This window comes from Ignavibacteria bacterium (assembly GCA_025612375.1).
Classification (GTDB): Bacteria; Bacteroidota; Ignavibacteria; order Ignavibacteriales; family SURF-24; genus JAAXKN01.
Window position 1 is genome coordinate 1 of record JAAXKN010000004.1, and the last position, 115,343, is coordinate 115,343.

The following is a 115,343-nucleotide window of genomic DNA, read 5'->3' on the forward strand; positions in this document are numbered from 1 at the left end:
GAGTAAGTGTTGATGGAATTGGGAAAGAAAACCTAATTGTAAACAATATGGATGTGATCTTACCCCCGCAAAGTACACACTCAGTTAAGACATATCTTCCTCTTCATCAGCTCAAATTCCTCAGGCGTCTTATAGCCTAAAGCCGAATGCCTTCTTTTCCTGTTGTAGAATATTTCAATATAATCGAAGAGACTTATCATTGCCTCCATTCTTGTTTCATACTTTTCAGAGTGAACGAGCTCAGTCTTAAGCGAATGAAAGAAACTCTCTGTAATTGCATTGTCATAGCAGCTGCCTTTACGGCTCATGCTCTGGCGGAAGAAGTGGCGTTTTAAGTAGCCTTTCACCTTCAGGGAGTCATACTGGCTTCCACGGTCAGAGTGGAATATCAGACCAGGCTTTGGCCTTCTCTGCCTGACTGCCTGGATGAGGGCACTCATTACCAGGTCCTCGGTAATCCTGTTTAACATCGACCAGCCCACGATCCCTCTTGAACATACGTCGAGGATTACGCACAGGTAAAGCCAGCCCTCACGGGTATGGATGTGGGTGATGTCGCTTGTCCAGAGGGTATTTACTTCTTCAGCATGGAATTTCCTTTGTACCAGGTCAGGTATATTGTTCCTCGTATGTTTGGAATTGGTCGTCACCTTGAACTTCCTTGAAGCCTTGGCCCTTATGCCGTTTACACGCATAATCCTCTGAATCCTTTTCTTGTTAAAGCTTTTACCCCTGGCCTTCAGCTCTTTTGTAATTCTTAAAACCCCGTAGGCTCTTCTGAACTCCGAGTAAATGCTTTTTATATCCCTTAAGAGCTCCTTGTTTTCTATGGCCCTTCTTGAGACCTTCCTTCTCGTGTAGTGGTAGTAACCTGCCCTGGAGACGCCTAAGACAGTGCACATTTTCTCAAGACGGAACTCACACCTGTGAACCCGTATAAATTCAAACTTCAGGGCTTTACTCTTGAGAAAATGGCGATAGCTTTTTTTAATATGTCTCGCTCCTCTTTTACGTCACGGAGCTCTTTTTCAAGTTTCTTCATATACTCTTCCTCAGGCCTAAGGTGACCTTTTCCTGGGAAGGCTGAGGCACCATCTTCTTTCTGCTGGCGTATCCATTTGTGCAGAAGACTCTGCCCGATTCCAAGATCCCGTGCCACATCGCTAATCCTCCTGCCTTCCTCCTTTACCAGCCTTATTGCCCCTAGCTTAAACTCCTCATCGAAGACCCTTCGTTTTAATTCTCCTTCCATTTTAATTTCCCTCCTTGTATATTGGTACCACTGTTGATAATATAATATCTTTCTTTTAATATCATATTGTCTATTCCAAGAGGGTACTATACGGGGGTTAGTTTAATGTATATCTCTTAAACTCTGGAAAGGGAAAAGCAGAGAAGCCAGAGAAGGAACTTGTGGAAAGTGAAACTGCTCCTGTGGAGTATGCTTTAAGCCAGAACTACCCCAATCCCTTCAATCCCTCTACAGTCATAAACTATGAGATCCCGAAGACTTCAAGGGTGACTCTTAAGATCTTTGACATGCTGGGAAAGGAAGTTACTACTCTTGTAAATGAGTATAAGGAGCAGGGAAGGTATTCTGTGGAGTTTAATGCCTCCCACCTTCCTAGCGGGACATATATCTATGAACTTAGGGCAAATGATTTTGTTAAGAGCGGCAAGATGTTGCTCTTGAAGTAATTCTTGTCATAAATTTACAAAGCCCTATTTTTTAGGTCTTAAGGCAGAAGTTCTTTCGGGGACTTCTGCCTTCTGTAACTAATACCTGCAATCAGCAACAAATTTGCTTGAGGAATATCCTGTCAGTTTTCGCTTCCCCGATAAAAAGCCTTTACTTCGTAATATTCAGATGTGTTGTTTTATTGAGTATTTCGACTTATTTTCGGGGCAAGTATTGAAGGTGAAAATTTATGGAGTCTGCGGCATTACTATGAAAAAATTATCCTTTGGAGTTATACTTACCTTAACACTAATATTTGCCGGATGCGCAGCGCATACGAGCCTGGAACCGCTGGGGCGGGGCAATATGAATGCAAACTTAAGCCTGGGAGGCCCCATAGTGGCAGCCTTTAATACTCATATACCAATTCCCTATGCCACCGTTGGAATGTCTTACGGCTTAAATGAGAAAATGAATATAGATGGCAGCCTGCACCTGACCAGCCTTCCGTACAGGATTTTCGGCCTTGAATTGGGAGCTTCGTACTTTCCTGTATTGAACGAGGGACTTATTCCAACTGTCGGAATTCATCCTGAAGTTTTAACTTTTATCAGCCTGAAGCCGGACGTTGAAAGCCGTATGCGCGTGTATCCTTCCCTTTCAGCCTCTGCCGCCTGGCACCTGGGAAGTGACCTCATCTATACGGGGTTTGACTACACTTTCCCTCTTACAAGTTCCGATTATGATACTGACGCCCCGAAGTTTGTGCTCTCTCCGTTTTTTGGCTACAGGACTGACCTCGGGAAAAGCCTCCGTCTTACGACTGAGGTAAAATGGCAGGGAGTAAACGTTAGGTCCGATCAGCTTGCGGCTGATTATATAAAGCCCGGAGGCCATGGCGCCGTTGGAATTTTGTTTGCTATTGAGAGGAGCTTCTAAAATGAAAAAAATTATATTATACATCTCTCTTTTTGTTGCTATAGCCGCACAGGGCTGCGATATGGACAGCTTCCTTTTTAACGACAAGAAAATCTCAGCATACAAACTGCCCGGAAACAATATCCCCGATTCACTCATTAAGCAGGTGACTTTCATAAGCGGTGGAAACACGCTCTACGGGTACTGGGTAAAAGGAGAAAATTACTATAATAGTTTTACTATACTGTACTGCCACGGAAATAAAGAAAACATAGATAACTACTGGGACAGGATTATGTATCTGCATCAGCTTGGAGTTAATGTCTTTATATTCGACTACAGGGGATTTGGAATGTCTGAAGGCACTTCTTCCGAAGTGGGAATGCATGAGGATGCAGAGGCAGCATGGAATTTCATTAAAGTAAATTATGCTGTAAAACCCGCATCGCTAATTCTATACGGCTACTCGCTTGGCAATGTGGCTTCAATCTATCTTGCTGCCGAGGTCGTAAAGCCGATGGCACTTATTGCAGAGGCCCCTTTTGCCTCGGCAAATTCCCTTACACAGGGAAGCCTGGTGCTGGATATCCCAGCGGGGTGGCTTACAAAAGGAAAGTTTAATAATGCCGAGGAAATAAAAAAAATCACAACTCCGTTTCTGCTTCTTCATGGAAGTGACGACGACTTTGTACGCTTCCGTGACAACGGTCAGGTTGTTTATGACAATGCGCCGGAGCCAAAAACTCTAATTGTTGTCCCGGGGGCGGTTCATACTAACATCCCGGAAAAGATGGGGGTGGAAGAATATCTGATGTCTCTAAGAAAATTTTTACATCTGCTTTGGTTATAAGTCCGGGCACTATTATTTTTGCTTTGCGGAATAATTAACATTTATACAATACAGGGAGTTAAATGAAAAATCAGTTTAGAATGAATAGGCTTATGCTTACTGCAGCCTTATGTCTATTCATATGCTTTGGCGGTTTACGTGCCCAGGCCACCTTTGATGCCGATACAGTAAAGGCGCAGAAGTATGATACAGGCAAAATGTGGGCCTTTGAGTTCCCGCCTTTTGAATACCTGAAACAGGTATATAACTTTAATGCCTCGCAGGAATGGTTTGATGACGTACGGCTTTCAGCCCTGCGCATACCGGGCTGCACGGCATCCTTTGTTTCTGAAGACGGTCTGGTTATGACAAATAACCACTGCGCCCGCGGAATAAGAAGAATGGTCCAGAAAGAAGGCGAAGACCTTGCAAATACAGCCTTTATCGCAAGGACGCTTGAAGAGGAAAGAAAAATCCCCAACTATTCGGCAGAACAATTAATCTATCTTAAGGACGTTACAAAAGAGGTCCAGACTGCAATCAGCTCAGGCAAGACTGAAAAGGAAAAGATCGCCTTAAGAGACGCAAAGCTTAAAGTGTTAAAAGATGAGTATGAAAAAGAAACCAAACTTAAGTGCGACGTTGTTTCTTATTACAACGGAAGCCTCTTCTTCGTTCAGGGTTTTAAGACTTATAATGACGTAAGACTCGTTTTTCAGCCGGAGGAAAATATTGCATATTTCGGAGGGGATCCGGACAACTTTACTTACCCGCGCTACAACCTTGACTGCACTTTCCTCAGGATATACGGAGATGACGGAAAGCCGGTCAAGTCTGAACACTTTTTCAAGTGGAGCGCAAATGGCGCACAGCCAGGAGAACTCGTCTTTACAGTCGGAAACCCCGGGTCAACCAACCGCCTGAGGACTGTTGCACAGCTCGAATATTTAAGGGACATTCAGTTCAGGAACAGCGCTTTTCTGGCCGACAATCTCTACAGCCGCCTAGACCAGCTGAAGAGCATTAACCCGCAGCAGGCCTCTGAATATGAAAACCTGAGGCTTGGTTTCAGCAACGGGCAGAAAAATACCTCAAACACCTATAAGGCTCTTAATGATCCATATCTGATGGCCCGTAAAAAGGATTTTGAAAAACGCGCACGTGAGTTCGTTGCGTCCGACCCTCAGCTGGAAAAACAGTACGGCCACGTATGGAAGACAATTGAAACAACACGCGGGGAGCTGAGAAGTATTGATACGAAAATAGCAGCACTCTCAACAAACCCCACCTACTTCTCACGTTATCTTACAATTGCAAACGCGCTTGTAACTCAGGCAAAGCAGAGCGCTCTTCCTGAGGATCAGAAAGATCCGGAAACAAAGACCGAACGCTACCAGCAGATGCTGAAGAACATTTATCCTGATAACTTTGATCCTATTCTTGAACAGGCAAAACTTGAAATCAATATAGATTACATCATAATGAACCTGGGCAAGGATCACCCGTGGGTAAAGAAATTCTTCAGCGGATCGACATCTAAGGAGATAGCTCAGAACCTGATCTCAAAATCGGCATTTAAGGACAAGAAAACCGTAATGGCTCTTTTCCAGAAAACGCCGGAAGAAATCCTTTCCCTTAATGATCCTTTTATCAGCTATTATGCAGAGACCTACGGTGACCTGGTAAAGCTGAAAAAAGAGCAGAAGGAAACTCTGGACACAGAAAACATTGCGTTTGGGCTCTTAGGACAGATAATCTACAAGATGTACGGCACCTCAGTTACGCCTGATGCAAACAGGACATTAAGGCTTTCAGACGGCCTCTTAAAAGGCTACAATTATAACGGCACTACTGCACAGGTTAAAACAACTTTCTTCGGCCTTTACGACAAGTATTTCGGCTTTGAAGGAAAGTATCCTTTTAATCTTCCTTCAAGGTGGCAGAATGTTCCGAAAGACCTGGATTTGAATACGCCCTTTAATTTTGTCTCGACAAATGACATCGTTGGCGGCAACTCGGGCAGCGCTGTAATAAACAAGAATGCCGAGGTTATAGGCCTGGCCTTCGACGGAAACATCGAGAGCCTGCAGGGTAACTTTATTTATCTGCCGACTTACAACAGGACTGTAGCCGTGGATTCCAAAGGAATGTATGAGGCTATAAAGAAGGTCTATAAAAACGACCGTCTGGCAGACGAACTAAAAGAAGGAAAGATCCAATAGTGTTACTTCAGGAACTGCCTTTTAAAAGGAAGGTCTAGAAGAAGTTGTCTGTAAAAACAAAGAAGCCGGCCTGAATATTATTTTTACCCGGGCCGGCTATTTGGCAGTAAAAAGTGTTTATTTCAGTAATACAAATTTCTTTGTGCTTATATTGCCCGAGGCTTCAAGCCTGTAGAGATACATTCCGCTCGGCATGCTGCTTCCGTCAAAAGCCGCCTCGTGCTCGCCTGCAGTAAGCCTTCCGTTAACAAGCGTTGCCACCTCACTGCCCAGAAGGTTATATACTTTTAAGGTGACGAATGATTCTTTGGGAATGGAATACCTGATTTTTGTCGTTGGATTAAACGGGTTCGGGTAGTTCTGCTCGAGAGCAAAAACTGCCGGAGATGTCCCTGGCACTCTGACACCCGTGATGCTGATTGTAACGGCATTACTGAAGTCAGACTCAACTTCCTTTGTAAAAGCCCTTACTTTGTACTGATAACTGCCGGATGCTTTTGCAGTTGTATCTGTGTATGAAGTCTCATTCGGGCCAAGAGTTGCTATCACTATAAAATCAGAATCAAATTTTCTTTCAATTATAAATCCAGATTCATTGTTTGTTTTATCCTTCCATGTCAGTTTCACTCTCGGTACTTCCACAGACGCCTCCAGGCTGTCAGGGCTGTAGAGTTTTGTAGTGAAATTCCAGGTAGCGGAATTTGGCCCCGCTCCGGCAGCATTCTTACCCCTTACCTGCCAGTAGTACTTTGCCCCGTGCTTGAGCCCTTTTACCTCTTTGCTTATATCCGTCAGGCTGGAATCAGAGTAGAATAATGTGCTGAACTGATCATCTTCACTTATACTAAGCCTGTAAGAGGCTGCATTAAGAGTGCTGTTCCATGAAAGTGTGGCATTTTCATCCACATTTACCGCGTTATTCTGCGGAGACTTAAGCTCAGGAGAAAGAGGTAATGAGAGCACCGTAAAAGTCCTTACTTCCGACCATGGCCCCGTGCCTCCTGTTATTATGGCCTGAACCTTCCAGTAGCACTTCATATTTGTAGAGAGATTTGATAAAGGAAGCACTGTGTCCTTTACAGAAGGCTCGTTTATTAAAAGGGTCTTAAAGCTGGTGTCGGTTGCAACTTTCAGTGCGTAGCCTTCGGCTAATTCTGTTTTTCTCCATTTCAGGACCAGCTTAGATGGATCAGTATACGCTTCGTTTAAGGGAGCCAGCAACGCAGGAGCTTTTAATACAATGATGCTGAGGTTTGACGGACTTACCCCGTAAAGGGATGGATCCGAAACTGATTCTACTTTTATTCTGCACAAGTCGGACGGGTTTACCGGTACGGTAACATTCTCAGAGCCGTCGTTTGGAGTATCAGAGGCAAGTGTAATGGGGTAGGTCAGTCCCTCATCAAGCGAAAGCTTTATATTTACATTCCCGCTGACACTCTTGCTGTTCCAGACTACTTTCTGCATGCTGCCTGAGGCCCATTTTGTGCCCCCTTCGGGCCCTGTGACAATTAAGTTCTTAATTACTATGCCGTTTTCATTATATATAAAGAGCCCTTTAGTGTAGGTGCCGATCCATTTGTTGTTGTACTTATCAACTGCAATTGATACAATACAGGTGTCGTTAACCGGGGAATTAAGGGAGTCAAATGCCGTCCAGGTCTCTGTCCCGTTTACCGATTCAAATTTCCAGAGCCCGATGTTGTTTGTTCCCACCCATTTTGCACCGCTCTGATCCAGGCCCACGCCCAGAACCCATTTATGTTCAAGCTTGCGGGTGATCTTGGGGAAGTAGCTGCCCCAGCCCCATTTGGTACCGTCAAAGGATTCAAGGCCGCCATTCCACGTCCCGGCCCACAGTACACCTTTGGGGTCGAATCGGATATTAAGGAATGAGTTGCATGCTGTATAAGAATTTGTTTTCGTGAAAAAGGTCCAGTTTACGCCGTCAAATTTTCCCAGACCCCCGCCGCTCGTCCCAATCCATTTTATGTTATTGTTATCCACAGCTACAGTATTGATATAGTCTACCAGGCCGCTTGTGTTGGCGGCATTAAAAAGCCTCCAGTTAAAGCCGTCAAACATGGCTACTCCGCCTTCCTTGGTGCCGATCCAGATAAAGCCGTCTTTATCAACGGCTACGCCCCTTATGCGGTTGTCGGGAAGGTATGAGTTTGATTTTGTAAAAACTGTCCAGCTCTTGCCGTCAAATTTGGCAAGACCGCTGTCAGTGCCCACCCACTTGTTCCCCCTGGAATCGATCGCCACGCTGCGGACTATGTTGTTAGGCAGGCCCGAATTAAGTTTATTATACGATTTCCAGTTTGTTCCATCGAACCTTCCAAGGCCTACGCCGGTAGCTACCCATTTTATATCCTGATCGTCAATAACAATCTGGTATACCGTATTATTCGGCAGAAGTGATGTTGCACTGTTGTAGTTTTTCCAGTACTCCTGTCCAAATGACAGTGAATATATTAATAAGACAAAAAGTAAAGTGTGTTTATTCATATTGACCCCTGTAATTATATTGACCGTTTCTTAATTCATGAATTGCATTGTGTGGCGACATGTGTATAAAAATAATATAGAGTATAGAGGCATATTTTCAATAGGCTGTGACGCGGCGCAACAAAAGGGATGAAAACTTAAAAAAGGATGAAAAATTCAAAAGGATGAGAAATCAGAAATGGTTCAGAGCCGCCTTCATATGGCGCTGATGGCGGCTCCAAAATAACAAAAGTGCTGAAATTTTATTTCCCGGAGGAAAATCTTTTTGCCCAGGGTATATTGGGTACACTCATATATTTTTCATTCTTCCACCTGTAGAGCGTTGCACTGACCGGAAGAATCTCTTTTTCTTTTGTCTTTTTGTTTTTTACCAGGTCAACGGTTGTAATTAAAATGCTCAGGTTTTCCGAGGTCTTGTTCTCGTAAAACAGCTCGGGATACGACTGCGAATAGCCTTCCAGCACGCTTTCAATTTTGTCCTGATTGAAATTAAAAACCTTAAAGCGGTATGTTACACCCGACTCCCAGATGGTCATGAGGTTGCCTGAATTGTCTTTTAACGGGAATATGGCAATAGGGTAGTTCCTGTCGCGCTGCGAGAAAAGTAAATTACTGCTTTTTACAGAGTCTTTATAAAAAGCTATATTATTCATCTTATAGCCGGCGCTGTCTACTTCTTCAATAACGCACTGCACGGTTAATTTATCGTTTACCCATGGCACAAGAAACCTGAGGCTTCCTGAAGCTTCAAGTTTAGGTGGGGCATTGCCTTCTGTCTGTTTTACGGGGGCGGTACAGCCGTTAAGAATAACAGCTGATAAAATTGTTAAGTATATAACTATGTTCCTGAAGTTTTTCATCTTTCCTTTTGTTTGTTAGTTGTGTTTATAAGGCGTGAGAATCTTATACTATAAAATAAGCAAAATTAACGTAATATTTAGCCCCGGCAAATGAGATAAGTGGATATTCATATTGAGTTTACGGGAAGTGAAAAATATCTGCCCTGCATTAATAATCTTTCAATATTCCGGAACAATATGTATCTTGCTGGAGTAAAAACAGGACAAAATGTACTAATTAAAGTACGCCCCATTAAGGCGGAATCTGTAATACTGCTCAATTTTCCGGGAAACGCCTTTTGGCATCAGTTTTGTCCTGTTATATAATGAAGAAAATAATTCATTGATTATGACAAATATATTGATGAGTTTTTAGCGTATCCCCAATAATAGGATTAATTAACTTATTATCTAACATTTAACAACAAATGGAAGGAATATGAAAAGTAGAAATCTGGTTATCGCAGCTTTATTTTCAGTATCAGTTCTGGCTTCAGCTACAGTTGCTCAGTCGAAGGATGCCGATGGAAAGAAGATTTTTGAAGCAAATAAATGCACAATGTGCCATTCATTAAAGGCCGAAAATATTCAGCCTACAGGAAAGTCAAAAGCTCCGGATCTTTCAACTGTTGGTGCTACACAGAAACCTGAATGGATTCAGAAGTTCCTGACAAAGCAGGAAAAATTGGAAGGCAAACAGCATCCGATCGCTTTCAAGGGAAGTGATGCTGAACTGAAGACATTGGCTAACTGGCTTGCTTCACACAAAAAGTAATCTGTTTCCAATATATTGTTCCCAAAAAAAGCCCTGTATATTTACTGCAGGGCTTTTTTGTTTCTTTTTCAGTCTTTTTACCGGAAGTATCTTGCTAATAGATCATTCCTTTTTCCTTCATTCTAGGGGGATTAAGGAAAAGCGCCATCCCGGTTCTCATCCCGGAAAACCCCAGTTTCGAGTAAAAGACCTCTTTGCCGGGGCTGGCATAAAGTATCACGTTGCAGTGCGATACTTTTTGCAGTATGCGTTCCATAATCATTTTTCCGATCCCTAAATTCTGGTATTCCGGCAGCACCACGACGTCGTAAACCGCTGCCTGGTAGGCGCCGTCGGAAATTGCACGTCCAAAACCTATCATCTTTTCATTATTAAAGACAAACACGGTTGAAAAGCTGCTGCGGAAGGCTTTTTCGTGCAATTGGGGCTCATAATAACCCATTCCGGCATCTTTCAGGTACTGTCTTACCTCGTGCCAGTCAATGTCCTCACAATTTTCCTGAATCCTGAACTCCATTTTCTCTTTAATCCGGTATTTTATAAAAATTCAGCTATAATTTTTCTGCTATATCCCGCCCGCTGCTAAGAGCGCCTTCGACCGTGCCCATTGCACTTCCCATGTAGAAAGCTTCACCAGCACAGTAAATGGTATCCTTTACAGGCTCCATGGCAACTTTAAGAGCCTCTTTAGCCTCTACTGTAGTATAGGCGTAGGCTCCGAGCGCAAAGGGGTCTTTGTTCCAGTTCACGGATTTTGAAGAAACGAGCTGTTCTTTGAGGATTTGAACATCCATTCCGAAAACATAGGCGAGTGAATGAAGAGCTTTATCAATTATTTCATTTTCATTTAATTCACTTAGCTTTTCGGATTCCGGACCTGCAATCCAGCCTGTAAGAACGGGTACCTCATCCGGCATCTGTGTCCACCAGGTGGGGACATCCGCATCGGAAAGGAGGAATCCGAGATCCGGCGCCTTGTCCTTCTCCCAGAATCTGTACTTAAATTCCAGGAACAGCTTTATTACAGATCCAAATCCCATTGACTTAAATGCCTTAACGGCTTCAGGAATTTCAGGCTGAAACTCAATATGACCTTTACTGTCCTTTTCAGACTGCAGTACGCCCAAGGGAACGGTGATTAGAACCTTCGGTGCCAGGAAAGTTCTTCCGTCTTCGCATGAAATTTCAACAGAACCTTCCTTCCAGCGGATTACTTTGGCAACTGAGGATAGCTGTATATCGCAGCCAAGTTTTTTACTTTCCTCTGCAAGAAATTCAACCAGCTTCTTATAGCCCCCTTTAATTCTTGTTGGTGCGGCTTCACTTTCATTTTTCCACTCATCTCTCAGGGCAATGCTGCTTACCCTTTTTATATCTGAAGCGTCATATCCCTGGGCATATCTTATTACTGAATCCCTGAGCACTTTATATTGTTCCCCGGCAAAATATTTGTCGAGGAAGTCCGAGAACGCCATATCTTCTTTCAGATTTTCAAGCTCACTGATGAGCTGATGAAAGCCCTCAATAAATTCCCCGCTTTCCTGAAGTTTCCCTTTTTCCATCTGGTAGGTTTTGCCTTCCATTGAAAAAGAAGCAAGCCCGGCTTCTTTTAATAGGGCTTCGGTAATTGGAAGCTCCCCGTGAATAAACTCTGCCCCTTCTTCAAGAGGCTTAAGGAAACCCTTTGGGGAAGACGTTGCTATGCGGCCTCCAATGCGGCTGCGTGCTTCAAGAACTATTACTTTTTTCCCTTTTTTTGAGGCCACGCGTGCTGCCATAAGGCCGCTTACACCGGCACCAATAATCAGTACATCAGCCTTTATCATATAGATTCTTTTCCTGTTTCAAAAACCATTTACTAATAAATCCCAAAAAATTCTACTTTATCAATTCCTTAAATTGCGGATCATTGTGAAGTTCTTTCAGGTCGTTATCTCCTGAGGCCTGCTGCTTCAGTTTCGGATTTAATTCCAAAGCCTTTTTAAGCGCCGCCAGGGAAGCATCTTTTTTGCCTGCCGCAAGCTCAATAACAGCAAAGTCGTAGAGCAGTTCAGGGTTATTTGGCTGCAGGGATACGGCGCGTTCCATATGAGGAAGCGCATCCTGAGGTTTCTTCTCTGTAAAGAGTGTCCATCCTTCATTCCATGCGTAGTTCATTTGTGCATAGTCCAGGAGTCTTCCAAGTTCCTTAAATGGCTCCGGGCTGTCGTCAACTCTGATATCAATTGCCCTGTCCGTATAGCCGCCGTAGCCTGCCTTATCCTTTACTACAATAAGTGCCGCAGACTGCTTTCCGCGTGAGTCGCCGCCGGCTTTATCGCCTGCAATAAGGGCGGCATACATTCTGTCGGCAAGTGTGCCTTTTGTTGTAAGAAAGGCCTTTTCCATATTAGCCACCACGTCTTCACCGGTAAGAATATTTCCCTGCACGGCGTAGTTTCTGCCGCTTCTTCCGCCTGCCCATGGAAGGCACTTTGCACCGGTATATGTTGTGGATTTACCATCAGAGGAGACAATGCCTACCTGCCTTTGCTCTGGATTGTCATCATTTTTTAAGAGCTCTTTTAACACCTCTTCGGGGCTTAATCCTTTCTGCAGCATCTCAAGGCCGCGCGGGCCAAAAGAGGTGTTTGCAAATGACTGTGTTGCAACAGCCCCTATGTCAGCCTTTGCCCAGGGGACAACCGTTCCCACTGCAAAGAAACGGGATGCAACTGCAACTCCAAGCTCACCTGTTGCGGAATCCCTTGCGGTAATTGAGAAGGTGCAGATGAGCCTGTTTTCATGTGTTTGTGCCTGCGCATTGGTGAAAAGCCCAAGAAGACAGAAAAAAATACCAAAACCAACAAATGTTCTGCAATTCAGTTCCATGATTATGTCTCCACAAAAAGATTATAAAATATTTAATTACATGGACCAAAGTGAACAGTTAAAACTTAATGTAATAAGATAGTAATTTTATTAAACAGATAAATATATGAAGATTCAATATTTGCAGAACAGAAGCCGGTACTTGTTAATAGGTCATGGCTTTTATATTTTATAATAAGCATAAGAGAGTGTTTTGCCATGAAAAAGACGATTCTGCTCATTTTATTTCTGCTTTCCGCTTCTTTCGCGCAGGACTTTGATTCACTCAGGGCCATAAAGAAAACTTATATACAGCTTAGCGGAAGCCTCTTTGAGGACGTGCAGATGTCCTCTGTATTCTCCGATTCCAAAACCTTCGTTGACGCCGTCCCGGTTAAAAACCCGGCATTTATCAGGAAGCTCTACGACTCAGTTAAGGCGATGCCGGACTTTAACCTGAGAGAATTTGTTTATGCTAATTTTATTGTTCCCGGGGGAAAGACTGACTCACTTAAGCTGCCGGAAAGTGAGCCTATGATGCGGCACATTGAAACATTGTGGCAGTTTCTTATAAGGAAACCGGACCTCCTTATAAACAGGTACAGTACAATTATTCCTCTCAGGCACCCATATATAGTTCCGGGCGGAAGATTCAGGGAGATCTACTACTGGGACAGTTTTTTTACTATGCTGGGACTCATTTCTGACGGAAGGGTGGATGAGGCTGAGAATATGGTCAGGAATTTTGCCGATTTAATTGACAGGCTTAAAATGATCCCTAACGGCAACAGGGTTTATTATCTTACACGCTCCCAGCCGCCGTTCCTTTCTCTGATGATTGACCTCATCTCATGGTATAAAAATGATTACTACTGGGGCGTACAGTTTCTGGATGAACTTTTAACTGAGTACCAGTTCTGGATGAACGGCCTTGAGGAACTCTCAGAGGGGGGCGGCGTGCAGGCTCTTAACAGGGTGGTCCTGCTAAATGATGAGGAGGGTGTCTTAAACCGCTACTACGACTTTGACACAATTCCAAGAGAAGAGTCCTTCAGGGCTGATTACACTAATTCACTGAAGGTTCCTGATTCTGTGCGTGCTGTGTTCTTTAGAAACCTGAGGGCTGCAGCAGAGTCGGGCTGGGACTTTTCAAGCAGGTGGTTTAAGGACGCTAAATCTTTAACCAGCATCAGGACAACCGACATTCTTCCTGTTGATCTGAACTGCCTTTTGTACTTTCTGGAAAACAGGCTTGGATATTACTATGAGCTTAACGGCAACGTGGAAAGAAGTGAATTTTTTAAGACCAAGGCCTCCAGGAGAGCGGACCTTATAAACCGGATATTTTATAATGAGACTGACGGGTTCTACCACGATTATAACTGGAAAGAGGGAAGACAGACCAATACTATCTCCCTTGCCGGATGTTTCCCGTTGTACTTCGGAATAGCTAAGCCTGAGTACGCTGAAAGAATTGCTGAAAACCTGAAGAAAAACTTCCTAAGGCCGGGGGGACTTGTTACTACGCTTAATGAAACCCGTGAGCAGTGGGACGCACCGAACGGCTGGGCACCTTTAGAATGGATTTCGGTTAAAGCCTTAAGGGAATACGGCCTTGACTCACTGGCTGAAGAAATTAAAACCAGGTGGGTCAGCTTAAACGGCAGCGTTTATAAAAGAACGGGGCGCATGATGGAAAAATATAACGTGGAAAATCTTGAGCTCTTCGGAGGCGGCGGTGAGTACCCGCTGCAGGACGGCTTCGGCTGGACAAACGGAGTTGCGGAGGCATTTATAAATAACCTGGATGAAAATTACCTCCTTAAGAATATTAAAAAGGGGCCTTAGCCCCTCTTGTCCGACATATATAAAAGCCTGAGGAGCCTTAAGTCGTCGTAGCTGACCTCACCGTTTAGTTTTTCATATACCGGTGCCAGTCTTTCTGTACCAAACTGGTCAAAAAGAGAAAATATATTCTCCCGGATTGCCCTGGGCAGAATAGTAAACTCTTCAAGGCCTTCTTCCCTTAAAGAATTTCCGTCAAGGAAATATTTCAGGAGATGATCGAGTACCGTAATTTCTTTTACTTTATAGCTCTCCATAAGTTTGCCAATGGAAGCGCCCCTGTTAAAAGCTTCACCTACTTCAACATGCCTGGGCTTTTTGCTCCTTGAAGGAGATGTGTGGGCTGGCTTATCCTGGAGAACTGCGTCTTCAATTCCATTCTGCCTGCAGTATTCATCAATAACTTCGATAAAAACGCTGCCGTATTTTTCGGCCTTAAACTGGCCTATACCCTGGACTTTCAGGAAATGATCTGTTGTTCTTGGGAAAGTGGCCGCCATTTGAATAAGAGTTTTGTCGGAGAAGACAACGTAAGGCGGTACGTTTGATTCTTCGGCGAGCTCTTTTCTTTTTTTTCTTAGCAGTTCAAAGAGGAGCGGATCGTGCTTTTCTTCTTCAATTGCTGCCTTTTTGTGTTTGGCTTCCTTTTCTTTTATATCGGCATAAACTTTCATGTCTTTAAGCAGAACCTCATAGGCTCTTTTGGTCAGCTTCAGGCTTCCGAATTCGATACCTTTTACAATTATATGGTCTGCCAAAAGCTGGCGTGAAAGCTTAAGCCATTCATTTCTTGTAAGATCCTTGCCTATGCCGTAGACAGTCAGGTTCTGGTGTCCGAAGCTGAAGATCCTGTCGGTCTCAGCCCCAAGCAAGACGTCAATTAAATAGTTGGCTCCGAAGATCTCGCCCGTTCTTTTAACGCAGGAGAGGAACTTTTGTGCCGCAATTGTTACGTCTGTCAGCTCTTTTTTCTCTGAAAGGCAGTTATCGCACATGCCGCAGTATTCCTGCTGGTAATTCTCCCCGAAATATCTGATAAGAGGGATCCTCCGGCAGATATTTGCCTCTGCAAAACGCACCATTGACTCAAGATGGAGCTTTGCAACAGTTCTTTCCAATTCTGTGTATTTCTGCTGAACGAAGTAGTTTATTTTACTTATGTCGCCGTAGCTGAAAAGAAGGAGGCAGTCGGACCTGAGCCCGTCACGCCCGGAACGCCCGATCTCCTGATAGTACGATTCAATGTTTTTAGGGAGGTCGTAATGAATTACAAACCGTATATTGGATTTATTTATTCCCATGCCGAAGGCTATGGTAGCGATAATGATCTGTATCTTGTCCTTTAAGAATAAATCCTGATTTTCAGAGCGTTCACCGTTCTTAAGTCCGGCGTGATAAGGCCTGACCAGAAAGCCTAATGCTGAAAGCTGTTCTGAAAGGTCATCTACCTGCTTTTTAGAAAAGCAGTAGATTATACCGGGCTCATCCTTATGTTCGCTTAAAAAGTCCAGCGTCTGCTGAAAAGGATCGGTTTTAGGAACAACTCTAATAAAAAGATTTTTGCGGTTAAAGCTGGCCAGAAACTTCGCTGCATCCACAAGATTAAGGTTGGCTTTGATATCATCCTGAACTCTTGGAGTTGCAGTTGCCGTCAGGGCAATGCAGACAGCCGAAGGGAATTTTTTTCTGAATGAGCCGAGCTGCCTGTATTCAGGGCGGAAATCGTGCCCCCATTCCGAGATGCAGTGCGCCTCATCTATAGTAATGCAGTCGAGTTTTACTTCACTTAGGAGTTCCTGAATTTCATCCTTAAAAAGCGATTCGGGCGCAAGATACAAGATGCGTGCTTTTTTATCCCTGACTTCCCTGTAGTTGTTCCTGTATTCCTCAGCGCTTAAGGAACTGTTAAGAAGAACGGCATTAATTCCCAGATCCCTTAACTGCTCAACCTGATCCTTCATAAGGGCAATCAGGGGGGAAACTACAATTGTAAGGCCTTCAAAAACTACTGCCGGTATCTGGTAGCAGAGCGACTTGCCCCCGCCGGTAGGCATTATTACCAGGGAATCCTTCTTTTTAAGGACATTTTCAATGATTTCACTCTGAAGCGGTCTGAAAGTATCGTATCCGAATACGTCTTTTAATATTTTTTTTGCTCGATCCATCTATAGACTTAAGTGTACGAAAAAAGTAACATAATATAAGAAAAAGCCCTGAAACTCTTTCGGGCTTTGTTCATTTTATAACAGTAAAATATCATTTAAAGTTTAGATAAAAGCCTGCCGGGGTGAGGGAAAAAAGCTGTAAAAACGGCCTTTTTCCCAAAATAACGATATTGTTATGGATGCTGTAAAAATCTTATCTTTTATAAAAAGCCGGGAAATGACATGTCAAAAGAAAAGCTTTCAAAAATCAACAAAATCCTGATAAAGCAGTACGGGCTACCCCGTCAGGAGAACCCTGAGCCTGATCCGGTGGATATTCTCATTGCCACAATTCTCTCACAGAATACAAACGACCGGAATTCATATAAGTCATTTCTGAACCTTAAGAAGAAGTATCCCCGGTGGGAAGATGCCGCCCGGGCAGATGTTGATTCCCTGGAGGATCCGATAAAATCGGCAGGATTCAGCCGCCCCAAGGCAAGAGCAATAATAAATGTCCTTAATTACCTCCTGGAGACTTACGGCCGTATGTCCCTGGATTACCTGAAAGACATGGATACAACCCAGGCAATTGAAAGCCTGACAAGCCACAAAGGTATTGGAATTAAAACAGCGCAGTGCGTTATGATGTTTGCCTTTCACAGGAATGTATGCCCTGTAGACAGGCACATCTTCCGCATATTAAACAGAACAGGTGTAATAAAAGCCACGACGCCCGAGAAGACCTCGCTGGAATTAAATAAAACGCTTCCTGAGGGGACGGCACACTCGCTGCACGCAAATCTTATCCGATTCGGAAGGGAAATCTGCCGGCAGACGCTTCCAAACTGCTCAATCTGCCCTTTGTTTGACTTATGTGAATATGACAATAAGAATATGACAGAGGTGAATGAATATAAAGGCGGTACATTCCTGCTGCTGGACCATGTAGGGTAACTGTTACAGACAAGGCAGGGGCGGACAGGGAAGTCCGCCCGGTGCCGGAAGATACTATAAAGGTTAAAATCCTGCTCTTTTGATCATCAAAGGGTCAATGGGTTTCATGGTCCCAATTTTGCGTTTTGCCGAAAATGCCAGTTCGTTTTCATCCTGCCTTTGAAGCGTTCCCTGAAACATATTTTCCATAGCCTTCCCTTTGAAGGTATGTTTTACCTGCTTATCACCTACATTCCTGAGGATGCTGAATTCAAGAGAATCACCATCAAGTTTTGTATTCATAATCTGATAGGTTTCTTTTCCTACTTCAAGCGTCCCGTTAACCTTCTGGAATTTCTGGTTAAGCGTGAGGGTGTAATTCTCATTAGACGTACCGTTGGGAATTACCCATTCCCATCTGCCGGAGGTGTTTGCGGGAATTTTCCAAAAATACAATGTGCGCCCGTTAACCAGGTTGATCTGTTCAGGCTCCCACTCGTCCATGTCAAAACTATTAGACACAATCCTCGTGCCCGGTCTCAATTCATCGAAAAGCTTCGGACGGAGCTTAACGTTTATATCACTCAGGAGATACAGCGTTACGACAGTAGCTTTGCTTAAGTCGGTCTTGAAAAGGTTCTCTTGGCGGATCTCCACCTTATCCTTAACTCCGTTTGACTCCACGTTTTCCATGCTTTCCTTTACGCGCTGCGGATCGTTATCTACTCCCAGGCCATGGGCGCCGTATTTAGCTGCCGCTGTAACGACAATCCTTCCGTCCCCGCAGCCCAGGTCGTAGACTATGTCATCTTCACCAACATCTGCCAGTTTAAGCATTCCTTCGACGACCTCATAGGGAGTCGGGACGAAAGGTACCTGAGAAAAACTTACATTCTGAATAAAAAACAGTGTCAGAATAAACAGATAATATTTTTTAACGTGTTTCATAGTTGCTCCTCCTTTTCTTCGGAATTTTTTATGAATAAAAATGGTATTCCGGCAAATAAAACACATATGCCTATTAAGGCCCCGATACCCGTATAGCTTAAGCTTGAGTGAAGCATATAGGCTGCGCTTAAGCAGAACATGACAGGTACAACAGGGTACAATGGAACACTAAACGGGCGGAACGTAATTGGATCTTTATAGCGCAGAATAAAAAGAGTTACTCCAACAAGGAGAAAGAATAGCCAGAAGACAGGTGCCGTATATTCAACCATGGTAACAAAGCCGCTTCTTGTAAGGCTTCCAAGAATTATTAAAATAAAGGCAATCCCGCTCTGGAACAGGAATGCGTTTTGGGGGGATTTTTCATTACTGTTCCATTTGGAAAGAAAACGGAAGGTACTGAAATCCCGTCCGAGGGCATAGTTCGTCCTGGCGCCCGTGATCATTACGGCGTTTACGGTGCTGAGGGCTGAGGCAGCAATTAAAAGGCTGATCAGTTTCACCCAGTCTTTGCCGAGTGCCCTTAGTACGAAGTCCGCTGCCACGGTTTCAGATGCGGAAACGTTCAAGAAGCCGAAACCTTTAAGTAAAGAAAAATTTATAAGGAGATAGACGAAAGTAATAAGTCCAATGCTGTAGAAAAGGACCTTAACTATTCCTTTCCTGCTTTTTACCTCGGCTGATATGTAAGCTGCCTCGTTCCAGCCTCCGTAGGTTAAAAGAATAAATATCATTGCCCTTCCAAACGCCAGGCTTGTTTCATCTGGAGCTTCACCTTCTGGGGCAGTAATGGCATTTAGCTCCTGAGGAGAAGGTGAGATAATGCCCGCGAAAACAATTATCATGATTCCGGCGAGCATTCCTGCAATCAGCGCCATCTGAAGCCTGCTGCTTGAAGGAAGTCCCAAGAGATTAACCCCTGTTAAGATGAGTACAGTTAAAGCAGCGTATATTGAAGATGAATATGTTCCCAGGCGGAGTGCTTCTGAAGCGTAGTCTCCAATAATAAATGAAAGCATTACAATTGATCCGGTTTGAATGACCGTCATGCGTGCCCAGGCGAACAAAAATGCTATGCGTTTGCCGAAAGACTTTGTAAGAAAATAATATTCTCCTCCGGCATTAGGGTAAGTGCTTGTAAGTTCTGCGTAGCAGAGAGCCCCGAGCAGCGATATAATTCCGCCCAGAAGCCAGAGGCCGAGAGTAATAATTTCACTGCCTGAATTTGCGGCAACAATTGAAGGGGTCTTGAAAATTCCGGGGCCAATTACCATCCCGCTTACAATTGCCACTCCTCCGGCGACGGAAATTTGTTTTGATGTAAGATGAAGTTCCCCTTTTATATTTCTTCCCGGTTCATGCATAAGATTAACCCGCAGAAATTTCTTAAAACCGATTCAGTCGAGAAAGGGAATAATCGCTTAAGGAGGATTTGAAAAGCGAATATAATTTAGGAAGCCATGCAGATGATTCAGATCAAAGTTACTTTTAGGTATTTTAAATATTTCCCGGTCAATAGCAAGCGTCTTTCATTCCCCCATATGCTTTTGAAGTGTTGCGCGTGGCCATGTCTTAGAGAGCCTTGGGGTATCATAAAAAAATATCCGGACAAATTAAAATTTTCTTTCTTCAGAAAATAAAATAAGCTAATTTAAAGACCCGGTAACTTACTGCCGGAAGATGAAAAAGAACTTTTTACATTATCTATAGGAGTATAAATGGAAGTAGCAGAGCAGGTACTGGAAACAATGAAAAAGGCACAGAAGCCTTTGTCGGCAGGTCAGATAGCCGAAATCTCAGGCATTGAAAGAAAAGAGGTTGACAAGGCCATGAAAAAATTAAAAACTGATGGGAAAATATCTTCCCCAAAGAACTGCTTCTGGGAACCCGCAAAGTAAGCAGTTTTTATCTTAATTCTTAATAAAGCCGCCCGCACTGTGCCGGGCGGCTTTATTCTAAAACCTATCTCCATTTCTTTTCTCCGTCTTTCTTTTTATCTTCATTCATAACAGCCCGGAAATTGGTATGGTAAAGCTTAAACGAATATATGAAGAATACGACGAGGAGGACGGCTTTAGAATCCTTGTCGACCGCCTGTGGCCAAGGGGGATAAAAAAAGAAGGCTCACACGTTGACCTATGGCTTAAGGAACTGGGGCCGAGCAGCGAACTCAGGAAGTGGTTTAATCACGATCCGGCAAAGTGGCAGGAGTTCAAAAAGAAGTACCGCAGTGAACTCTCTGGTAAAAAAGATCTATTAAGTGAAATCCGTAATGCTGAAAAGGAAAACAAGACTGTAACTCTCCTCTACGGGGCAAAGGATACTGAACATAACCAGGCAGTGGTAATTGCCGGAATGCTATGAAAATTTTAAGCCGCAGAGCAGTTTCATAACTGCAGGAATTATATATTTGTATAATTAATCTGAATGAGCTTTCATTTTTACCGGGGAGGAAAGATAAATGTATAATGCCTTATTTATAGCTCTGCTTTTAATTGCTGCTTTTCTGTTTTTTACAGGAGCAAAAAGACAGGAAAAGGGAAGAATGCTGCTTGGCGCCGTAATTGCAGCCCTCACGATCTTCTTTTTCTGGTTTATGGATTTCTGGGGAGAGGCGCTGTGGTACGAAAGCCTCGGCTACGGCGACCGGTTCTGGATTATTAATTCCTCAAATATCGGCTTCGGCGTACTTGGAGCCATTCTGGGCTACATCTTAATTTACGTTCTGATGCTTTCAATTCCACGAAGGAATAAAACCGTCCACATAGCTGCCCGTGTGCTGGGACTTGTCATGGGCGGGCTCTGGGGATATTCCAACTGGGAGGTGATCCTTAAATTCTTCAACAGGGTAGATACCGGAATTCGTGAGCCCATACTTGGACAAGACGTAGGCTTCTACCTGTTCTCGCTTCCTTTTTATGATTCCATTTACTGGCTCTTCATGCTTTCCTCGACAGTTGCGCTTATTGCAGCACTCGTCGTTTCATTTACGCGTTTCAGGGAGAATAATATCTTCCTTTATTTCCCGTATGAAATTGAAATAAACAGCGCCGGATGGTCGAGCCCGTTATTCCTTACTTCTTCCGTCTTTGTCCTTGCTCTTGCCGTGGGAAGATATTTAGAGCGCTATCACCTTATGTTTTCCTCCACAGGAGTAGTTGCAGGACCGGGCTGGACGGATGTAAACATTCTTCTTCCGGCATATGCAGTTGTAATTGTTTTACTCGTTATTATCGGTTTATTGTTATTAGTGCCCTACACGCGCCGCAAGGCAGGGGAGTTTTATTCGAGGAAGTTCCGCAAGTTTTCCGACCGCCCATATATTGGCGTGCTTGCGGTGCCGGCCGTTCTTATTGCGGCAATCTGGATTATAGCCTTTGGAGCACTTCCGCAAATTTTTCAGTGGCTCGTGGTTGAACCAAACGAAATAACATTCGAACGCCCGTATATACAGAACAACATAAAGTTTACACGCATGGCTTTCGGGCTGGATAATATGGAGGAAAAGGAATACCCCCTTACAGGATCATTTACACAGCAGACTGTTCAGAATAATCCAAATATCTTTAATAACGTCCGGCTCTGGGACTGGAAGGCTCTCGACGCTGTCTACAGGCAGTTTCAGTCGATCCGCCTTTATTATGAGTTTTCTGACGTTGACGTGGACCGCTATAATATTGACGGTAAAATGAGGCAGGTTATGGTCTCCGGCCGCGAGATTAATCTGGACAACCTGCCGCCTCAGAGCCAGACCTTCGTCAACAAAAGATTCCAGTACACTCACGGCTACGGAATCACAATGGCAGCCGTTAATGAATTTACGGAGCAGGGGCTGCCGCACCTTTTAATAAAGGATATTCCGCCGGTCAGCGAATCACCTTCTCTCAAGGTCAGCCAGCCGCAGATCTATTTTGGAGAGGAAACGAACTCGCCCGTTGTTGTAAACACCAAGGCGAAGGAGTTTGACTACCCCAGCGGCGAGGATAATGTCTATACAAAATATTCGGGCAAAGGAGGAGTTGAGCTATCAAACTTCTGGAGGAAATTCCTTTACGGGTGGAAGTTCGACGGGACCAATTTCCTCTTCTCAGACTATCCCACAACCCAAAGCCGCCTCATGTTTCACCGCCAGGTGCAGGAGAGGGTAAAGCTGCTTGCCCCGTTCCTTAATTTTGATAAGGATGCCTATATAGTCCTTGCCAACGGGAGACTTTACTGGATGCTGGATGCTTATACCACCTCGGGCAACTACCCGTACAGCCAGCCCTTTTCAGCTCAGGAAAATATTCCCTATAAGGAAGGCAACGAGACAAGAAACCTCACTACGGATTTCAGCTCTTATCTGGAAGGTGCAAATTATATCCGCAATTCCGTTAAAGCTGTTGTTGATGCATACGACGGAACGGTGAACTTCTATATTATGGACAAGAAAGACCCTATAATTAAGGTCTGGAGCAAAATATTCCCTCATCTTTTCAAGTCACGTGAGGAGATGCCTAAGGAAATTCTGAACCACTTGCGTTATCCCATGGAAATGCTTCTGACTCAGGGCATAGTTTATGCAAAATATCATATGACAGATCCTACGGTCTTCTACAACCAGGAGGACCTCTGGGTCAGGGCGACGGCAAAATATTATAACGAGGTGCAGCCGGTAGATCCATACTATATAATGTGGCAGGTACCGGGCTCAGACAAGCAGCAGTTTGTCCTGATGCTTCCATTTACTCCCAAGAACCGGCAGGTGCTTATCGGATGGATTGCAGGAATGTGCGACCCTGAAAATTACGGGCGATTTATCTCGTACCAGTTCCCAAAGGATCAGACTGTGCTTGGACCTCAGCAGGTGGAAACGAAAATTGACCAGGACAGCTACTTGTCAGGACAGCTTACGCTCTGGGATCAGCACGGTTCAAAGGTGATACGCGGAAATGTACTGGCGATCCCGGTAAATAACACACTTTTTTATGTTGAACCGATCTACCTGCAGGCAGAAACAGCAGCTTATCCAGAGCTGAGGCTTGTGGTTGTAATGCATCAGGAAAATATGAGTTATGCAAAAACCTTTGAGGATGCCTTAGGCGGACTATTCAGCCGCTCGCCCCAGCCGCCTCCTGCCGAGACTGCTTCAAGCGGCACTAAGCCTCAGGCGGCGCAGCAGCAGGCTCCCAGTATGCAGGCGCAGATTAAAACTGCCAATGATGCCTTTAACAATTATCTGAGGCTTCAGGGAGAGAAGAAATTTCCTGAGGCGGCCAGGGAACTTGAAAGACTGCAGCAGACGCTGCAGACACTTTCAAATCAGGCCAAATAATTATGGATTTATGAAACAGAGGCTGAAGGTTCAGGATTCTAAAAGTATTTTCTTTAGTTCCCGGATGTTCAGCTCTGTTTCAAGCCCGTCTTTGTGCCAGTGTTTTTTGCAGCCGCAAAAGTCCAGAATGACGCACTGGGCGGGTACATCGTAGCGTTTGAGCTCCCAGCCTCCTTCAACAAGAGTTGTAATGCAGGCCGATGCAATTACTCCCCGGCTTGGGGCACTCTCACGCGGCCCCCAGAGCGAAAGGTCGGATGCATGGGGAATGACGTAAACTTCAAAATTATACTTCCTTCCCATCTCGCGGATCTGGTTAACGCGGCAGCCTGCAAGGCAGCCTTCACAGCGCAGCCCTCCCGGGACCTTTGTGGCTTCACACTCTTCAGCCGGGCGGCCTCTCATGCAGCCGGGAAGCAGAACGGCTTTAGTCTCCGTATTCTGAAAATCTTTCCTGAATGCCCTGTTCATCAGCTCTGCTCCGGCCATGTTAAGATGATACTCTGCACGCGAGCGCGTGCAGGAAATCCGGTCCTCACGCCACATGTAATGATTAAATGATTTTCTTAAGAAACCTTCCACATTTTCCGTGTATTTGCCAAGCGCCTTGAGTGAGCTTTCCTGAAACCACAGGGTGAAATTGTATATGGTTTGAAAAATAACCTGCAGTTCCTCCTTGCTCTTAGTCTGCCAGTAAGCCCTCCAGAGAATGAATCGCAGTGCCTGCTCGCGGAATTCCCCCGTTGCTTCGAACCATTTGCAGACGTGGTCTATCTGGTTTAAGGTCGGAAGTGAATGTTCTTTGGATCGTGACTTCTGCGGCAGAAGAAAAAGAGTGGTGAGGAGGCCCCGGGCTATGTCAATATATGGTTTTACCTTCTGATGCCTTTTGCGCCACTCCGACATATGGGAAAGTGTTACAAAAGGTGCAGCGTGGACTTTGAGTGCAACGTGAGCGTAAGTCTGCCACAATACTCCAAAACTGATCAGTTCAAGAAGATATTCCTCATCTTCACGGATTTCTTCGAGCTTGTATTTCTTCAGATATTCTTTAAAATCTTTAATGAGCGGCAGAAGGGAATCCTCAGACTTTATTAAAACCTCGTCAGCAAACCTGCTTACAGTTTTATAGTACTCCTGCGAATTTTTATCCCCGCATCTGAGAGAATATGTGATAGTTTCCATGAATATCCCCCTGTAAAAATTCAATAATCACTTCAGGGAAATATAATTAAATTTGGGTTTGTTTCAACGGTGAAAGTTTTCTTCTGGGAGAAGTTCCGGAGATATAAAGCCCCTGAAAAAGAATTTCTCAGGGGTTTTTCAGTAATTGTTAATTTGGCGGTTATTTAGCAGGAGTTAAAATTCCAGCCCATCCTCCTCCGGGTGCAAGTTTTATCTTTAATGTTTCTGAAGATTTAATGTCCTTATTGCCAAATTTATAGTCTGAGGCATGGCGGTTTGCATTAACCCCGTCCTCAATGTATTCAAGTCTGTAGCTCCCAGCCTCAAGAAATGAAAGCGGGATTTCAAGCTCCCGGCTATTCCAGTCCGTCATTGCACCAATGTACCAGGAGCTGCCGCTTTTTCTTGCAACAGACACATATTCTCCTGCCTGGGAACTGAGCCCCACGGTTTTATCCCAGACTGAGGGCATGCGTGAAATGAAACGTGTATAAGCCGAATCTTTCATATAATTTGAAGGATTATCCGAAAACATCTGCAAGGGGCTTGTAAATACCACGTACATTGCCGCCTGATGGCATCGTGTCCCCTGGCTCATCGGTTCAGAGAATATTGCGCGGAAATCGTCCTTGTTTGCGTTTATCATTGCGCCCGGCGTAAAATCCATGGGTCCTGCGGCCATCCTTGTAAATGGGAGTGTAACGTCGTGCGTGGGGGTGACGTCTGTACTCCACTTATCGTGTTCCAGACCCTTTACACCTTCCTGCGAAAGGACGTTCGGATATTTGCGGTTAAGTCCCGAAGGCTTGTACGCCCCATGAAAATCTACAGCAAGTTTTCTTTTAGCAGCCTCATTGGCTGTGCGTTCATAGAAGTTTACCATATACTGGTCGCCCCTTTGCATGAAGTCGACTTTAATTCCCTTAACACCCCAGGAAGCAAACTGGTCCAGAACCTGTGTTATATTTTCGTCGAGCGCATTCCAGAGGACCCATAGTATAAGACCGACGTTTTTCTTTTGGGCATACTGAATAAGTTCCGGAAGGTCAAGTTCCGGTACGGTATGCAGAAGGTCGTGGCTCGAACGTGACCACCCCTCATCCAGAATCACATATTCCAGGCCAAATCTGGAGGCGAAATCAATATAATACTTATATGTGTTTGTATTAATTCCGGAGGGGAAACTGACGTTATATATATTGCGGTCATTCCACCAGTCCCATGCAACCCTGCCAGGCTTGATCCAGTTCGTATTTTCAATTTCGTTAGGGCTTGAGAGTTTATAGACGAGGTCACATTCAAGCAGGTCTTTGTCGTCGGGTGCAACAGCAATAACGCGCCAGGGGAAAGTTCTTCTGCCTTTTACAACTGCTATATAATCGGCAAGTTTTGTTATGTCGTCATCCCTGTCGTTAACGTGGTTAAGTGCAAGCGTGACTTTGGGAAAGGCCGGCCTGAAGGCTGCAGCTCCTGTTCCATAGAGGAACATGTTGGGATAGTCGTAAAGGTCAGCTTCAGTTATAAGAATCTTAGTTTTGTTTTCAGTAGAAAGAAGGACAGGGAGTGAACAGAACTGTGTATCTTTTATTGCCAGAAGATGCGTGTCCTTATATGAACGTTCATAATGGGATACAAAGTCCCAGAGCTCTTCTTCGGGAAAGAAGACCCTGTAGTCGCCGGCAAAATTGAACCTGGCATTTTCCCATTCCACGGTTATCTCCTTGTCGGGGAAGTCTGTAATAAACCTGTAGGCCATTCCGTCGTCGTAAGCCCTGAAGGCCAGGCTGTAATTCCCCTTGAAGTTTATTAAGAGCTCATTGCAGTTATTTTTAATTATCTTATTCTTAACGGGTACAACCGCTTCAATTGTTTCATTTATTGTATTTTTCTTTGTCCCTTTAACTGAAGTGTTTTTACCCAGCTGCATCCCATTTTTCAGCCTCATTGAAACAGGGCTCGGGTTAATCAGGTTTTTTCCGTCCAGTAAAACGGAAAAAATTACGCTGTCCTTAGTTGAGACTGTAACTGTCAGTCTACCATTGGGTGACTTAACGGAATAATCCTCACCCGAGGCGGTGCTGAAAAGAAGAATAGAAAACAGAATGGTGTACTTTGAAATAAGTGAAGCCCCAGGGTGCTTAAGGAAGAGAAAGCAATCTGCAGTTTTCTTTGAAAACATAATGAGCTCCCATTAATGAATTTTAATAATATATAAATTCAAAAGTTACAGGGGATTATTACAGATAAAATTCAGGAAGGAATATAAAATAAAAAAGATAAACTTCATATTTAAAATATTTGCAGCGCGATCTGATTAAGAAAGCTGAATTGCCGCGAGCTTTAGCCTTCGCGGCAATTCAAAAGAGAAATAGGCAAAAAAGCATAAATGCCCGGGCCTTCTCACTGAATGGTTACTTTAGCAGCATCAGTTTTCTGCTTTCAGTAAATGTTCCGGCCTGAATCCTGTAGATATACATTCCGCTTGGCAGGCTGCTTCCGTCAAACTGAAGGGTATATGTGCCCGCATCCTTAAAGTCATTTGTGAGAACTGCAACTTCTTTCCCCAGGATATCGAATACCTTAATATTGACAAGCTTTCTTTCAGGAATGGAATATTTAATTGTTGTGCTGGGGTTAAACGGATTCGGGTAATTCTGGCTTAAGCTATAAACTGTTGGTGAAGTATTGCCTTTTTCAACTGCAGATGGCTGGCTTTCTGATGGCGAGTGCAGCCCGATTGTAATTCCTCCATTCTGTCTAACCGCCCATGCATTGCCCTGTCCGTTACGGGCCTGAGTAAGATATAAATATGCGGATGTATCAGGCGCGGTATAGGCAACGTGCCAGGTGCTGTCGCCGAAGTTCTGGGCGCTGTAGACGTGATTATCCGGTATTGTTTTATTTCCCATTCTCGTCATAAAGCAGTCCCAGTTCTCGTGTACAATTATTCCGGTGATCATTCCGGTTCCGGAAGCGTTTACAGTTCTCCAGGTTTTTCCCAGGTCTTCAGTTCTTAGTAAGCTTTCACCTGCTGCAAAGCCGTTATTATTGGAGAAATAAATTGCAGTGATATCTCTAAGTCCCTTTGTGGCTTTGGAGGTCCAGGTTTTTCCTGAATCAGTTGAGACGTAGAGTGTTGAATCATTTGTTCCGAAAGCCAGCATGTGGGATGAGGTATCTCCCCAGACCGAGTTATTCCATCCGGAGCTGGATTGGGCAGCCATTGCAATTTTTATTTTGCTAGAGTCCCAGGTTATGCCGCCGTCATTTGTAATCCAGATGGACCATCGGTTATTAACCGGGTTTCCGCAGGCAATGCCACGGCTGGTATCGAAGAAAAACATTCCGTTTATCCGTCCATCTGATTGCGTAAAAACTTTTGTCCAGGTTTTGCCGGCGTTGCTTGTCTTAAATATGTAGGAGGTAGTCTTATACATTATTGTATCTGTCACCGGGGAAGCGCTGCAGAAGGCTGTAGAGGAATCCAGGGCGAAAATGTTCAATATGTCCATTGTATCGAGTACAGATCCGCCTCCAGCATTCCGCCAGGTTGTGCCTTCATCTACAGTGCGGAGTACAGTACCATGACGGCCGCTTATCCAGACGATCTTGTTTGTTACAGCCGAAATGGAAAGAAGGTCCTTTTTTGTTCCTGATGCCTGTTCCTTCCACTCATGTGCGCTGAGGGATAAAGTTAAAATTAAAAAAAAGAAAATGGTAAAACGTTTCATACACTATCCTGACCTTTCTATTATTCATTTAGCAATGAACAATCGCTTTGAGATAATTTCTTAAGTATCACTTAACTTAAAGACAACGTTACCAGGATGGCCAGAGTGTAACGGCAAAGAGCATCAGTAAGCTGGATGCTTTTAATCTGCTTCCGGCAATTTATAAGTATGGGATAAAGCATTATAACAGGATCCGGTCTAATTAATAGATTAACGCTGAAAGAGGTGAAATGTCAAGGTAAATGGGAAAGAACCTCAACCTGAGGTTCTTTCCTGAAATAACTAGCTGCTTTTCAGAAGGTCGTTCAGTGCATCTTCAAACCTGGAAAACTGAAACCGGTAGCCCAGCTCCTGAGTCCTTTCAGGCAGGACTTTTATTCCTTCTGTAACAGGAACCGAAGCTTCGCCAATTGCGGCTTTAATCGGGAATTCAGGTATTTTTAGCCACGAGGGCCTGTTCATCACGCCGCCCAGGATTTCCATAAAATCCTTCATTCTGACGGGGTTTGGTGCAACGGCATTAAGCGCTCCGTCTACAAAATCATTATCCAGGGCAAATATAAATATATTTGCCACATCAATCAGGTGTATCCAGGAGATCCACTGGTTCCCTTCACCTACCGTTCCCCCCATGAAGTATTTGAACGGGGTAAGCAGTTTTTCAAGAGCACCTTCTCTTGTATCGAGGACGATTCCAACCCTGACGCTTGCCCGCCTCAGTCCAAGGCTTTCAGCTTCGGCAGCCTCGGTTTCCCAGCGTTTGCATACTTCTGCCAGAAAGCCATCTCCGGGAAGGCTTTCCTCTGTATACGTGACGTTGTTTTCAGAAGAGCCGTAATAGCCGATTGCCGAGGCAGAAATAAAAGCTTTAGGCTTATTATCTGTCCGGCTGATGGCATAAACGAGGGTTCTGGTGCCAAGTTCACGGCTTTTAAGTATTTTTTCCTTGTAGTCGTTGCTCCACAGGGCGCCCAGGAGCGGTTCCCCGGCAAGGTGCAGAATTGCGTCCTTACCCTCGATGTGCCTCTGCCATTCACCGGTCTTATCATATGAGTCCCACTTGACAAATTCCCTTGCGCCCGGGAGTTCGTTTTTGGCAGTATTAGGAGAGCGTGTAAAAACGGTTACCTCGTCGCCGCGTGAGCTTAAGACCTGTGTAATATATTTCCCGATCAGGCCTGTTGCGCCTGTAATAATGATTTTCTTTCCCATATTCCTCTCAATCTGATTGTTAATTTTATTTACAAACCTAATTTCTTTATTTCAAGTGCATTCATTTTCTGTAACTATATGTAAAATACGCCCTTAATATTGGCCGGATATATGGTCTGATTATCTGATTTGGGGTTCGGTGAGGAAAAATTATTTAAAAAGTATTTCTTGCTAGAAAACTATTAATGTCTTAGCTTTGCCATTACTTTTCAACTCCAAGGGTCCCGTACCCCATACGGGGAAAGGATCTCATAGGAGCAGTCCTTTAATTTTGTTCGCTTTTCATTTTAGTCTTTTTCTTTAATTCATCTTATTTATTAATTACTTCGGGGATTCCAAATGAAGAAAATCTTTTCAATTGTGTTCTTACTGGTGGTGCTGTGTTCAATTAGCACCTACGGACAGTTGAATTACAAGTTCTCCTCGGCTCCAGGAACGTTTACTGCTCTTTCAGGAGCAAATCCGTTTACTTGGGTTGCAGGAGCTACAGCCGATGAAGGTTACACTAATGCGACCGAAATCGGCTTTTCGTTTAACTATGCTGGAAAGGATTATACCCAGTTCCAGGTCTCAACCAACGGTTTCTTAAGGTTTGGTGCAGATCTTGCTAATGCTACAAAAGCCGATGCTCTGGACGGAGCCTTAAGGCAGATTGTTGCACCATTATGGGATAATCTGGCGGTTGGAGCAACTTCCGACATTACTTATTTGCTAGAGGGTGCTGCAGGAAGCCGTATACTTACGGTTGAATGGAAAAATGTAAAGTGGAACAGTTCCACTTCAGCAAATTCTCAGTTTCAGGTAAAACTTTATGAAGGCACAAATAAAATAGAATTTGTTTATGGTGCCATGACAAAGGCTAACAATGTAAGTACCTCAGCCTCAATTGGTCTGGCTGACAATACAGCGATTACAGCGGCTGGCTCGGCAACAGGGAAATTCTTAAGCATTAACGTCGGTGGTACAGCAAGTCCAAGGGTATACCACCAGACAATGACAAATGCTTTCAGCTCTATATCAAACTCACCTGATGCGAACACAGTATTCACTTTTGAGCCTGTAACACCAACTCCAATTCCTGCTGGTACTTACACCGTAGGTGGAACAGGTGCGGACTACAAGACGATAAGTGACGCGGCAACGGCACTGAACATAAATGGAATTGCAGGACCTGTGGTTCTGAAAGTCCGTGAAGGATCCTATGATGACATTTTTCATCTCCTTAATGTAAAAGGAACTTCGGAAACAAATACCATCACACTGATGAATGAAAGCGGTCCGGTTGTCCTGATGCCTACGAACGGTAGCAGCGGCAGTACTTCCGGTGCTTCTACTGCTGATGCAATTATCCGCCTCGATGGAACACAGTATACGACAATTCAGGGCCTGACCTTAAATGACAACGGCTTGTCAACTCTCGCACTGAAGTTCGAATTTGGTGTTTGCGTGGGTAACTCCCAGTTAAACGGTAAAATGACACAGGGCGGCAGGTTTAATCACCTGAAGGACCTTAAGATTGATATGAAGCCTACTGCAGGAATAGTTCAAACCGGTGCGATGGGTGTACGTTTCTATACATCCAGCTCATCAGAAACAGATACCAGCATGGCAATAAGCTATAATAAGATAGAAAACTGTAATTTCGCAGGTTTCTGGCTTAATGCCTGGAAAACTTATGGTATCAGCGGTACTAATCCAAACCGAGGCAACGTTGTAACAGGATGTACATTTGGAAACTTTTCAATTAAATCGGGCGCAAGCTACGATGTGCGCGTAATGCAGATTGATTGCGAATCCGATCTTACAATTGAGAAAAATAAGTTCCAGAATCTTGATGTGGCAATTCAGACCACAAATCAGGTTTATGGAATCTGGTTCAATGCAGGTGGAAGCGCTACAGTCGTTAGCAGCGGAAAAATTATAATCCGCGATAACGAGATGAGCTCAATTTATAACAGCAATTCTGCATTAACAACCGGTTCAACTATCGCTATTTGTGTTCCTGCGGTTAAGGACGGTACAGATATCGAAATTTCCGGCAATAAGATCCACGATATCTTTACAAATGCCACTACTACAGGTCGCGCTGACGGAATCTTTACAAATATTCACGCCGGAGCTAATGTAAAGGTGAAGATCTTTAATAATATGGTCTATGACCTCAGAGCTCCAAAGGCTTCCAGTACAATTAATGCTGTAAGAGGAATTGCCATTACAAACGGCGGCGGAAACGGAACCTTTAGTGTCTATAATAACACTGTTTATTTGAATAATTCTGTTCCCCCGGCAGTAGCTGCAACAAATGCTGCTCATCGTTCATCATGCCTGAATGTGCAGAGTTTTACAACTGCTACACTGGATCTTAAGAATAATCTGTTAGTAAATACGATGGGTACAAGCTCTAATGGTACAGGCGTAACTGAAGCAAGCTGCTTCCAGGTTGAAAATTCAGCAGTCCTCCAGAGAATGACAGTAGGCAGCGATAATAATTTGTTCTTTGCTGATACATCAGTTGCTAACAGCGGTGTTGTTTATGACGGAACTAAGATCTACAGAACAATGCCAGAATATAAGGCAATCGCAAATCTGGCTCCAAGAGAAACAAACTCTTTCTCAGTTGATCCCAGAACCTCATTCGTTAAATCTGATACTTTATATGACCTTCACATAAATCCATCCTCATGGCTCGTGAAGGCACAGGGTACTCCAAGTGCTATGGTTTCAACTGACATTGATGGGGATGCAAGAAGCACAGGTTTCACTACCGGACCTGTATCAATAGGTGCTGATGAATATGTCCCTACAGGCAAGCCTTCAGTTACAGCCACTGGAAAAATTGCAGACAGCCTGACCACTGTATTCACAGGCGTTGACGGCAAAACGATCGGCGAAATTACCTGGCATAAGGGAAAAGGCACACTGCCCGATTCAGTAGCCATGACTTATGTCCCGGGCTCTCAGCTTACCTCAAATGCCCAGGCTTCAATATTCAAGAACTATTCAGTCTCAACTTTCGGTGGCGTAAAAGGCTGGAATGCCGACCTTAAACTCTACTACAACCCGACTACAGAGTTAAACGGTATCTATGAACCGGCCCTCAAAATGCACCAGAAGTCTTCTGACACATGGAGCCAGCTGCCTTCAACTGTTGATACATTAAAGCATTTTGTCCTCTCAAAGATAATTGGCGGGGCAGACTTTACGCTCGGCACTGAGGCCCCGGTTCCATCAATCTCAATTGCCTCGGCAAGAGAGGACTTGAATAGTGATCTTGTACCTGACAAAATGGGTCAGAGTGTAACGATCGTTGGTGTTGTGGTTACAGATAACCTCTCAAAAAGCGACACAGGAAGCGTCTATTTCTTAAACGACAAGACTGCCGGTATCGTTCTTTCTGCAGCAAAGAAGCTTACTAAAGAACTGACCGTTGGCGACAGCCTCAGGGTAACAGGCGTAATCGGCCAGCATAACGGCCAGACTGAAATCACCCCTGCGGATACCGTTATCGGCGACCAGGGAAGTATGGTTGTTCTTAAAGCAAATGCTTCTGTTCCTGCTCCGGTGGTCATTACTGTAAAAGACCTTAAGTCTGAACAGTATGAAGGTAATCTTGTTGTTGTAAGAGGCCTTTCAAAAATGACTTCAAGCGTGCCATGGCCGGTTTCAAACGACACAACTTTGACTGTCGGCACTAGTACAGATTCTTTGTCACTCTTTATTGATCACGACACAAAGCTGCCGGGAACAAGTGAACCTGAATGGCCGCTGGATATCATTGGCGTGGTCGGACAGAATTCGCAGACCCTCAGTGACGGTTACATACTTATACCGAGAAATACAACAGACGTAACTGTACCGGTTCTTTCTCTGGCAACGGCAAGAGAAGACTTGAACACCGACTTTATACCCGACAGAAAGGGACAGACACTTAAGGCTAAAGGCATTGTTGTTTCACCCGACTTTACCGCAAGTGCCGGTGGAAATAACTACTATATTACTGACGGAACTGCAGGTGTACTGCTCTATTCAGCCAAGAAACTTTCAGCCGCGCTGAACATTGGCGACAGCATACTTGTAAAAGGCAAGATCGATCAGTATAAGGGTGCAACTGAATTTGTTCCTCTTACAACTGAAGTAGGTGAAAAAGGAAGCGTTACGGTACTCAAGACAAATGCAAGAGTTCCTGCTCCAATTGAAATATCAATAAAAGATGTTAATTCAGAAAAATATGAGGGAAGTCTTGTAAAAGTTAAAAACATTTACAGATATCCTTCAAGCCCTATCTTGCCGGCATCGGGCGTAAATACCAGCATGATAGTTGGTAACGAGAAAGATTCAACTATACTCTTTATCGATCTTGATACCGATATCGACGGAGCAAAAGAACTTAAATTGCCTGCTAATATTACGGGTGTCGTTGGTCAGTATACTTCATCCAAAGACCTGAACGACGGCTACGAACTGATTCCGAGAAGCATGGCTGATTTTGACGCTGTAAGCGGAGTTGAAGATAATTTATCAAAGATTCCTGCTACATATGCTCTTAATCAGAACTATCCGAACCCGTTTAACCCTTCAACTACCATCAGCTTTGACCTTAGGACAAATGCAAACGTAACATTGAAGATCTATAGTGTTCTTGGAGAGGAAGTCTTAACACTTATGAATGGCAGCTTAATGCCTGCCGGCCATAAGATACTTTCATTCAATGCGTCTAACCTGCCAAGCGGAATGTATATTTACAGGCTGGAAGCAAAGGGAATTGACGGAACCAACTTTACGGGCATTAAGAAAATGATGCTTCTTAAGTAAAACTGGTCAAATCCTTCTCTAAAAAAGCCGGTTCTTCTTGAACCGGCTTTTTTTTGCCATTAGCTGACTTTGCTCTCATGCTATTTCCCGCAGACGGCCGCTCACGGAGAAAAAAATATCCCCTTTTATTCATTTTCTGCCGCAAAACAATGGCATCATTTCCGAATATTTTGTATTCTCATAATTATATTATCAGAAAACTGAGGAAACTATGAAAGTTGGAATAATTGGTGCCGGACTGGTGGGATCTACATCAGCCTACGCTATAGTAATGACAAAAGCCGCAAGTGAAATTGTCTTAATAGATGCTAATGAAAAACGCGCAATTGCCGAGGCTGCAGATATACAGCATGCAGTTCCTTTTACACACGCTACCGACATACATGCCGGGAGTTACGAGGACCTGAAAGAGGCCAAAATTATTATAATTGCTGCCGGTGCAAGCCAGAGGCCGGGAGAAACCAGGCTCGCGCTTTTCGAAAGAAATGCCGCAATATTAAACCAGATAATCCCTAATACAGTGAAATTTGCCCCTAATGCAATATTCCTGATTGCAACAAACCCGGTGGATATTATTACACATATCAGTACAAAAATTGCTCAGAAGTACGGGGTCCCTTCTTCGCACGTTATCGGATCGGGTACTACTCTGGATACCGCCCGTTTCAGGGCGCTGGTCGGAATCCATGCCGGAGTTGACTCACAGCATGTGCACGGATATGTGATAGGTGAACACGGGGATTCTGAAGTCCTTACATGGGCTAATATCGATATCAGCGGAATTCCTCTGGCAGACTTCATCCAGTTCAGAAAAGTTGAATTTAACGATCAGATCAGGCGCGAAATTGATGAAGGAGTGCGCAATGCTGCATATAAAATTATTGAAGGCAAAGGTTCAACCTACTACGGTATAGGCGCTGCAATTGCAAGAATAGTTGATGCAATTAACAGGGATAACCGGGCAATACTGACAGTCTCAACCATAAATGAAGAGGTCGAAGGGATAAGGGAAGTCGCGCTGTCGCTTCCGCACCTGATCGGAGGAAACGGGGATTTAGGTACGCTTCCATTAAGATTAAGCTACGAAGAAAGGCTCCTCTTAAGAAAAAGCGCACAGATAATAAAAGAAAAAATTGATGAATATGAAAATAAGGCGGAGAAATAAGACGGGGTACTATGCCCTGTCTTATTATTTCTGTAACGTTTGGTGAGATTCTTAAATTTGCCAATCGATAATCATTTATAAATCTGCCTCATTTATACAAAACGGCACAAAAATGGAACTCTTTATGAAATTTAGGTTTACAATAGCTCTATTATCCCTGATTATTGCTTTCTTTTTCAATACATCTTTACTTGATGCCCAGAACCTTGAGGGCAGTCATCCGGAAAGGGAAGTTGCAATCACCTTCGACGACCTCCCGGCCGTATCCACAAGGCAGGATATTAAGTCCTGGAATGAGCTTACAGATAACCTCCTTTCAATAATTAAAGATAATAATGTGCCGGCAGTGGGTTTTGTAATAGAAAGCCACCTCTATGATGAAAACGCGTATAATACTAAAAAGGCGGAGCTCTTAAATAAATGGCTCGATCAGGGACTTGAGCTTGGAAACCATACGTATTCACATCCGAGCCTTAACCGTATTCCTCTTCAGAAATATGAGGACGACCTGATTAAAGGAGAGGCAACTGTGGGGAAAGTGCTCCAGGAGCACAATATGAAACTCAGGTATTTCAGACACCCATTCCTCCAGACCGGAAGAACCATCGCCAAAAGAGACTCATTTAATACTTTTCTTTCTGAAAGAGGCTATACTGTTGCTCCTGTAACAATAGATAATTCCGACTGGATATTTGCTCGCGCATATGACAATGCAAGGGACAAGGGGGATAAAGAGATGATGAAAAAAGTTGCAGATGCATACATCCCCTACATGGAAAGCAAATTTGAATATTTTGAAAAACAGTCTGTGAAACTATTCGGACGCGAAGTTAAGCAGGTGCTTTTAGTTCACGCCAATACAATCAATTCGGAACATTTCGGTGAAATAGCCCGTATGCTGAAAAACCGCGGCTATAAGTTCATTACTCTTCAGGATGCAATAAGCGACAGCGCGTACAAGTCGCCCGATACATTTACCGGCGCCGGCGGCATCAGCTGGCTTCACCGCTGGGCATACACAAAGGGGCACAGAAGGGAATTCTTTGCCGGTGAACCTATGACCCCGGAATTCGTAATGGAAGAGGCCGGAGTTACAGAAGAATAAAAAGCATTCCCTATTTTTCAAATCTGAAGGAGATGAGCCTGGGCACTCCTTGTGCCTCGTCTTTCTCATGGCGCCATTCCCTGAGGTCCTTCAGATTTAACCTGCTGCTTTTAGAAGATGCCAGGAAATCTGAGATGTCGTGTACATATGCCTGTATTTCAATTGTCTTGTCCCCGCGTTCAAACCTGGCTTTTTTACCCTGATACTGCCTGAATGGGTGGAGCTCGCATACAAAGAATGCCCCTCCCTTTTTAAGCGTCCTGGAGGCTTCAGAGAATATAAAATCCAGCTCTTCAATGTGTTCAAGTACAAGGTTTGAGACAATCAGGTCAAACGTCCCGTCTGAAAAAGGCCATGGCTTCGTAATATCAGCGAGTGAAAATGTAACATTGCCGGACCTCAGCTTTTCTTTTGCCCTGGAAATCATTCCTTCTGAAAAATCCACCGCCCACATTTGTTCTGAAATGCCCGAAAGAAAAGATGTATTTTTCCCCGTGCCGCATCCGAGCTCAAGCGTCCTTCCGTAGCTGATTCCTTGCAGGCTTTCTCTTGTTGCCGTTTCATCCAGGTCACGCGTGAGGTTAACGTCCGTGTCGTAAGTCTCAGACCAGCTGTTGTACGCCTTCTTAACTGTCATTGTGCTATTAAAAAAGTTTGTAATGCTCTAATTTATCAAAAAAAGACATAAAATCCCGGGCAACAGGAGTTTCCTTCATGAATTCTTGACTGGGCACGGGTAAAACATTATATTTACCGCATGAGAAGAAGCGTTATAAATAGAAACCTCTCATTATTATTGTTCCTCGTTTGGGGAACATCCCTCTTAAATGCACAGGATGTTTACACCGGAGGCATTTCACCGGTTTTTAAGACAAGCAGGTCTCTTCTGCAGGCTCATTCAGCATCCTCCTTAAGTTTAAGCCGCCCGGGCTTCAGTAATGCAGTCTCACTTTCCACCTCTGCAGTAAATCAGCCCGGGCCTGATATAAAGATTTACAGCGGCCTGGGAGACAACATTGTAAACAGCTTTAAGGGAATTAACCTTTACCTCCATCTGGCAGGAATAGCTTCAACCGCACTGCTTACCTCAACCGGAAGCGACTATTACGTTTTTAAGTATTTTAACGAACACCCTGCCTATGGAGATGCGGCAAGGCCCGTGATCCGTTTTGCGCAGTATTTCCCTTTTGTAATAGGGGGAGCGCTTTATGCGCATGGCAAGCTAAATTCCGATCAGGAGGCTGTTGCGGCATCCTTTGCCGTTCTGCAGTCCACCGCACTGGCATTTGTATATAATTCCATGCTTAAGGCAATTACAGGAAGGCCGCATCCCAACTGGAGGGAGGAAAGTGATATGATGGCTCTAAGCAAACAGTTCCGTTTTGGCTTTTGGCGGGGAGGGATATTCTGGGGCTGGCCCTCGGGTCATACATCTTCAACAATGGCCGTGGTTTCGGCTTTAACGAACTTCTACCCAGGTAAGACCTGGCTTAAGGTTCTGGGCTATGGTTATACGGCTTATATGATGTTTGGCGTTTCTTCCCTTAACAGGGGAGGAATGCACTGGTTTTCCGATGCTGTAGCCGCTGCATTGATGTCCTATGCAATAGGTTCGACTGTAGGCAAGTTTTACCGCAGACAATTCGAGAATAAGGCGCCTTCTCAGGCCGGAACATCGCCGTCCATGCGGATTTTCCCTGATTTTAGCTTCTCAATCCCTCTTTAGGCTCCTGCAGGGATCATGCCCTTCCTGTTTTATACATTTATTTATTAATTTCGTAACTTTATATCCTGAAATAAATTAACAAAGAACACATCTGTCCTTTGCTTATAAATGATATATGTGGAATAATTGAGGAATTAAAATTGAAATATTTTGTACTGCTTTTTACTTTATTGGTCTTTGCTGAAGCATCTTACACGCAGAATTATTCAGTCAAAGGATCTGTCAGGGATTATTATACCGATCAGGCCGTTTCTGAGGTGAAAGTGATTCTTTCCAGGGGTAATTTTAATACAGAAACAGACAGCCTGGGCGGCTTTACCCTCAGCAATATCCCCGAAGGAGAATATTCCATTACATTCTCGCGCATTGGGTATAATGCAAAAACATTAAGACTTTCTCTGCTTCCGGGTAAAAAAGAGGAGTATCTTGAGGTAACACTTGAACCCGTTAAACTGAACGACATATATGTAACCAGTACCAGATATGAAAAAAATATCAGGGAAGTTCCTCTTCCTGTAGAGGTAATGACGGGAAGCGATATTGAAAAAATATCCGCTGTTTCCGTATCAGATCTGTTAAAAAATAAACCCGGAATTGCACTTCAAAGAGACGGAGTCTGGGGTACAACCGTAAATATCAGAGGGCTCAGCCGTTCATCCGTTGTGACCTTGATAGACGGGAACAGAATTGAAACTGCCACAGACATTTCGGCAGGGCTATCCTTAATTGACATCAACAATATAGAAAGAATTGAAGTTATTAAAGGCGCCGCATCATCTCTATACGGCACCGGAGCCCTTGGCGGAATTGTAAACGTTATTTCCAAAAGCGGACAGTACAGCGACAGCTTTACAATTGGCGGCTCCCTGGGAAGCGGCTACAATTCAGTCAATAACAGCGGTTTCGGCACGGTGTCATTAAGCGCAGGCGCCTCCTCATGGTTTGCACACGCAAGCGGCTCATTAAGAAATGCAGACAACATTAAAACCCCAAGAGGGACCTTGAACAACAGCCAGTTTAAGGACAACAGCTTTTCTGCCGACCTTGGAATTAAGCCTCTGGCCGACAACGAATTAAAAATCAGCTATCAGAGATTCTATGCCTCAAATGTCGGTATACCGGGCGGAGGAAGCCTTTTCCCTTCAGCGGCAATTGTAAGATATCCGACCGAGGAAAGGAAGCTCTTAAGCGCTGAATACAGCCTTAAAAATATTTCGCGGAACTTCCTTAAACTCTCAGCTAAATATTACTACCAGTTTATTTTAAGGGATGTGGAAAACATTCCAAATACCGTAACTAAGACCCCGGCTCAGAACGGGCAGCCGGCAAAGATGACCAGCGTCCTGAAGATTACTCCCAACGCCAGGCACTATACAAACGGACTTCAGCTGCAGACTGACTGGAGAATTGGTGAAAGTAATTACTTTATTGCAGGCGTCGATGCATGGCAAAGAGCGCTCGACTCAAGACGTGAAAGATCCATACGGGTGTCGGTCTTTAATGCAAAAGGCGACTCGGTTGTAAAGGCAACAAATCAGATAGTGGGCGAAAGACCCCTTCCCGAGTCACGCTTCCGCAGCATAGGATTTTATGCCCAGGATGAAATTAAGGTGATTAAAGACAAGCTGAGAATGACGCTGGGCGGAAGATTTGACCAGATCAACATTAAAAACAACAGCGTCAGCAATCCGGTCTATACAATTGTAAACGGAGTAAGAAATGACGCTCCTGCCAATACCCCATACTGGCTTGAAGGAAAAGCCAATAATTACTCCTGGAGCGGAAACGTGGACATGCTTTATTCCCTTACTAAGGGAGTAAATTTTAACCTTAATTTTGCGCGCTCTTTCAGGGCCCCTTCTTTGGAGGAAAGGTTCAGGTATATCGATCAGGGCAGCGTAATCTACTTGGGTGATCCTGATCTTAAGCCAGAAGACGGGTTCAGTACCGATGCCGGCGTAAGGATATTTAATGAAGTCCTTTCCTTTAATTTCAACGTGTTCTTAAACAGCCTGAGCAATATGGTTGTCGATAAGCCTTCAACGTATGAAGGACGGGCGGCTTTTGTAAGCACAAACGTTGGGAAGGCCAGACTCTACGGCTTTGACCTCAATGCGGAGTATAACCTGTTAAATAACTACGTCCTCTACATGCTTGCCTCATACGTCAACGGAAGAGACGTTGAAAAAGACCTTTATCTGCCCCTGATGCCGCCGTTAAACGGAAAGGTTGGTTTCAGGGCTCCTGTTATGGAATATGCAAACGTTGATTTGTCGGCAACCCTGTTTTCAGCGCAGAACCATACAGCCCAGGGAGAGATGAAGACTCCGGGCTATGCAACTTTCGATCTCTATCTTAATTCTGTTCCGTTAAAGTTATGGAATAGCAGCCTTACGGCTTCTGCCGGAATTGAAAACATTATGGACAAAGCTTACAGGAATCACCTGGCGTCAAACCGCGGGCTTCTTAACGTTGAACCGGGAAGAAATTTCTTCCTGAAATTGAATTTTAACTGGTAAGTATTAATAATCAAAAATATTTTCTGAGATATAATGAACTGGTTTTTACTGGCTTTTATTTCGGCAGTATTTTCTGCCATGGCAGCTATTTCACAAAAGAAGGTACTTTTTAAGATAGAAGGGCTCGAGTTTTCATTTTTAGTTTCACTGGTAAGCCTGTTGTTTTCTCTTCCTTTTATTGCGCTTACAAACTATAATACGCTTGAGCCTGTTAATCTTTTGATCCTTTTTCTTAAGACAATACCCGGGACAGTAGCATTTTTTCTTGTAATGCTTTCGCTGAAGAACCTTGAGATCAGCAAGGCGCTTCCGCTTCTGGCATTAACGCCCGGGCTTGTTGCTATATTCGCCTTTCTTATACTGAAAGATGAGCTTTCTCTTTCCGGAGTAGGCGGTATTGTACTCCTCTTTACAGGCACATACCTGATTGAAACCAGGCCGGGACAGAAAATATTTGATCCCTTTGTTACAATAATCAAATCAAAGAAGCACCACTATGTACTTGGTGCGCTGCTTCTTTTTACGGCAACATCAATTGTAGACCGCTGGCTTTTGGGGCGCTACAAGCTTATGCCTGAAGCATTCATGGGTTTTCAGCAGCTCTTCATGGCTTTCAATTTCTTTGTAATAACGCTGTTTCTTAAAAAGAAACCGTTTCATATTATAAGGTCCCTGGATGCATCTGTATGGAAATGGATATGCCTGATAGCATTTTTTACAATTGTTTACAGGTACACCGAGATTCTGGCTGTAAAGAGTGCCTCAGTAGCTCTTGTTCTGGCGGTAAAAAGGATATCTGTCTTTATTGCAGTAGTAATAGGCGGGAGATTATTCAAGGAAAGCAGCCTCCTTTTAAGGGCGGCTGCCACTGTTATAATTATTGCAGGGCTTTTTGTAATAGCAGGATAAATTTATTGAGGCAGACCATCAACTGCCTCAGAATTTACTTATCGCCGGGCTAATCTCACTATTGAAAATACAGGCTCAGGCCGAACTTCACACTGCTGCCAGCAAGGTTCCATCCTTTTGATTTGGCATTGCTTATTTGATCCACACTATTATTGTTTTGAGTTTTGGTGGTAATTTTAGATTCATTCCAGAAATAGCTTAACTGAAGACCGTACTCGGCTGAGAAAGAAATAGCTTTTGACGCAAACCACTCTACGCCGACTATCCCGCTTGCTCCCGGGGTCCATTGTGAGGATTGGGTTTCAATAGTAGTTCTATACATACGAGTATCGTCCTGAGGATAAGAAGTTTCGTTTTTTTCGAAACTGCGGTCGTAACGTAAGAAAGGTCCCGCTCCGCTGAAAAGTAAAAGCCTGGATCCAGGATTAAGATACCAGATATACTGAGTACTTAATTGAAGCCCAGTGCTATTTTTTTCAATGTCGTACTTTCTGATATGGGTCAGAGAATTTTGATTATACCAAAACTGATCATCAGACTGGTCCAAATTATTACCTCCGACTGATACACTCAATCCGATTCTTAATGCCCTTTCTTTTGTAAAATGATGCATGTAAGAAAACACAGAGCCCTGAAAAGAGGAAAGACTGAAGTTGTCAGTAATCTGAAACTGCAGAGCCCGAGAGCTGTCGGATAAATCTTCAGCAGGTGATGCCTTTGCCTGGGCATAACCGCATTGAGTGATGACTAAGAATAGTACAATAGCTGAGAAATACGTTTTCATTTTGTTTTGTCCTTTAATTGTGAAGAGTGATATATAGAACAAGTATAGTATTCAAAGCTATCTCAGGCAGACTGAAGTGCCGTAAAACCTGACGCCTTCTTCATTAGTTCCAGGTGCTGGAAAAATATCAATTCTTGTCTGTCCTTTTATGTGAGTCTTTAAGTCAATACTGAAATTGTAAAATTTACCGGGGTAAAGCGGAAACATCTCTTCGTTAATAATTATTGTTTGTGCATCTCCGTTTTCAAAAGTGAAGCGGACCTGAAGAGGTTTGTCCCACAGGAAATCTTTGCCATCCAAAATTACTGTTAATTCAATATTGTAAAGATATCCGTCAAATCCCCATGTGGGCTGGACTGCAGGTCTGTAATGTCCGGTGACATAGCGTGGGTATATATAATCATAAACTTCCTTAATGAAATGGCTTTCTGCATAATGAACTGTAATAATAGGAATAGATTCAGGATTGACATCCCGGGAATAGGCGGGCGTTATTAGCAGGCCGAGCAATAAGGCCGATGCAAGGTAAAGTTTTCCAGATAAATTCATTTTTCCCCTCAGAATGTTGCACTTAAAGCCATCCGGGAAATACCGGCTTTAAATAACATAAGCCAACATCTGTGCCAGGGGGAAAGCCTGTAAAATTTAACATTCTGTGAGGAAGGCTGCAGAATGTGTCCCTTACAGGCTACAAAATTGTCCAATGGAATATACGGTCCAGTGTCTTTATGCTTCTTCTTTTACTGCTGAGTCCACTTTTACTAAATGCAATTTGATAAATGAAATGACCTCTTCCATTGCTTCTTTCGCCTCGGGAATGAATGCGGGCAGGAATGGATAGCAGTGCAGCATCCCTTCACCGCGCCTGAAAGTGACATCCACACCCGCGGCCATGGCCTTTTCAACGAACTGAACCGAGTCGTCAAAAAGCTCGTCGTCTGTACCTGCCTGAAGCAGGAGCGGCGGAAGCCCATAAAGATCGCCGTATAAAGGTGAAATGAGAGGATTTTCGGCGTCATTATCCCCGCAGTAATACTTGCCGAAGACTGTCCATGAATTTAATGGCGCCACTGATACTTCATTTTTTGTTCTGTAGGACTCTCCCGTGCACTTTAAGTCCGTCCATGGTGAAATAGCAACTGCGGCAGAGGGCAAAGGAATCTTTTCCTCCCTAAGAGCCAGCAGTGTTGCCAGGCAGAGGCCCCCTCCTGCGGATTCACCAACTATCATGATATCAGAAGGAGAAACGCCCTGGTTAAGTACCCATTTATATGCCGTAACGGAGTCTTCAATTGCCCCGGGGAACGGGTGCTCGGGAGCCAGGCGGTATTCAAAAAGCAGTGCCGGAATGTTTGTATCTTTAACTAACCTCGAGACAACTCCGCGGTGGTCCGAACAGGAGCCTGAAACGTAGCCTCCGCCATGAGTGTAAAAAATGACTTTATCTTTCTTTACACCTGAAGGCGAAATCCATTCGGCTTTTATATCCTGAATCTTAAGAGGTGTTACCTCGATACCTTCAGGCAGCTTGCCGAACATCCTTGCCCCTTTTTCACAATCCTCCCTGAACTTCGGTATGGAAGTATTAAAATCAAAAACATCCTTTCTTTTCAGCTCAAAGCGAAGTAAATGTCTGTGCTTTAAAATAAAGCGGAATATACGGCTCTGAAAACTTGGCATGCTGCCTCCTGTTTGGATTATTTCTGAAGTGCAAAAATATAAGGGTTTAGCTCCGCCATCCTGCCGGATGAAAAAAATCTTTATGCAAATTAATTAAATCGGCTGCAATTGTAAATAAGGCGGGAAATCAGGCGAAAATCATCTGCCGCCTCGCAAAAGAATGAGTAATTTGCGTAAATTTACTGTAATAACAATTTTGGCTATAAATGAAAAAAATATATCCTGTTCTGCTGATACTCCTGATGCAATATAATTTGTCTATTGCCCAGAATGTATTCAGGGCACGCGTTTTAGATTCGGAAACAAAGGAGGCACTTGCAGGCGTAACGGTTCAGCTTGAAGGCACTTCATATGGCGCCCAGAGCGACAATGCGGGAAATGTTGCAATCAGAAACATTCCCAATGGGGAGGATAAGTTCCAGTTCAGCTTTGTGGGTTATGAGGCCGCTGAAGTTGAGGTTACATACCCCGCATCTGATACAACACTTATTGTCAGCCTTAAGCCTGTGTCTCTCTCGACCAGCGAGGTTATGGTTACATCGTTAAGGAGCACATCCAGGATAGAGGATCTGCCGATCAAAGTTGAAGTCCTGGGCTATGATGAGATCAATGAAGAAAACGGGATTGTGCCCGGAAATGTCGTCAGCCTACTGGGCGACATCTCAGGCGTGCAGGTCCAGCAAACCTCCGTTGCCTCTGGTGAGCAGAGCCTCAAAATGCTAGGCCTCGGAGGGAAATATACGCAGGTCCTGAGGGACGGCCTGCCGCTCTATGAAGGCTTAAGCGGCGGCCTCGGTCTTTTGCAGATCCCGCCTCTTGACTTGAAGCAGGTTGAAATCATTAAGGGGGCTTCTCCCATACTCTACGGCGGAGGCGCAATTGCGGGAATTATCAACCTGGTTTCCAAAGAGCCCACGGACAAAAAGGAAATTACCTTTACGCTTAACCGCACTTCTTTAAGCGAAAATAATTTCAACGGATACTATTCTGCCAGAAATGTGAAGACGGGCATTACAATGTTTGCTGCAGTTAATACAAGACAGGCCAAAGACGTTGATAATGACGGATTTTCCGATTCCCCTGAATTCAAGAACTACTACATACATCCAAGACTTTTTTATTATCCCGATGAAACTTCCAAACTAATAGTAGGCTACTCTAATTTGTTTGAAAACCGCATCGGCGGGAATATGTCAGCCGTTAATAACAGCAATGGCCCCCTGCACAATTATTTTGAAAGGAATAAGTCCTACAGGAATACGGCTGAGCTGGAGTTCCATAAGGAGCTTAATGGAAAGAGATCCCTTGACATAAAATCAACAGGCACACTCTTCCGCCGCAGCTTTAATATGAATGACTTCAGCCTTGACGGCAGACAGTTTTTAACCTATAGTGAAGCATCTTATGCCATACCCTCCAGGGAACATACGACAGTATTCGGACTGAATTTCCTTTCTGAAAACTATAAGACCCTGGCCTCAGAAAATAAGAATATTACGCTTTACAGCAATTATACTTCAGGCATGTTCATACAGGACGAGTGGGCATTCCAGGAACACATTTCTCTTGAAAGCGGCCTGAGAGTTGACTACAACAATAAATATAAATTCTTTTTCCTTCCGCAGCTTTCATTTCTCTACAGGCCGGAAAAAACACTCAGCCTCCGCCTGGGCGGGGGACTGGGCTATAAGACACCCGGGCTTTTTACAGAAGACGTTGAAGATAACGAGCTAAAGAATTTAATGCCCATAAGCAGCTCAGTTAATGCCGAACACTCCCTGGGCTTAAACTTTGACGCTAAATATGAAACACTCCTCTTTGATGAAATCTCACTGACCATGGATCAGGCATTCTACTATACGAGAATAAATGATCCGGTGTCAAATGAAATACGCGGCGGACAGATACTGATTGGGAACTACTACGACTATCTTGACAGCAAGGGCTCCGAGTCTTACCTGAGGCTTACGGCAGATGAACTGGACATCTACTTCGGCTATAATTATACTTTTGCCCGCAGGAGCGTGAACAGCTTAAAGTCTGAGCTTCCATTTACTCCAAGGAACAAGGCGGCTGCAATTGTAACTTATGACCTCGAGGGACTGGGTCGCATGGGGCTTGAAGCAAGTTATGTGGGAAGGCAGTTTACTGAAGATAAAGTTCAAAAAAGAGGCTACTGGATAGCTGCTGCCATGATAGCCGGAAGCTACAGGTATTTCGAAGTTGTCTTTAATGTCGAGAATTTATTTGATATCCGCCAGAGCAGGTATGAGAAGATAATAACGGGCCCCCTGGTTAACCCGGTATTCCAGACCCTGTGGGCTCCCATTGAAGGACGTGTGTTTAATCTTTCACTTAAAATAACAATGTAGATGCTGCCGCATAAAACAGATCTTAAATCCGGGAGGAACAATATTCCAACTGTTCCTCCCCGAAGTAATCAGAATTAGCTGTCTTTAGAATTAGGCCATCACCTCCTCAGTTGAGCCTTGCTTTTCAAATAAGAATATGTCATGGAAACACCCACCAGTGCAGCTCCAAGCACAAGAAATGACATCATCTTGTATGTGGCTTCAGAACTTGAAATGCCCTGCAGGAACACATAAAGAATTGTTGCGGCAAATGTAGTCAGTGACATCCATCTGTATTTCCTTGAGTTCAGCACCTTCCCCAGGTAATAATAAATAAGAGCGACAGCTATCCACGACAGTCCTACAAAACCAGCGGGGATGTTGCTGTAAAGGGCATATGGAATAATCAGGAGTGCAATCAGAAGATAGGAATTTCTCATCATTTCAGTCTTCAACTCAAGGCGCTCTTTCTGCCAGTTCATCAGCCGTGCACTTAAAAGCGATACAACGCCGAAGCTTATGCTTGTAAGCTCAATCCTCTGATCAAAAATCAGAAATGAGATTGTGAGCAGCAGATATATGATGAAATTTGCTACAACAATAAACCTCGAGCGGAACCATATTGCCATTGAAACAACAAGAAGGCTCTGCCAGCATAATGGAATGAAGGCGGCAGGGAATTGCAGGTAGCTGATTATTGAAAGGCTGAGTGCAAGGTATCCTGTCATGGCATAGATGAAAGTAAGGTGCTTATGGTTCAGCCGTAAATACAAAATTGCCGAGAGCGTTATAAATACAGCGGCGGCAACTAAGCTGAGAGAGGCAAAATACCCTGTAGGCGAAATTGTAAGAGTGAACAATCCGAAACTAAGCAGAACGTTTAAGGTTGAACTGGAATATCTTAATCCCTCAGCCGGCTCTTTATTGGTTCCAAGATAGAAAGCAGAAGTATGAATAAGCATATAAAGAAGCAAGATAGAGGAATAAAAAGGATCAACATTTCTGAAATGGGAACTGCCCGTTAAAACAGGATTACCGATAAGCCAGTCAAGATAAGAGAAATAACTCATTAAGACAGAGGCAATTAACAGCTTAAACCAGTTGTTCTTAAGTGAGAGGTAAACTCCGAGAACCGAAAGAAGCGCAATACCTCCCATGATCAAGGCATCATTATCCGATACAAGCAGAGTTATATATCCTATAAGCAGGCTCAAACCAGAAAGGTAGGCCGAGTTTCTCTTTACAGCTATTGCCAGGCTTGATAAAAAGACAATGGCAAGCAGAAACAGTTCCGGCCAAATGCTGTTTAGTGCAATGCCTGTGGAAAAGAAATGCAGCCTAAGAACTGAAAAACAAAAAATAATTATGGCTCCTGAGACCAGATGAACATTTATATGCGGCAGTACTTTGTTGAATAATTTTGATGTGAAATAAAGTGCTGCTGCAATAATGAAACCTAAAACTGAAGGAAGCAGAGGGCTGACCTCCTTATATGGGAATGCCAGAAGGAAAATGACCCCGATGATAAAGAGCAGTACACCCACTTTTGCAAAAATGTATTCTCCTATTTTGTACTCCAGTGCATCATTGCTGCTTTCTTTTTCACTGCTGATCCTGTTGATGGCGTCAATCTCATTGTTTACTTTGTTTTCAAAAATCAGATTGACCTTGAATTCAAGCGAGGTAATTCTCTCATCCATCTTCTGAAGGCATGAGCCGATGTCTTCATTTAAAAATTTGTTTGCAGTTGTATCCATTTTAATACTCCTTTAAAATAGTTTTTGCCGAACCGGAGTCAAGTTTTAGTTCAGGAATCAGATCCGTCTTTCTTTTCGATCTTTTTTATATAGAAGAACAATGTTACGGCAAGTGAACTCATTATGGCAATTGATATACCCAAGCCAATCCTCCGGAAATAATATTCTTTAATTTTATCATGTGCTTCTTCGATTACTTCTTTTGTGGTGCTAAGTCCTTTATCCTTTACAACTCCCGTGAATTTATTCAGATCAAAAGAATGCACCATGGTTTTAGCCTCCATTTCAGCTTGTCCGGCATCCCTGAGCTTAAAAGCCGCTTCCGAGACCTCCATTCCCTTCTGCTCAGCTTCCTCAATAAGCCTCCGTGCTCTTACAGCTGAACTGCTCAGGCTGTCCAGGAGATGCCTCATTAAACCGGCGGTCTTAAAGCCTTTCACGTTTCTATTGTCGCTGTGGCACTTTGAGCAGGCGGCTTCTTTATCCGTTCCAAGCAGGCTTACCGAGGCTGCCTTTACGAGGTGGTTGCCGTGACAGGTTTCACATTCGGGATAATTATTTTTATCAAAGGCTTTTTTGTGCGGGCTTGACGCAAATAACTCTGCGTTCAGCGTGTGGCAGAGGCCGCAGACTTTTGATATTGAAGTGACTCCTGGCGGTGTGGCGGCATGGTTACCGTGACAGTCGTTGCAGGAAGGAGCGCCGCTAACCTTATTTACAAGCAGTGCCTGACCGTGGACTCCTTCAGAATATTTTTCGAACTGATCTGTCGGGATCTTGTAAGCACTCATGTATTCTTTATTGCTGTGGCACTCTGCACACGTTGAGGGGAGATTTGTTTTATAAACTTTTGAAGTAGGTACGCCGGGCGCCTGAATGTCGTGATAGCCGTGGCAGTCGGCACAATCGGCAGCTTTCGGGTCATGCATCAGATTGAGCCTCCCGTGGCGGCTCGTTATATATTTCTGATACTGGTCTGTCGGCAGTGCCGGATTGTAGGACCGCATATAAACTACATTGCTGTGGCACCGGGCACAGGTCTTTGGAACATTTAATGAATAGGCGGGAGACAGGGGACTTTTTACATCTCTTACACCGTGAGCCCCATGGCATGTGGTGCACTGAAGGATCCTTTCTTTTCCTGACAGGGACAGCTTGCCGTGGACGCTTGCCTCAAGCAGCCTGAACTGGTCTGTGCGGAGTGCCGATCCGAATGATCTCATTTTCTTTTCATCGGAGTGACACCTTATGCAGACCTCAGTTTTTACGTCTCCCTTGGGAACGCCAATAAAGCCTGCGGACGCGTTCATTGCCTGTTCCATGTCCTCTGAGCGGCTGTTGCCTCCATGGCATCCGGAGCATGAGATTCCCTTACTGAAATGCACGTCGCCCGTAAAGATTTTTGAGGCGTTATCACCAAGTGAATTGTGGCAGTTATAGCATTCATCTGCCTTTGCAAAAACAACGGATGAAAAGATAATTGTGACGAAAAATGCGGTTAACGTTTTCATGACATCCATCCGAGAATTGTTAAAACAATTATGATGGAGACAGCCAGTATACCTATATAATTTATCAGCCGGTTTTTTCTTCCCCGCGAGCTTTTAACGTCCCAGAACGGCACCAAAAGCCATAACACACCGGCAATTGAAAACATGACTATTCCGAAGACTTCGCCATCCATAAAAATGATTTTTGCAGGCAGGTACTTCAGTATCTGAAACATAAAGAGGAAGTACCATTCAGGTCGTATTCCCGCCGGAGCAGGGGCAAAGAGCTCGGCTTTTTCACCTAAGTCAGCCGGGAAAAATACTGCCAGTACGGCTAGTACATTCAGCACAAGCAGCCATAGGAGTAAATCACGCAGCATAAAATTCGGGAAGAAAGGCATTGTTTTCTTTTCACCTTGAGGGGCTTTCTCAATTCCCATCGGTTCACTCATTCCCTGGCGCTGAACCAGAACGAGATGAAACAAGAGAAGGAACGTGAATATCCCGGGAAAGAGAGCAACATGAAAGCCGAAGAATCTGGATAGTGTGGCATCTGTTACATCGTCTCCTCCCCTTAAGAATATCTTCAGAGGCTCTCCTATAACGGGCACTGAGCCTACTATATCGGTCCCCACTTTTGTTGCAAAGAATGCGAGTTTGTTCCAGGGCAGCAGGTATCCGCTGAAACCGAAGGCTAAAGAGATGAAAAACAAAACTGTTCCTGTAACCCAGGTTAACTCCCTCGGGCGGCGGTAGGACTTCTCAAAGTATACGCTGAACATATGAATAAATACAGAAAGTATGAAAAGGTTGGCAGCCCAGGAGTGAATTGATCTTATGAGCCAGCCGAATTCAACTTTTGACATAATGAATTTTATGCTTTCAAATGCAATGTCGGCGCTTCCTTTATAATAAAAGAGCAGGAGAATTCCTGTAAATACCTGAATGATGAAAAGGAAAAGTGATACTCCCCCGAAGTAATACCAGATTGAATTGCGGTGTATGGGAACGGTTTTTTTTCTGAAGAAGTGCACTATTTCCCCGGTGTTAAATCTTTCATCCAGCCAGCCGCCAATTTTTGCAGTCATGTTCTTCATAATGTTTATGCATTTTTAATGATTATTATTTCATTATTTTTTAGCATGGTCCTGTATTCATCAAGAGGGCGGGGAGGAGGCCCGGAAATGTTTCTCCCCGTAAGGTCGTACTTCCCGTTATGGCAGGCGCACCAGATTGCATTCATATCGCTTCTGTACTGAACTGTACAGTTTAAGTGCGTGCAGGAAGCTGAGAAGGCCTTAAATGTGTCTTCTTTTGTTCTTATTACAATTACCGGCTTATTGCCAAAGCGTATGATCTTGCCTGAGTCGAGCGGATAATCCTTTATCATGCCTGCGCTCTGGCTGTTGACTTCAACCTCTCTTTGCCTTGGGGGCTTTAAGTATTCCATCAGGGGATAAAGTACCGATGCGGCAAAACCAAGCATGCCAAGTCCGAGCAGCCTTTTGAGAAATGAGCGCCTGGATTGCGGCTTTGCCTGAATGAATCTGCTCTTATCCTCAAGCTTTTCGGATAATATTTCAGTTGTCTCAGTTAGATTTCTCATGGTATTTGATCCGGTTTTGAATCTTTATTCCGTGAGGCTAAAATCATACCATGATTAAAAGCGGCTGTTTTCAGCTGTTTTGAAGGGGTAGTGATAAATCGGCCGGGGAAAGTGTGAAATCTATTTCACACAAAGCATTTTTTGCGGGTCATGTATGTTACAGAATCCTTCTATCTTACTTAAAAACAGGGTAATTGTGTGAAATCAGTTTTACACTTTTTAGTGTGAGGGGGCTATTTCCTCCATTTGTCAGGATCGAAACCGTAAATGTTTAACAGCCTGTGAATATTTCTGCGCGTCATACCGGCCTCAAGCGCCATATGGGTCACGTTGCCGTTATATTTTCTTAGGAGATAGATGAGGTATTTTTTCTCCACTTCATCAATTGCTTTTTGCTTTGCCTCAGGGAGTTTCAAATTATCGAACGATAATCCTTTTAGGTCTTCATTTATCAGCTTCGGCGGCAGATCTGCAAGAGTAATTACGTCGCCTTTTGACATAATTACCATCCTTTCAATTACATTCTCCAGCTCGCGGATGTTGCCGGGCCAGGCGTAGCTTTCAAGTATTTTAATTACTTCATCACTAAAGCCTGAAATGTTCTTACCAGCTGTTTTGATGAATTTCTTCAGGAAGTGGCCGGCCAGGAGCGCAATGTCCTCTTTCCTCTGCCTCAAGGGAGGCAGGTGAATGTTTATGACATTAAGCCTGTAATACAGGTCGCTTCTAAGCTGCCCGAGCTCTGCAGCCCTGTCGAAGTCGTGGTTGGTAGCTGAAATTATCCTGAAGTTCACACTTATCAGCTCGTTGCCTCCCAGTCTTCTTACAGCCCGTTCCTGAAGAACCCTCAGGAGTTTTACCTGGAGGTTCAATGGCAGCTCGCAGACTTCATCTAAAAAGAATGTACCTTCGTTGGCATATTCAAGCAGTCCCATTTTTCTTGAAGCAGCTCCCGTAAAGGCGCCTTTTTCATAGCCGAATAATTCTGCCTCAAATAAATGCTCCGGAAAGGCTCCGCAGTTTACCGGAACAAAAGGCTTTGTTTTCCTGCTGCTGTGGGCGTGAATGCTTCTTGCAATAAGCTCTTTGCCTGTTCCGCTTTCTCCTGTAACGAGTACGTTGACGTCAGTCTTTGAAATATTCTCTATCATTTCGAAGATCTTCAGCATCTCTTCACTTCGGCCCACAATGTTATCGAACTGGAACTTGTCATCCAGCTGCCTGATTAAATTATTTCTTTCCTTGAAGAATTTTTTCTGCCTGAGCCCTTTTTCAATTACAATCTTCAGCTTTTCAGTGTCAACTGGCTTTTCGAGGAAATCGAAGGCACCCAGCTGCATGGCCTGCACAGCGCGTTCCACGGTACCGTATGCTGTAAAAATTATTATGGGTGTGCCGGGAGAGATTTTATTTGCTTCCTTAATTATTTCAAAGCCGTTCATCTCATCCATAAGAAGGTCGCAGAATATAAGGTCGAACTCTTCCTGCTGAAGGATTTTAAGGGCTGAGGGGCCGTCGCTGAAAGCCAGGGGGCTGAAGCCAAGAGCAGACAATATGCTTGAAAACCCGCTCAGCATGTCCGGCTCGTCATCAATAACAAGTATCCGGGAAGGCTTTTTAGTTAATTTGCCGGCCCCGGGCTCTTTACTAATTTCAGGTAATCTGTTCATTTTATAGATCCCCTAATGTTATTCCCGGCTGCCCCGGGCAGCGTTATGTTAAATATTGTACTTTTCCCGGGCTCCGATTTAACGGTGATTTTTCCGTCGTGCCGCAAAATAATTGCTTTTACTATGGAAAGGCCCAGTCCTGTACCGTTTGAGTTCTGCTTTGTAGTAAAGAAAGCTGTAAATATTTTGGGAAGGTTTTCTTCAGCTATGCCCGTTCCATTGTCCTCAATGCTGATGACGGCGTTCAATGTTCCATTGTTATTTTCAGAGCCAAGCCTAATTGTTATCTCGCCGTGGCTGTCGACGGCGTCGATAGCGTTATTAAGCAGATTCATGAATACCTGCTCCATCTGTCTTGAATCTGCGTATACAACCGGGATATCGCCTTCAAAGTTTCTGTTAATTCTGATGCGCTTGGAGCGGAAGCGGTGCCCAAGAAGGTAGAGGCATTCTTCAATGACGCTTTTTATATCAATGGGTTCCGGATAAAAGGTCATTCTCTGTGAATAGCTTAAAAGGCTTTTTGTATAATTGCTTATGCGCTCAGCCTGCTTTCTGATTATTTTAAGCGTGGGCAAAATGCCATCAGGGGAGTTATTGCTTAAGATAATGCCGTCAACGTGGGCTGCAATAATTCCCGTGGGTGTATTTATTTCATGGGCAACAGAATCGACCAGCTCGCCGATTGAAGCAAGCTTTGAGGCCTGGTTTAACTGCTCCTGGTAAGCCTGTATCTGCTCAAGGTTCCTCCTGGCTTCTTCGGCTCTTATTCTCCTGGAATTTATCACGTAAATGAGGCTGCTGAAGAGCAGCAGGAGTCCAAGTATTACAAAGCCGATGATAAAGAAAATTTTGAACTTTTCTCTTAAGCTTTCAGTCACATGTGTAACCAGTGTGGATATTACGAGTACCCATTTCTGGTTCCCGATTTTAACGGGGAAATAAGCCATAATTTTATCCGGCTCGTTTTCAACTACTGAGTATTCACCAAAGGATGGACCGGAAGCCTTTACAATTGACTGCTGAACAGAGAATGACTTGTGGCATTGTGAACACCCGGGAGTTGTGTTGTTAATGGAGCGGAGGAGCATCTCTTTATGCAGGGGATGATAGATTAGTCTGCCCATGCCGTCAATGATCCAGGCAAAGTCGTTTTTGCTCAGTTTTAACGGCCTTATAAACTGATCTACCAGCCCGTTGAAGTTAATCAGGTATCCCAGGTATCCTATTGTATCTCCCCCGGCCGGGGAGGCTTTATTCAGTATGGGGACAACAATCTGGAAGTAGAGCTTTGGATCAGGCTTTGTCTTTTCATTTGAGCTTACGGCTGAAATAAAATAGTCTCCGCTTCTGCCCGAGGAAACTGCCTGCCTGGTGTAGTAAATTTCCCAGGCGTCGACCGGTTCTCCTGTAAAGCAGCAGACCTTAAGGTTTTTATCTGTAACGAAGACTGAGCGTACAATCTCCGAATCGTAGGCTGCGGGGAGCTGTTTTATAAAGGAAAGGGAATGGCTGTTAACATCTTTTATGCCCGGATAATTGGATAACAGCCTTATATCTCTGACAAGGTGGTGAATAAGGTACGTAATTCCCTGGGCAGTTGATTTTGTCATTTCTAATTGCTGGAATTGATGATCTTTTTTGATATCGTCCAGGGTGTTTTTATATATTCCAACTATCAGGGATGCAAAAAGAACTACAAAGACTACCGGTCCTAACACCAACCAGTATTTTTTATGCCTGCCGTAGCTGAGCCTTTGCATTTGCTGCCGCAATATATTTGCCGCAATATAATATGGGGAAACTTAAAGCGCTACGAAAAAATTAGGATATTAGGTCCATAAATCGGGTATGAACAGTCTCAACAGTCTGCAAAGGCGGCCATTTCTGAAGAATTCCTCTTAGTTTTCAACTGCTTCATGCCTGAAGGCAGGAAGTGTGAAAGTAAAAGTAGTACCTTTTCCCATGCGGCTTTCCACGCTAAGCTTTCCGCCGTTTTTTTCTGTAAGTTCCCTGCACAGAACCAGACCCAGTCCTGAACCGGTTTCTCCGTGAGTCCCCTTGGTACTCTGTGCAGAGTCTATGTCGAATATTTTTCTTGCAGCATCCTCTTGCATTCCGATGCCTGAATCTGCAACTGAAATCTCCAGAAATTCCGGTGTGGATTTTGAACTTACACGGATATAGCCGCCCACGCCTGTAAACTTGACGGCATTTGAAATAAGATTCCTCAGTATCGTTTCTACCATGTTTTGATCGGCATATGCCGCCTCAGAAACCTCAACCGCATTATCTATTGTAATTGATTTGTTGAGGGCTGCTGAGATGAAAAGGCCCTTGATACTTTCCACTTCATCATGGATATTCAGCTTCCCAAATTCCGGGTTAAGCCTCCCGCTCTGAAGTAAAGACCACTCGAGAAGATTGTTTACAAGATTAAATATTTTTTTTGCCGACTGGTTGATTATTCCGGCATATTCGGAAACTTCTTCCTTAGTGAGGCTGGCTGAATTTTTTGCCAGTTCTTCTGAAATTCCCAGGAATCCGAAAAACGGGCTTCTCAGGTCATGAGCTAAAATGGAAAAGAACTTATCCTTAGTGGCATTCGAAACTTCAAGCTCATCATTCAGCCTTTTTAACTCTTCATGGTGGCGGCTGATCTCACGGTTTTTTTCTTCGAGGAGCAGATTGGTTTTCTTCTTTGACCTGTAGGCCGTAAATGTTCCAAGAGCAATAACGGTAACCAGAATGAAGCCCACAATCAGAGAGTTGCGGAGGGTTCTTTGAATTACATTATCTTTCTGCAGAAGAGCAATTTCCTTGTCCTTCTTTTCCGATTTGTACTGCATATCCATCTGTGCAAGCTTCTGCAGCGTCTGCGCCTTGTTAAGGCTGTCTTTATAATTATAATAAAGGTCCTGGATCTCGAAGGCTTTCTTAAAATTGCCCAATTTTGCATAGGCGGTACTGAGATGGAAATATGTCCTGATAAGTGCGCGTTTATCCTTAATCTCCTGCCTTATCTTAAAAGCCTTCAGAAAGTGGTCCAGCGCCAAAGGGTATTTCCCCTGAACTATGTAGATTTCCCCAAGGCTAGTCAGGGAAGCGGCAATGCCGCGCTTTTCCCCCAGATCTTTCCTCATCTGCAGCGCTTTTAAGAAGTAGCTTTCAGCCAGGTCATATTTCTCCAGCTGCCTGTATACCATGCCCAGGTTCTGGTAAGAGCCGGCAACTCCGATTTTATCATCAAGCTCCCTCTTAACCTTCAGTGCAAGCCTGTGGTATTTCAGAGATTCATTAAATTTCTTGGAGTCAAAATTTATCAGTCCCATCAGTTCATATGAATTTGCCATCCCGTATTTTTCATCTATTTTTTCTCTTATCCTCATTGCCTTAGAGCAGTATTCCAGGGCTTTCGGGTAATCTTTCAGTATATAATGAAGTGTTGCTACAAGGCTGTATGAAACCGAAAGCTCTTTTGTGTCTGAATTCTCTTCTGCTATTTTTATCGCCTGATAATAATTTTTCATGGCCATATCATAATTGCCAAGGTGCTCGAGAATTCCGCCAATGGAATTAAGTGACAGGGCAATTCCATGCTTATCGCCAGAGGATTTTCTTATTTCAAGGGCTTTCCTGTGATATTCCATTGCAGAATTGAAATCGGAAAGATTTACGTACATTTCTCCCAGGTTTGCATAACTGACGGCCTTGCCTTTTGCATAATTTAATTCTTCCGACATTTTCAGAGCTTGGGAGGCGGTCTGAATCCCTTTTTGCGGGTCGGCATTCTGGTAATAATCCGCAAGGGCGAGCATAACATCTATTTTTTCAGTACCTGATTTCGTTTTAATTAAGCCTTCGAGGCTATCCGGTCTGACTTGTGCAGACATGGGGCTGCCAGTAAAGCTTAATACAGCCATGACTAATAAGGTTAGAGTAGGTTTCATAAAATTCTTTTAGTAAATAGTAAAAAGTTAAGCAGTTGCTGGCTGCAAATGACAAAATTTATGAAATTGGAAAGGGAGCTGAACGTTACCTGATCTTATGGACAAACATAAATATATTATCGCCCAAATTCCCGTTTTATTTAAAGAACTTAAGCCTTTTGCGGGCTGAATATCCAAAAATTCACATTTGTGTGGTTAATATTAGCCATGGCTCCATCTATTTGATCCCTTATCTAATCCCTTAGTTGGCACAAATCTGTCTCTTTCCCTGCAATAAGCTTCAAAATAAAGGAATTGTTTGTAGCTTATTACCGGAATTCTGTAATGTGTGGACTGGCCCGGAAGTTGGGTCCTTATAAATAGAAACGATGTTTATTCAAGATTTTTATTTTTAAGGGCACGAAATGAGAACTAAGAAACAGATATCGATGAAAGAGTATATGAGTTTACAGGTGAGATTCATTTTATACAAGTCACAGGCCAACAAGATGGATAATCTTACAGCTGCCGAAATCTACGCTCCTCTCTTAGCACAGAAAATAAGAAGCAAATACGAAGTTACCTTCTAGATCTGTTAAAAAAGTTTATAAAATAGCCTGAATATCCCGGATTTCCAGGCTTTGCAATTCTGATGCTTAAGGCTTCAAACGATTAATTCCCTGAAAGCCCTGCTTTTACCCGCCCGGAAGAACAATTTCCTTGTTATATTTGCACTTCACTTTTGACCGGGGAATTATGAAAATTTTATATAAATCAGGGGCTGCAATTGCTCTTTCAACCTTTTTAATCCTTAGTTCTTTCCCTTCCGTTATTTTTTCGCAGGAGCCGGAGGATACAGTTATTACAGAAAACGTCTATGTAACGGCTAAGAAAATAACTGAACTTACAGTAGAGTCCTCAAAAAATATAACCGTAATTTCCAGGGAGGATATTCAGAATGCTCCTGCCGGGAGCCTGCAGGACATACTCGGGTATTTTGCAGGGGTGGATGTTAAAAAACGCGGGCCTTCGGGCGTACAGGCCGACCTCAGTATCCGCGGGGGATCGTTTGAACAGATCCTTATTCTTGTTGACGGGGTCAGGCTGAGCGATCCGCAGACGGGACATAATAACCTGAACCTGCCCGTTAACCTGGAGGACGTGGAAAAAATTGAAATCCTCAAAGGCCAGGCTTCAAGCATCTACGGGCCAAATGCACTCTCGGGCGCAATTAACATAATCACCAGAAAAACAAAGGGAAATGAACTCCTCCTGAACGCCTCGGCAGGGGAGAAAGGGTACTATAAAGGCGGCTTGTCTTTCTCCTATGCACCCGGAGAGTTTTCAAATAAAGTTTCACTGTCCAAGGAAAAGTCAGACGGCTACAGATACAATACAGCCGTCGACGTCTTAACTGTGGCCCTTAATTCGGCAATTCAGTTTAATTCCGGAAGCGGAAAGTTTTCTTTGGGCCTAACCGACAAGAAGTTTGGTGCAAACGGATTTTATTCCGACAAGTATCCCAATCAGTGGGAACACTTAAAAACCGTGTTTTCATCACTCGGCCTGAATTATGCGCTTAAGGGCGTTTCAATTTCTCCAAAGTTCTACTGGAGGAGTAACAGGGATAATTACCTTCTTGACTACACCAGGCCTGACTTCTATAACAATCTGCACAAAACAAATTCCTATGGCGCTGAAATTCAGAGCTCCTGGTCAAAGGGCATTATGCGCATCCTGCTTGGAGGCGAGATGGGTTATGATGATATCGTTAGCTCAAACCTTGGAAACCATAACAGAAGAAAAGGAGGCCTTTCACTCTCGGCAGTCTTAAGTCCGGTGGAAAACCTAAAGATTGCTGCCGGCGGATTTCTATATAATTACGACAGCTTCGGCTGGAAGTACTGGCCCGGTGTGGACCTCAGTTACCATTTTACAGAGAATGTCGGTATTAAAGCCTCGATCGGGAAATCATTCCGCATCCCAACATTTACCGAGCTTTATTATAACAGCCCTGCTCAGACGGGTAATGCGGTGCTTCAGCCCGAAGAAGCTTTGTCTTATGAAGCAGGTCTTTATTTCACAGGCTATGATATCTCCGGAAATGTGTGCCTGTTTACCCGGAAGGGGAATAACCTGATCGACTGGATAAGATATTCTCCGGAAAAACCCTGGCAGGCAGAAAATATAACTAAGATAAATACCAGCGGAATTGACGCTAACATTTCCATTAATCCCGCCTTAATCAAAATGGGCCTGATCATTAAAAAGCTGACACTGGGATACTCATATCTGACTTCAGATCTGAAGCTGGGTAACTACCAGTCGAAATATATTCTGGATCATCTGAGGCACCAGTTTGTGGCCTCAGTAATGCACGTGCTCCCTTTGGGATTAGAAATGAACTGGGCCTTCAGATATGAGAACAGGCTTAACCAGGATGAGTACTTTATTACGGATGCAAAACTTTCCTGTGGAATCCGTGAGCATGAACTATTCCTGGAGGCTTCAAATCTATTCAACAAGTATTATATGGATTTTAGCGGAATCCCGATGCCGGGGCGCTGGATAATTGGAGGCGTTAAATTCAAATTGGACCTGAATTAACGCCTTAAAACACTTCGGCATTTATTCAACTTCGGCAGACGGCAGCTTCAGGCGGCTTTGCATTACGCGGTCGTATAAAATGGCCAGCAGCCCTAAAACAGAAAAAATCGTCATAAATGCTGCCATCGGCAGGGCGGTCCCGGTATGGAAGAGGCTTACGAAGGCCGAGGCCGCAGCGCCGAAGACCATCTGCATGCTGCCCAGCATGGCCGAGGCTGTGCCGGCATTTTTCTTAAATGGCTCAAGTGCAAGTGCGGTAGTGTTTGGATTTAAGAACCCGAGCCAGAACAGGTAGAAAAATATCAGTAGCATTATTACCAGGTAATAAACATTCATCAAAACACAAACTGCCAGAATAATTGAAACCGCAAACTGAATTACTATTGTAACTATTGTAACCTGGCGGCTCGTTCTTCTTGAAAGCCAGAGGCGGTTGAACTGGCTTGCAGAGACAAGCGCAAGTGCATTTACGCCGTATATCCAGCCGAAATAAGCTTCCGGGATTCCAAAGAGCTGTATAAAAACAAATGAGGAATCCGATATATAACTGAAAAGTGCCGCTGTGGCAGCCCCGCTTGCAACTGCGTAAACTAGAAATGTCCTGTTCCGGAAGAGTGAGAAATATCCCTGTACTAACTTCAACGGGTGAAACGACACGGTTGGATCGGCTTCTTTTGTTTCGGGCAGATATTTACTGATAACAAAAGTCATGGTGGCAGAAACAATGAGAAGAAGAAGGAATATATAGCGCCATCCCGCTGAGGCAACAATAAAGCCCCCCAGTATCGGCGCCAGAATGGGCGCTACACCCATTACAAGCATCATCATTGAGAATACCTTTGCAGTCTCGTGCGGCGAGAACAGGTCCCTTACAACTGCACGTGAGGCCACCATGCCAACGCAGCCCCCGATTGCAAGTAAAAACCTGAATGCAATTAGTAAATAGATCGAAGGCGCAAAGGCGCATCCAATGGCTGAAGCCATATAGATAAAAAGTCCCGCAAGCAGTGGCTTTTTGCGTCCAAAGCGGTCTAATATGGGGCCGTAGAAAAGCTGGCCCAGGGAAATTCCGATAAAGTAGCTTGTAAGTGAAAGTGTGACGTGTTCAATGTCTGTTGCAAGATCCTTTGCTATTGACGGGAAGCCCGGAATATAAGCATCAATAGAAAAAGGGCCGATTGCAGTCAAAAATCCCAGTACATATATTATTCTTAAGTGCGCTTTATTTTCCATTTAACCTTTTATTGCCGATAAAATCTAAACTTATAATATAGCTCCATTCCATCCCAAAAATCCACATTGAAGAATTTTATAAATTTTAAGAGGCATACTTAAGCATTCAGGTGTAATGGATCAGTAATTGGACATCGGCAGCTTGAAGAAATTACTAAGTCCCAGGGATGCGGCCCCTACTGCAACCGAGAACTGCCGGTTTCTGCCAGCAACAATTTTAAGCGCGTTGCTCGTAACGGCAAGAACATTCATCTGAATGGCGTTTTCAATCGGGTTAATGATTATCTCTCCCAGTTCGGCTATGGTACCCGTAATTATGAGTGTGTCGGGATTAAGCAGGGCAATTGAAGGGGCAATTACTTCGCCGATTTTCCGTCCGAACATTGAGAATATCAGCAGAGCAATTTCATCTCCCTGTCTGGCCATATCTATCAGGCTGTTGACATCCAGATTTTCAGAAGATGAAATAAAGTTCTTTAGTATTTTCCCTTCAGAAAATCTGGGTCTGACCATATCAATAAGCTGCCTCAGGTTCGGCATATGAGGATAGAGCTCCCCGGCGCTGAAGGATGCTCCCCGGTAGATGTTTCCCTCAAGAATGATTCCTATTCCCAGGCCTACTACATTCATATCAAATTCAATTAACAGGACCAGGAAATTATTCTTGTTTTTCCCCTGCCCGGTCCACTTTTCTCCTATTGCAGCGGCGTTGGCGTTATTTTCAACCAGGATAGGAAACTTAAAACAGTGCTTCAGTTTTTCAAGTAGCTGGAGGTTCAGGTTGAAAAGGACTCCCGACATTACAACTACGCCCCTTAGGTAGTCTACAATACCGGTAAAAGCAATACAGCAGCCCAGAATTTTTTCCTCCTTAACCCCGGAATCTGAAATTATGCTGCTTATTACAAATATTATGCTTTCAACCAGTTCATCCAGGTTACTTGAAACATCTACTTTATAAATATTTTTTTTAACCGCTTCTCCCGTAAGGTCAAGTATAACGGCGGTCATTTCGCCAATTTCAACGTCGATGCCTATTGCGTAAAAGGCATCCGCGTTCAGTTTCCACAGAGCAGGGCGTACGCCTCCTTTTTCAGTTGCCTCGCCCTTGCCTGTACTTACAATGAGCGACCTGGCGGAGAGTTCTTTCAGTATGCTGAAGATGGTGGATTTATTCAGATTAGTAATTCTTATGAGTTCGGAGCTGGATATGACGGAATTTTCCCTTATAACGTTAAGAGTGAGCTTTTCATGGTATCCCTTTACAGCTGCCGGGTCAAGGGTCATGTGTTTTCTTGTTTTCATTTATGTACCCTGGGAAATGACTGAGTCAGTGGGCCGTCCGGACTAACCTGCCCTGTTTTAATATAATGTAAATATTCTGCGGCAGAAATTACAGCCTTAAGGAGGTGAAAAAGGGGTAAAAAAGAATGATACCAATTTTTGGACCTTGATTAACAATCACAAAAAGATAGATTCTAATTGAAGTTAGTTTGTTCGGAGGACAAACCAAAAGATTTTGTGAACAGGAGCAATGAGCAGATGAATGAGGAAAGCTTTATTCCAGGAAATCAAAAGGTTGTCAGAATTATAAACCGGGCAATGATCTTAAATTTAATCCGTACCAAGCAGCCGATACCAAGGACCGAGATTGCCAGGATTACGGGACTGAACAAAAGCACCGTCTCAAGCATCGTATCGGGCCTCCTGCAGGAAAACCTTATCTATGAACAGGCAACCAGCGACCAGAACGTAGGGCGTAATCCGGTTAGCCTATTTCTCAGGAAAAACAGATTTTATGCGGGCGCAATTAATGTAGATCCCGAAACTACCACGCTGGGGGTTGTGGATATTGACGGCACTATTATAGGGACTTCATCCCTCAGAACAGAATATGCCGGGCCGGAACGGTTCATCAGCCGCTGCACGGAAGAGATAAAAAGTCTTTGTCAGGAAAACCGTATTGATGAGCTAGAAGGAATAGGCTTTACAATAGGAGGTATTGTAGAGGACGGCAATTCAATTGCAAGCTATACCCCAAATGGGCGCTGGGAAAACTTTAATGTCAGCCGGGCAATCAGGAGTAACTGGCCGGGGCTCAAAATCGTTTCGGCAGGCAACGAGGCAAAGTCCTGCGCACTGGCTGAGCTGTGGTTCGGCGGCAGTGAGGCAGATCTCTCAAGCTTTGTCTTTGTTTTGGTAGGCCCCGCTATAAGCTCCGGAATTGTTATAGACAACAGGCTCCTTGACGGCGGCTCACAGGCCTCGGGTGAATTCGGTCACATTACCATTGTCGAAGGGGGCGAAGCATGCGAGTGCGGTAACAAGGGCTGCTGGGAAAAATATTCCTCGGACCAGGCAACCATTAAAAGGTATGAAGGAAAATCATCCTCCGGAAAAGTTTCCCTGAATAATAAAGAAATAACCCTGCAGACAATCATCGATTCGGCATTCTTAGGAGAAAAGACTGCCATAAATACGTTGAAAGAAACAGGGTACTATATGGGGCTTGGAATTACAAACATTGTCCGCTCCATTGATCCCAAGGCAGTGATTCTTAGCGGAAGAATTACCCAGGCCTGGGATATTATTTATCCCGAAATGATTAAAGTTGTTAAAGAACGCACATCTTCAGGCAGAGAGAGAAATATTCAGATTCTTCCATCCTCGCTGTCTGAACACTCGGGGCTGCTTGGGGCAGCAACGCTCGTTATAAAGGAAATATTTGACTATTACAGGATTACATCTGAATAGCTGGTAATAGCAGTTTAGGCAACAATTTTAGAGAGGACAAAATGCGAAGAATTAGCTCCATTCTAAGTCTTTTTCTTATTTCTCTAGCCTTCCTTTCTTCTAAAGCCTCGGCTCAGGCGAGTATTGAAGGAGTAGTCAGGGACTCCCAGACCGGAGAACCTCTCATGGGCGCTACAGTTATACTTATAGGTACAAGCAAAGGAGCAACAAGCAATCCCGACGGCAAGTATGCCATCAGAAATGTGCCCGCAGGACAATATACAATCCGTACCACATTTATAGGATATGTTGAAGCAAGAAGAAATATTGCCGTTAATGACGGCGCAGCCGCAATAGAGAACTTTTCCCTGGAGCCTGTTACGGTTGAAGGGCAGGAAGTAGTTGTAACCGGGCAGGCGCTGGGACAGAAGCAGGCCATTAACCAGCAGCTTGCCGCAAACAATATACTTAATGCCGTATCCTCTGCCAGAATACAGGAGCTCCCGGATGCAAATGCCGCTGAATCAATTGCAAGGCTTCCCGGTATATCTGTCCTCAGAGAAGGAGGCGAGGGCAACCAGGTTATTGTACGGGGCCTGGCCCCGAAATATAACCAGATCACAATAGACGGCGTGCAGATGTCAACTTCAAGCCCGAACGACAGAAGCGCGGACCTCAGCATGGTTTCATCAAATATGCTCGAGGGAATTCAGGTGGCAAAGAGCAATACCGCCGATATGGACGCTGATGTGCTGGGCGGTACAGTAAACTTCGAGCTCAGAGAAGCCCGCCAGAGTGATACGCGCCTGCCGGTAGTTGTAAGCTTCCTGGCACAGGCAGGCTACAATAATCTTTCTAATGCTTACAATAAGTACAATAATTACAAGTATGTAGGCAGCATTGAAAACAGGTTTTCTGACGGCCTCTTTGGGGTCTTTGCACAGATTGATCTTGAACGGAAGAACCTTACCTCCAATGAACTGGGTGCCTCTTATACAAATTATCTTAAGGATCCGAAAAGCCAGACTGACTACCAGACTACGGGCCTTACTCTTTCAGATATTCCAAGGGACCGCCAGAGAATAAACGGCGCACTCGTCATGGACTATCTGGTGCCTGATGGTAAATTTAAGCTTACAAATTTTGTCAGTTCCGGCAATACCGACACACGCAGCCGCCAGGAATTCTTTGACGTACTGAATACACAGAACAACTATACGCTCTCTTACGCCAACAGCAAGCTCACTATACTTTCAAACTCGCTCGACTATAAGCAGGCAATGCCAATATTTAATTTCCATGCCAGGGTATCACATACGTATTCAGAGACAAAGGACCCTAACGACTGGTCCATTAATTTTATGCAGAAGGACCAGACAGGGCTTAACCAGTTTATTGATGCCAAAAATGTCAACCCGCAGGAAGTTCAAAGGGCGGCCACACCGAATCTGAGCACAACATACTTGCGCAGCATTCAGACGACAAACAGTTTCTCAAAGGAACGTGCACTGGCTGCTGTACTTGACCTCGACCGGGAGATCAACCTCTCGGAGCTTATTACAGCAGACTTTAAGGTAGGTGGAAAATTCCGCCATCAGACACGTTCATATGATTTTAACCTTATCGGTCAGGGAGGAGGCTCTTTCGTTGATATAAGCGCAATTCCGATTACATCGCTTATTTCCCAAAACTTCGGGCTTCCGCCAAGCGACAATCCCAACGAAGTCCCGATGACGCATTTTGTCGACCCCTCATTCAGCTACGGGAAATTTTTAGAAGGTGACTATCAGATGGGTTCCCCGCTCGACTTTGCTAAACTAAACAGCCTGGTGGACCTTGTAAAGGCAAACGCCTACCTGAATGTTCCGGCTTATGCTCCCGACGCCTATAATTCACAGAGCTTCGACTATTCGGGCTTTGAGGACAGATCTGCTTTTTATGTTATGTCGGTTTTTAATATCGGCCAGCAGATTACTTTTATACCGGGCGTCCGGTATCAGAATCTTAAAACCAGCTATAAGGCAGCGCAGGGGCAGGTGAATACCACGGCCACGGTTTTATATCCCCATATCGACAGCACCGTAGTTCAGAACCATGCAAACTGGCTCCCAAGCGCGTCACTAAGGTATAAGCCGTTCTCATGGTTTGATATCCGCCTCTCGTACTCTCAGACTCTGGCATATCCCGACTACAATGCAATTATCCCCAGGGCATCCGTTAACGGCAACAGCATCGCCTACAATAACAGCAGTCTGAAACCGTCGCATTCGGAAAACTATGACGCCTATCTTTCATTTTATGATAATACAATCGGACTTTTTACCATTGGCGGTTTCTTAAAGAGGATTGATAACCTCATATTCGCAAACAGAATTCATGTCACCGGTACGAATGCTGCGCAGTACGGACCTCCTCCAGCAATTTGGATCCCTATTCCGACGCAGACATATTTTGTCGACACGTATATTAACAGCCCTTTCAGAATTGATAATTATGGAATGGAACTCGACTGGCAGACGCATTTCTGGTACCTGCCGGGACCCCTGGCAGGCCTGGTGTTTAACGTCAATTATACTCACATATTCTCCAAGGCAACTTATCCTTTCCTGCTGCAGGTAAAGTCGGGGCGTTTCATTACCTATACTGATACCTCATATACAGAACGCCTTCTGGATCAGCCTAATGATATAGTAAATATGTCGCTCGGGTTCGACTATGGCGGGTTTTCTGCCCGTATATCAATGCTTTACCAGACACACGTCTTTACAGCCGGGCATCTGTTCCCGCAGCTGAGAACCAACACGGCTGCCTACCGCAGATGGGATCTGGCCGTAAAGCAGGACCTCCCCTGGTTCAATCTCCAGATATATGGCGACCTTAATAACATTAACGGGGCAAAAGACGTCAGTGAAATTCAGGGCGGTGCCGGTGTCCCAAGATCTCTCCAGGACTACGGCATGACGGCTGACCTGGGCTTACGGTTCAGGTTCTAGTTCCTAGGCTCAGTTTTAGTTCTTAGGTTCAGGTTCTTAATTGTTTTCTGTTTGTTCTTTGTCTTTATGTTCAGTCATTTATTGTTTTTTTCTGTCTTTCTGTTCCGTTCCGGTAGTGTGTTAGAATGGTACTTAGAAAATGAATTCATGTTCTTAATAACATAAACCTCAAAACAAGAAGGGGGTACTTTATGAAAGCTATAATGGCTACTTTGTTCTTGGTTTCTGTGATATTACTGTCCGGTCTTTCGAGCGTGAGCTATGCTCAGAATGATACTCTTGTTGTATATGCCAATTCGGATAAAACTCTGGATCAGATAATCAGTGCTGATGTTTCAACAGGTGGTGCACAGGCCCACAAGGTATATAAGCTTGTTTCCACCGATACTACCTACTTGTTTGCGGCTGCAATTACGGCAACCTCAAATATTTCGATTGTCGGCAAGCTTGGATTAAACGGAAGGCCAGCCACCATCCAGCCCGATGTTCTTCCCGATGCCAGCGTTCCCGGAACTTTTCTTATTCTGAATAAGAACGGAATTAAAGCTCTCCTGAAAAACCTTTATATTACCGGCCAGTCAATTGCCGGTTCAGTTAATTCTCCCAATGCAATTGGTATTATTGTAAAAAGCGACAGCTGCCGCCTTGAGGTGGACAACTGTGTCTTTGAGCAGTGGGACCAGTATGCGCTTAATTACCAGGGAAATATGGACAAGCTATTCGTCTATAATACCAAATTCAGGAACATGGTTAACAGCGCCGGCCAGTGGTATGTTGGAGAAGCGGTCCGCAATTCCGGCGGCAATGCAACCGATTCACTCGTAATGAGAAATAACACGTTCTTCTGCGTTAACGCATACGCGGCAGCCCCGGTAACAGGGAAAATATTAAAATACTTTGAATTTATACATAACGACGTAGTCTGGATGTTTAAGAACCCGTTCTTCGCCTTTAACGTAACAAATGCCAAAATTAATGATAATCTTTTCTATGCTGCATGGGCCGGCGGAATCAGCAAAACGGAATACCCGTGGTGGGACCAGCTGCGCTCTCCTGAAAAAGGTTCATTAATTGATTTCGATACACTGAACGTGGCAATTGCCAAGATATTCGACCCTCAGGATTCTACAAATGCAAATGTCAGAATGCTGGCTGAAGCAAAAAGAACGGTTGAGGTCAAGAATAATACGTATTTCTGGCCGCAACGAGTTATTGACTATATAAAGGCATGGAACGATACTGCTCATGTGGACTCGGTTATTACGGCAACCTGGATGAACCAGAGAACTACAAATATGTTTGCTGATTCTACAACGTGGCCCGGATTTGTTGAGGCAAATAATCAGAACGTTGACCCCGGATTTGGACCTTCAATTGACTCCGTAATGGACAATAAGCCGGAGTTCGGCGTCGGATTCCTGGAATATTTCAAGGCCGTAAGAACTGCAAAAATATCAACTGAGGTCTGGGGTTATCACCTCCAGCACGTTATGCAGGGTGTTAACTGGATTCCTCAGTGGCCGCTGCCCGAAGCTAAGGACCTGAAATATACCAATGCTACACTTCTTACTGCATCTACTGACGGAAAGCCGATTGGCGATCTGAACTGGTTCAATATGGCTATAAGCGGTGTGAAAAATTATTCTTCAGTTGTTCCAAAACACTTTACACTATATGAAGCTTATCCGAATCCTTTTAACCCTTCGACCAATATCAAGTTCGACCTGCCCCAAAGCGGAAATGTTACTCTTAAAATTTATGACATACAGGGCAGACTGGTTACAACGATTCTGAATAATGAATTTAAGATAAGCGGAACATACGAGTACAAAGTTGATTTGAACAGAATGGCCTCCGGCATTTACCTCTATACACTGCAGCAGAACGGCCAAATGCTGACAAAGAAAATGGCTTTATTAAAGTAATTTAGATCATAACACTCCTTTATGGGCTGCTTTCTTGTGAAAGCAGCCCATTCTTTGCTGAAGTTTAACTGGCCTGGCGTGTTGCATAGTAATAATTTTTACGGGTAATCAGATGAATAATTTTACAGGAAAAAAACTTAGTCCTGCATTCTGGGTCCCTACACTTTATTTTGCCGAGGGACTTCCCTTTGTTGCGGTTGCAACGGTATCCGTGCTGATGTACAAGGATATGGGCCTTTCTGATTCTCAGATTGCTTTCTTTACAACGCTTATTGCGTGGCCCTGGACATTGAAACCGTTCTGGGGACCTTTGCTCGAGATGTTCAAGACAAAAAAGTATTTTGTTGTTGCCACGCAGTTCATAGGCGGTGTCGCATTTGGGCTCCTTGCCCTTACGCTGCCTTTATCCGGGTTCTTCAAGTATTCACTCGTCCTTTTTGCAATCATTGCTTTTAACTCGGCTACACACGACATTGCTGCCGACGGGCTTTATATAAATGTGCTTTCAGAAAAGCTGCAGTCCAAGTTTATTGGCTGGCAGGGGGCATTTTATAATATAGCCAAGGTATTCTCTCAGGGGGCACTGGTCTATATCGCAGGCAGGCTTGAAGTGAGCGCGGGAGTCACACAGGCATGGATGATTGTAATGGGCATCTTCGGACTTGTATTGTTAGGACTGAGCCTGTATCATATGAAAATGCTGCCAGCAGGTAACAAGGCGGCCAGGGTTCAGAACTTAAATGAAGCTTTTTCAACTTTCTGGGATGTGGTCAAAACATTCTTTAAGAAGAAAAATATCTGGTGGGCAATTGCATTTATAGTTTTCTACAGGTTTGCCGAAGGTCAGGCAGTAAAGATTGTACCGCTTTTCCTGCGCTCAGCGCGCACGCAAGGAGGCCTGGGACTTAGCACTTCCGAAATAGGAATAATCTACGGCGTATTCGGTGCTGCGGCATTTGTGCTCGGTTCAATTCTGGCAGGTTACTTTACTGCGAAGCGCGGACTGAAAAAATCTTTGTTCATTCTGGCGTGCTTCTTTAATATTCCGTTTGCGGTATATGCATTTCTGGCCATCACAACTCCCACGGACTTTGCCATTATCAGCCTTGCCGTTGTCTTTGAGTATTTCGGCTACGGGTTTGGATTTGTTGGGCTTATTCTTTTTATGATGCAGCAGATTGCACCCGGCAAATATAAAATGGCGCATTATGCTTTTGCTACGGCTCTGATGAATCTGGGCTTTATGATCCCTTCAATGATAAGTGGACTTTTATCTGACTTTCTGGGTTACAAAAATTTCTTTATATGGGTTATTATTGCCACTATCCCATCGTTTCTGGTTACCTGGCTTGTACCGTTTACAGAACACATCGATGAAAAGGCGGAGAAGGAAGAAATGAAGGCTAGTATTAACGAATAAATTAATATCACAGACTGAATATATTTCAGGAGATTTTCAGATGAATTACGGCTATTTTGATGACTTGAACAGGGAGTATGTAATAGAGCGCCCTGACGTTCCCGTTTCCTGGACGAACTACCTTGGAGTGGAGGATTTCTGCACGGTTATTTCGCACAATGCCGGCGGTTACTCTTTTTATAAATCACCCGAGCACCACAGGATTACGCGTTTCCGGCAGAACGGGATACCTCTGGACCGCCCCGGCCATTACGTCTATATTCGCGATGATGAAACAGGCGAGTACTGGTCAGTCTCCTGGCAGCCCGTGGGAAAAGACCTCTCAAAGGCAAAATATACAACGAGACACGGGCTTAGTTACTCCAGGTTTCAGTCGGATTATAACGGTATTGAATCTGAACAGCTCCTCTTTGTACCGCTTGGAGATGATGTGGAACTGTGGGATGTTAAAATAAAAAATAATGGAAATAATAGTAGAAAGCTGAGCGTTTTTACTTACCTTGAGTTCTCTTTTCACCATATTGAAATTGACAACCAGAACCTGCAGATGAGCCTTTATGCAAGCGGCTCAAATTATAAGGACGGCATCATTGAATACGATTTCTTCTATGAGCCGTGGACTTATCATTTCTTTGCTTCAAACTTTGATCCCGACGGCTTTGATGCCGTGCGCGACATTTTTATCGGGGACTACCATACGGAAACAAATCCTGCTGCTGTAGAAGAAGGCTTCTTAAGAAACTCCACCGAGCTTGGAAATAACCACTGCGCTTCGCTGCACAAAAAACTTACGCTTGAGCCTGGTGAAGAGACAAGGCTCATATTTATGCTTGGCGTTGGCTCAAGAGAAGAAAATGGGTATAAAATAAAGGAAAAGTATTCCGATTTTAATAATGTCGATAATGCTTTTCAAAAGTTAAAAGAATACTGGGATGGCAAACTCTCCATCTTCCAGGTCAGTACTCCTCACGCGGGGCTTAACACTATGATAAATATCTGGACGCTCTATCAGGCCGAGGTATGCGTCATTTGGTCGCGCTTTGCTTCATTTGTTGAGGTAGGCGGCCGCACCGGCCTGGGTTACCGCGATACATCGCAGGACGTAATGGGAGTTGTACATACCAACCCGGTAAAGACAAAAGAAAGAATTCTGCAGCTTTTGCGCGGCCATACCTCAATGGGCTATGGGCTTCATCTGTTTGACCCGAATGTCTTTGAGCCTGAGGAGGATAAGCTGCCCGGGGTTAAACTTCCTACCGTTGTACCAACACCAAGCCCGCAGGATATAATCCATGGCATCAAGGATGTATGTTCCGATGATGCCCTCTGGCTGGTGGCCTCAATCTGCGAGTGGATTGTGGAAACGGGTGACCTGGACTTCTTCGACTATGTTGTGCCTTTTGCAGACAAGGGTGAGGCAACGGTATATGAGCACCTCAAAAAGATACTCGACTTTTCTGCAGAGTACACGGGCAAAAACGGCATATGCCAGGGACTTCGTGCCGACTGGAATGACTGCCTTAATTTAGGCGGAGGCGAAAGCGCCATGGTATCATTTATGCATTACTGGGCCATAAATATATTTCTGGTTTCAGCTGAGAAACTGGGGCGTCAGGATGACGTTCAGAAATATACGGAGATGGCCGGGAAAGTTAAGGAAGCTTGCCAAAGGGAACTCTGGGACGGGGAGTGGTATTTAAGAGGATTTACAAAAAAAGGCATCAAAATCGGGACACATAAAACCGGGGAGGGCAAAATATTCCTCAACTCTCAAAGCTGGGCAGTCTATTCGGAAGTAGCAGATGCCGAAAGGGGAATGAAATGCATGGACTCTGTTGATAAATACCTTTCTTCCCAATATGGGCTTCACCTTGTTTGGCCGGCCTACTCAACGCCCGATGATGATATTGGATATATTACAAGAGTCTATAAAGGCATAAAAGAAAACGGCTCCATATTCAGCCACCCGAATCCCTGGGCCGTTATTGCAGAATGCAAACTGGGCCGCGGAAGCCGTGCAATGAAGTTCTATGACGCAATACTCCCTTATAACCAGAATGATATTATTGAGATCCGCCAGGCTGAACCTTACTCATACTGCCAGTTTATTATGGGGCGTGACCACACAGCCTTCGGACGTGCAAGGCACCCGTGGCTTACGGGAACAGCGGGATGGTTCTATACGGCAGTAACAAAATATATCCTCGGCATAAGGCCATCTTACTATGGGCTTGTAATTGACCCGTGCATACCAAAAGACTGGACGGGCTTCGAGGTAAAAAGGAAATGGCGCGGCGCACTTTATAACATAAAAGTCCTGAACCCCGATGGAGTTGAAAAGGGAGTTAAATGCATATCGGTAAATGGAGAGCCCATTGAAGGTCCGGTACCGGTTCAGGCTCCCGGAACAGAAAATGAAGTTGAAGTTACAATGGGTTAAAAACGAATTTGGGGCAGGTCCCCATGAAAACTCTTCCTGTGGTTAAGGGGATTAAACTGATGCTTCAAAAGAGGTTAAACTATAACCTTATTCCCGCTGTGAACTGGTATAAACGGCGGGAATAAAGTAAATAAAATGCAGAATTATTTATACGAATTTTTTATTATAGATACGGTCTCTTCGTGCGAGAGGCTGTAAGGATCAAGCGTGAAAAGTCCTCCCATCGTCTCCCTTGCATTCCGGGCAAGTGTTTCAATCTCAGACTCCTGAATGCCGTAGTCCGACATCTTAAGTTCGCTTACGCCGCAGCACTCCTGCATTTCCTTTAAGGCTTCAATAAACTTGCATGCGCCTTCTTCTTCGGTAAGCCCCTTGACGTTTCTTCCCATTGCTTCGGCCATCTGTGAGAGCCTGGCCGGGACGACCCTGGCAAAAAATGAGAAGTATGAAACCGACAGCATTATAAGCCCTGCCCCGTGCGGCAGTTCAGGATGAAAGGCGCTTAAAGCGTGCTCCATAGAATGTTCTGACGTGCAGCTGGAAGTTGACTCCACCATGCCGGAAAGTGTATTTGCAAGGGCCACATTTGTTCTGGCCTCCAGATCCAACCCATTTTTTACGGCCTGGGGCAGAAACCGGCTTAAAAGCCCAATGCTTTTAAGAGCGAAAATGTCGCTTATCGGGTTTGCTATTTTTGAAATATAGCCTTCGGCAGCATGAAAAAACGCGTCAAAACCCTGATATGCCGTTAAATGAGGAGGAACAGAGGTCATCAGTTCGGGATCTACAATTGAAAGACAGGGGAATGTATCGTTGTTTCCAAAGCCAATCTTTTCATTGCGCTCTTCGTGTGTAATCACAGTCCATGGATCTGCTTCAGTTCCGGTGCCTGCAGTAGTTGTAATAGCAACAATCGGGAGCGCACCCTGAAGGACCGCCTTGCCCTTGCCCGTTCCGGCGTGAATGTAATCCCAGTAGTCTCCCGGGTTTTTGGCCATTACGGCTATACTTTTTGACGAGTCAATTGCGCTTCCGCCTCCAAGCCCTATAACGAAGTCGCAGCCATTCTCCTTTGCCGCTTTAGCACCTTCCATTACATGGAGCCTTATCGGGTTCGGAAGTATTTTATCAAACACCACCGAATCGATCCCTTTCTTTTTAAGCAGCGTAATTACTCTGTCCAGGTAACCGTACTTCTTCATTGAAGTGCCGTTTGTAGTTACTATTAAGGCTTTCCTGCCCGGAAGTTTTTCTGTGGCAAGATTCTCAAGCTTGCCTGCGCCGAACAAAATTTTTGTCGGTATGTTATATTCAAAATTCATTTGTAGAAACTCCTTTAATTAAAAATAGCAGAGGATAGAAATTATCCGGGGGAAATTTACAAATTTTAAGGAGCAATCAGAAGAAGTTAAATGTGAAAGGATGATAAATAATTGAAAGTGCCATCAGAAATCAAATCCCGATGGCATTTCATTTGCGCTAAACTTAAAACTTCAGATGTACCATATACATCATTTTATAATGGTCCGACATTGAGGCAACGATTTTAGTCCTCAGGGGCAGCCCCTTCTTCATGTGCCTGAACATCGGGTACTCTTCTACAGATTCCAGCTTGATATTCCAGTCCTTAATTGCGCTGGAGTCCTGCAGCCCCCACTTCATAAATGCACTTTCATTGATGCCTACCCTCTGGAGGAGTTTTTCATTGGCAGTTTTGACACCAATTGGGGACGCCGCGTCAAAAATAAATTCGGCGCCAGGGAAAGCGCACGAAAGCTTGCTGAAAATATCTTTTACCTGGCTTTCATTAAAATAATACATCACGCCTGCTGCCATAAACAGGACTCCGTCACCGGCCTTAAGCTGCCTGAACCAGCTTTCATCAAGAAACGAGCAGGCTATAAACTTTCTTCTCGGGGTTTCGCCTATAAACTTACGCCTCAGCTCAATCACATCAGGCAGGTCCAGGTCGTACCACAAGAGGCTTCCGTTATCGACCCTGTCGAACGTTGTATCCAGTCCGCATCCTGCATTTACAATTGAAGCTTTAGGGTGTCTGGCAAGAAACTCCCTGATTGTCCTGTCTATATGAATGCTGCGGGCAATCCACTCAAACTGTGTGACGTCGTGGATTTTCCGGGCCATGTCAGAAAAATCATAATCCATCCTGCTGATGATCTCAAGTGCGGTTTCATCCTTCAGTAAGGGCTTTTCTTTCCTGGTTTCAACGGCTCGGCCCCATAAAGGAAGAAGCAGGGTCAGCTGCACACTGCCAAGCTCTACTGCTGTTTTCTCCGGCATGATCCCCTCCACGGTTTATTGTTCTTTTTTAATTTTCCTTTTATTATAGCCTTTGTCATCGTATGGCTGAAGCTTCTCAAGCCACATCTCTTCTAAGAACGCGATGTCTTTTGCGTAGTTATAATTAACTGGAGCATCTTTTTTTGGTTCAAGTACGTCCAGAATTTCGAAGGCCACGCCCTTTTCTCCCAGTTCATTCCAGGCTTCCTGAAGCTCTTTGATCTCGTGCAGCCCCCATTCCTTAAGAGCCACCATGTGCAGGTTTCTTTTAGCTTCCAGGTTCTTTCCGCTGCCAAGGAATATCTTGCCGTTTTTCAGATTCCTTAACTGGTAGACGCCCATGGTCGGGCGGTCCTTTTCTTTATAATCTCTGATAATTTCTTTTCTTTTTGAAGCATCCATTTTCTTCTCCGGTATTAATTGCGTCCTGACTGTATCCTTTTTTTTAGAAAGGAATTCCGGTGTGTCTGTTCCCGAATTATTCCTGAATCGGGGACTCACCCGGTAGCTTCCTCTTTCTCTATTCATCATCCCTTCATCAATAAAATAACGCCTTATGGAGCAGTAGTCTTCATTTACTTCTCCCAGCATCGAATCAACGTCCTTTTCAGGGTACGTCCTGCTCCTGTCAAAGAGCTTAACTATCTCCTCAAGAATTATGAGGCGCTTTTTGTGCTGGGATGGAATTCTTAAAAGCTTTCCTCCGCTGAAGTATGAGTCAATTACCTTCTTCCTGTATTCTTTCATTCTTTCATCCTGAACCGGCTTTTCCACATTCACGAATGAAATAATATCTTCTAATGTACTTGAAAATATATCTTTATTTATGTGAAATACGGCATAATACTGCTCTTTCTGTCTGCATACAAGTCCCGAAGCCTCTAGTTTCTTCATATGGAAGCTCACAGTCGATTCCGAAAGGTTCAGCCGTTTTGCAAGTTCTTCCAGGTACATCGGCTTTTCCACCAGTGAATTTACAATCAGGAGCCTCGATTCATCCCCGAGCGCCTTCATTATGCTTATGCTTTCCTTGATTTCCATTAAATATCCCGTCAATTTATTTTGATAAGTATCAAAGTAAAAATAAGAAATAATTTTCCTTATCGCAAATATAATTTGATGGTTGTCGAATTAAATTGTCTCCTATAACAAAAAAGCCCGGAAAAGCAGCTTCGAAGCTGTTTCCCGGGCATATCAGATGGCCTGTTACTTACAAAAGGCCGGTTAATGGAAGTCTTTTTTAAGAGTGCTTAGGCACTGATGAATTTTAGAATACTCCGAACTTCAACGTAATTCCGCCTGAAAAGTTGCTGAAATCAGAATCCTTTAAGCCATAGGTGTCAACGCCGTTAACAAAACGGTAGCTTACATTAAATCCTACTTTCATATATTTTGCAATATTCAATTCCCCGCTTACTCCGGGTTCGAGCACAAAAACTGCATCTGCGTTACTATCATCATTCCACTCGTCTGAGAGTAAATCGGTGTCATGGTTAGCTGAACGGTAAGAAACCCCGCCTGCGCCGATGAGCAATGAGACCGATGAGTGCAGAAGGCTATTGGGATTGAAATAATATTCCAGAACGCCGCCGCCGTAGCCGAAGTTAATATAAGGCTGTGAGCTGTAGTTAAATACCTTCTGGACGTCGCTGTTTGCCTTGATGTTGTTTGCAAGGCCGTATCCGCCGCCGCCGATCATGAACTGATGATTGATCAGCCAGCCGCCGTAGGCGCCTACAAGGACTCCAAAGTTATTTTTAACAGATGAGAACTTTACCTGAGGTCCGCCAAATCCGCCATTGTCCATTTCTCCTTCGAAAAATGATTTCCTCTGTGCAAATGTTGCAGAGGCAAGTAATAAAACGATAAGTAATGCCTTTTTCATTTTTAACTCCATTTATATTGTCATTAGTGTTTTGAAAACTTACATAGTAAATCTACTCTCTGGCCGGCAGCAGATAAATTGGCAAAAGACGGATTATTTTGTAGTCCATGGACTATAAAGACAGGGCTCTAAAAAGAGAAAGTATTTTGAAGAATTTTCCGTTTGTATTTGTTTTGCTTCGGTCTAAATCCTACTTTTGGGAAGTAATTTCAGTCAATTCAAAATAAATAATGGTGAAGTTAAGTGAATTATCAAACGGACCGCTCAATGAAAACGACTATCTGTCATCTTTTAATTGTGATCCTGCTTCTTGCCTCCTCCGGACTTTCTTACGGCTGCAAGAAAAAGGATAATGTGACCAGCCCGGCTTCGCAGGAGAACATAAACGTTCAATTCTGGCTTACTGATCCGGCGCAGAAAACCTATTTTACTGAACAGCAAAGTATTGCCACGGCTCCGGCTGTGGGCGGAATAAATACCATTACCGTAATTTCAGATAAAGCATATCAGGAGATGGATGGCTTCGGCTGTGCTTTAACAGGGGGAAGTGCATACCATATTTATAATATGCCTGCTGCTGAAAGAAAACAGCTTTTGACTGAACTGTTTGATTATAAGGATAAGAATATAGGCATAAGCTACTTAAGAATAAGCATCGGCGCCAGTGACCTCGATGCAAAGGTTTTTTCTTACGATGACCTTCCTGCAGGCGAAACTGACGCGAATATGAATAAATTCTCACTTGCTGAAGATGAGAAATACCTTATACCATTGCTAAAGGAAATTCTGGCAATAAATCCCGCCATAAAAATTCTTGCTTCACCATGGTCGGCACCCCTGTGGATGAAAACAACCGGCAAAAGCGTTGGCGGAAGCCTTAAGCCTGAATACTACGATGCTTACTCGAAATATTTCATCTCATACATTATGGGTATGAAAAATAAAGGCATTAACATAGATGCAATTACAGTGCAGAATGAGCCTCTGCATGGCGGGAATAACCCAAGCATGGTAATGCCCGCAACACAGCAGGCCGAATTTATAAGGACCAGTCTTGGACCCGCATTCAAGAGTGTTGGAATAAATACAAAGATTATTATTTATGACCACAATGCAGACCGTACCGATTACCCGATCTCTGTTCTGAACGATCCCGATGCAAAAAAATATATTGACGGCTCAGCTTTTCATCTTTATGGCGGCAGCATCAGTGACCTGAGCCTGGTGCATAATGCACATCCCGATAAAAACCTTTACTTCACCGAGCAGTGGGTGGGTGCCGGAAGCAGCTTTGCAGATAATCTTAAATTTCATATTAATGATTTGATAATCGGTGCTTCAAGAAACTGGTGCAAAACTGTTCTGGAGTGGAACCTGGCCTCAAATGCAAGCCTCACGCCTCATACCGCCGGCGGCTGCGATCAGTGCCTTGGCTCCATTACAATAGAAGGCAGCCAGGTGACACGTAACGTCGGCTATTACATTATGGCACATGCATCCAAATTTGTAAGACCCGGCTCAAAGAGAATTGAATCTAATATGCCGACTGACCTGCCGAATGTTGCTTTCCTGACGCCTGAGGGTAAAGTGGTTGTAATTGTTCTGAATAACGGGTCATCTGCAAAGGCATTTAATATGCAAGTGGGAGATAAGACAATAACTGCCTCACTGGCTTCCGGCGCGGCAGGAACGTTTGTCTGGTAAACAGTTCCCGGTAAAACAGTTTCCGGTAAACGGAATTTTCTAATTCAACTTGCTATAAAAAATCAAAACAGGTATTTTACTGAAAAAACAGCAATGATTGATAATATAAAAAATGAGGATCTGCGCCGGTTATTTGCGCTTTCTACAGAAATGTTTGCAGTAATCGGCTACGACGGGTACTTCAAAATCCTGAACCCTGCATGGGAGGCCTGTCTGGGCTACACTATTGAGGAGCTGCTTTCAAAACCCGTAACTGAATTCATTCATCCCGATGACCTTGAGGTGAAAGGTTTTGAAACAGACAGCATCAGCCCGGATGGCGAGGCGCCTTCTTTTATAAACCGCTACAAATGTAAAGACGGATCCTATAAATGGCTGCTCTGGATTGCAGAATCGTACTGCGAAGAAAAAATGGTCTTTGCAGCCGCACGAGATGTAACAAACTACAAGAAAATTGAAAAATCCCTTCGTGAAAGCGAGGCCCGTTACCGCCTTATTGTAGAGGGCAGCCAGGATATATTTTTTTATGAGTGCTCTGAAGACGGGAGAATCCGTTATATCTCTCCTTCTGTAAAGAACGTTACCGGGTACGACCCCAAGGAACTCGCGGGCAGAATGCTCAAAGAGTTTGAGGCGGATATCAGCACAGATACTGCACCGTCAAATGAATGCAATGGGGCGGATATACCTGAAAAGTCAAGCCGGGCAGCTGTTAACCGGACTATTAACCATAAAGACGGCAGGCGCATAATACTCGATATCACTGAGTCGGCCATAACAGATTCCAACGGCTCAAGGCAGCTGATTGGCTTTGCAAAGGATATAACTGAAAGAATTCTCTCCGAAAAATCACTCCAGGAAAGCCAGCGCCGTATGTCCACTCTGGTCAAAAACCTTCCGGGCATGGCATACCGGCTGAGAATGGACAGGGACTGGGTAATGGAGTATGTAAGCGAAGGCGCCTATGCACTTACCGGATACCATCCTGACGAACTTATAAGGAAATATAACGTTGCTATGGGAAGCGTTATCCATCACGACGACATTTATGAGGCTTTCGAAAAAATATATACTGCAGTCAACAATGGGGTTCCGTTTACAATATATTACAGAATAGTGACTGCTGAGGGAAAACTTAAGTGGGTCTGGGAGCAGGGGCAGGGTATTTACTCGCCCGACGGGCTGCTGGAGGCAATTGAGGGCTTTACTACAGATGTATCTTACTACAAAAATGCCGAAGAGGAGCAAAAGAGACTTAACCGAGCCCTTAAGGCTATTACACAGGTAAACCAGATAATAATTCGCGCAACCGATGAGCTTACTTTTCTTAATGATGTTCTGGATATCATATGCAACATAGAAGGCTACAGAATGGCCTGGGTGGGCTACCTTGAGAATGATGCCGAAAAACTGATCCGCCCTGCAGCCTGGAAGGGTTATGAGGACGGATACCTCAAGCACGTAAAACTTTCCTGGGGAAATAACTATTTCGGCCAGGGGCCTACAGGCATTGCAGTCAGAACTAAAAAGCCCGCCATGCTGCATAATATTGAGCGCGATCTGCCAAGTCCTCAGCTCAGGCAGACTTGCCTGGAGCGCGGCTATATGTGCATTTATGCCGCACCCCTAATGGAAAACCAGGTGCCATTTGGCGTCCTTGTGATCTATGGGGATAAGGCCGACCTGTTTAATTCAGAAGAAAAGTCACTGCTGGAACAGCTGGCAAACGATATATCATTCGGCATTTCAACACTCAGAGCGCGTGCGGCAAAGGAAAAGGCGGAAAAAGCCCAGCGCGAAAGCGAAAAGCGCTACCAGACACTAGTTGAATCCTCGCCGATAGGAATTGGTATACAGAGGGACTATAAGTGGGTTTACGTCAATCCTGCGGCAGTCAGGATTTACAACGCCCGGAAAGCTGAAGATATTCTGAACAAACCCGTTAACGCCGTAGACAACCTGTCGGAGCGTGAACGGGAAATAATTGTCGAAAGGACAAACAAAATCATTTCAGGCGCCATTCTTGAGCCTTATGAGTTTAAGACGGTATTTCCGGATGGAAGGGAAGTCTTTGTGCAGACGAACTCTGTGCCCATTGTTTACGAAGGGAAGCCTGCAATACTTACGCTTCTAAAAGAAGTTACACGTGAGAAAGTTGCAGAACGAAGCCTGCAGAACTCCAGGGAAGAGCTCCGCAGGCTTGCTGCACACCTGCAGGCTGCACGTGAGGAGGAACGCACATACATAGCACGCGAAATCCACGACGAACTGGGGCAGTATCTTACGGGGCTTAAAATGGATATATCATTCCTTGAGGATCTCGTTAACGATAACAGTGAACTCTCAAATAAAGAGCAGCTCCTGGATAAAATTGCATCAGCTTCCAGCCTGATTGATACAACGGTTAAATCAGTCCGCAAAATTGCAAGCGAACTAAGGCCTGTTATCCTGGACAGCATGGGGCTTGAAGCGGCCATAGAGTGGCTGGCCGATGACTTCCGGGCAAGAAGCGGAATTCCTTGCGAATGCTTCCTGACAGTCCCCGAAATCAAGCTCGGGCGCGATAAGTCGACTGCGGTATTCCGCATACTTCAGGAATCTCTTACAAACATAATGCGCCATGCAAATGCTACCAGGGTAACTGTATCTTTTATTGAGGAAGGATCAAACTATCTGATGGAAATAAAGGACAACGGTAAGGGTATTACCGAAGAGGACTTTAAAAAAGCTAAATCCTTTGGCCTGCTCGGTATGAAGGAACGCGCCTATCTCTTCGGCGGCACAACTGAATTTGAAAGTAAACCCGGAAAGGGGACAACTGTAAGCGTTCAGATACCCTTCAAATAAAATAATGTTCAATAAAGCGGAACTGCATTCATGATAAAACTTTTAATTGCCGATGACCATCCTGTAGTAAGAGAGGGATTAAAACAGATCGTCTCCCAGTCTAAGGATATTAACGTTGCCGGCGAGGCCCTGGACGGCAACGAGGTCCTTGAAAAGGTATCAGCCGAGGACTGGGACGTTGTAATGCTCGACTTTGAAATGCCCGGCCGAGACGGTTTCGATGTACTCAGGGAAATTCAGAGGATCAAGCCGGGGCTCCCGGTCCTCATGCTGAGCGTTCATCCCGAGGATCAGCTTGCCGTAAGGGCCCTTAAAATGGGAGCTGCGGGCTATATGAATAAGGTTGCGGCTCCAAAAGAACTGGTAAATGCCGTAAAAAAGATTTATGAAGGTGGCAAATACGTAAGCGCGGCACTTGCTGAAAAACTTGTGCGCGACCTGTCATCAAAATCTGATGATGAACCGCATAACCTGCTTTCCGACAGGGAATTCCAGACACTGCGTTTAATTGTATCAGGTAAGGATGTAGAGGAAATTGCAGATGAAATGTTTATCAGCGTAAAAACTGTCCGCACGTACCGCGACAGGATACTAGAAAAACTAAAACTTAAAAATAACGTGGAACTTACACATTACGCCTTAAAACATAAATTGCTGGATTAAAGGTAAAGACCTGCTCTTTACCTTTAAGAACGCTTTCCCATACCAACTCATCCAATTAAGGGAATAACTCCTATAGTCCCTGGACTACAAAATTATCCGCAAATTGCCAATTTTTACCCTTGCCCGCTCTCTGTAAATTTACTGGTGTAAGAAAAGAATTTACAGCTTTAAGGAACTTAAATGGATAAAATTAAGGCCGCTATTGCAGACGATTCAGAACTGATAAGACATCGCCTGGCGCAGAAACTGAAAAGAATTCCTGAAATTGAACTTGCCTGGCAGACAGGCGACGGCAGAGCGGCAGTCGAATGGTTTATGAGGAAAAGACCCGATATAATGATACTTGACGTGCAAATGCCTTCAATGACCGGGCTTGAGATTCTGCAGAATCTCAAGCCCGGCAAATCGGGTGAAACCGTTTTTATTGTACTTACAAATTACCCTGTTGAAGTGGTTAAAAGGAAGTGCCTTGAGGCTGGTGCAGATTACTTTTTCGATAAAACTACTGAATTTGAAAAGATCTTTGAAGTTATCAGATCGGTAAGCCAAAACAGGGCTGCTGAAAAATAATTCATGGGAAACAGGTAAAATGAGGGAAATTAAAATGAAGGCTATAACATATTCATTAAGAAACGGTGAGGAAAACTCTGATAAATATTATTCAGATATTGAACGTTTTACCGACAGCATTCTTCTGGAAGCCGAAAGGCAGTTTTTGCCCGTTGTAAAATCATATATGAAGTACCTCGAGAATAGCCGCATGGAAAAGCTCCGCTCAGTAAACGAGTATATGTATGAATTTCTTTCTCTCGGAGTATACTGGAGAACTTATGGCAGCGGGGCACAAAAGTTAAATCCTTTTGTGGGGCATTTGCTTGTTGGACTCTTTAACCTGCGCAGAAAATACAGGAGAGCCAAAAAATATATAGATTCTCTAAGAGGCGTCTTATTCACATTATTCCTCGTTCCGGAAGAAAGTTCTTTACCGCAGATTGACCTTTCAAAGCTGGAGAAACTACTGCTCTGGCTGGAGGCTACCGGGGAATTTAAAGAGGAAGTAAAGCGTTTCAAAATGTGGAAGGAGTATTTTGATTCCTCTGAAGAAGAAACAATAAATTATATGAAAGAAAATGCTGCCTTTGCAGATTGGTTTGAACTTAAAAGCGAAATAATGCTGGGATGCTACACTGGCAATGTTAAAAGTTTCCAGCAGAATCAGCTGGAAGGCCACAAATGGACTGAAGATTACATTTTCTGCCGCAGAAAAAAAGTTGAATATCACCTTGGAATGTTCGGCGCAGAGATCATGAACAGGGCCTTTCTAACCTGTTTCAGGAAGACGTCCGGTAAATCCGTCCTTCTGCCTGCCTGCATGAGGCTGCATAACGATGAAAAATGCAGGGCAAAGAAAAAATCGCTGGACCTTATCTGCACCGCCTGCAGTAAGGATTGCAGAATTAACCAGTATTCCAGACTGGGGAAAAAGTACGGCTTTGAAGTCCATATTATACCTCATTCATCAGACTTCACTTCATGGCTTAAAACGTGGGGCATGAATAAAAATACCGGTGTTGTTGGGGTAGCCTGCATATTGAACTTAATTACCGGCGGGCTTGAAATGAAGGGCCTTGATATTGCAGCTCAATGCGTGCTATTGGACTATTGCGGATGCAGGAACCACTGGCATAAAGAAGGGATAGAAACGGATATAAACGCCGACGAGCTTTTAAGAGTGCTTGAAATAGAAAAAGAAGAGCTTGCCCTCGCTGTCTGATGCCCACATGGGCTTCCGGCACAAGCGAGCGGCTTAAGTCAAATGTGGGGCCTGGCAGGCTCCTTGACAGTTCAAAATATTTTGTCATTGCTGTCGATGCCTTTTGTAACGGCGTCTCCTCTTCGCCTTCAAACAGCATCTCCAGCCTGGGATGTGGATCCCAGACGGTAAACAAAGCTGTTGCAGACTTTCTTGAGCAGTAGCAAGAGCAGAAAGGCAGTTTACAAAGTGAAGCAAGCAGTAGTGTTTGTGCTTATGAAATGGCATTCTAAAATTTGCCTGTCAAGGGCCATTGCACCTGGCAGGCAAATTCAACTTATATGAGGTTTGAAATTTTAATGGTGCACCAGCTCGTGCAGAATTCCCATCTGGCGCATAATTGTGGTAAGATCGGTATACGACTTCCAGCTTATTATCTTCCCATCCTGAATGGTAATTAAGTCACAGCATTTGAGATTAATATTCTTTCCGCTGGCAGGAAATTCTCCAAACTCGGGGAAAGGATATTTCCCGTCATTTTTTCCCTTTAATGCATATTCAACCGCTACTGTATCCTCGCAGCTTACAATTTTAGTAATGTCATATTTTACATCGGAAGAAATGCTCATTCGGAACTGCAGAAACTGTCTGAATCCTTCCGGGCCCTTGAAGATATTTTCTCTCGGGACAATAGTGGTTTGGGCGTCCTTGTCAAAGAACTTCATGGTGCCTTCGAAATCCTGGCGGTTAATCTTGTCGAAAATACCGCTGATCATTTCCTTGTTTTCCTGGGCCGTCATACTGCCTCCTTCAAAATGGTGAATAGTAACACTGATTTAATGCCCTGATGAAGCACAGGCTTAAACTAAAAGCTGCCTCATTACGGCACAGTCAATAAATTTAATTACCGGAAACTTGGAAATGCCATTATTTATCCATGGGGTAATGATTTGATTTGAATACAGGTGAGGGAACTTTTTTCAGAGGCTGCTGCTGTGAATTATCTCAGCCCCAAGCTGTCTTATTTCATTCATCTTTTCTTCTGATTCATTAAAGTCTATGGGCATTGAGGCGTCTTCAATAACTGCAATATTGAAACCTTCCCTGAGTGCATCTTTAACTGAATAATAAACGCAGTAGTCCCTGGCCAGGCCTGCCATATAGATTTTGTCTGTCTTCCTTCCTCTCAGGTAATCAGCAAGGCCGGTGGACTTTTTATGCCCGTTGTCATAAAATGCGCTGTAGCTGTCTATCTCGGGATCCATTCCCTTGCGGAAAATGGCTTCCACACGGTTCATGTTGAATTCTTCAGAAAAGGCCGCCCCTTTGGAGCCCTGTACGCAGTGATCGGGCCAGAGGACCTGATTAAGTCCGCCCAGTGTAATACGGTCGAAAGGAACTTTACCTTGATGGTTTGAAGCAAAGCTTTTATGATCCTTCGGATGCCAGTCCTGGGTTGCAACCACAAGGCCAAACTTCTCCTGCAGCCCGTTAATAAGAGGAATTATCCTGTCGCCGTCCTTAACGGCAAGCGAGCCGCCAGGCAGAAAATCGTTCTGTATATCTACAATCAAAAACACATTCATCTTTTTACCCAATTACTCACATGTTGCTTATACTTAAGATAAGAAATTTGAGCATAATATAATTAATGGGTTTTCTTCAGGCCTGAGGCTGCAACCGGTTATTCAGATGCCTGGCTGTAATTACTTCAAATAATGTGATTTTAAAATAAAAAAACACCTCGCATCTCATTATGAGATTTTTAGATTATTATTAATGGCTGTGTGATTAATTGTGGATACTATAATAAGTTAAGAAAGGCTGAGGATGAGATCTGTAATATGCCCTCTGTCGCCGGAACGGGTAAATGAATATTCCGTGAGAATTACCGGCTTTTTAGTAGCTGTCCTCTTAAGTACATATCTGGTTTCGGACAACGTTTATATCATCTGGTTCTTAATGGCGGATTTTTTTATCCGTACTTTTACTCCTCTTAAATACAGCCCTTTAAGCGGACTTGCCTCTGCTTTTACAAGGATATTAAGGCTGCCTGTAATAAAAATACCTAAAGCTCCAAAAATATTTGCCGCCCGACTGGGCTTCGTATTTACAGCTGTTATCACCCTGCTTTATTATTCGGGATTGACGGTAAGCAGTCATGTGCTGGCATTGGTTTTAATCTTATTTGCAATGCTTGAAGCAGCACTGAATATCTGTGTGGGCTGCCAGGTTTATACTTACATAATTCTGCCGTTTTATAAAAAGGAACTGGAGGCTGAGGATTAAAAAAGATCCTATAGTATATTATTGATGGCAGTAAAGAAAGAAAAATAACTGTCCGGCCTGGTAAAACTCCTGCTTTAGTTTCTGAGCCTTAATAATGTTTTCCAGCTGTCGGAAATGCCAGAGAGAATGTCACTTAGCCTTTCATCCTGCTTGTTGAGGCTTCTGGCCTCAGAAGTAAATGATCTGCCTTCGTGCGGCAGTTCACCGGTATTTCCTTTATCAATGTAACATGCCATCAGCCGGGAGAGGGCCGACATGACAATCCTGGAATAATACGGGCCTATCCACCAGATGTAGGGACCGGGATTGCAGTCCAGCAGGTAAAGTCTTCCTTCTGAACTGACAATAACGTCCCATGCGGAAAAGTGAAGTCCCAGTATCCTGTTTGCCCTGGCTATAAGCATCTCATGCTCATGGCTAAGTCTGACCTCTTCAAAGCCTCCCGGATCTGTACGGCTGTCAATGTCTTCAGAAAGAATCCTGAGTGCAAGTATAACGTTGTCTCCTGCGGTGTGAACCCTTATGGTTTTGCCTTTTACTTCTTCCTGAAAAAGGGCAGGGCAGTACTTGAGTTCATCTGTCACCAGATCCCCGGCAAGCCTTCTTGTTCCTCCGACGCCATAGCCCGCCTTTATAATAAGAGAATTTTCAGGTGAATGATGCCTGCTGAAAAACTCCAGGCTGTTTGTAGAGAATGTATAAGGGACAGGAAGCCCCTCTTTTTGAAGCATATTAAAAAACTGCGCCTTTGCATTGTGATGGAAGTATGCTTTGGGCGGGTTTACAATAAGAGCGCCCCTTCTTTCAAGAATGTTAATCAGGCCTGAGAATACCTTCTGCTTCAGCTCCTCTTTCAGGTACCGCGCCTGCCACATCCTGAATTCCATTTCGTTCATAAGGGGCGGAACAGCGGGCGGTACATCTGTACTTAGGCACCTTATATAAACCGCTTTTACTTCAGACAGGTCTTCCCCGTAAAATACTTCGTTGTCATTTAGGACAACCCTGTGCAATACTTCCTTCCCCTGATCCTTCAGAGGCAGGATGTATGGATTCATGCCCCTTGAAGTAAGTTCTTCAAAAAGAGTTACCGATTGAGGGTCACTGGCTTCCGGGGAAATTATCAGGCAGTCGGGCTTAAAATTATTCATTATAGCTCCTGATTTTGCTGAATCTCGAATAAATGCACGAGCATTCTTTTTAAGAATACGGTGTTTCTTTTCCCCTGAAGAACCTCTTTGCAGGGTATCTTTTTTTCAATGCCGCCTTTCTTTAACATAAGCTCAAGGAGTCTGGATACGGCATAATTCTGTGCATCCTGATCCATGTAGGAAATATTTGGGTCAAAAGAAATATCATAGAACCAGAATGTGCCCTCATCATCCAGAATTCCAAACACCTCGTAAAAGCCCGTTCCAAATTCCCTGTAAAGCTTTCTTCCTGTTTCCTCTAATTCCCCTTCCGGGATGCAGTATGTAAACTTTTCCAGCTCCTCATTAAAAGCCTTCCTTTCGGGTGGTGAAATTATGTTTACAAGTATCGGGCGGTCTTCAAAAAAACTGATCCTTAAGACATTTCCCCGCACCGGTTCATAAAGTAAATAGGGAATAGATGAGTGCCCCCCATTAAAGAGGTCATCCAGCTTACCATATGTAATTTCTCTTATGGGAGAATTGGAGTCGGGATACGACCATAAAACGCCGCCCAGGCTTTTATGCATTTCCTGTACTTTCAGGAGCGAATTGCTCAGGCACACCTTGGGAACCCTGAAGCCTCCGTCTTTTAACTTTAGCAGTACCTCATACCGGGACGTAAGGTTTATTGAAGGAATAAAGTCATTGACCAGCGTATATTCATCTTTCTTACAGGACAGAATATAAAGCAGGCTGTAAAGCTGGCTTTTTAACTGCTGCTGAGATAAATGAAAATCCTGAAAATATGTCCAGTCTGTAAACGCCTTCTCTTCCGGCAGAAAGGGAAACTGATAATAGACACCCGAAAGAAAAAATACTGACTTGCTCTCCGGCCTGAGGCCGTTTATAAGAAGCTCTTCAGGAGAAATGGAGACGGAAAATTGGGGATCATCCGTGTCAATCTTTGTATAGTCAACCCCGTTCTTCCTGGCAGCACTTGCCATTAGACTAAGCTGAGGATTATCTTTTTTACCTATTAAGTAAAGCATGATCCTCCTTTGCCGTACTTTCAGCTTTATTTATCAGGTCAAGCACAACCGCAGGCTTGATTCCCAGGTACTGAAAAAACTGAAAGAGCAGATCTATCTGGCTGTCATAAATGTTAAGTATGGCTATTGTTTCAGAAAGCCCTGTTTTTTTGTACTCGCTGAAATCAAAACGGGAAATGCGCTGAATGCGGTAGAGCTCTTCACCTTCCTTTTTTATACTCTCTGCATACGACAGATTATTGCGTGCAGAATTAAGACTGATGTGAGATGATTTAAGCCTGAATAAAAAATCGTTTACCTGCAGGTTTATGTTTTCTTTTGTCCTTTTAAGGTTCTGCTCCTGCTGTTCATAATCTTCAATTGCAAGCTCCCTTTGGATCTCTGCGGGTGAAGAAAAGAGACTGAACCTGTAGTTCAGGCCTACATTCCATGCAATGCCGTCGGGTTTCCGGAAAAGGCCGCCCAGAGAATTAGGTATGGTGGAATATCCGAGCTCATCAGATTCAAAAACTGCCATGTTTCCTGTAATTGAAAGGTCAGGCTTGTGCTGGTTTAGCGAATAGCTTAGATTCACCTTTGCCTGATCAAGCGACTTCTGAGAAAGTTCGATCTCGGGGTGATTGTAGACGAGTTTATTGGAATCGTCATTTAAGTAGCTGTCCATTAAAAACTTTTCAAAGGTTTCGAGGTATACTTGTATTGAATCCAGGGCAGGAATAAACAGGCTCATATCCTGCGAGCCGGCAGCTTTAACCGGGTTTAGCTTTGCTGAAAAAGATATATAGTCAAAGAGCATTGCGTCTTTATCTGAAAGCATCTGGCGGTACTCTTTTTCAATCCGCAGGCGGTCGTAGACCGAGATGAGGCTTTTGGAAGTAAGTACCTGTTGATCCTTCAGCTGGACATCTGTAAGTGCAATAAGTTCATTGGTCAGTTTAAGCTTGCTCCAGAGAAAGTATATCTTGAAGTAATTTTTGATGGTTTCATATGATATGCTGTTTTGGGCAAGAAGGGAGTTTGTCTTTGCGATATCAATGTTTATCCTTGTGATCTTTTTATCTGCCTCAACCTGTGAGCCATCGCGTCCGGCATTCTTAAACAAGGGGAGCTCAAAACTGTTGGATAAAACAGCGCTCCACGGGTATCCGTATGCCCTGGGAAGCACCCTGTTCTTTAATGAGAGATTAAGTGCGTTAATGGACAAACCATATGAAGTTTTGTAATTAAGACCCATGCTGTATGACTGAAGGAAATCCCTGTAATCAGTACTTGCATGGAGCTCAATTTCCCTTTCCTCCCACCTTAAAGGCTGTGGAATCCACATAACTCCACGGCCACCATTAGGAAGCCTGTAGTCGGATTTGATAGGGTTTTTGTTATCCCATTCTACAGGGACCCTTGCATTAACGTCAACCAGCCTGTCATATGACCGGTAGCCCTGGACTCCCGCAGACAAATTAAAATATGGCTTATACGCCTCATCGGAGAGTGAAAGCTGCAGGTCGTACTTACGGACCTGGTTTTTAAGTGAACTGATCTCGTAAGAATTACTTACCTGGTAGCGTATTACTTCCCCCAAATCCCGCAGCTTCAGTGTGTCAAATACGGCTGAACGGCCTGGAAAGATCCTGTCGAAATTTTCAAGTACATCGCTTTCCGTCTGTGCATTAGCTGCAGAGGCGGCAGTTACGGCAATTATAAACAGTATTCTAGTGCAGAACTTCAGCATAGTCTCCCGATGAAATTTTATTTTTATTCTGTTCCGTTATTTGTACAGTTATCAGGCCGCCATTATCCGAGAGCACTTTTCCTTTTCCTGCAGTTACAAGCTCCTGTTCACCAAGAAAATTAGACTTTGTATTCCTGACCTTTACAAATCTTACTTCCTTACCTGCTTCAACTATAATACTTGCGGGCATTCTAAGCTGTGCCGTTCCGTTTTCAACCTTTACAACCGTCATGTATAACGGAACGTGCATTGTAACTTCAAAAGTAAGGCGGAATAAGTTTGGAGGATAACTTCTAGCCGAAATGCGGTTAGTAAAAAGATGCTGTTTTCTTCCGGAGTTTTCCCTGACGCACGTGAAGGTGTAATCGTTAACGCCTTTCCTCTGGTTTACCTGGCAGTAAAGTGCAACTTTGCTGAGGCTGCCAATAGCATTCTGCGAAAGCCTCAGGTTATCCACATCAACAACCTCGTAGCCTCGCTTTGTAAGGTTTGAAATGAGCTCACTTTTAAGCCTGTTACGGTCGAGATTCCCGTATACCTTAAGAGGCATGAGGAATATTTTATTGACCTTGGAAAGTGTTTCTGAGTTAAATCCCTGGAACATGCTTCTGAGCTTATTCTGGTCAACCGCCGACCAGTCGCCATAAGGATGCATTGTAAAGGAACTTGATGAAAAAATGACCGTAGGATCAGCCGTCCTGAGAATCGACTGTATATTTGAAATTATATCCTGCGAAACATTATCCCTGCACCACATGAGAGATAAGGGCTCGGTCCCTACGGAAAAGTTTTCAATAAGATTTACATTCGGGTTTGCATATTTATAGTAATATGCCACCTCTTCGGTTACAAAGGCCACGTCACTTTTCCCGCGGACTACAGAGTCTATGGCGCTGAAGGACATATCGGCGTAGCGGAGCTTTGAAAAATAAGTCTCGGGTTCTATGCCGCTTTTGTAAAGTGAAAGAAACGGGGCAAGATAAGCATTCTTTGAGAAAGCGGCTCTGGCGCCCCGGGTGCTGAAAATATCCTTATAGCTCCTGTTTGTAGACACAGCTACAATGTTGACGTAGTTCTTCTTGCTCCAGGTTCTTATTAGTATTGGGCGGCCCGTACCAGAAGAATATAAACGGTCCGAAATTATGTTGTTGAAAACTGCAAGCCCTACTGTTCCGTTATTGTAAGCCTCATAAAGATCCTCTTCATTATTGTAAACCTTGAGCTGGAACTTAACACCGCAGTTTTGTTCCAGGAACTGCAGCACAGGCTTCCACTCGGCTGACATGGTGGTATTCCCAACAGGCAGAACGGCCGTACTGCTGACGCCTATTACAACGTTGTTCACGCCTGAAACCCCATCCAGGGAATTGTTGCCGATCATGGTGAGCTTTGGAAACTGCGCCTGGAGGTCCTCCAGCAGGCCTGAGCGTTCAAGAGCATCGGTGGATTTTGTATATATGGAATACTTATCCCAGAACTTCTTCCATGCAAAGGCTTTCGGATAAAGATTGTTGAATATGTATTTTACAGTGCTGTACATGCCGGGAAACTTTTCCTTCAGCACAATGTCATTGGCACGCAGAATGTTTGTTATATTGCCTCCATACTTAAATAAGGAGTCAATCTTCCAGGATTCCGGAGCAACCGTGGCGGCCTCAGGCGGAAGGGGATATTCATTGTAAAATCTAACAAACGGAACAATTTCCCTGAACAGATCAACAAGAAAGAGCATGCCGGGGTTATTCTGCTTAACTATTCTGAAGTCATCCTCGCTCATAGACACTTCACTTACGTCGCCGTAAGTGCTGAACTCAATCTCAAGATTTATTACATTCTTTCTTACAACGAGCTCGCCATAATTCTTTTTTAATTCGGACCTCGACGGATACTTTTCCACTGCCGCTCTGAAAGCTTCTATCAGGTCATCGGTTTTTGTTAGCAGTGTGTCGATCTCTTCCATAGTAGTGAAATTCTTGTCGGAGTATTTCAGGTAACTGTCGAATTCCGCCGTGAGTTTGTTTACGTACAGATTCTCCTGCCGGACGCTCCTGACGTAGAGGACTGAAAGAAGCAGGACAGAAAGAAATACGAATAAAGTTAGGCCAAGCATTGTCTTCTTTTTCTTAGAAAGTCTGAATGCGTTAACGGGCTCTTCTATTGGTGCTTCTTCTTTTGGAGTCTCTTCCTGTTCCAGGAAAAGCTTTATCCCTTCTTCATCTGTAATTTTATATTTGTTCAATTGTTTCTCTCCTTAAATGAGGAAGGATGTATATTGTACTTTGTGCAAAGCTGGTAAATCCTTGAGGCTGACAATCCCGTGGATTTTGCCACTAACTTAATTTCACCCCTGTGTTCAATCATCATTTTTATCAGGTTATCCCGGAATGGAGCTTTATCAGAGCCTTCAGCAGCCTCTCCAGCAAGCGGTGAATTTACAGGCAAAGGATTGTTCATTTCCCTAAATCTCATCTGATAGCTTTCCGTCAGGTGCTCTATTGAAGCTGCGCTGCCCTCGGGAGTCAAGGCAATAATGAGCTTTGCCATATTTTCAAGCTCCCTGATGTTGCCGGGATATTCGTACTTTGTGAAAAGAAATTCTTTAAGCTCCAGGCTTAATTCCGGAACCGGGAGTTTTAATTCCACGGATGTATTTTTGAGAAAGTAATCCAAAAGCAGCGGTATCTCATCTTTCCTTTCCCTGAGGGGCGGCATGCAGATTTCACATACAGACAGCCTGTAGTAAAGATCCTCCCTGAACTTTCCTTCCGAGATAAGAGCCCCTAAGTTTTTGTTTGTTGCGGCAATTACACGCACATTGACGTTGACAGTTTTGTCAAAGCCGATTTTCTGAATCTCTCCAAACTGGAGCACGCGCAAAAGCTTTACCTGCGTGCTTTCATTTAGCTCGCCGATTTCATCAAGAAAAATTGTGCCCCCGTCGGCTTCTTCAAACTTTCCCGGCCTTAAGACTGCTGCGCCGGTAAATGAGCCTTTCTGGTATCCGAAAAGTTCTGCTTCAATCAGCTGCTCCGGTATGGCTCCGCAGTTTACAGGAAGAAACTTTTCCCTTCTGCTTAACTGGTGAATTACCTTTGCAAATACTTCCTTGCCCGTTCCTGTTTCACCCGTAATTAAAATGGGGTAGCCCGTTTTTGCAAAACGCACGGCCGTAGTTAAAAGCTTAATTATTTTTGGGTTTCTTCCGATGAAGTTCGGAAATTCAACCTCCGGGATCTCTTTGGTATCCGTAAAAAACACATTATTCAGCGGTGAAAACGCTACAATCTGCCCGCGCAGCAGATCCAGTTCTGTCAGCATCGACCGCCTTTCACCTTCCAGCAGGCGGCTGTTTGCTATTACCTGCCCCCGCAGAACCTCAACGTGAAGCAGCATGTTGCTTATCCTGTTCCCGGAATTGTAGAATGTTGCAGTTACTTTGGGCTGCGTGCCTTTATTATCTTCAAGAGGAAGAATTTTCAGTTTAGTGTTTTTCATATTCTATTTTTTGGCCTCTTACTCGGCCCCAAGCTGATCCTTGGCCATGGCGTAATAAAAACCTCTTTGCTTTATGAGTTCATCGTGGGTGCCTTTCTCCAGGACTAACCCGTCTCCAAGAAAGCATATTATGTCGGCGTTCCTTACCGTGCTCAGCCTGTGGGCAATTATGAAGGCTGTACGGTTAACCAGTATATTATTAAGATTTTCCTGTATCCTTTTTTCCGATTCCGCATCCAAAGCCGATGTGGCTTCGTCGAAAATAAATATCTTAGGATTTCTGTAAAGAGACCTGGCTATGCAGATCCTCTGCTTCTGTCCGCCAGAGACTGCAAGGCCCCTTTCGCCTACAATTGTCTTATAGCCAGCCGGAAGCTGCATGATGAATTCATGAGCGGCAGCCATTTCTGCAGCCTCACGTACCCTCTTTTCATCGGGGTTTATGTCACCCAGGGCTATGTTTTCCATTACAGTCCCGCTGAAAAGAAAACTCTCCTGAAGAACCATCCCTATATTTCTTCTTAATGAAAGAAGATTTATGTTCTTTATATCAACGCCGTCAATCATTAAAGAGCCGCCAGTAGGCATTATAAAGCCGGGGATCGTTTTTATAAGAGTCGACTTTCCGCAGCCCGATTTCCCCACAAAGGCTACAACCTGCCCGGGCTCAACCTTGAGGTTTATACTCTTAAGGACGAGCGGGGAGTCTTCCGAACCGTAACGGAACTGCAGGTCCTTGAACTCGATCCTCCCTTCACAGTGAGCCATCTCATGTTTGACTTCCACCCCGGCTACTGGGGGCTTTTCTTCAGGCTCGCACTCAAATACATCGTTTAATCTGTCCATTGCAACCGAGACCGACTGGTAGTTGTCCCATAGCCCCACGATGCTCATAATAGGCCCCATAACTGAACCTATAAGAGCATTAAATGCCATTAGCTGACCGATGGACATTGAGCCGTTTATTACCTGGTTGCTTCCTACCCACAGTATCGCTACAGTTGATGCGGTGTTCAGTGTCTGGCTTATTACTCCAGACACCAGTCCCAGTTTCTGCGACTTAAAAGACAGGTTGACAGACTTCAGGAAAGACTCTTCCCAGCGGTTTCTGACGTTCCACTCTGTCCCGTTAGCCTTTATCGTTTCAATGCCGTGTATTGCTTCAATCAGATAGGATGACTGATCACTGCTGACCATAAACTGCTCGTTGCTTATCCTCTTGAAAATGGGAGTAAAGACAAAGGTCAGTGCGATAAAAAAGGGAATAAACGCGAGTACCACGAGCGAAAGCGTTACACTGTAGAGAAACATCATCTGCAGATAAATAATCAGCATTATGACGTTAAGGACAGTTGAAATGGATGCATCGGTAAGTATGGCCCTGATCTTTGAGTTTTCACCAAAACGCGTTATTGTGTCACCGAGCTTCCGGTTGTAGAAATAGCTCATCGGAAGGCTGAGCGTGTACTTGAAAAACTCGGCCAGCATACGCAGATCCAGCTTGGCCGAAATGGTTGCAATGATAAACTGCTGGGCGCTTGAGGTTAATGTCGAAAAGAATGCCACAAGCACCATTCCCATCAGCATCATGTTCAGCAGGGAGGTGTTTTTATATACAATTACATTATCAAGTATCGACTGAATAAAAAGAGGGCTTGCCAGGCCGAGAACGTTTAGTATTAAGGCCCCAATGAAAACTTCAATTAAGAACATTTTCATCGGCTTCAGGTAATTAATATACCTGAAGATAGGGTTCTTTGCCGGCTTGAGCTCATTCAGCCTTTCTGTAGGCTCCAGCTCAATTGCGTAACCGGTCCAGCTTTTTCTGAACTCGCTGTGCGTGATCTTCCTAATACCTATGGCAGGATCGGCTACCCACACAAACTCCCTGGAAATTTTGAAGAGCACGATCCAGTGATATCCCTGCCAGTGAAGTATGGCGGGCAGATTAACATCCTTCAGCGATGGGTACGTAAGCTTGAGGCCGCGCGCCCTGTAGCCCAGGTTTTCTCCTGCCTTGCATACAGCAGCCATTGAGGCGCCGGCAACAGATACGTTTGCCATCTCTCTTACCATTCCCATGCTCAGTTTGTGCCCATAATACTTGGACACCATCGTGAGGCACGCTGCGCCGCAGTCCATCTCATCATGCTGCCTGAGCCAGGGGAATTTCTTTATCTTCTTTCCCTCGTCAAACGAAGGAAACTCGTCTTCATTCTCACTGCTGTTGTGTGAGGTGAGCTCCCGTTGTCTTCTTTCCTCATTTTCATAACTGTTTATTTTGTCAAGGAAAGCATCCCTCAGGGCACCGTTTAGAGCAAATATCTCTTCAACATAGCGGTGTGGTATTTCCAGTACTGTCGAGGCTGTCTTTGCCAAAGCTTCATAACCCTGCTTCCTGTCGCTAATTGCCCCGTATTCTCCCGCGAAGTCGCCTTTCTGGGCAAGCCCGACGAGGAATTTCCCCTCAACCATATTCCTGTATATCTCAAAGGAGCCGCTTACAACATAATAAAGAGAGTTATTCATTTCGTCCTGGCTGAAGATTGCTTCTCCTTCTTCATACCTGGAGACCCATACACTTTCAGAGAGCTCATTAAGCCAGGTTTCATCAATCTTCTTTACTGCAACAATCGATGTGAGCACTTTTTTAAGTTCGGAAGATGCAATGCTCCTCTTGAGCTTTTCGGCTATCGGGGCCATCTCAGGCATGCGGGCATTGACCTCAAAGACCAGGGTCTCATCTGCCGAAGAAATGGAATAATCCCACCTGGCGGCTTTTACAAAGGACATCTCTCCCGTATAATCTCCTTCATTCAGCTTCCCGATGCTCCTGAGCCTGTCGTCAATTTTTTTCTTGAGGCGCAGGCTTCCTGAAATGACTGATATGAAGGTGTTTTGCTCGTCACCTTCCTGATAAAGCTCCTCACCAAGGCTGAGTTTCCTTGTTGTTGTATTGCCGGAAAGAAGCTCCATGTCCTCAGCCGTAAGCCCGGAGAAGAGTGAAACTGAATTCAGGCGTTCTATAATTTCGTCTTCTTTATAGTACATATCTATTTATTTTCATCCTCCCCGCTTAAGTAGTCAAAGAATTTTCCTATCGGGGCAAAAACAAGTTCAATTATCCGCTTTTTGCCGACTACAACCTCTGCAAGGCCATTGGCGCCATAGATCAGGTTTATGCGCGGGTTCTTTTTAGTAAAACCAACCTGAGCTTCATATACATAACCCAGGCCCTCAACAAGCTTTGTGTCTTTTGCAAGACTGACCAGCTTGCCTTCCTGAACTCCATATTCCTGATAAGGAAAAGCGTTGAATTTTACAAATACAGGCTGACCTACCTTTACCTTTGAAATATCCTTGTTCTCAATGTAGATCATTCCATATCTCGGGAAATCATTTCTTATTATTCTGCAGATAACTTCACCCTGATTTATCATCTGGCTTGACTTCACAAAGAGCTGGCTTACTACACCTGGGAACTGTGCCTTTACTATTGCCTGGCTTTGTGTTATCTCAACGCCCTCGGTTCTGCTGTTGACATTTTTTATTTGCAGATTGTAATCGCCAAGCTGTACTATGAGGCTCTGGCGGAGTGAGCTCATCTGCTTAAGCGCATTAAGAACTTCTGTCTTAAATGAGCTGATATAATTATCTATTGATGAAGAGACAGAGTAGTAGTCCCTTTCCGAATTCATCAAATCCGGACTGGAGATAATGCCTTCTTTTAATAAAGACTTGTTTTCCCTGTAGATCTTTTCACGTTTGGACAGAAGAATGTCCGACTTTCTTACTTCATTTAATATGTTATTTGCTTTTACCTTCAAGTCGGATATCATCAGCTGGTATTCATTAAGGCCGCTGTAGTTTTTTACGTCGTATGCAGCCGAATCAAAACTGAAGTTGTTAAGGTCTGAAGTGACTTCACCGGGAACGGGAACCCTGAACCTCTTGTCGCGTTTTGCGTAGTACTCTCCAATGCCTTTCGTCTGCTTTATAAACTCATTTAGCTTCAGTATCTTTTTTATCACCTCATCGCGCTTCTCTACAAAATCCTTCCTTTCCAGGCCTGTTGCATTAATGTTGGGTGAGTAAATTGACAGGAGCACATCGTTGAAAGTGACAATGTCATTTTCATTGATCCCGATTGAAGAGACAATGCCCGAGAAAGGCGCCTGCACGACGTAATCTTCACCTTTTATGATTAGTGCCGAAGTAACGGTATCATCCACCTCGACAATGGTAGAATAGATTAGGGCGCCTATCAGAATTACAAAAATGAGATAAATGGGACCACGTAAGACCCAGCTCGGGGGTGTATCCAGAAATGTGGCAACGGATGTCGAAAATTCCTGCCTTGTTGCGTGCTCAAAAAGATTTAACGCCTTATATTTGACCGGCCCGCCGGGTGCATTGGTATTCTCTTTCTTGCCCTTTTTGAAAAGAGAATAGATCTTTTTTATTTTATCCATTTGTGAAATTTGTCCGTTAAATAAATGGCTCGTGCATTATCAGGTTCAAAACAATCCGCTGTATGCCTGCGTCTACTGGCCTGCGTCTACTGGCCTGCTTCAGAAGGCCTACTTCAGTATCATGATCTTCTGGGCTTCAGTAAAGCTTCCGCACTTCATCATTACAAAGTAAACCCCGGTTGGAAGATACGGGCTTCCCCAGGAAAATTTGTGGTAGCCTTTTGACATCTGTCCCTTCATTATGTCTTCCACCTTTCTGCCCGCTGCGTCATATACACTTATCTCCATGTAGTCGTCTTTCGGTATTGAAAAGTGCAGCGTAGTGGTTGGATTAAAGGGATTAGGGTATGGCGCGTAAAGTGCGTAAGTACCCTTTTTTATTTTGTCATTCGGTGTCTGACAGTGCTGGCTGAAGAGTCCTGTTACAGCTACCGGAAACGGATTCGGATGCAGGAGAAATAAAGGTATGCCTTCCGGATTCTGCATGCCGTCTTCATCGCAGTAAAGGTAGTTATTAGTTACGTCAAGATTTACAACCTTAAGGCTTTTAACCGTGTCGGGTATAGTCTTAAGGAAGTTATCCGAAATGTTTATCACGGCAACGGGGTTCTTCAGTTTTGTCAGTACAAGCGGTATTGAACTGAACTTGTTGTTATCAAGATTTATGTTTGCAAGGCTGTCAAGAAGAGAGAAACTCTCAGGCAGATCACTTAGCTCGTTGTGCGACAGAGTAATATTGACCAGTCTCATTTTCCCAATGCTCTCGGGGAGCTTAAGAAGTTTGTTGTTCTTAAGACTCAGCACCCTTATATTCTGAAGGCTGCTGAAACTCCCGGGCAGCGTCTCAAGTTTGTTATTCTCCAGGTTCTGCACTTCTATTCCTGTCAGTCTGCCGTAGCTCTCCGGCAGGTATCTCAGATCGTCATTCTGCAGTGTGATTACCTGAAGCTGCTTTCCTATCCGGCCAATTGAATCAGGCAGCGCCTTTAACGGGTTGTCATTCAGATAAAGATTTATCAGCGTACGCAGATTGCCAAAAGACTCGGGAAGCAGTGTAAGTGAGTTATTATTCAGGAATACCGATTCCAGCAGAGGAAAACTCCCAAATCCTGAAGGGAGTGAAGTAAGACTGTTGTTTGAAAGGTCAAGCATCTTTAACCGGGGAATTTTGCCTATGTCCCCGGGAAGGAGCGATATTTTGTTGAATGATGCATTCAAAGCCTCAAGGCTGTCCATACGCGGCATGTTCCCGGGTAAAGTTATAAGGAGGTTCTTTGAAACATCCAGTGACTTTAGTCCCTTCAGATTAGTAATCCCTTCGGGGAGGCTTTCAAATCTGTTTGAAGAAAGGAATAACTTATTCAGGCGGCTTAAGCTGAACATTCCTTCAGGAAGCGCCTTCAAGTAGTTATTCTCCAGGTTCAAGAGGCTAAGTTTCTTCAGGCCTGCCATAGTTCCCGGAAGCGCCAGAATTGAGTCGTAGCCGAGAGAAAGGGTTTCAATGTCAGAAAGGCTCCCCAGGCTGTTGGGCAGCCTGTAAAGTGATCTGTTGTTATCCGCGTACAGCTCTTTAAGCGGCAGCCCGCTCAGGTCCTCTTCTTTTATATCTTTAATAATATTGCTGGAGAGATTAAGGTATTTGAGGCTTTTGAGGTCCTTAAAAAATTTAATTGATGAGCCGAAACCGGGAATATAATACAGCGTATCTGCCGGCAGCACCTGCAGAGCATTTGCCGATACATCAAGATAGGATAGTGAACCAAGGTGTACGAACTTTTTAGGAAGTCCGGTTAACCTGTTTCCGGAAAGGCTTAAGAAACGAAGATTTGTAAAAAGCTGGATATTGTCATCCAGACGTTTAATCGTATTATTATTCAGAATCAGCGTATCTAAATTTGTAAGCTTGTATAAATTAACCGGAAGAAAGGTAATCTTGTTATAGCTTAAATCCAGATAATGCAGGGCTGTCAGATTTTCAACCGTTTCGGGAATATTTTCCAGGTCGTAATTGCTTACGATAAGCTTCTCAAGTCTGCCTGTGAAATAATTCCATTTCTGATAACCTATCGAGCCCGGGGCTTCTCCATAAAGGCTGTTCGCCGTGCAAAGGTCCCTTATGAATTGAACATCATCCTCATTAAGCGAGAACTGAGCAAAGGTTTTCTGAAGGAAAAAGTTCTGAAAAACAGCGATAAAGAGTAAAATTTTCAGCCAGTTTATGTTCATTCTTTCAAAATTCGTTTCAGAGGTTCTTAAAGTAAGAAATTTTGATTTTAAAGCAAAATCCTTATAAAGAAAATTCCTTTAGATTTATTTTCGTATTTTGCATAAGTTTTTTTAACGGAATTCCTATTACTAACGCTGAGAAATGGTTTCAATGAAAGCTTTTATCTTTGTTTCGGCCATATTATTAGTATTCCCTTTCTATTCTTTTGCCGGAGAAATTCAGGTGAAGAATGCCCGGATCGATGAAATAAACAATCAAAAAAAATATGCATTCATTAGCTTCGATGTATCCTGGGAAAATTCATGGCGGAGTGACATTACCGGAATGGGCTACGCCGAACCGTATAACTACGACGCTGCATGGGTATTTGTAAAATTCAGGGATAAGGCAGGGCGCTTCAGGCATGCAAGCCTTTCAGCAATCAGCAAAAGCCACCGTTCAGACGGGAAAGCCGCCATCAGTGCCTCGCGCGACGGCAGGGGGGTGTTTGTTTATTCGGCAAAGAATTTTTCCGGACCAGCAGACTACAAAGGAATTAAACTGAAGTGGAATTTCGGCTCCGATAACATAGATATAAATCAGGATACTGAAATCAGAGTCCTGGCAGTTGAAATGGTCTTTATCCCCGGGGGCTCTTTTTATGCCGGCGACGGAGGCTCTTACGGGAGCTTCTTTAACACCAGGCAAGGTGTGCCTGCACTCGTTTCGCAGGAGCCGGTGCTTCTTAAGGCCTCAAGCAACAGCTTTGATGACGGGGCACTTTCTAATGAGGGAGTGTGGGTTTCAGGAACCTCAGGCATCAGATCTAAAGATGGGGATTTTGAAAATCCCGAATTTCCTACGGGATATGGCGCCTTTTACGTCATGAAGTATGAAATTTCACAGGGGGAATATGCAGGATTTCTGAACCTTATTTCCGCCGGGCAGTCGCATGGGCGTGACCTTAATGCCGAAGGCCAATACAGAAATACAATTACGTTTAATGGCAGGCAGTTCGTTGCAAAGCGACCTAAACGTGCCTGCAACTTCCTGAGCTGGATGGATGGTGCTGCTTATGCCGACTGGACAGGCATGCGCCCGATGACAGAACTGGAATTTGAAAAAGCCTGCCGCGGATACAATTCTAATACAAATGATGCCAATTTGCCCGTGAAAAACGAGTATGCCTGGAATGATGATTCCATTGCGGCTGCGGGAGTAATTGCAGGAACTGAAGACGGTTCTGAATCTGTAAATGGCAATGCGGCCTTTGACAACGTGACCTATAAAGGTGGGGACGGATTGTACGGCCCCTTGGGGTGCGGAGTCTTTGAAAAACCCGGCCCGCGGAACCTTTCAGGCAAAAGCTACTACGGTGTCTGTGAACTAAGCGGGAACCTTTCTGAACAGTGTGTCACACTTGGCAATACAGCAGGGCGTTCATTTATGGGAAACGACGGCGACGGAGTGCTGACTGAAACAGGAGAAGCCGATGAGAGCAGCTGGCCGGGAATTAACGGCAATGCCGATGAGGACAAGGCCAACCTTAAGTACATTGGAAACATCGTGGAATCTCCCGGGATCACTGCTGCAGCAGGAAGCGGGCAGAGGGGCGGAAACTGGTATACAAGAAAAACCTTCCTCATGATAAGCGACAGGGCATTTGCCTCGCATCCTTCAGGCCGGAGGTCAGAGTACGCCGGTTTCAGATGTGTAAAATATGCACAGTAATTTTTCCCAATTGGGCTACATACAATGCCTTAGCCCTTCCCTTCAGCACGATTTCCGGCTGTAATATTACAACTATCAATTATAATATTACAGCCGCATTAAAGAATTTTACTTTTTTTGGCGCCTGCCCTTTAGAAATTAAGGAAAATCATGCTGTAACAGCTCCCTGATTTCAGGCACAATACTTGTATCAAAAGCAGCAGACGTTTACTTAAGCTAAACTAAATTACAGGAGGTCTTATGGCAAGAATTAAATTAAATGATCTGGAAGCTAACCAGCAGCTTGATGCTGAAGCACTGAAAAATGTAACAGGCGGCGCAGGAACATATACCAATGCTGCAAATACTGGTACAAAAACAGGCGGCAATTCCACCAACTATGGTACACAAGGTGGCGGCACAGGCGGACAGGGCGGATATTCAAGCGGCGGCTATACACAGGGCGGAAGCGGTTTCGGCGGCCAGGGTATTGGCGGCGGCGCATCTTCAAGCGGATGGGGCTTCCTGAATTTTGGCGGCGGTAATAAAGGCGGCGCAGGCTACGGCGGAAATGCATCGGCTTCAACCGTTGGCACAGTAGGCGGCTCAGGCGGAGCCGGCGGATCTGCTGTCGGAGTAATGAATTCCGGAAATGTAACTGACAATATGTCTGAATCTGTTTCAATTCCTGTAACACTAAGCTTATAAGGAGAATAATATGTCAAGAATAAAACTTAATGATCTCGAAGAAAACCAGCAGCTTGATGCCGAAGCCTTGAAACAGGTTACCGGCGGAAATAACTTTACAAACTCTGCAAACACCGGTACAAAAACTGGCGGCAACTCCACAAACTACGGCACACAAGGCGGCGGCACAGGCGGTTCTGGCGGCGGATCCTACGGCGGATGGACCTCAGGCGGCAGCGCCGCAGGCGGTACAGGCTTCGGCGGAAGTGCTTCAGGCGGAGCAGGAAGCTGGGGATTCTTAAATTTCGGCAGCACTGGCAATAAAGGCGGCGCAGGCTACGGCGGAAATGCCTCGGCTTCAACCGTTGGCGCTGTCGGCGGTTCAGGCGGAGCCGGCGGATCTGCTGTCGGTGTCATGGGTTCGGGAAATGTTTCCGATAACGTATCGGAATCTGTTTCAATACCAATTACCATGTCTTTATAATTTTATAAAAGGTCCCGGCTTGCCCGGGATCTTTTTCATCATTATGGCAGCTTAAGAATTTAAAATACGTTCGATAAAAATTTATAAATGAAATTTTATTGAGTTTTCGTTAAGTTGTTGTCCGATTTTTGTTTCTCAACACCGGTGTTGAGAGTTATCACTGTCTATCTTGTAAGGAGGATTCATGGAAAAATTTTTCTTTAGTGTTCGTAATTCCCGGATCAATTGCACTGACGTCCTAAAGTTCATGAAATTAACCGGCCTTTTTCATACCGCTCACACCTATACAGCAATGAACTCAATCCTGAAAGAATTTGCAAAAAAAGCAGGTGTAACCGTATCTGATGAGATGCTGCAGAGTTATGCTGACTATAAAAGAAAGCAGCTTGGACTTCTCAAGGCCGAGCAGATGCAGAAGTATCTGGATACGCTTGAAGTATCTCTGGACGATTGGGAAAATTCACTTGAGGATGAGCTCTACCGAAACGAGTTGAGAAATAAATTGGGCGGCTCTGTTTATGTCGGGGATGCCTGGAATATACTTAAAACAATTCCCGAAATCAGAAACAGCATAAATGACCTCATAGCCGAAAAAGCCGCAAACTGTAAATTGGACCTTAACGATGAAGAACTTCAGAAAGAATCCGACGCATTAAGAAGAGCTCTGAACCTCCACAAAAAAAGTGACCTGGAAGTTTACCTGACCAGCCTTAACATGAATGAGGACGACTGGGAAAAAAGCGTAACGGCTAACCTGATGTCAAAGAAATTAAAACAGGAAAATGTCTCTCCTTTAACTAAAGCAGAAGTGGCAGGCATATTAAACCGTTATCCCGTAATAAAAGATCTTTTAAGCAAACTTGTTTTCGGCAACGTGATAAGAGCCAAGGCTTCCGAACTGAACCTTACGGTAAGCGATGATGAACTGAACGCCTACACCGAAAATTTCCGCAGGGCTCTTGCCCTTCATAAGCTTGAACATTTTAACATATGGCTCAATGCTGCCGGACTGACAATAGATGATTTTGAAATTATGGCTGAAACAGCCATACTGACAAAAAAAGTTATCCTGAATACTGATGAGATTCTCCATAGCGGCAATATTGAAAAAGGGGTGAAATGCAGCTCATTCTTCAGCGATGCTCTTCTGGAAGTAATTTCACAGGAACTCGTTGTTGCAGACGCAAAAGAAAAAGGCGTCAGGATAACAAATAAAGATCTTCAGGAACTCTCAGATGCCTTAAGGCGTGTTAACGGATACCATAATGCTTCAGTCTTCAAAAAGCACCTTGAATTCTACGATCTTTCAGCTGAGTACTGGGAAGAGTACGTGGAAAAACAGGCCTTTATCAGGAAGATGAAACAATCTCAGACAACGGACAAAAAACTTCTGGAGTACCTCCACAACAATAACGAAGTTTTAGATTCAGTGAAGGCCGGTGCATTCAAAGAGTATGCTTATAACCTGTCGGACAAGACAGCACTTGAATGGTTCAACTAATCAGTTTTATAAATTATACGGAATTGCCAAATGGATGAAGTAGTTTTATTAAGTATCAATGAAAACCCTGTTACAAATTCTCAGATTGTTGTAAGGCTGAAAGCCAAAGGCGAATATAAAAAAGCTCTTTCTGAACAGATGACTGCTGTTGCCTTAAAGGACTACGCCGGAAAAAACGGCATTTCAGTTTCTGACGGTGAACTGCAGGAATATGCAGATAAAAAAAGAAAAGAACTCGGACTTTTCTCTGTATCGGCTACAGAAAAGTACTTCTCCAATCTGGGTATAAACATAGACCAGTGGAGTGACGGGCTTGAAGAAGAACTCTTAAAGGAAAAAGTGAAGAAAGCTGTTGTCACTGAGGAAAAGGTAAAGGAATACTTTGAATCAAACCGTCCGAGATTTATGTGCGTCCCGCTGCACAGAATAGTCGTTAAAGAAAAACCTATGGCTGAGGAAATAAGAATGCAGATTGAAGATGAAGATGAGGATTTTTCAGCTCTGGCTAAAAAGTACTCAATAGATTCTTCCACGGCTTCAGCAGGCGGCTATATGGGAGTAATAAAAAGAGGTGCACTGCCCGTTGAAGTTGAAGCAAAAGTATTCAGCGCTTCGGAAAATGCTCTCAGCGGCATTTTTGAGGACTCTGAAGGGTATTCTTTATATAAGACCGGGAAAGTTGTTTATCCTGAACTCGACGAGACTATGAAGGAAAATATAACAAGTGGGCTCTTTGACTTGTGGACAAATAACCTCCTTAACTCTGCAGCAGTAAAATTCCCGAACTGATAACTTTATTCTTAAGTCCGGAAGGTAAAAAGCTGTTTTCAGTTTTTACCTTCCGGACACATTCACTTCCCTAAATTCTCCAAAATTTGAAACTGTTAAAGAACAATAAATTTGCAGCTTACTATTAAATTCCTGCATTTATATTAAAGCTGACAATGTAATAATTCCTGTTGAAGTGGTCAAAGCCCCAGCCGCCCATGCGCAGGTCGCCAAAAAGATCACGATAACTGTAATCATCATAGTCCGGAAGAGGGAGCCTGGTAAAATCTATGCTGAGTGTTAAAGGAAATGCAATATTGGCCAGTCTGCTAAGGGGAATTTCCAATCCTGCGCCATATGTTAGCTGATGAATACCAGTAACTGACCCGTCGGTAATCTGTGTGTCAAGAGTCTCGGAATAATGCCCGATTCTCAGTTTCAGCACTTCCCATAAAGATGCTTCCATGCCCAGCCTGACCTGGGAAAAATACCTGGTTTCAAAGACGTCCATATATTCCCCGGCCAAAAGCAGCTTTAATGGCCTTAGGTCATATCTGCCGGCTTTATCTGTCCTGAATTCATAGGAGGCACCAAGATGCATGATTGTTGGAAAATATATGCTGCTGTTATTAAAACGGCTCTTTACTTTGGAGTATCCGGCGTTAACAAGACTTAGCCCAAGATAAAGATTCTGATTATCCAAACTCCCCAAATGGAAACGTTTCAGAAGGCCCAGGTCAAAATAATATGTGTTAAGGGCAACTGGAGACAGATTGTCCCATAAATCATATTCCTTCTCAAAAAAGTAATTCAGGTTAACGCCCAAGCTGAGATCAGGCAAAATCTCATTTGAATAGTTCAGCATGAATAAACGGTTGATGTTCCTGTCGGGAAAGTATTTCTCCTCGTCGGGCCTTCCTACAGAGAACGTGAAGTAGCTGAAACCGAAAGCCCCGTACTTCCCGGAATTAAAGCTGATGCCGTAGGTATTATAATATCCTTCAGTTTCCTGGGGATAATTGGGATTCATGTGTGAAACCTCAAAGTTCATGCCTTTTGAAAATGAAAGAGCCGCAGGATTATCAAGTATGGAATAAGGGCTTTCATGAAGTGTTACCTGCCCGCGCCCCAGGGCTTCACTTCTGGCATTCGGCCTTTGGTACAAAAGGATTCTTTCGGCGTAGCCTTCATACTGCTGGGGAAAACAATCTGAAGAATAAGAGATGATAACGAAAAGAATAAGAACTATCTTTTTCATTTTGAGACTCCATTTTTGTGGTATAGATGAATTTTAATGAAGTATAAGTATTCCGATAGTTCCGCCTTTTTTTTGAATAGAAGTAGACTTGTTGTACCTCAAAATTAATAACTGGAAAGGAAAATAGCAATGATCTGGCTGACTTCGCATTTTAGTTTCTGCTTCTTCCTGAGGGAAAGTGCCAATTGAAAATCAGGAACTTTTTACCTCCTCTTGCGTCAAAAATATTTAGAAATCATTATATTGTCTCTGATAAAATCAACTGCCTGTCCAACAAATAAGGATTCAAAAAATGAAAAAGATCCTACTGCCCGTTTTCATATTTCTCCTGGGAGTTTCCTCCTATGCCCAGGATGCAGCAAATAAGATCGAAAGCCTCATGGCCAAGTACAATGAGTACGGATATTTCGACGGAAGTATTCTTGTGGCAGATAAAGACAATGTTGTCTTTAAGAAGGGCTATGGAAAGGCTAACATTGAATGGAACATTTCAAACTCCCCGGATACAAAATTCCGTGTTGGATCAGTTACCAAACAGTTTACCTCAATGCTTATAATGCAGCTGGTGGAAAAAGGGAAGATAAGTCTTGATGGGAAAATAACAGATTACCTCCCTTACTACAGGAAAGATACAGGCTCCAGGATAACAATCCATATGCTCCTGACACACACGTCAGGTATACCAAGCTATACCTCTCAGCCGGGCTTTTCTGAAAGGATAAGCCGAATGAATTACAAGCCCGATGACTTTATTAAGGAACAGTGCAGCGGCAGCCTGGAGTTTGAGCCGGGCTCCCGGATAGTGTATAATAACTCAGGATATTTTATTCTGGGTGCCATAATTGAACACGTTACAGGAAAAAGCTACGAGGCGGCCCTCAGGGAAAATATACTTGATCCACTTGTAATGAAGAATACGGGCTACGATCATTCCGAAGACATTATTCCGAACAGGGCCTCCGGGTACGACAGGAAGGGAGATGCCTTCAGGAACACATCTTTCCTCGATATGTCGCTTCCTTATGCCGCAGGCAGCATGTATTCAACGGTTGAGGACCTCCTCCTGTGGGATAAGGCTCTTCAGACCGATAAACTTCTTTCCCCCGAGCTGAAGAAAAAAATCTTCCGGAAATATATGAAATTTGGTGAGATGTATTACGGCTACGGGTGGATGACGGCTAAAAGATTTAACGGGCACGATTCACTTGATGTAATTGCACACGGTGGAAGCATAAACGGATTTAATGCAATGAACTACATGATACCTGAGGCCGGGCAGTATGTAATTATCTTAAGCAATGCCGGAGCTGCCCCGCTGGACAAAATGACAAACCAGATTATTAACATACTTAATGGAAAAAATGAGCCGGAGCCTCAAAAGCCTCTGGCCAGAATCCTCTGGAGGACACTTGAACAGGAGGGCTCACAAAGCGCCATTAGCAAGTTCAGAGAGCTTAAAAATAAAAAAGATGAATATGCCTATACCGAAGCGGAGATTAACAATATGGGATATAATCTCCTTTCCGAAGGCAAGACTGATGAGGCAATAGACATCTTCAAACTCAATACAGAGGAATTCCCCCAATCATCTAATGCATATGACAGCTATGGCGAAGCCCTCCTTAAAAAGGGCCTGAAGGAAGAAGCTGCAAAGAACTACAGGAAGTCGCTTGAACTGAATCCCGGGAATGAAAATGCAGTTAAGGTGCTTAAAGAGCTTGGACAGGGGGACTTCAGCTCTCCTGAAGTAAAGCTGAAGGAAAACGGGCTTAATGAATTTGCCGGCACTTATCAGCTCGCACCTGGATTCAGCATTAAGGTTACGGTTGAGGGCGATAAAATTTTCGGGCAGGGAACAGGCCAGCCACGCTTTGAAATGTTTCCTTTGTCTGAGGATAAGTTTTTTCTAAAAGTGGTAAACGCCCAGGTAAGTTTCCAGAGAAAAGACGGGACAGTTTCCGGCATGACGCTCTACCAGAACGGGCAGAACCTCCCGGGAAAGAAAGTTGAGTAGTACTCTTGCAGGGTCAGTCCTGGCAAGAGGACTGACCCTGCAAAAGCTAATTATCAGCTGAAATTACGTAGAAGCAGGTGGTAATAAAAAAGTTCCTTACATATGGTATACTTGAAATTAAGGCCGACTGCTTTCTTGGCTTCATATTAAACTTTACTTCATAGTTTGGATTTATGAAGTAGAAAAGCTTCCTGTCAACTTTATAGTTCAGCTTCTTTGTTATTCTTTCAAACCCTTCAATAGTGATCCTGGTCTCCTTTGTATCCAGCAGGTGCTCGATCAGCCTGTCGCTTTCATGGAAAGACTTTAACAGACCCGCGTATAACGGGTTTGGCAACAGGTGTATAAAAGGAGCCAGTGCCATAAATTTACTTTTGCACATCTGCTGATGGCCTCCGAAAGGCATCTGCCACGGCGGAAATGCAAGAAAAGCCTTTCCCCCGGGATTTAAGAGGTCCTTCATCTTTGAGAGTATCTTCTCGTGCCCGTGGATATGTTCAAGGGCATCTTTTAAGATTATCAGGTCGAACTTTTCCCCGTTAAAATTAAATATGTCGTCACAGATAAGACGGGCTCTGTTTTCTTCAATTTCTTTGGCAAATATTCTCTTCCCGGCTTCAATCTTTACAGTATCTATATCCACACCGGTTATGCGGCACCCATGGTCGCTGAACGCCTTTAATATTCCTCCTTCACCGCTTCCGATCTCAAGTACATTCTTGTCCTTAAGAGGCATTACCTCACTTAAAAAAGGTAAAATGTATTTCTTTGCATTAGTATACTGCTGCTCGAAATATATATCATGGTTCATATGGAAATCGAAAGGCATTGTAGGGAACTCCTTTAACTGGAAATATTTGTAAACTCTCACTGCTTTTGCAGCATTGTGCCATTTCAGATGGCAAATCATTGCTAAAAATAGGTAAAATTCAAATAAATCTAAAGTGTACTTTTCTTATCTTTTTTCATTATTATTGCATTTGCTGTATCAGAATTTCAATTAATTATTTTGGTGAAAAATGAAAAAATCTGCTGCCTTACTGGCATTTATCCTCATCCTCTTAAATGCGTCTTTTGCCCAGGGAATTCAAAAGCTGAGGGTAATGACTTATAACATTCATCACGGACAGGGAGTTGACGGGAAAATTGATATTGAAAGAATTGGCGGCCTTATACTTGAAAACAAAGCCGGCCTCGTAGCCCTGCAGGAAGTAGACCGCGGTGTGGAACGCTCGGGTAAAATTGATATTATGCAGATGCTTAATACCCAAACCGGTATGTTTATGGCTTTCGGAAAAAACATAGATTTTCAGGGCGGAGATTACGGCAACGGAATCCTTTCAGGATTTAAGATAGATACGGTTAAAAACCATCATTATAAAATGTTGCGTGAGGGTGAGACGAGAGGACTCCTCCGGTCTGTAGCCGACATAGGTGGCCAAAAGGTTGTGTTTATTAATACCCATACAGGCGACAAAAACAGTGAGTCTGAAAAACTGATGAATGCGGGTGAAATTATTGACGTGCTGAAAAGCTGTGATGGTCTGCCTGTTATTCTGTGCGGGGACTTCAATGACCGCCCTAATAGCAAAATGCATGACAGCCTGGCTCAGTATTTTGTAGACGTGTGGCAGCTGCTCCATAAAGATGAAGGATTTTCATTTCCTTCAACTAATCCCGACAGGAGAATAGATTATATCTATGTTTCAAAAGAGGCCTTAAGAAAACTAAAACCGGTATCAATAAAGGTGCTGCAGTCTGAAGCCTCAGACCATCTGCCTCTTTTGGCCGAGTTCGAGCTTTCAGAAGATAAATAACCCTTTATGCGACTGATAAAATTTAATTTCCCGTAGTTGAAAATAACAGGTAAACATTGATATGAATAAAAGAGAATTTATAAAAATACTGGGCCTCAGCGGCCTGGGGCTCCTGGGAGGCAACGCCTTAAATGCCTTTTCGAAGTCACCGCTTTTTAATGCGGCAGAGAAGAAAAAAATAAAAAACTGGGCCTGGATAATGACAGACATAAAGACATCCGAAGACGAATGGAAAAAACTGTTTGCCCAAATGCGCGCCTCAGGAATAGATGCCGTCCTGCCCGAAGTCTACGACTCTAACTATGCTTATTATAAAAGCCGTCACCTGCCCGTCAAAGACGCCTGGCTTGAAAGGCTCCTTCCTATTGCAAAATCAGAAGGACTGGAGCTCCATGCCTGGATGAGGTCAATGATGTGCAACATCGGGGAAGTCAGACAGAAGCACCCCGACTGGTTTGTCGTTAACAGAAAAGGGGAGTCTGCAGCCTTGAAGCCTGCCTATGTCCCTCATTATAAGTTTTTGTGCCCCACGCATCCGGAAGTTCAGGAGTTTGTACGTGAGACCGTAAGTGAACTCTCGCAGATTAAGGAGCTGGACGGTGTGCACCTGGATTATATCCGCTTTCCCGACGTCATTCTTGCCGAGAAACTCCAGCCCAAATATAACATTGTGCAGGACAAGGAGTATCCCGAATACGATTATTGCTACTGCGAACTCTGCCAGAGTGAATTTATGAAGAAGACCGGTATCGACGTAATGAAGCTGGATGACCCTTCCACGAACGCAGAATGGAGGCAGTTCCGTTACGACAGAATTACAAACCTTGTTAATAATGTGCTGGTTCCTGAGGCCCGCAAATACAATAAGCCGGTAACGGCGGCAGTCTTTCCGAACTGGGAAGCTGTTCGCCAGCAGTGGTCGAAATGGGATCTGGATGGCTTTCTTCCAATGCTTTATCACGGTTATTATGATAAAGGCATCGGCTGGATAGGGGAGGAGACCAGTAAGGAAATAAAGTCACTAAGCAAGCCTGCCCCATTGTACAGCGGATTGTTTATACCCCAGCTTAACCCTGCGGAACTGGCAGAAGCTGTTGAAACCTCTTTTGCCGGCGGGGCAGAAGGCGTTTCACTCTTCCTGGCACATTCAATGACAGATGAACACTGGAAGAGCTTCAAACAGGCGGTCCAAAAAAGAATGGACTGAAATAACAGATACGTTGAAACAACAGATGCGTTTTAAGGCTGCCATGAAAATGTTTCACGGCAGCTTTTTTTATTTATTTTCTGCCGCTTTTGCGCTCGCTGTCAAGCATGGACATCTGATGTTCATTATACCGGCTTCCTTTTGCGGCTCCCGGCGGTACGGCACGCTCAATTTCTTCCAGATCACTTTCATCAAACCTTACTTCAAGAGCTTTTAGGGCTTCTTTTAGCCTTTCACGCCTGCGCGCACCAATAAGCGGTACTATATCACTCCCGCGAGACAGAACCCAGGCAATTGCAGCCTGTGCAGCCGTCAGGTTCCTCTTCTCCGCAGCATTTTTTAAGGCTTCCACAAGCAGCAAATTATGCTCAAGGTTTTCCTTGCTGAAGCGCGGGCTGTACCTGCGGAAATCGTTTTGGGCTACGTCGCGGTCTTTTGACCAGTGGCCGCTTATAAGTCCCCGTGACAAAACACCATATGCCGTAATTCCAATGCCAAGTTTACGGCAGGCAGGCAGAATCTCATCTTCAATTCCCCTTGATATGAGCGAATACTCAATCTGCAGGTCGCTTACCGGATGCACAGAATTTGCGCGGACAATGGTGTCTGCTCCAACTTCAGACAGCCCCACATACCTAACAAAACCGGCTTTTATCATATCTGCAATTGCACCCACTGTTTCTTCTATCGGGACATTCGGATCAATCCTTGCCGGCCGGTAGATGTCAATGTAATCGGTTCCAAGCCTTTTTAATGAGTATGCCAGAAAATTCTTCACTGCCTGAGGGCGGGCGTCATAACCAAGCCAGTTTCCCTGAGGGTCCCGCATCCCTCCGAATTTCACGCTGATGAGTATATTCTCCCGCGCTTTCCCCTTAAGGGCATCCCGTAAAAGCATTTCATTATGCCCCATCCCGTAAAAGTCACCCGTGTCAAAAAGGTTTATCCCTTCCTCAATAGCATTGTGAATTGTTGCAATGCTTTCTTTCTCATCAGCAGGGCCGTACAGGTCGGACATCCCCATTAACCCCAGACCCATTGCAGAAACCTCAGGGCCATTGCTGCCAAGCTTACGCATTTCCATTATTATCTCCCTTTTTAGTCATAAATAATTATTTACCTCATCTGAAAACAATTTTCAAGGTTAATTAAAAGCAATTTTAGCCTGTGTTTACGGAGCGGTTGGATACCTCATCCGTTACAGCCGGTTTTACTCCTTGCCCCGGTAAATCAAATTATGTATGTTAATTCAGACATTTTTTTTATTTGACTTTTCGGCCTGTAAATGAGAGGCGTGCCCGTGTGCCGGGTGAGTAAAATTAATAAATAGCTACTTTACGAGGATATTTTGAGTTCAAAAATCAGCAAAATTCTGTTATTCATAAGCTTTCTTTTAGTTATTCCTTTCCTTAGCCTCCGCCCGCAGTTTATTCATGTAAAGGACAGCCATTTCATTCTTAATGAAAAGCCTTATTATTATCTCGGAACAAACTTCTGGTACGGGTATTACCTGGGTATTCCTGAACCAAAAGAAAACAGGGAAAGACTTGTAAGAGAGCTTGACCGCCTGAAGGCTGCCGGAGTAGATAACCTCAGGATACTTGCCGGCTCTGAAAAGTCAGACATAAAAAACTCCATTAAACCTGCCATACAGATCTTCCCCGGAGTCTATGATTCTACTTTACTTTCAGGACTCGACTTTCTTTTGTCGGAAATGAAAAAAAGGGATATGCATGCCGTTGTCATTCTGACTAATTACTGGGAATGGTCAGGCGGTATGGCGCAGTACTATTCCTGGAACGGGGGCGGAAGAGCGCTGGACCCCGCTGTGGATGACTTTGGCGATTTTATGAACTATGCAGCCATGTTCTATAGGAGCAATGAGGCCAACCAAAACTTCAGGAATTATTTAAGCAGCCTCATCAACCGTAAAAACATATATACGGGGCTTTATTATTATGAGGACCCTTCCATTATGGCCTGGGAACTTGCGAATGAACCCCGCCCCGGCACAGGCAGCCGGTACATAAGCTATTACTATGAATGGATCGACTCCACTGCAAAGTTTATCCACTCACTTGATCAGAACCATCTCATTACTACCGGAAGCGAAGGAATAATGGGCTCTTTGGAATCCGAGAATATTTATCTAAGGGCACACAAAAGTAAATTTATCGACTATGTGACCATTCACGTGTGGGCCAAGAACTGGAAGTGGTTCGATTCAAAACGTTATAACGAAACCTATAAGAACGCCCTGGCAAAGGCAACTGAATATATACAGGAGCATATAAGGCTTGCACGCAGCCTAAATAAACCCCTGGTAATGGAGGAATTCGGACTCCCAAGGGATAATGAACTCTTTACTGCCGGAAGCGAAACAACAGCACGGGATAAATACTATTCGGAGCTCCTTGACCTCGTCTACCGCAGCGCCAAAGAGGGATCTCCCTTGGCAGGTTCAAATTTCTGGGGGTGGGGAGGCGAAGGCCGCTCGCCAAACAGCGACTTCATTTGGCATGAGGGAGATCCTTTCGTATGCGATCCTCCAATGGAAGAGCAGGGCCTTAATTCTGTATATGACACGGATTCTTCCACAATTGAAGTGCTGAAAGAAAAGTCATTATTGATGAAAAGCCTGAGAGAAGATAGTACGGCAGTTAAGGATACGTCAAAAGGTTTTTCATTACTTCAGAATTACCCGCACCCTTTTAACAATCTGGCTGACAGCTTTACCCCTTCCCCCTCTATTTTATTGCCGCTTCTTAAGAGGACAGATAGGGCAAATAAGTGTACTGAATTTGACCCCCGTATTTTTTAATTAATTATGTCGCAATAAGAATATAATTAAGGGAAATGTCTCTGTTTTAGCTGATTTTCCTCTGACACTGCCTTTCTTAAAATTATACCGCCAGTGCTAAACGTTCTTTACCCTTTTAGAAATTTCTAAGATGTGAATAAAAATATAATCTTTGGAGGGCCTATGAAAAAAGCGCTACGAAGACTCATTTTTTCTGCATTCCTGCTGACGGAACTAATTTCTTCAGCAGCATTTGCATACACTTCCTCCGTCTACCGGGCAAGGAGTTCACCTCCGGAATTTGAAGTCGATAGTATTGCTCCCAAAAAAGGTCCGGCCTGGGGAGGCACTATTGTAACCATATACGGGAAGAAGTTCCTGCCGAATACAACCTTTGAGGTCCGCTTTGGCGGAATTCCCGGCGCTAATGTGACGCGCTTAGATAACCAGACCCTGAGCGTCAAATCACCGCGCCATCCTTTAAGTGATTTAACTCCGGATACTCTGCAGGTAACAGTAACAGATCTTAGTGAAAAGACGAATGTGGCAAAAGTATCTCCCGACAGCTTTATCTATGTACGCCCGGGCACAAAGTTAAGCCTTCTTCCGGCTTCGGCCTTTTACAATGGGACTGTTGAGCTTACTGCCACGCTTACCGACTCTTTAAACGCCCCGGCTGACAGCCAGACGGTTACTTTTACCTTGGGAGGGCAATTGGCAGGAACGGCAATTACCGACACCTCAGGCCTGGCAAAGCTAAGTGTATCTATAAGCGGAGTT

The 115,343-nt window shown here is 44.1% G+C and carries 84 protein-coding genes (1 of these 84 running past the window's edge); 41 read left to right on the plus strand and 43 right to left on the minus strand.

The genetic code is table 11. From position 1 onward, the window contains the following. Positions 1-80 precede the first annotated feature (80 nt). Positions 81-1,252, minus strand: a protein-coding gene (locus HF312_04290) for an IS3 family transposase (GenBank protein MCU7519410.1) whose coding sequence is annotated in 2 segments (ribosomal slippage) — positions 81-976 and positions 976-1,252 — 1,173 coding nt in all. Because the reading frame shifts where the segments join, the coding sequence is not laid out codon by codon here. Positions 1,253-1,413: 161 nt separating this feature from the next. Between HF312_04290 and HF312_04295 the strand changes: the two genes are divergently transcribed. The 4 genes from HF312_04295 (at position 1,414) to HF312_04310 (ending at position 5,647) form a co-directional block, all read left to right on the plus strand. After that, positions 1,414-1,698 (plus strand): T9SS type A sorting domain-containing protein, encoded by a 285-nt coding sequence (locus HF312_04295; GenBank protein ID MCU7519411.1) that lies wholly within the window; start codon positions 1,414-1,416, stop codon positions 1,696-1,698. Between the two features lie 214 nt (positions 1,699-1,912). After that, the gene (locus HF312_04300; protein MCU7519412.1) at positions 1,913-2,617 is read left to right on the plus strand and encodes a hypothetical protein; all 705 of its coding nucleotides are present in this window, start codon (positions 1,913-1,915) and stop codon (positions 2,615-2,617) included. A gap of 1 nt (position 2,618) precedes the next feature. After that, entirely contained in the window at positions 2,619-3,446 is an 828-nt protein-coding gene (locus tag HF312_04305) for an alpha/beta hydrolase (GenBank protein ID MCU7519413.1), read from the plus strand. Positions 3,447-3,508: 62 nt separating this feature from the next. Beyond that, complete coding sequence (locus HF312_04310; protein MCU7519414.1) at positions 3,509-5,647, plus strand: S46 family peptidase; 2,139 nt, start codon at positions 3,509-3,511, stop codon at positions 5,645-5,647. Between the two features lie 117 nt (positions 5,648-5,764). Here the strand turns inward: HF312_04310 and HF312_04315 are convergent, their stop codons facing one another. Next, a complete protein-coding gene (locus tag HF312_04315; protein MCU7519415.1) occupies positions 5,765-8,158 on the minus strand; it encodes a T9SS type A sorting domain-containing protein in 2,394 nt (797 codons plus the stop codon). Between the two features lie 242 nt (positions 8,159-8,400). After that, entirely contained in the window at positions 8,401-9,018 is a 618-nt protein-coding gene (locus HF312_04320) for a hypothetical protein (protein ID MCU7519416.1), read from the minus strand. 418 nt (positions 9,019-9,436) lie between these two features. Here HF312_04320 and HF312_04325 point away from each other — a divergent pair, with 418 nt between their 5' ends. Continuing rightward, a complete protein-coding gene (locus HF312_04325; GenBank protein MCU7519417.1) occupies positions 9,437-9,772 on the plus strand; it encodes a cytochrome c in 336 nt (111 codons plus the stop codon). Between the two features lie 94 nt (positions 9,773-9,866). On the opposite strand, the gene HF312_04330 is transcribed toward HF312_04325, so the two are convergent. Genes HF312_04330 through HF312_04340 form a run of 3 tightly spaced genes read right to left on the minus strand, consistent with a single transcriptional unit; the run spans position 9,867 to position 12,643 of the window. Then, the gene (locus HF312_04330) at positions 9,867-10,289 is read right to left on the minus strand and encodes a GNAT family N-acetyltransferase (protein ID MCU7519418.1); all 423 of its coding nucleotides are present in this window, start codon (positions 10,287-10,289) and stop codon (positions 9,867-9,869) included. Between the two features lie 34 nt (positions 10,290-10,323). After that, positions 10,324-11,598 carry an FAD-dependent oxidoreductase gene (locus tag HF312_04335; GenBank protein ID MCU7519419.1) on the minus strand — a complete coding sequence of 425 codons (1,275 nt, stop codon included), beginning with the start codon at positions 11,596-11,598 and terminating at the stop codon, positions 10,324-10,326. Positions 11,599-11,650: 52 nt separating this feature from the next. Further along, positions 11,651-12,643, minus strand: coding sequence for a DUF1028 domain-containing protein (locus tag HF312_04340; GenBank protein ID MCU7519420.1), 993 nt, complete (start codon positions 12,641-12,643; stop codon positions 11,651-11,653). 198 nt (positions 12,644-12,841) lie between these two features. Here HF312_04340 and HF312_04345 point away from each other — a divergent pair, with 198 nt between their 5' ends. Continuing rightward, on the plus strand, positions 12,842-14,470 hold the full coding sequence (locus HF312_04345; protein MCU7519421.1) for a trehalase: 1,629 nt from the start codon (positions 12,842-12,844) through the stop codon (positions 14,468-14,470). On the opposite strand, the gene recQ is transcribed toward HF312_04345, so the two are convergent. After that, positions 14,467-16,632 carry a DNA helicase RecQ gene (gene recQ, locus HF312_04350; protein MCU7519422.1) on the minus strand — a complete coding sequence of 722 codons (2,166 nt, stop codon included), beginning with the start codon at positions 16,630-16,632 and terminating at the stop codon, positions 14,467-14,469. The genes HF312_04345 and recQ overlap by 4 nt on opposite strands. A 258-nt stretch (positions 16,633-16,890) precedes the next feature. On the opposite strand from recQ, the gene HF312_04355 reads away from it, so the two are divergent. After that, positions 16,891-17,568 carry an endonuclease III gene (locus HF312_04355; GenBank protein ID MCU7519423.1) on the plus strand — a complete coding sequence of 226 codons (678 nt, stop codon included), beginning with the start codon at positions 16,891-16,893 and terminating at the stop codon, positions 17,566-17,568. A 63-nt stretch (positions 17,569-17,631) separates the two neighbouring features. On the opposite strand, the gene HF312_04360 is transcribed toward HF312_04355, so the two are convergent. Beyond that, positions 17,632-18,495, minus strand: a complete 864-nt coding sequence (locus HF312_04360; protein ID MCU7519424.1) for a methyltransferase domain-containing protein — start codon at positions 18,493-18,495, stop codon at positions 17,632-17,634. Next, positions 18,492-19,859, minus strand: coding sequence for an amino acid permease (locus tag HF312_04365; protein MCU7519425.1), 1,368 nt, complete (start codon positions 19,857-19,859; stop codon positions 18,492-18,494). Before HF312_04365 ends, HF312_04360 begins: the two co-directional genes overlap by 4 nt. Before the next feature lie 354 nt (positions 19,860-20,213). Here HF312_04365 and HF312_04370 point away from each other — a divergent pair, with 354 nt between their 5' ends. The 3 genes from HF312_04370 to HF312_04380 all read left to right on the plus strand — a co-directional run bounded on the left by HF312_04370 (position 20,214) and on the right by HF312_04380 (position 23,809). Next, positions 20,214-20,393 (plus strand): HTH domain-containing protein, encoded by a 180-nt coding sequence (locus HF312_04370; protein ID MCU7519426.1) that lies wholly within the window; start codon positions 20,214-20,216, stop codon positions 20,391-20,393. A 127-nt stretch (positions 20,394-20,520) separates the two neighbouring features. Further along, a complete protein-coding gene (locus tag HF312_04375; GenBank protein MCU7519427.1) occupies positions 20,521-20,859 on the plus strand; it encodes a DUF488 domain-containing protein in 339 nt (112 codons plus the stop codon). A gap of 97 nt (positions 20,860-20,956) precedes the next feature. After that, positions 20,957-23,809, plus strand: coding sequence for a UPF0182 family protein (locus tag HF312_04380; GenBank protein MCU7519428.1), 2,853 nt, complete (start codon positions 20,957-20,959; stop codon positions 23,807-23,809). 30 nt (positions 23,810-23,839) lie between these two features. Here the strand turns inward: HF312_04380 and HF312_04385 are convergent, their stop codons facing one another. The 4 genes from HF312_04385 to HF312_04400 all read right to left on the minus strand — a co-directional run bounded on the left by HF312_04385 (position 23,840) and on the right by HF312_04400 (position 29,937). After that, on the minus strand, positions 23,840-24,994 hold the full coding sequence (locus tag HF312_04385; protein ID MCU7519429.1) for a DUF116 domain-containing protein: 1,155 nt from the start codon (positions 24,992-24,994) through the stop codon (positions 23,840-23,842). A 160-nt stretch (positions 24,995-25,154) separates the two neighbouring features. Then, positions 25,155-27,173, minus strand: coding sequence for a glycoside hydrolase family 97 protein (locus HF312_04390; protein ID MCU7519430.1), 2,019 nt, complete (start codon positions 27,171-27,173; stop codon positions 25,155-25,157). Positions 27,174-27,405: 232 nt separating this feature from the next. Further along, positions 27,406-28,725 (minus strand): T9SS type A sorting domain-containing protein, encoded by a 1,320-nt coding sequence (locus tag HF312_04395; protein MCU7519431.1) that lies wholly within the window; start codon positions 28,723-28,725, stop codon positions 27,406-27,408. A 282-nt stretch (positions 28,726-29,007) separates the two neighbouring features. Then, positions 29,008-29,937, minus strand: coding sequence for a TIGR01777 family protein (locus HF312_04400; GenBank protein ID MCU7519432.1), 930 nt, complete (start codon positions 29,935-29,937; stop codon positions 29,008-29,010). A gap of 339 nt (positions 29,938-30,276) precedes the next feature. On the opposite strand from HF312_04400, the gene HF312_04405 reads away from it, so the two are divergent. From HF312_04405 to HF312_04415, 3 genes are all read left to right on the plus strand, one after another. Beyond that, the gene (locus HF312_04405) at positions 30,277-34,749 is read left to right on the plus strand and encodes a T9SS type A sorting domain-containing protein (protein MCU7519433.1); all 4,473 of its coding nucleotides are present in this window, start codon (positions 30,277-30,279) and stop codon (positions 34,747-34,749) included. A gap of 211 nt (positions 34,750-34,960) precedes the next feature. Then, complete coding sequence (locus HF312_04410) at positions 34,961-35,914, plus strand: L-lactate dehydrogenase (protein ID MCU7519434.1); 954 nt, start codon at positions 34,961-34,963, stop codon at positions 35,912-35,914. Between the two features lie 124 nt (positions 35,915-36,038). Continuing rightward, the gene (locus HF312_04415; protein MCU7519435.1) at positions 36,039-37,019 is read left to right on the plus strand and encodes a polysaccharide deacetylase family protein; all 981 of its coding nucleotides are present in this window, start codon (positions 36,039-36,041) and stop codon (positions 37,017-37,019) included. A gap of 10 nt (positions 37,020-37,029) precedes the next feature. On the opposite strand, the gene HF312_04420 is transcribed toward HF312_04415, so the two are convergent. Continuing rightward, a complete protein-coding gene (locus HF312_04420; GenBank protein ID MCU7519436.1) occupies positions 37,030-37,656 on the minus strand; it encodes a class I SAM-dependent methyltransferase in 627 nt (208 codons plus the stop codon). A gap of 120 nt (positions 37,657-37,776) precedes the next feature. On the opposite strand from HF312_04420, the gene HF312_04425 reads away from it, so the two are divergent. The 3 genes from HF312_04425 to HF312_04435 all read left to right on the plus strand — a co-directional run bounded on the left by HF312_04425 (position 37,777) and on the right by HF312_04435 (position 42,173). Next, positions 37,777-38,745 (plus strand): phosphatase PAP2 family protein, encoded by a 969-nt coding sequence (locus HF312_04425; GenBank protein ID MCU7519437.1) that lies wholly within the window; start codon positions 37,777-37,779, stop codon positions 38,743-38,745. A gap of 140 nt (positions 38,746-38,885) precedes the next feature. Then, entirely contained in the window at positions 38,886-41,264 is a 2,379-nt protein-coding gene (locus HF312_04430) for a TonB-dependent receptor (GenBank protein MCU7519438.1), read from the plus strand. Between the two features lie 33 nt (positions 41,265-41,297). After that, positions 41,298-42,173 carry a DMT family transporter gene (locus HF312_04435; GenBank protein ID MCU7519439.1) on the plus strand — a complete coding sequence of 292 codons (876 nt, stop codon included), beginning with the start codon at positions 41,298-41,300 and terminating at the stop codon, positions 42,171-42,173. A gap of 58 nt (positions 42,174-42,231) precedes the next feature. On the opposite strand, the gene HF312_04440 is transcribed toward HF312_04435, so the two are convergent. The 3 genes from HF312_04440 to HF312_04450 form a co-directional block, all read right to left on the minus strand. Then, entirely contained in the window at positions 42,232-42,957 is a 726-nt protein-coding gene (locus tag HF312_04440) for a hypothetical protein (GenBank protein MCU7519440.1), read from the minus strand. 57 nt (positions 42,958-43,014) lie between these two features. Beyond that, positions 43,015-43,506 (minus strand): hypothetical protein, encoded by a 492-nt coding sequence (locus HF312_04445; protein MCU7519441.1) that lies wholly within the window; start codon positions 43,504-43,506, stop codon positions 43,015-43,017. Positions 43,507-43,683: 177 nt separating this feature from the next. Beyond that, positions 43,684-44,637: an alpha/beta hydrolase gene (locus HF312_04450; protein ID MCU7519442.1), complete on the minus strand. Its 954-nt coding sequence runs from the start codon at positions 44,635-44,637 to the stop codon at positions 43,684-43,686. Between the two features lie 206 nt (positions 44,638-44,843). Between HF312_04450 and HF312_04455 the strand changes: the two genes are divergently transcribed. Further along, positions 44,844-47,009, plus strand: coding sequence for a TonB-dependent receptor (locus HF312_04455; GenBank protein MCU7519443.1), 2,166 nt, complete (start codon positions 44,844-44,846; stop codon positions 47,007-47,009). 98 nt (positions 47,010-47,107) lie between these two features. Here the strand turns inward: HF312_04455 and HF312_04460 are convergent, their stop codons facing one another. The 7 genes from HF312_04460 to HF312_04490 all read right to left on the minus strand — a co-directional run bounded on the left by HF312_04460 (position 47,108) and on the right by HF312_04490 (position 57,461). Continuing rightward, positions 47,108-48,745 (minus strand): DUF2339 domain-containing protein, encoded by a 1,638-nt coding sequence (locus HF312_04460; protein ID MCU7519444.1) that lies wholly within the window; start codon positions 48,743-48,745, stop codon positions 47,108-47,110. Between the two features lie 50 nt (positions 48,746-48,795). Continuing rightward, positions 48,796-50,256 (minus strand): hypothetical protein, encoded by a 1,461-nt coding sequence (locus HF312_04465; protein ID MCU7519445.1) that lies wholly within the window; start codon positions 50,254-50,256, stop codon positions 48,796-48,798. Next, complete coding sequence (locus HF312_04470; protein ID MCU7519446.1) at positions 50,253-51,323, minus strand: cytochrome bc complex cytochrome b subunit; 1,071 nt, start codon at positions 51,321-51,323, stop codon at positions 50,253-50,255. Before HF312_04470 ends, HF312_04465 begins: the two co-directional genes overlap by 4 nt. Before the next feature lie 14 nt (positions 51,324-51,337). Next, on the minus strand, positions 51,338-51,841 hold the full coding sequence (locus tag HF312_04475) for a Rieske (2Fe-2S) protein (protein ID MCU7519447.1): 504 nt from the start codon (positions 51,839-51,841) through the stop codon (positions 51,338-51,340). 233 nt (positions 51,842-52,074) lie between these two features. Continuing rightward, positions 52,075-53,511, minus strand: coding sequence for a sigma-54-dependent Fis family transcriptional regulator (locus HF312_04480; GenBank protein ID MCU7519448.1), 1,437 nt, complete (start codon positions 53,509-53,511; stop codon positions 52,075-52,077). Continuing rightward, entirely contained in the window at positions 53,508-55,124 is a 1,617-nt protein-coding gene (locus tag HF312_04485) for a GHKL domain-containing protein (protein ID MCU7519449.1), read from the minus strand. The genes HF312_04480 and HF312_04485 overlap by 4 nt, the downstream gene beginning before the upstream one ends. Before the next feature lie 288 nt (positions 55,125-55,412). Then, on the minus strand, positions 55,413-57,461 hold the full coding sequence (locus tag HF312_04490) for a tetratricopeptide repeat protein (GenBank protein ID MCU7519450.1): 2,049 nt from the start codon (positions 57,459-57,461) through the stop codon (positions 55,413-55,415). 404 nt (positions 57,462-57,865) lie between these two features. On the opposite strand from HF312_04490, the gene HF312_04495 reads away from it, so the two are divergent. Both HF312_04495 and HF312_04500 read left to right on the plus strand, forming a co-directional pair. Beyond that, positions 57,866-58,030, plus strand: coding sequence for a hypothetical protein (locus HF312_04495; GenBank protein MCU7519451.1), 165 nt, complete (start codon positions 57,866-57,868; stop codon positions 58,028-58,030). A 166-nt stretch (positions 58,031-58,196) separates the two neighbouring features. Next, on the plus strand, positions 58,197-60,047 hold the full coding sequence (locus tag HF312_04500; GenBank protein ID MCU7519452.1) for a TonB-dependent receptor: 1,851 nt from the start codon (positions 58,197-58,199) through the stop codon (positions 60,045-60,047). Between the two features lie 21 nt (positions 60,048-60,068). On the opposite strand, the gene HF312_04505 is transcribed toward HF312_04500, so the two are convergent. Both HF312_04505 and HF312_04510 read right to left on the minus strand, forming a co-directional pair. Next, a complete protein-coding gene (locus HF312_04505) occupies positions 60,069-61,280 on the minus strand; it encodes a multidrug effflux MFS transporter (protein MCU7519453.1) in 1,212 nt (403 codons plus the stop codon). Positions 61,281-61,400: 120 nt separating this feature from the next. Continuing rightward, positions 61,401-62,585: an ROK family protein gene (locus tag HF312_04510; protein ID MCU7519454.1), complete on the minus strand. Its 1,185-nt coding sequence runs from the start codon at positions 62,583-62,585 to the stop codon at positions 61,401-61,403. A 216-nt stretch (positions 62,586-62,801) separates the two neighbouring features. Here HF312_04510 and HF312_04515 point away from each other — a divergent pair, with 216 nt between their 5' ends. The 5 genes from HF312_04515 to HF312_04535 all read left to right on the plus strand — a co-directional run bounded on the left by HF312_04515 (position 62,802) and on the right by HF312_04535 (position 72,791). Next, positions 62,802-64,034, plus strand: coding sequence for an ROK family transcriptional regulator (locus HF312_04515; protein ID MCU7519455.1), 1,233 nt, complete (start codon positions 62,802-62,804; stop codon positions 64,032-64,034). Positions 64,035-64,075: 41 nt separating this feature from the next. After that, positions 64,076-67,006, plus strand: coding sequence for a TonB-dependent receptor (locus HF312_04520; GenBank protein MCU7519456.1), 2,931 nt, complete (start codon positions 64,076-64,078; stop codon positions 67,004-67,006). A gap of 191 nt (positions 67,007-67,197) precedes the next feature. After that, positions 67,198-68,931 carry a T9SS type A sorting domain-containing protein gene (locus tag HF312_04525; GenBank protein MCU7519457.1) on the plus strand — a complete coding sequence of 578 codons (1,734 nt, stop codon included), beginning with the start codon at positions 67,198-67,200 and terminating at the stop codon, positions 68,929-68,931. A gap of 112 nt (positions 68,932-69,043) precedes the next feature. Next, the gene (locus HF312_04530) at positions 69,044-70,351 is read left to right on the plus strand and encodes an AmpG family muropeptide MFS transporter (protein ID MCU7519458.1); all 1,308 of its coding nucleotides are present in this window, start codon (positions 69,044-69,046) and stop codon (positions 70,349-70,351) included. 40 nt (positions 70,352-70,391) lie between these two features. Then, on the plus strand, positions 70,392-72,791 hold the full coding sequence (locus tag HF312_04535; GenBank protein ID MCU7519459.1) for a N,N'-diacetylchitobiose phosphorylase: 2,400 nt from the start codon (positions 70,392-70,394) through the stop codon (positions 72,789-72,791). A gap of 143 nt (positions 72,792-72,934) precedes the next feature. On the opposite strand, the gene HF312_04540 is transcribed toward HF312_04535, so the two are convergent. From HF312_04540 to HF312_04555, 4 genes are all read right to left on the minus strand, one after another. Then, positions 72,935-74,113, minus strand: a complete 1,179-nt coding sequence (locus HF312_04540) for an iron-containing alcohol dehydrogenase (protein MCU7519460.1) — start codon at positions 74,111-74,113, stop codon at positions 72,935-72,937. A gap of 163 nt (positions 74,114-74,276) precedes the next feature. Beyond that, positions 74,277-75,092: a class I SAM-dependent methyltransferase gene (locus HF312_04545; GenBank protein MCU7519461.1), complete on the minus strand. Its 816-nt coding sequence runs from the start codon at positions 75,090-75,092 to the stop codon at positions 74,277-74,279. A gap of 15 nt (positions 75,093-75,107) precedes the next feature. Next, positions 75,108-76,133 (minus strand): DUF2087 domain-containing protein, encoded by a 1,026-nt coding sequence (locus HF312_04550; protein ID MCU7519462.1) that lies wholly within the window; start codon positions 76,131-76,133, stop codon positions 75,108-75,110. A gap of 226 nt (positions 76,134-76,359) precedes the next feature. After that, complete coding sequence (locus tag HF312_04555; GenBank protein ID MCU7519463.1) at positions 76,360-76,977, minus strand: hypothetical protein; 618 nt, start codon at positions 76,975-76,977, stop codon at positions 76,360-76,362. Positions 76,978-77,244: 267 nt separating this feature from the next. On the opposite strand from HF312_04555, the gene HF312_04560 reads away from it, so the two are divergent. The 6 genes from HF312_04560 to HF312_04585 all read left to right on the plus strand — a co-directional run bounded on the left by HF312_04560 (position 77,245) and on the right by HF312_04585 (position 84,168). Next, positions 77,245-78,681 carry a glucosylceramidase gene (locus HF312_04560; protein MCU7519464.1) on the plus strand — a complete coding sequence of 479 codons (1,437 nt, stop codon included), beginning with the start codon at positions 77,245-77,247 and terminating at the stop codon, positions 78,679-78,681. 93 nt (positions 78,682-78,774) lie between these two features. Then, positions 78,775-81,528: a PAS domain S-box protein gene (locus HF312_04565; GenBank protein MCU7519465.1), complete on the plus strand. Its 2,754-nt coding sequence runs from the start codon at positions 78,775-78,777 to the stop codon at positions 81,526-81,528. A 30-nt stretch (positions 81,529-81,558) separates the two neighbouring features. Continuing rightward, a complete protein-coding gene (locus HF312_04570) occupies positions 81,559-82,191 on the plus strand; it encodes a response regulator transcription factor (GenBank protein MCU7519466.1) in 633 nt (210 codons plus the stop codon). Between the two features lie 180 nt (positions 82,192-82,371). After that, on the plus strand, positions 82,372-82,761 hold the full coding sequence (locus HF312_04575) for a response regulator (GenBank protein MCU7519467.1): 390 nt from the start codon (positions 82,372-82,374) through the stop codon (positions 82,759-82,761). 34 nt (positions 82,762-82,795) lie between these two features. Further along, positions 82,796-83,965 (plus strand): DUF116 domain-containing protein, encoded by a 1,170-nt coding sequence (locus HF312_04580; protein MCU7519468.1) that lies wholly within the window; start codon positions 82,796-82,798, stop codon positions 83,963-83,965. Beyond that, the gene (locus HF312_04585) at positions 83,965-84,168 is read left to right on the plus strand and encodes a hypothetical protein (GenBank protein ID MCU7519469.1); all 204 of its coding nucleotides are present in this window, start codon (positions 83,965-83,967) and stop codon (positions 84,166-84,168) included. The genes HF312_04580 and HF312_04585 overlap by 1 nt, the downstream gene beginning before the upstream one ends. A gap of 132 nt (positions 84,169-84,300) precedes the next feature. Here the strand turns inward: HF312_04585 and HF312_04590 are convergent, their stop codons facing one another. Next, a complete protein-coding gene (locus HF312_04590) occupies positions 84,301-84,744 on the minus strand; it encodes an ester cyclase (GenBank protein MCU7519470.1) in 444 nt (147 codons plus the stop codon). A 180-nt stretch (positions 84,745-84,924) separates the two neighbouring features. Beyond that, the gene (gene pncA / locus HF312_04595) at positions 84,925-85,530 is read right to left on the minus strand and encodes a bifunctional nicotinamidase/pyrazinamidase (GenBank protein ID MCU7519471.1); all 606 of its coding nucleotides are present in this window, start codon (positions 85,528-85,530) and stop codon (positions 84,925-84,927) included. A 244-nt stretch (positions 85,531-85,774) separates the two neighbouring features. On the opposite strand from pncA, the gene HF312_04600 reads away from it, so the two are divergent. Next, positions 85,775-86,233, plus strand: coding sequence for a DUF4395 domain-containing protein (locus HF312_04600; GenBank protein MCU7519472.1), 459 nt, complete (start codon positions 85,775-85,777; stop codon positions 86,231-86,233). Between the two features lie 74 nt (positions 86,234-86,307). On the opposite strand, the gene HF312_04605 is transcribed toward HF312_04600, so the two are convergent. The 8 genes from HF312_04605 to HF312_04640 form a co-directional block, all read right to left on the minus strand. Continuing rightward, the gene (locus HF312_04605; GenBank protein ID MCU7519473.1) at positions 86,308-87,384 is read right to left on the minus strand and encodes a hypothetical protein; all 1,077 of its coding nucleotides are present in this window, start codon (positions 87,382-87,384) and stop codon (positions 86,308-86,310) included. Continuing rightward, complete coding sequence (locus tag HF312_04610; protein ID MCU7519474.1) at positions 87,384-88,415, minus strand: hypothetical protein; 1,032 nt, start codon at positions 88,413-88,415, stop codon at positions 87,384-87,386. Before HF312_04610 ends, HF312_04605 begins: the two co-directional genes overlap by 1 nt. Beyond that, complete coding sequence (locus tag HF312_04615; GenBank protein MCU7519475.1) at positions 88,396-90,144, minus strand: TolC family protein; 1,749 nt, start codon at positions 90,142-90,144, stop codon at positions 88,396-88,398. The genes HF312_04610 and HF312_04615 overlap by 20 nt, the downstream gene beginning before the upstream one ends. Further along, complete coding sequence (locus tag HF312_04620; GenBank protein MCU7519476.1) at positions 90,125-92,383, minus strand: phosphate/phosphite/phosphonate ABC transporter substrate-binding protein; 2,259 nt, start codon at positions 92,381-92,383, stop codon at positions 90,125-90,127. Before HF312_04620 ends, HF312_04615 begins: the two co-directional genes overlap by 20 nt. After that, complete coding sequence (locus tag HF312_04625) at positions 92,380-93,639, minus strand: sigma-54-dependent Fis family transcriptional regulator (protein MCU7519477.1); 1,260 nt, start codon at positions 93,637-93,639, stop codon at positions 92,380-92,382. The genes HF312_04620 and HF312_04625 overlap by 4 nt, the downstream gene beginning before the upstream one ends. A gap of 18 nt (positions 93,640-93,657) precedes the next feature. Continuing rightward, the gene (locus tag HF312_04630) at positions 93,658-96,690 is read right to left on the minus strand and encodes an ATP-binding cassette domain-containing protein (GenBank protein ID MCU7519478.1); all 3,033 of its coding nucleotides are present in this window, start codon (positions 96,688-96,690) and stop codon (positions 93,658-93,660) included. Positions 96,691-96,692: 2 nt separating this feature from the next. Next, on the minus strand, positions 96,693-98,111 hold the full coding sequence (locus HF312_04635) for an HlyD family efflux transporter periplasmic adaptor subunit (GenBank protein ID MCU7519479.1): 1,419 nt from the start codon (positions 98,109-98,111) through the stop codon (positions 96,693-96,695). A gap of 108 nt (positions 98,112-98,219) precedes the next feature. Beyond that, on the minus strand, positions 98,220-100,337 hold the full coding sequence (locus tag HF312_04640) for a T9SS type A sorting domain-containing protein (protein ID MCU7519480.1): 2,118 nt from the start codon (positions 100,335-100,337) through the stop codon (positions 98,220-98,222). Between the two features lie 151 nt (positions 100,338-100,488). Between HF312_04640 and HF312_04645 the strand changes: the two genes are divergently transcribed. The 5 genes from HF312_04645 to HF312_04665 all read left to right on the plus strand — a co-directional run bounded on the left by HF312_04645 (position 100,489) and on the right by HF312_04665 (position 105,488). Beyond that, complete coding sequence (locus HF312_04645; GenBank protein ID MCU7519481.1) at positions 100,489-102,048, plus strand: SUMF1/EgtB/PvdO family nonheme iron enzyme; 1,560 nt, start codon at positions 100,489-100,491, stop codon at positions 102,046-102,048. A 240-nt stretch (positions 102,049-102,288) separates the two neighbouring features. Continuing rightward, entirely contained in the window at positions 102,289-102,735 is a 447-nt protein-coding gene (locus HF312_04650) for a hypothetical protein (GenBank protein ID MCU7519482.1), read from the plus strand. Positions 102,736-102,745: 10 nt separating this feature from the next. After that, the gene (locus HF312_04655) at positions 102,746-103,198 is read left to right on the plus strand and encodes a hypothetical protein (GenBank protein ID MCU7519483.1); all 453 of its coding nucleotides are present in this window, start codon (positions 102,746-102,748) and stop codon (positions 103,196-103,198) included. A gap of 184 nt (positions 103,199-103,382) precedes the next feature. Continuing rightward, positions 103,383-104,699, plus strand: coding sequence for a hypothetical protein (locus HF312_04660; GenBank protein ID MCU7519484.1), 1,317 nt, complete (start codon positions 103,383-103,385; stop codon positions 104,697-104,699). Between the two features lie 30 nt (positions 104,700-104,729). Continuing rightward, complete coding sequence (locus tag HF312_04665) at positions 104,730-105,488, plus strand: hypothetical protein (GenBank protein MCU7519485.1); 759 nt, start codon at positions 104,730-104,732, stop codon at positions 105,486-105,488. A gap of 124 nt (positions 105,489-105,612) precedes the next feature. Here the strand turns inward: HF312_04665 and HF312_04670 are convergent, their stop codons facing one another. Continuing rightward, the gene (locus HF312_04670; protein ID MCU7519486.1) at positions 105,613-106,725 is read right to left on the minus strand and encodes a hypothetical protein; all 1,113 of its coding nucleotides are present in this window, start codon (positions 106,723-106,725) and stop codon (positions 105,613-105,615) included. Between the two features lie 292 nt (positions 106,726-107,017). On the opposite strand from HF312_04670, the gene HF312_04675 reads away from it, so the two are divergent. Beyond that, entirely contained in the window at positions 107,018-108,739 is a 1,722-nt protein-coding gene (locus tag HF312_04675) for a serine hydrolase (GenBank protein ID MCU7519487.1), read from the plus strand. 46 nt (positions 108,740-108,785) lie between these two features. Here HF312_04675 and HF312_04680 read toward each other — a convergent pair whose 3' ends face one another. Next, complete coding sequence (locus HF312_04680; GenBank protein MCU7519488.1) at positions 108,786-109,568, minus strand: class I SAM-dependent methyltransferase; 783 nt, start codon at positions 109,566-109,568, stop codon at positions 108,786-108,788. Positions 109,569-109,758: 190 nt separating this feature from the next. Between HF312_04680 and HF312_04685 the strand changes: the two genes are divergently transcribed. Beyond that, the gene (locus HF312_04685) at positions 109,759-110,556 is read left to right on the plus strand and encodes a hypothetical protein (GenBank protein ID MCU7519489.1); all 798 of its coding nucleotides are present in this window, start codon (positions 109,759-109,761) and stop codon (positions 110,554-110,556) included. Between the two features lie 61 nt (positions 110,557-110,617). Further along, positions 110,618-111,763 carry a family 10 glycosylhydrolase gene (locus HF312_04690; protein MCU7519490.1) on the plus strand — a complete coding sequence of 382 codons (1,146 nt, stop codon included), beginning with the start codon at positions 110,618-110,620 and terminating at the stop codon, positions 111,761-111,763. A gap of 73 nt (positions 111,764-111,836) precedes the next feature. Here the strand turns inward: HF312_04690 and HF312_04695 are convergent, their stop codons facing one another. Continuing rightward, positions 111,837-112,847 carry an aldo/keto reductase gene (locus HF312_04695; protein ID MCU7519491.1) on the minus strand — a complete coding sequence of 337 codons (1,011 nt, stop codon included), beginning with the start codon at positions 112,845-112,847 and terminating at the stop codon, positions 111,837-111,839. 264 nt (positions 112,848-113,111) lie between these two features. On the opposite strand from HF312_04695, the gene HF312_04700 reads away from it, so the two are divergent. Beyond that, positions 113,112-114,584, plus strand: a complete 1,473-nt coding sequence (locus HF312_04700) for a cellulase family glycosylhydrolase (GenBank protein ID MCU7519492.1) — start codon at positions 113,112-113,114, stop codon at positions 114,582-114,584. 162 nt (positions 114,585-114,746) lie between these two features. Next, a protein-coding gene (locus tag HF312_04705) for a T9SS type A sorting domain-containing protein (GenBank protein ID MCU7519493.1) crosses the window boundary here: on the plus strand, positions 114,747-115,343 show its start. 5,490 nt of this gene lie beyond the right edge of the window; 597 of the gene's 6,087 nt are visible here — the first part of the coding sequence; its start codon is at positions 114,747-114,749; its stop codon lies off the right edge, out of view.

Bases quoted from the DNA above. Each gene is read 5' to 3' on its own strand.
- HF312_04305 (MCU7519413.1), top strand. From the start codon at position 2,619: ATGAAAAAAATTATATTATACATCTCTCTTTTTGTTGCTATAGCCGCA.
- HF312_04310 (MCU7519414.1), top strand. From the start codon at position 3,509: ATGAAAAATCAGTTTAGAATGAATAGGCTTATGCTTACTGCAGCCTTA.
- HF312_04315 (MCU7519415.1), bottom strand. From the start codon at position 8,158: ATGAATAAACACACTTTACTTTTTGTCTTATTAATATATTCACTGTCA.
- HF312_04320 (MCU7519416.1), bottom strand. From the start codon at position 9,018: ATGAAAAACTTCAGGAACATAGTTATATACTTAACAATTTTATCAGCT.
- HF312_04325 (MCU7519417.1), top strand. From the start codon at position 9,437: ATGAAAAGTAGAAATCTGGTTATCGCAGCTTTATTTTCAGTATCAGTT.
- HF312_04330 (MCU7519418.1), bottom strand. From the start codon at position 10,289: ATGGAGTTCAGGATTCAGGAAAATTGTGAGGACATTGACTGGCACGAG.
- HF312_04335 (MCU7519419.1), bottom strand. From the start codon at position 11,598: ATGATAAAGGCTGATGTACTGATTATTGGTGCCGGTGTAAGCGGCCTT.
- HF312_04340 (MCU7519420.1), bottom strand. From the start codon at position 12,643: ATGGAACTGAATTGCAGAACATTTGTTGGTTTTGGTATTTTTTTCTGT.
- HF312_04345 (MCU7519421.1), top strand. From the start codon at position 12,842: ATGAAAAAGACGATTCTGCTCATTTTATTTCTGCTTTCCGCTTCTTTC.
- recQ (MCU7519422.1), bottom strand. From the start codon at position 16,632: ATGGATCGAGCAAAAAAAATATTAAAAGACGTATTCGGATACGATACT.
- HF312_04360 (MCU7519424.1), bottom strand. From the start codon at position 18,495: ATGAAACACGTTAAAAAATATTATCTGTTTATTCTGACACTGTTTTTT.
- HF312_04365 (MCU7519425.1), bottom strand. From the start codon at position 19,859: ATGCATGAACCGGGAAGAAATATAAAAGGGGAACTTCATCTTACATCA.
- HF312_04370 (MCU7519426.1), top strand. From the start codon at position 20,214: ATGGAAGTAGCAGAGCAGGTACTGGAAACAATGAAAAAGGCACAGAAG.
- HF312_04375 (MCU7519427.1), top strand. From the start codon at position 20,521: ATGGTAAAGCTTAAACGAATATATGAAGAATACGACGAGGAGGACGGC.
- HF312_04380 (MCU7519428.1), top strand. From the start codon at position 20,957: ATGTATAATGCCTTATTTATAGCTCTGCTTTTAATTGCTGCTTTTCTG.
- HF312_04385 (MCU7519429.1), bottom strand. From the start codon at position 24,994: ATGGAAACTATCACATATTCTCTCAGATGCGGGGATAAAAATTCGCAG.
- HF312_04390 (MCU7519430.1), bottom strand. From the start codon at position 27,173: ATGTTTTCAAAGAAAACTGCAGATTGCTTTCTCTTCCTTAAGCACCCT.
- HF312_04395 (MCU7519431.1), bottom strand. From the start codon at position 28,725: ATGAAACGTTTTACCATTTTCTTTTTTTTAATTTTAACTTTATCCCTC.
- HF312_04400 (MCU7519432.1), bottom strand. From the start codon at position 29,937: ATGGGAAAGAAAATCATTATTACAGGCGCAACAGGCCTGATCGGGAAA.
- HF312_04405 (MCU7519433.1), top strand. From the start codon at position 30,277: ATGAAGAAAATCTTTTCAATTGTGTTCTTACTGGTGGTGCTGTGTTCA.
- HF312_04410 (MCU7519434.1), top strand. From the start codon at position 34,961: ATGAAAGTTGGAATAATTGGTGCCGGACTGGTGGGATCTACATCAGCC.
- HF312_04415 (MCU7519435.1), top strand. From the start codon at position 36,039: ATGAAATTTAGGTTTACAATAGCTCTATTATCCCTGATTATTGCTTTC.
- HF312_04420 (MCU7519436.1), bottom strand. From the start codon at position 37,656: ATGACAGTTAAGAAGGCGTACAACAGCTGGTCTGAGACTTACGACACG.
- HF312_04425 (MCU7519437.1), top strand. From the start codon at position 37,777: ATGAGAAGAAGCGTTATAAATAGAAACCTCTCATTATTATTGTTCCTC.
- HF312_04435 (MCU7519439.1), top strand. From the start codon at position 41,298: ATGAACTGGTTTTTACTGGCTTTTATTTCGGCAGTATTTTCTGCCATG.
- HF312_04440 (MCU7519440.1), bottom strand. From the start codon at position 42,957: ATGAAAACGTATTTCTCAGCTATTGTACTATTCTTAGTCATCACTCAA.
- HF312_04445 (MCU7519441.1), bottom strand. From the start codon at position 43,506: ATGAATTTATCTGGAAAACTTTACCTTGCATCGGCCTTATTGCTCGGC.
- HF312_04450 (MCU7519442.1), bottom strand. From the start codon at position 44,637: ATGCCAAGTTTTCAGAGCCGTATATTCCGCTTTATTTTAAAGCACAGA.
- HF312_04455 (MCU7519443.1), top strand. From the start codon at position 44,844: ATGAAAAAAATATATCCTGTTCTGCTGATACTCCTGATGCAATATAAT.
- HF312_04460 (MCU7519444.1), bottom strand. From the start codon at position 48,745: ATGGATACAACTGCAAACAAATTTTTAAATGAAGACATCGGCTCATGC.
- HF312_04465 (MCU7519445.1), bottom strand. From the start codon at position 50,256: ATGAAAACGTTAACCGCATTTTTCGTCACAATTATCTTTTCATCCGTT.
- HF312_04470 (MCU7519446.1), bottom strand. From the start codon at position 51,323: ATGACTGCAAAAATTGGCGGCTGGCTGGATGAAAGATTTAACACCGGG.
- HF312_04475 (MCU7519447.1), bottom strand. From the start codon at position 51,841: ATGAGAAATCTAACTGAGACAACTGAAATATTATCCGAAAAGCTTGAG.
- HF312_04480 (MCU7519448.1), bottom strand. From the start codon at position 53,511: ATGAACAGATTACCTGAAATTAGTAAAGAGCCCGGGGCCGGCAAATTA.
- HF312_04485 (MCU7519449.1), bottom strand. From the start codon at position 55,124: ATGACAAAATCAACTGCCCAGGGAATTACGTACCTTATTCACCACCTT.
- HF312_04490 (MCU7519450.1), bottom strand. From the start codon at position 57,461: ATGAAACCTACTCTAACCTTATTAGTCATGGCTGTATTAAGCTTTACT.
- HF312_04495 (MCU7519451.1), top strand. From the start codon at position 57,866: ATGAGAACTAAGAAACAGATATCGATGAAAGAGTATATGAGTTTACAG.
- HF312_04500 (MCU7519452.1), top strand. From the start codon at position 58,197: ATGAAAATTTTATATAAATCAGGGGCTGCAATTGCTCTTTCAACCTTT.
- HF312_04505 (MCU7519453.1), bottom strand. From the start codon at position 61,280: ATGGAAAATAAAGCGCACTTAAGAATAATATATGTACTGGGATTTTTG.
- HF312_04510 (MCU7519454.1), bottom strand. From the start codon at position 62,585: ATGAAAACAAGAAAACACATGACCCTTGACCCGGCAGCTGTAAAGGGA.
- HF312_04520 (MCU7519456.1), top strand. From the start codon at position 64,076: ATGCGAAGAATTAGCTCCATTCTAAGTCTTTTTCTTATTTCTCTAGCC.
- HF312_04525 (MCU7519457.1), top strand. From the start codon at position 67,198: ATGAAAGCTATAATGGCTACTTTGTTCTTGGTTTCTGTGATATTACTG.
- HF312_04530 (MCU7519458.1), top strand. From the start codon at position 69,044: ATGAATAATTTTACAGGAAAAAAACTTAGTCCTGCATTCTGGGTCCCT.
- HF312_04535 (MCU7519459.1), top strand. From the start codon at position 70,392: ATGAATTACGGCTATTTTGATGACTTGAACAGGGAGTATGTAATAGAG.
- HF312_04540 (MCU7519460.1), bottom strand. From the start codon at position 74,113: ATGAATTTTGAATATAACATACCGACAAAAATTTTGTTCGGCGCAGGC.
- HF312_04545 (MCU7519461.1), bottom strand. From the start codon at position 75,092: ATGCCGGAGAAAACAGCAGTAGAGCTTGGCAGTGTGCAGCTGACCCTG.
- HF312_04550 (MCU7519462.1), bottom strand. From the start codon at position 76,133: ATGGAAATCAAGGAAAGCATAAGCATAATGAAGGCGCTCGGGGATGAA.
- HF312_04555 (MCU7519463.1), bottom strand. From the start codon at position 76,977: ATGAAAAAGGCATTACTTATCGTTTTATTACTTGCCTCTGCAACATTT.
- HF312_04560 (MCU7519464.1), top strand. From the start codon at position 77,245: ATGAAAACGACTATCTGTCATCTTTTAATTGTGATCCTGCTTCTTGCC.
- HF312_04565 (MCU7519465.1), top strand. From the start codon at position 78,775: ATGATTGATAATATAAAAAATGAGGATCTGCGCCGGTTATTTGCGCTT.
- HF312_04570 (MCU7519466.1), top strand. From the start codon at position 81,559: ATGATAAAACTTTTAATTGCCGATGACCATCCTGTAGTAAGAGAGGGA.
- HF312_04575 (MCU7519467.1), top strand. From the start codon at position 82,372: ATGGATAAAATTAAGGCCGCTATTGCAGACGATTCAGAACTGATAAGA.
- HF312_04580 (MCU7519468.1), top strand. From the start codon at position 82,796: ATGAAGGCTATAACATATTCATTAAGAAACGGTGAGGAAAACTCTGAT.
- HF312_04585 (MCU7519469.1), top strand. From the start codon at position 83,965: ATGCCCACATGGGCTTCCGGCACAAGCGAGCGGCTTAAGTCAAATGTG.
- HF312_04590 (MCU7519470.1), bottom strand. From the start codon at position 84,744: ATGACGGCCCAGGAAAACAAGGAAATGATCAGCGGTATTTTCGACAAG.
- pncA (MCU7519471.1), bottom strand. From the start codon at position 85,530: ATGAATGTGTTTTTGATTGTAGATATACAGAACGATTTTCTGCCTGGC.
- HF312_04600 (MCU7519472.1), top strand. From the start codon at position 85,775: ATGAGATCTGTAATATGCCCTCTGTCGCCGGAACGGGTAAATGAATAT.
- HF312_04605 (MCU7519473.1), bottom strand. From the start codon at position 87,384: ATGAATAATTTTAAGCCCGACTGCCTGATAATTTCCCCGGAAGCCAGT.
- HF312_04610 (MCU7519474.1), bottom strand. From the start codon at position 88,415: ATGCTTTACTTAATAGGTAAAAAAGATAATCCTCAGCTTAGTCTAATG.
- HF312_04615 (MCU7519475.1), bottom strand. From the start codon at position 90,144: ATGCTGAAGTTCTGCACTAGAATACTGTTTATAATTGCCGTAACTGCC.
- HF312_04625 (MCU7519477.1), bottom strand. From the start codon at position 93,639: ATGAAAAACACTAAACTGAAAATTCTTCCTCTTGAAGATAATAAAGGC.
- HF312_04630 (MCU7519478.1), bottom strand. From the start codon at position 96,690: ATGTACTATAAAGAAGACGAAATTATAGAACGCCTGAATTCAGTTTCA.
- HF312_04635 (MCU7519479.1), bottom strand. From the start codon at position 98,111: ATGGATAAAATAAAAAAGATCTATTCTCTTTTCAAAAAGGGCAAGAAA.
- HF312_04640 (MCU7519480.1), bottom strand. From the start codon at position 100,337: ATGAACATAAACTGGCTGAAAATTTTACTCTTTATCGCTGTTTTTCAG.
- HF312_04645 (MCU7519481.1), top strand. From the start codon at position 100,489: ATGAAAGCTTTTATCTTTGTTTCGGCCATATTATTAGTATTCCCTTTC.
- HF312_04650 (MCU7519482.1), top strand. From the start codon at position 102,289: ATGGCAAGAATTAAATTAAATGATCTGGAAGCTAACCAGCAGCTTGAT.
- HF312_04655 (MCU7519483.1), top strand. From the start codon at position 102,746: ATGTCAAGAATAAAACTTAATGATCTCGAAGAAAACCAGCAGCTTGAT.
- HF312_04660 (MCU7519484.1), top strand. From the start codon at position 103,383: ATGGAAAAATTTTTCTTTAGTGTTCGTAATTCCCGGATCAATTGCACT.
- HF312_04665 (MCU7519485.1), top strand. From the start codon at position 104,730: ATGGATGAAGTAGTTTTATTAAGTATCAATGAAAACCCTGTTACAAAT.
- HF312_04670 (MCU7519486.1), bottom strand. From the start codon at position 106,725: ATGAAAAAGATAGTTCTTATTCTTTTCGTTATCATCTCTTATTCTTCA.
- HF312_04675 (MCU7519487.1), top strand. From the start codon at position 107,018: ATGAAAAAGATCCTACTGCCCGTTTTCATATTTCTCCTGGGAGTTTCC.
- HF312_04680 (MCU7519488.1), bottom strand. From the start codon at position 109,568: ATGCCTTTCGATTTCCATATGAACCATGATATATATTTCGAGCAGCAG.
- HF312_04685 (MCU7519489.1), top strand. From the start codon at position 109,759: ATGAAAAAATCTGCTGCCTTACTGGCATTTATCCTCATCCTCTTAAAT.
- HF312_04690 (MCU7519490.1), top strand. From the start codon at position 110,618: ATGAATAAAAGAGAATTTATAAAAATACTGGGCCTCAGCGGCCTGGGG.
- HF312_04695 (MCU7519491.1), bottom strand. From the start codon at position 112,847: ATGGAAATGCGTAAGCTTGGCAGCAATGGCCCTGAGGTTTCTGCAATG.